General features: G+C 68.4%; 110 protein-coding genes and 2 pseudogenes (2 of these 112 running past the window's edge). 68 read left to right on the top strand and 44 right to left on the bottom strand.

From position 1 onward, the window contains the following. Positions 1-998 carry the 5' portion of a class II fumarate hydratase gene (locus tag ACQ5DX_RS04590; protein ID WP_430331496.1) on the bottom strand. The gene continues 412 nt to the left of window position 1, outside the view, so 998 of the gene's 1,410 nt are visible here — the first part of the coding sequence; the start codon lies at positions 996-998; its stop codon lies beyond the left edge, outside the window. A gap of 236 nt (positions 999-1,234) precedes the next feature. On the opposite strand from ACQ5DX_RS04590, the gene ACQ5DX_RS04595 reads away from it, so the two are divergent. Next, positions 1,235-1,429, top strand: coding sequence for a hypothetical protein (locus tag ACQ5DX_RS04595; RefSeq protein WP_430331497.1), 195 nt, complete (start codon positions 1,235-1,237; stop codon positions 1,427-1,429). 295 nt (positions 1,430-1,724) lie between these two features. Beyond that, positions 1,725-3,149 (top strand): FAD-binding oxidoreductase, encoded by a 1,425-nt coding sequence (locus tag ACQ5DX_RS04600; RefSeq protein ID WP_430331498.1) that lies wholly within the window; start codon positions 1,725-1,727, stop codon positions 3,147-3,149. An 80-nt stretch (positions 3,150-3,229) separates the two neighbouring features. Here ACQ5DX_RS04600 and glpX read toward each other — a convergent pair whose 3' ends face one another. Then, entirely contained in the window at positions 3,230-4,270 is a 1,041-nt protein-coding gene (gene glpX / locus ACQ5DX_RS04605; protein ID WP_430331499.1) for a class II fructose-bisphosphatase, read from the bottom strand. A 183-nt stretch (positions 4,271-4,453) separates the two neighbouring features. Here glpX and ACQ5DX_RS04610 point away from each other — a divergent pair, with 183 nt between their 5' ends. Continuing rightward, positions 4,454-5,023 (top strand): DUF4245 domain-containing protein, encoded by a 570-nt coding sequence (locus ACQ5DX_RS04610; protein ID WP_430335543.1) that lies wholly within the window; start codon positions 4,454-4,456, stop codon positions 5,021-5,023. 2 nt (positions 5,024-5,025) lie between these two features. Here ACQ5DX_RS04610 and ACQ5DX_RS04615 read toward each other — a convergent pair whose 3' ends face one another. From ACQ5DX_RS04615 to ACQ5DX_RS04625, 3 genes are read right to left on the bottom strand one after another with little or no spacing between them, the layout of a single operon-like run. After that, positions 5,026-5,250 (bottom strand): exodeoxyribonuclease VII small subunit, encoded by a 225-nt coding sequence (locus ACQ5DX_RS04615; protein ID WP_430331500.1) that lies wholly within the window; start codon positions 5,248-5,250, stop codon positions 5,026-5,028. Beyond that, positions 5,247-6,503, bottom strand: a complete 1,257-nt coding sequence (xseA, locus tag ACQ5DX_RS04620) for an exodeoxyribonuclease VII large subunit (RefSeq protein ID WP_430331501.1) — start codon at positions 6,501-6,503, stop codon at positions 5,247-5,249. Before xseA ends, ACQ5DX_RS04615 begins: the two co-directional genes overlap by 4 nt. Then, complete coding sequence (locus tag ACQ5DX_RS04625; RefSeq protein ID WP_430331502.1) at positions 6,500-7,105, bottom strand: lipid droplet-associated protein; 606 nt, start codon at positions 7,103-7,105, stop codon at positions 6,500-6,502. The genes xseA and ACQ5DX_RS04625 overlap by 4 nt, the downstream gene beginning before the upstream one ends. Positions 7,106-7,227: 122 nt before the next feature. Here ACQ5DX_RS04625 and ACQ5DX_RS04630 point away from each other — a divergent pair, with 122 nt between their 5' ends. Further along, on the top strand, positions 7,228-8,232 hold the full coding sequence (locus tag ACQ5DX_RS04630; RefSeq protein WP_430331503.1) for a 4-hydroxy-3-methylbut-2-enyl diphosphate reductase: 1,005 nt from the start codon (positions 7,228-7,230) through the stop codon (positions 8,230-8,232). A gap of 62 nt (positions 8,233-8,294) precedes the next feature. On the opposite strand, the gene ACQ5DX_RS04635 is transcribed toward ACQ5DX_RS04630, so the two are convergent. Then, positions 8,295-9,170 carry a DUF6542 domain-containing protein gene (locus ACQ5DX_RS04635; protein WP_430331504.1) on the bottom strand — a complete coding sequence of 292 codons (876 nt, stop codon included), beginning with the start codon at positions 9,168-9,170 and terminating at the stop codon, positions 8,295-8,297. 161 nt (positions 9,171-9,331) lie between these two features. Between ACQ5DX_RS04635 and ACQ5DX_RS04640 the strand changes: the two genes are divergently transcribed. Then, entirely contained in the window at positions 9,332-10,522 is a 1,191-nt protein-coding gene (locus ACQ5DX_RS04640; protein ID WP_430331505.1) for a metallophosphoesterase family protein, read from the top strand. Beyond that, positions 10,519-13,500: an AAA family ATPase gene (locus tag ACQ5DX_RS04645; RefSeq protein WP_430331506.1), complete on the top strand. Its 2,982-nt coding sequence runs from the start codon at positions 10,519-10,521 to the stop codon at positions 13,498-13,500. Before ACQ5DX_RS04640 ends, ACQ5DX_RS04645 begins: the two co-directional genes overlap by 4 nt. Here ACQ5DX_RS04645 and ACQ5DX_RS04650 read toward each other — a convergent pair. Next, positions 13,497-14,720, bottom strand: coding sequence for an AI-2E family transporter (locus tag ACQ5DX_RS04650; protein ID WP_430335544.1), 1,224 nt, complete (start codon positions 14,718-14,720; stop codon positions 13,497-13,499). The genes ACQ5DX_RS04645 and ACQ5DX_RS04650 overlap by 4 nt on opposite strands. A gap of 184 nt (positions 14,721-14,904) precedes the next feature. Here ACQ5DX_RS04650 and ACQ5DX_RS04655 point away from each other — a divergent pair, with 184 nt between their 5' ends. After that, positions 14,905-15,402 (top strand): hypothetical protein, encoded by a 498-nt coding sequence (locus tag ACQ5DX_RS04655; RefSeq protein WP_430331507.1) that lies wholly within the window; start codon positions 14,905-14,907, stop codon positions 15,400-15,402. Here ACQ5DX_RS04655 and ACQ5DX_RS04660 read toward each other — a convergent pair. Then, positions 15,383-16,990 (bottom strand): FMN-binding glutamate synthase family protein, encoded by a 1,608-nt coding sequence (locus ACQ5DX_RS04660; protein WP_430331508.1) that lies wholly within the window; start codon positions 16,988-16,990, stop codon positions 15,383-15,385. The genes ACQ5DX_RS04655 and ACQ5DX_RS04660 overlap by 20 nt on opposite strands. 96 nt (positions 16,991-17,086) lie before the next feature. On the opposite strand from ACQ5DX_RS04660, the gene ACQ5DX_RS04665 reads away from it, so the two are divergent. The 6 genes from ACQ5DX_RS04665 (at position 17,087) to ychF (ending at position 22,124) form a co-directional block, all read left to right on the top strand. After that, positions 17,087-17,518, top strand: coding sequence for a MarR family winged helix-turn-helix transcriptional regulator (locus ACQ5DX_RS04665; RefSeq protein WP_430331509.1), 432 nt, complete (start codon positions 17,087-17,089; stop codon positions 17,516-17,518). An 84-nt stretch (positions 17,519-17,602) separates the two neighbouring features. Next, entirely contained in the window at positions 17,603-18,058 is a 456-nt protein-coding gene (locus ACQ5DX_RS04670; protein WP_430331510.1) for a MarR family winged helix-turn-helix transcriptional regulator, read from the top strand. A gap of 126 nt (positions 18,059-18,184) precedes the next feature. After that, positions 18,185-19,804, top strand: a complete 1,620-nt coding sequence (locus tag ACQ5DX_RS04675; RefSeq protein WP_430335545.1) for an MDR family MFS transporter — start codon at positions 18,185-18,187, stop codon at positions 19,802-19,804. A 92-nt stretch (positions 19,805-19,896) separates the two neighbouring features. Continuing rightward, positions 19,897-20,484 (top strand): class I SAM-dependent methyltransferase, encoded by a 588-nt coding sequence (locus ACQ5DX_RS04680; RefSeq protein WP_430331511.1) that lies wholly within the window; start codon positions 19,897-19,899, stop codon positions 20,482-20,484. A gap of 66 nt (positions 20,485-20,550) precedes the next feature. After that, entirely contained in the window at positions 20,551-20,970 is a 420-nt protein-coding gene (locus ACQ5DX_RS04685) for a CD225/dispanin family protein (protein ID WP_430331512.1), read from the top strand. Between the two features lie 74 nt (positions 20,971-21,044). After that, entirely contained in the window at positions 21,045-22,124 is a 1,080-nt protein-coding gene (ychF, locus tag ACQ5DX_RS04690; protein ID WP_430331513.1) for a redox-regulated ATPase YchF, read from the top strand. Positions 22,125-22,303: 179 nt separating this feature from the next. Here the strand turns inward: ychF and ACQ5DX_RS04695 are convergent, their stop codons facing one another. Further along, positions 22,304-22,492, bottom strand: coding sequence for a hypothetical protein (locus ACQ5DX_RS04695; RefSeq protein WP_430331514.1), 189 nt, complete (start codon positions 22,490-22,492; stop codon positions 22,304-22,306). 664 nt (positions 22,493-23,156) lie between these two features. On the opposite strand from ACQ5DX_RS04695, the gene ACQ5DX_RS04700 reads away from it, so the two are divergent. After that, complete coding sequence (locus tag ACQ5DX_RS04700; RefSeq protein WP_430331515.1) at positions 23,157-24,143, top strand: glycoside hydrolase family 43 protein; 987 nt, start codon at positions 23,157-23,159, stop codon at positions 24,141-24,143. A gap of 159 nt (positions 24,144-24,302) precedes the next feature. On the opposite strand, the pseudogene ACQ5DX_RS04705 reads toward ACQ5DX_RS04700, so the two are convergent. Beyond that, positions 24,303-24,512: pseudogene (locus ACQ5DX_RS04705) on the bottom strand (pseudouridine synthase); the annotation flags it as partial. Positions 24,513-24,657: 145 nt separating this feature from the next. Further along, positions 24,658-26,094, bottom strand: a complete 1,437-nt coding sequence (locus tag ACQ5DX_RS04710; RefSeq protein WP_430331516.1) for an SMP-30/gluconolactonase/LRE family protein — start codon at positions 26,092-26,094, stop codon at positions 24,658-24,660. A 221-nt stretch (positions 26,095-26,315) separates the two neighbouring features. Between ACQ5DX_RS04710 and ACQ5DX_RS04715 the strand changes: the two genes are divergently transcribed. Continuing rightward, positions 26,316-26,513 carry a hypothetical protein gene (locus tag ACQ5DX_RS04715; RefSeq protein WP_430331517.1) on the top strand — a complete coding sequence of 66 codons (198 nt, stop codon included), beginning with the start codon at positions 26,316-26,318 and terminating at the stop codon, positions 26,511-26,513. 264 nt (positions 26,514-26,777) lie between these two features. Next, positions 26,778-27,296 carry a hypothetical protein gene (locus ACQ5DX_RS04720; protein ID WP_430331518.1) on the top strand — a complete coding sequence of 173 codons (519 nt, stop codon included), beginning with the start codon at positions 26,778-26,780 and terminating at the stop codon, positions 27,294-27,296. A gap of 118 nt (positions 27,297-27,414) precedes the next feature. On the opposite strand, the gene ACQ5DX_RS04725 is transcribed toward ACQ5DX_RS04720, so the two are convergent. After that, entirely contained in the window at positions 27,415-28,392 is a 978-nt protein-coding gene (locus tag ACQ5DX_RS04725; RefSeq protein WP_430335546.1) for a pseudouridine synthase, read from the bottom strand. A gap of 242 nt (positions 28,393-28,634) precedes the next feature. On the opposite strand from ACQ5DX_RS04725, the gene ACQ5DX_RS04730 reads away from it, so the two are divergent. Both ACQ5DX_RS04730 and ACQ5DX_RS04735 read left to right on the top strand, forming a co-directional pair. Beyond that, positions 28,635-28,838, top strand: a complete 204-nt coding sequence (locus ACQ5DX_RS04730; RefSeq protein ID WP_430331519.1) for a hypothetical protein — start codon at positions 28,635-28,637, stop codon at positions 28,836-28,838. Between the two features lie 340 nt (positions 28,839-29,178). After that, complete coding sequence (locus tag ACQ5DX_RS04735; protein ID WP_430331520.1) at positions 29,179-29,313, top strand: hypothetical protein; 135 nt, start codon at positions 29,179-29,181, stop codon at positions 29,311-29,313. A gap of 120 nt (positions 29,314-29,433) precedes the next feature. Here the strand turns inward: ACQ5DX_RS04735 and ACQ5DX_RS04740 are convergent, their stop codons facing one another. Next, positions 29,434-29,703: a GlsB/YeaQ/YmgE family stress response membrane protein gene (locus ACQ5DX_RS04740; protein ID WP_430331521.1), complete on the bottom strand. Its 270-nt coding sequence runs from the start codon at positions 29,701-29,703 to the stop codon at positions 29,434-29,436. A 392-nt stretch (positions 29,704-30,095) separates the two neighbouring features. Between ACQ5DX_RS04740 and ACQ5DX_RS04745 the strand changes: the two genes are divergently transcribed. The 5 genes from ACQ5DX_RS04745 (at position 30,096) to ACQ5DX_RS04765 (ending at position 34,327) form a co-directional block, all read left to right on the top strand. Continuing rightward, a complete protein-coding gene (locus ACQ5DX_RS04745; RefSeq protein WP_430331522.1) occupies positions 30,096-31,106 on the top strand; it encodes an ABC transporter substrate-binding protein in 1,011 nt (336 codons plus the stop codon). Beyond that, on the top strand, positions 31,103-31,945 hold the full coding sequence (locus tag ACQ5DX_RS04750; protein WP_430331523.1) for an ABC transporter permease: 843 nt from the start codon (positions 31,103-31,105) through the stop codon (positions 31,943-31,945). Before ACQ5DX_RS04745 ends, ACQ5DX_RS04750 begins: the two co-directional genes overlap by 4 nt. After that, positions 31,918-32,652: an ABC transporter ATP-binding protein gene (locus ACQ5DX_RS04755; RefSeq protein ID WP_430331524.1), complete on the top strand. Its 735-nt coding sequence runs from the start codon at positions 31,918-31,920 to the stop codon at positions 32,650-32,652. The genes ACQ5DX_RS04750 and ACQ5DX_RS04755 overlap by 28 nt, the downstream gene beginning before the upstream one ends. Further along, the gene (locus ACQ5DX_RS04760; protein ID WP_430331525.1) at positions 32,649-33,746 is read left to right on the top strand and encodes an LLM class flavin-dependent oxidoreductase; all 1,098 of its coding nucleotides are present in this window, start codon (positions 32,649-32,651) and stop codon (positions 33,744-33,746) included. The genes ACQ5DX_RS04755 and ACQ5DX_RS04760 overlap by 4 nt, the downstream gene beginning before the upstream one ends. Before the next feature lie 92 nt (positions 33,747-33,838). Then, entirely contained in the window at positions 33,839-34,327 is a 489-nt protein-coding gene (locus ACQ5DX_RS04765; RefSeq protein WP_430331526.1) for an FBP domain-containing protein, read from the top strand. An 86-nt stretch (positions 34,328-34,413) separates the two neighbouring features. Here the strand turns inward: ACQ5DX_RS04765 and ACQ5DX_RS04770 are convergent, their stop codons facing one another. Together ACQ5DX_RS04770 and ACQ5DX_RS04775 are read right to left on the bottom strand one after the other, a co-directional pair. Then, a complete protein-coding gene (locus ACQ5DX_RS04770; protein WP_430331527.1) occupies positions 34,414-35,031 on the bottom strand; it encodes a hypothetical protein in 618 nt (205 codons plus the stop codon). A gap of 125 nt (positions 35,032-35,156) precedes the next feature. Continuing rightward, positions 35,157-36,059 carry a carboxymuconolactone decarboxylase family protein gene (locus ACQ5DX_RS04775; protein WP_430331528.1) on the bottom strand — a complete coding sequence of 301 codons (903 nt, stop codon included), beginning with the start codon at positions 36,057-36,059 and terminating at the stop codon, positions 35,157-35,159. Positions 36,060-36,218: 159 nt separating this feature from the next. On the opposite strand from ACQ5DX_RS04775, the gene ACQ5DX_RS04780 reads away from it, so the two are divergent. Next, positions 36,219-37,415: an RtcB family protein gene (locus tag ACQ5DX_RS04780; RefSeq protein WP_430331529.1), complete on the top strand. Its 1,197-nt coding sequence runs from the start codon at positions 36,219-36,221 to the stop codon at positions 37,413-37,415. Positions 37,416-37,490: 75 nt separating this feature from the next. Here ACQ5DX_RS04780 and ACQ5DX_RS04785 read toward each other — a convergent pair whose 3' ends face one another. Then, positions 37,491-37,817 (bottom strand): hypothetical protein, encoded by a 327-nt coding sequence (locus ACQ5DX_RS04785; protein ID WP_430331530.1) that lies wholly within the window; start codon positions 37,815-37,817, stop codon positions 37,491-37,493. A gap of 200 nt (positions 37,818-38,017) precedes the next feature. Here ACQ5DX_RS04785 and ACQ5DX_RS04790 point away from each other — a divergent pair, with 200 nt between their 5' ends. Together ACQ5DX_RS04790 and ACQ5DX_RS04795 are read left to right on the top strand one after the other, a co-directional pair. Next, a complete protein-coding gene (locus ACQ5DX_RS04790; protein ID WP_430331531.1) occupies positions 38,018-38,671 on the top strand; it encodes a TetR/AcrR family transcriptional regulator in 654 nt (217 codons plus the stop codon). A 10-nt stretch (positions 38,672-38,681) separates the two neighbouring features. Further along, positions 38,682-38,864: pseudogene (locus ACQ5DX_RS04795) on the top strand (RtcB family protein); the annotation flags it as partial. Between the two features lie 257 nt (positions 38,865-39,121). On the opposite strand, the gene ACQ5DX_RS04800 reads toward ACQ5DX_RS04795, so the two are convergent. After that, the gene (locus ACQ5DX_RS04800; RefSeq protein ID WP_430331532.1) at positions 39,122-39,511 is read right to left on the bottom strand and encodes an SRPBCC domain-containing protein; all 390 of its coding nucleotides are present in this window, start codon (positions 39,509-39,511) and stop codon (positions 39,122-39,124) included. A 19-nt stretch (positions 39,512-39,530) separates the two neighbouring features. Continuing rightward, complete coding sequence (locus tag ACQ5DX_RS04805; RefSeq protein WP_430331533.1) at positions 39,531-40,451, bottom strand: SDR family oxidoreductase; 921 nt, start codon at positions 40,449-40,451, stop codon at positions 39,531-39,533. Positions 40,452-40,647: 196 nt separating this feature from the next. Here ACQ5DX_RS04805 and ACQ5DX_RS04810 point away from each other — a divergent pair, with 196 nt between their 5' ends. The 4 genes from ACQ5DX_RS04810 to ACQ5DX_RS04825 all read left to right on the top strand — a co-directional run bounded on the left by ACQ5DX_RS04810 (position 40,648) and on the right by ACQ5DX_RS04825 (position 43,150). Next, positions 40,648-41,124, top strand: a complete 477-nt coding sequence (locus ACQ5DX_RS04810; RefSeq protein WP_430331534.1) for a VOC family protein — start codon at positions 40,648-40,650, stop codon at positions 41,122-41,124. Positions 41,125-41,165: 41 nt separating this feature from the next. Beyond that, entirely contained in the window at positions 41,166-41,735 is a 570-nt protein-coding gene (locus tag ACQ5DX_RS04815; protein ID WP_430331535.1) for a mismatch-specific DNA-glycosylase, read from the top strand. A gap of 71 nt (positions 41,736-41,806) precedes the next feature. Continuing rightward, complete coding sequence (locus ACQ5DX_RS04820; RefSeq protein ID WP_430331536.1) at positions 41,807-42,505, top strand: L,D-transpeptidase family protein; 699 nt, start codon at positions 41,807-41,809, stop codon at positions 42,503-42,505. A gap of 42 nt (positions 42,506-42,547) precedes the next feature. After that, positions 42,548-43,150: a methyltransferase family protein gene (locus tag ACQ5DX_RS04825; RefSeq protein ID WP_430331537.1), complete on the top strand. Its 603-nt coding sequence runs from the start codon at positions 42,548-42,550 to the stop codon at positions 43,148-43,150. 58 nt (positions 43,151-43,208) lie between these two features. On the opposite strand, the gene ACQ5DX_RS04830 is transcribed toward ACQ5DX_RS04825, so the two are convergent. Continuing rightward, a complete protein-coding gene (locus tag ACQ5DX_RS04830) occupies positions 43,209-44,222 on the bottom strand; it encodes an alcohol dehydrogenase catalytic domain-containing protein (RefSeq protein WP_430331538.1) in 1,014 nt (337 codons plus the stop codon). Positions 44,223-44,407: 185 nt separating this feature from the next. After that, a complete protein-coding gene (locus ACQ5DX_RS04835; protein WP_430331539.1) occupies positions 44,408-46,105 on the bottom strand; it encodes a fumarate hydratase in 1,698 nt (565 codons plus the stop codon). Positions 46,106-46,344: 239 nt separating this feature from the next. Here ACQ5DX_RS04835 and ACQ5DX_RS04840 point away from each other — a divergent pair, with 239 nt between their 5' ends. Beyond that, positions 46,345-47,124 carry a CPBP family intramembrane glutamic endopeptidase gene (locus tag ACQ5DX_RS04840; RefSeq protein WP_430331540.1) on the top strand — a complete coding sequence of 260 codons (780 nt, stop codon included), beginning with the start codon at positions 46,345-46,347 and terminating at the stop codon, positions 47,122-47,124. A 16-nt stretch (positions 47,125-47,140) separates the two neighbouring features. On the opposite strand, the gene ACQ5DX_RS04845 is transcribed toward ACQ5DX_RS04840, so the two are convergent. After that, entirely contained in the window at positions 47,141-48,265 is a 1,125-nt protein-coding gene (locus tag ACQ5DX_RS04845; protein ID WP_430331541.1) for a winged helix DNA-binding domain-containing protein, read from the bottom strand. Between the two features lie 55 nt (positions 48,266-48,320). Here ACQ5DX_RS04845 and ACQ5DX_RS04850 point away from each other — a divergent pair, with 55 nt between their 5' ends. Then, on the top strand, positions 48,321-48,920 hold the full coding sequence (locus ACQ5DX_RS04850) for a TetR/AcrR family transcriptional regulator (protein ID WP_430331542.1): 600 nt from the start codon (positions 48,321-48,323) through the stop codon (positions 48,918-48,920). Positions 48,921-48,966: 46 nt separating this feature from the next. On the opposite strand, the gene ACQ5DX_RS04855 is transcribed toward ACQ5DX_RS04850, so the two are convergent. Together ACQ5DX_RS04855 and ACQ5DX_RS04860 are read right to left on the bottom strand one after the other, a co-directional pair. After that, positions 48,967-49,893, bottom strand: coding sequence for an alpha/beta hydrolase (locus tag ACQ5DX_RS04855; protein WP_430331543.1), 927 nt, complete (start codon positions 49,891-49,893; stop codon positions 48,967-48,969). Positions 49,894-49,912: 19 nt separating this feature from the next. Further along, on the bottom strand, positions 49,913-50,848 hold the full coding sequence (locus ACQ5DX_RS04860) for an SDR family NAD(P)-dependent oxidoreductase (protein ID WP_430331544.1): 936 nt from the start codon (positions 50,846-50,848) through the stop codon (positions 49,913-49,915). Positions 50,849-51,128: 280 nt separating this feature from the next. Between ACQ5DX_RS04860 and ACQ5DX_RS04865 the strand changes: the two genes are divergently transcribed. From ACQ5DX_RS04865 to ACQ5DX_RS04895, 7 genes are all read left to right on the top strand, one after another. Continuing rightward, positions 51,129-53,066: a flavin-containing monooxygenase gene (locus tag ACQ5DX_RS04865; protein ID WP_430331545.1), complete on the top strand. Its 1,938-nt coding sequence runs from the start codon at positions 51,129-51,131 to the stop codon at positions 53,064-53,066. A gap of 63 nt (positions 53,067-53,129) precedes the next feature. Beyond that, the gene (locus tag ACQ5DX_RS04870; RefSeq protein ID WP_430331546.1) at positions 53,130-53,762 is read left to right on the top strand and encodes a TetR/AcrR family transcriptional regulator; all 633 of its coding nucleotides are present in this window, start codon (positions 53,130-53,132) and stop codon (positions 53,760-53,762) included. Positions 53,763-54,108: 346 nt separating this feature from the next. Continuing rightward, positions 54,109-54,834 (top strand): TetR/AcrR family transcriptional regulator, encoded by a 726-nt coding sequence (locus ACQ5DX_RS04875; RefSeq protein WP_430331547.1) that lies wholly within the window; start codon positions 54,109-54,111, stop codon positions 54,832-54,834. Between the two features lie 406 nt (positions 54,835-55,240). Further along, the gene (locus ACQ5DX_RS04880) at positions 55,241-56,425 is read left to right on the top strand and encodes an LLM class flavin-dependent oxidoreductase (RefSeq protein WP_430331548.1); all 1,185 of its coding nucleotides are present in this window, start codon (positions 55,241-55,243) and stop codon (positions 56,423-56,425) included. A 1-nt stretch (position 56,426) separates the two neighbouring features. Beyond that, on the top strand, positions 56,427-57,506 hold the full coding sequence (locus ACQ5DX_RS04885; protein ID WP_430331549.1) for an alcohol dehydrogenase catalytic domain-containing protein: 1,080 nt from the start codon (positions 56,427-56,429) through the stop codon (positions 57,504-57,506). A gap of 50 nt (positions 57,507-57,556) precedes the next feature. Next, the gene (locus ACQ5DX_RS04890; protein ID WP_430331550.1) at positions 57,557-59,023 is read left to right on the top strand and encodes an MFS transporter; all 1,467 of its coding nucleotides are present in this window, start codon (positions 57,557-57,559) and stop codon (positions 59,021-59,023) included. A 15-nt stretch (positions 59,024-59,038) separates the two neighbouring features. After that, positions 59,039-60,013, top strand: coding sequence for an alpha/beta fold hydrolase (locus ACQ5DX_RS04895; protein ID WP_430331551.1), 975 nt, complete (start codon positions 59,039-59,041; stop codon positions 60,011-60,013). A 97-nt stretch (positions 60,014-60,110) separates the two neighbouring features. On the opposite strand, the gene ACQ5DX_RS04900 is transcribed toward ACQ5DX_RS04895, so the two are convergent. Then, a complete protein-coding gene (locus ACQ5DX_RS04900; RefSeq protein ID WP_430331552.1) occupies positions 60,111-60,998 on the bottom strand; it encodes a hypothetical protein in 888 nt (295 codons plus the stop codon). 50 nt (positions 60,999-61,048) lie between these two features. After that, positions 61,049-61,627, bottom strand: a complete 579-nt coding sequence (locus ACQ5DX_RS04905; protein ID WP_430331553.1) for a hypothetical protein — start codon at positions 61,625-61,627, stop codon at positions 61,049-61,051. Positions 61,628-61,696: 69 nt separating this feature from the next. Here ACQ5DX_RS04905 and ACQ5DX_RS04910 point away from each other — a divergent pair, with 69 nt between their 5' ends. Continuing rightward, positions 61,697-63,118: a cellulase family glycosylhydrolase gene (locus ACQ5DX_RS04910; protein ID WP_430331554.1), complete on the top strand. Its 1,422-nt coding sequence runs from the start codon at positions 61,697-61,699 to the stop codon at positions 63,116-63,118. 3 nt (positions 63,119-63,121) lie between these two features. Here the strand turns inward: ACQ5DX_RS04910 and ACQ5DX_RS04915 are convergent, their stop codons facing one another. From ACQ5DX_RS04915 to ACQ5DX_RS04945, 7 genes are all read right to left on the bottom strand, one after another. Continuing rightward, a complete protein-coding gene (locus ACQ5DX_RS04915; protein WP_430331555.1) occupies positions 63,122-64,306 on the bottom strand; it encodes a CaiB/BaiF CoA transferase family protein in 1,185 nt (394 codons plus the stop codon). Beyond that, positions 64,303-65,985, bottom strand: a complete 1,683-nt coding sequence (gene oxc, locus ACQ5DX_RS04920) for an oxalyl-CoA decarboxylase (RefSeq protein WP_430331556.1) — start codon at positions 65,983-65,985, stop codon at positions 64,303-64,305. The genes ACQ5DX_RS04915 and oxc overlap by 4 nt, the downstream gene beginning before the upstream one ends. A gap of 177 nt (positions 65,986-66,162) precedes the next feature. Further along, on the bottom strand, positions 66,163-67,632 hold the full coding sequence (locus tag ACQ5DX_RS04925; RefSeq protein ID WP_430335547.1) for an FAD-dependent oxidoreductase: 1,470 nt from the start codon (positions 67,630-67,632) through the stop codon (positions 66,163-66,165). A 109-nt stretch (positions 67,633-67,741) separates the two neighbouring features. Further along, entirely contained in the window at positions 67,742-68,158 is a 417-nt protein-coding gene (locus ACQ5DX_RS04930; RefSeq protein ID WP_430331557.1) for a carboxymuconolactone decarboxylase family protein, read from the bottom strand. Continuing rightward, positions 68,155-69,063: an NAD(P)-dependent oxidoreductase gene (locus ACQ5DX_RS04935; RefSeq protein WP_430331558.1), complete on the bottom strand. Its 909-nt coding sequence runs from the start codon at positions 69,061-69,063 to the stop codon at positions 68,155-68,157. Before ACQ5DX_RS04935 ends, ACQ5DX_RS04930 begins: the two co-directional genes overlap by 4 nt. Further along, a complete protein-coding gene (locus ACQ5DX_RS04940; RefSeq protein WP_430331559.1) occupies positions 69,060-69,809 on the bottom strand; it encodes an SDR family oxidoreductase in 750 nt (249 codons plus the stop codon). Before ACQ5DX_RS04940 ends, ACQ5DX_RS04935 begins: the two co-directional genes overlap by 4 nt. Before the next feature lie 51 nt (positions 69,810-69,860). Continuing rightward, a complete protein-coding gene (locus ACQ5DX_RS04945; protein ID WP_430331560.1) occupies positions 69,861-71,333 on the bottom strand; it encodes an aldehyde dehydrogenase in 1,473 nt (490 codons plus the stop codon). 256 nt (positions 71,334-71,589) lie between these two features. Here ACQ5DX_RS04945 and ACQ5DX_RS04950 point away from each other — a divergent pair, with 256 nt between their 5' ends. The 12 genes from ACQ5DX_RS04950 (at position 71,590) to ACQ5DX_RS05005 (ending at position 85,251) form a co-directional block, all read left to right on the top strand. Continuing rightward, entirely contained in the window at positions 71,590-72,447 is an 858-nt protein-coding gene (locus ACQ5DX_RS04950) for a mycofactocin-coupled SDR family oxidoreductase (RefSeq protein ID WP_430331561.1), read from the top strand. A gap of 111 nt (positions 72,448-72,558) precedes the next feature. Beyond that, positions 72,559-73,119, top strand: coding sequence for a TetR/AcrR family transcriptional regulator (locus tag ACQ5DX_RS04955; RefSeq protein ID WP_430331562.1), 561 nt, complete (start codon positions 72,559-72,561; stop codon positions 73,117-73,119). Between the two features lie 4 nt (positions 73,120-73,123). Then, the gene (locus ACQ5DX_RS04960) at positions 73,124-74,329 is read left to right on the top strand and encodes a cytochrome P450 (RefSeq protein ID WP_430331563.1); all 1,206 of its coding nucleotides are present in this window, start codon (positions 73,124-73,126) and stop codon (positions 74,327-74,329) included. Further along, positions 74,329-75,129: an SDR family oxidoreductase gene (locus tag ACQ5DX_RS04965; RefSeq protein WP_430331564.1), complete on the top strand. Its 801-nt coding sequence runs from the start codon at positions 74,329-74,331 to the stop codon at positions 75,127-75,129. The genes ACQ5DX_RS04960 and ACQ5DX_RS04965 overlap by 1 nt, the downstream gene beginning before the upstream one ends. Beyond that, entirely contained in the window at positions 75,126-76,556 is a 1,431-nt protein-coding gene (locus tag ACQ5DX_RS04970; protein WP_430331565.1) for a cytochrome P450, read from the top strand. Before ACQ5DX_RS04965 ends, ACQ5DX_RS04970 begins: the two co-directional genes overlap by 4 nt. 2 nt (positions 76,557-76,558) lie before the next feature. Beyond that, positions 76,559-76,753: a ferredoxin gene (locus ACQ5DX_RS04975; protein WP_430331566.1), complete on the top strand. Its 195-nt coding sequence runs from the start codon at positions 76,559-76,561 to the stop codon at positions 76,751-76,753. Positions 76,754-76,802: 49 nt separating this feature from the next. Beyond that, positions 76,803-77,354, top strand: a complete 552-nt coding sequence (locus ACQ5DX_RS04980; protein WP_430331567.1) for a nuclear transport factor 2 family protein — start codon at positions 76,803-76,805, stop codon at positions 77,352-77,354. Beyond that, positions 77,348-78,610, top strand: coding sequence for a hypothetical protein (locus tag ACQ5DX_RS04985; RefSeq protein WP_430331568.1), 1,263 nt, complete (start codon positions 77,348-77,350; stop codon positions 78,608-78,610). The genes ACQ5DX_RS04980 and ACQ5DX_RS04985 overlap by 7 nt, the downstream gene beginning before the upstream one ends. 29 nt (positions 78,611-78,639) lie before the next feature. Next, the gene (locus ACQ5DX_RS04990; RefSeq protein WP_430331569.1) at positions 78,640-80,265 is read left to right on the top strand and encodes an acyl-CoA synthetase; all 1,626 of its coding nucleotides are present in this window, start codon (positions 78,640-78,642) and stop codon (positions 80,263-80,265) included. Positions 80,266-80,292: 27 nt separating this feature from the next. Further along, entirely contained in the window at positions 80,293-81,171 is an 879-nt protein-coding gene (locus ACQ5DX_RS04995; RefSeq protein WP_430331570.1) for an SDR family NAD(P)-dependent oxidoreductase, read from the top strand. 555 nt (positions 81,172-81,726) lie between these two features. Next, complete coding sequence (locus tag ACQ5DX_RS05000; protein ID WP_430331571.1) at positions 81,727-84,564, top strand: beta strand repeat-containing protein; 2,838 nt, start codon at positions 81,727-81,729, stop codon at positions 84,562-84,564. A gap of 9 nt (positions 84,565-84,573) precedes the next feature. Next, a complete protein-coding gene (locus ACQ5DX_RS05005; protein ID WP_430331572.1) occupies positions 84,574-85,251 on the top strand; it encodes a class F sortase in 678 nt (225 codons plus the stop codon). 22 nt (positions 85,252-85,273) lie between these two features. Here ACQ5DX_RS05005 and ACQ5DX_RS05010 read toward each other — a convergent pair whose 3' ends face one another. Next, entirely contained in the window at positions 85,274-85,495 is a 222-nt protein-coding gene (locus tag ACQ5DX_RS05010; protein WP_430331573.1) for a PLD nuclease N-terminal domain-containing protein, read from the bottom strand. A gap of 173 nt (positions 85,496-85,668) precedes the next feature. Between ACQ5DX_RS05010 and ACQ5DX_RS05015 the strand changes: the two genes are divergently transcribed. Beyond that, positions 85,669-87,282 (top strand): amidohydrolase, encoded by a 1,614-nt coding sequence (locus ACQ5DX_RS05015; protein WP_430331574.1) that lies wholly within the window; start codon positions 85,669-85,671, stop codon positions 87,280-87,282. Between the two features lie 86 nt (positions 87,283-87,368). On the opposite strand, the gene ACQ5DX_RS05020 is transcribed toward ACQ5DX_RS05015, so the two are convergent. Further along, a complete protein-coding gene (locus tag ACQ5DX_RS05020; RefSeq protein WP_430331575.1) occupies positions 87,369-88,475 on the bottom strand; it encodes a hypothetical protein in 1,107 nt (368 codons plus the stop codon). 140 nt (positions 88,476-88,615) lie between these two features. Here ACQ5DX_RS05020 and ACQ5DX_RS05025 point away from each other — a divergent pair, with 140 nt between their 5' ends. From ACQ5DX_RS05025 to ACQ5DX_RS05045, 5 genes are all read left to right on the top strand, one after another. Beyond that, positions 88,616-89,200 (top strand): TetR family transcriptional regulator, encoded by a 585-nt coding sequence (locus ACQ5DX_RS05025; protein WP_430331576.1) that lies wholly within the window; start codon positions 88,616-88,618, stop codon positions 89,198-89,200. 122 nt (positions 89,201-89,322) lie between these two features. After that, positions 89,323-90,759 (top strand): FAD-dependent oxidoreductase, encoded by a 1,437-nt coding sequence (locus tag ACQ5DX_RS05030; RefSeq protein ID WP_430331577.1) that lies wholly within the window; start codon positions 89,323-89,325, stop codon positions 90,757-90,759. A 133-nt stretch (positions 90,760-90,892) separates the two neighbouring features. Then, complete coding sequence (locus ACQ5DX_RS05035) at positions 90,893-91,852, top strand: restriction endonuclease (protein ID WP_430331578.1); 960 nt, start codon at positions 90,893-90,895, stop codon at positions 91,850-91,852. Between the two features lie 125 nt (positions 91,853-91,977). Beyond that, a complete protein-coding gene (locus ACQ5DX_RS05040; RefSeq protein ID WP_430331579.1) occupies positions 91,978-92,727 on the top strand; it encodes a DUF1906 domain-containing protein in 750 nt (249 codons plus the stop codon). Positions 92,728-92,807: 80 nt separating this feature from the next. Next, positions 92,808-93,170 carry a hypothetical protein gene (locus ACQ5DX_RS05045; protein ID WP_430331580.1) on the top strand — a complete coding sequence of 121 codons (363 nt, stop codon included), beginning with the start codon at positions 92,808-92,810 and terminating at the stop codon, positions 93,168-93,170. 67 nt (positions 93,171-93,237) lie between these two features. Here the strand turns inward: ACQ5DX_RS05045 and ACQ5DX_RS05050 are convergent, their stop codons facing one another. The 3 genes from ACQ5DX_RS05050 to ACQ5DX_RS05060 all read right to left on the bottom strand — a co-directional run bounded on the left by ACQ5DX_RS05050 (position 93,238) and on the right by ACQ5DX_RS05060 (position 95,897). Next, on the bottom strand, positions 93,238-93,738 hold the full coding sequence (locus ACQ5DX_RS05050; protein WP_430331581.1) for a nuclear transport factor 2 family protein: 501 nt from the start codon (positions 93,736-93,738) through the stop codon (positions 93,238-93,240). A 112-nt stretch (positions 93,739-93,850) separates the two neighbouring features. Further along, on the bottom strand, positions 93,851-94,093 hold the full coding sequence (locus ACQ5DX_RS05055) for a maltose regulon activator MalT (RefSeq protein WP_430331582.1): 243 nt from the start codon (positions 94,091-94,093) through the stop codon (positions 93,851-93,853). A gap of 361 nt (positions 94,094-94,454) precedes the next feature. After that, the gene (locus ACQ5DX_RS05060) at positions 94,455-95,897 is read right to left on the bottom strand and encodes an MFS transporter (protein WP_430331583.1); all 1,443 of its coding nucleotides are present in this window, start codon (positions 95,895-95,897) and stop codon (positions 94,455-94,457) included. Positions 95,898-95,965: 68 nt separating this feature from the next. On the opposite strand from ACQ5DX_RS05060, the gene ACQ5DX_RS05065 reads away from it, so the two are divergent. Further along, positions 95,966-96,475 carry a MarR family winged helix-turn-helix transcriptional regulator gene (locus tag ACQ5DX_RS05065; RefSeq protein WP_430331584.1) on the top strand — a complete coding sequence of 170 codons (510 nt, stop codon included), beginning with the start codon at positions 95,966-95,968 and terminating at the stop codon, positions 96,473-96,475. Here the strand turns inward: ACQ5DX_RS05065 and ACQ5DX_RS05070 are convergent. Together ACQ5DX_RS05070 and ACQ5DX_RS05075 are read right to left on the bottom strand one after the other, a co-directional pair. Then, positions 96,472-96,810: a hypothetical protein gene (locus ACQ5DX_RS05070; RefSeq protein ID WP_430331585.1), complete on the bottom strand. Its 339-nt coding sequence runs from the start codon at positions 96,808-96,810 to the stop codon at positions 96,472-96,474. The two genes, ACQ5DX_RS05065 and ACQ5DX_RS05070, sit on opposite strands and share 4 nt — an antisense overlap. 128 nt (positions 96,811-96,938) lie before the next feature. After that, positions 96,939-97,676 carry an Rv1157c family protein gene (locus ACQ5DX_RS05075; protein ID WP_430331586.1) on the bottom strand — a complete coding sequence of 246 codons (738 nt, stop codon included), beginning with the start codon at positions 97,674-97,676 and terminating at the stop codon, positions 96,939-96,941. 387 nt (positions 97,677-98,063) lie between these two features. Between ACQ5DX_RS05075 and ACQ5DX_RS05080 the strand changes: the two genes are divergently transcribed. Continuing rightward, positions 98,064-99,332, top strand: a complete 1,269-nt coding sequence (locus ACQ5DX_RS05080) for a mannosyltransferase (RefSeq protein WP_430331587.1) — start codon at positions 98,064-98,066, stop codon at positions 99,330-99,332. On the opposite strand, the gene ACQ5DX_RS05085 is transcribed toward ACQ5DX_RS05080, so the two are convergent. Continuing rightward, the gene (locus ACQ5DX_RS05085; RefSeq protein WP_430331588.1) at positions 99,274-99,564 is read right to left on the bottom strand and encodes a 4a-hydroxytetrahydrobiopterin dehydratase; all 291 of its coding nucleotides are present in this window, start codon (positions 99,562-99,564) and stop codon (positions 99,274-99,276) included. The two genes, ACQ5DX_RS05080 and ACQ5DX_RS05085, sit on opposite strands and share 59 nt — an antisense overlap. 33 nt (positions 99,565-99,597) lie before the next feature. Between ACQ5DX_RS05085 and ACQ5DX_RS05090 the strand changes: the two genes are divergently transcribed. Then, positions 99,598-99,990, top strand: a complete 393-nt coding sequence (locus ACQ5DX_RS05090) for a (deoxy)nucleoside triphosphate pyrophosphohydrolase (protein ID WP_430331589.1) — start codon at positions 99,598-99,600, stop codon at positions 99,988-99,990. A 9-nt stretch (positions 99,991-99,999) separates the two neighbouring features. On the opposite strand, the gene ACQ5DX_RS05095 is transcribed toward ACQ5DX_RS05090, so the two are convergent. After that, on the bottom strand, positions 100,000-100,182 hold the full coding sequence (locus ACQ5DX_RS05095) for a hypothetical protein (protein ID WP_005514508.1): 183 nt from the start codon (positions 100,180-100,182) through the stop codon (positions 100,000-100,002). 782 nt (positions 100,183-100,964) lie between these two features. Here ACQ5DX_RS05095 and typA point away from each other — a divergent pair. The 5 genes from typA to ACQ5DX_RS05120 all read left to right on the top strand — a co-directional run bounded on the left by typA (position 100,965) and on the right by ACQ5DX_RS05120 (position 106,348). Continuing rightward, positions 100,965-102,860: a translational GTPase TypA gene (gene typA / locus ACQ5DX_RS05100; protein ID WP_430331590.1), complete on the top strand. Its 1,896-nt coding sequence runs from the start codon at positions 100,965-100,967 to the stop codon at positions 102,858-102,860. A gap of 92 nt (positions 102,861-102,952) precedes the next feature. Continuing rightward, complete coding sequence (locus ACQ5DX_RS05105; RefSeq protein ID WP_430331591.1) at positions 102,953-104,752, top strand: ABC transporter family substrate-binding protein; 1,800 nt, start codon at positions 102,953-102,955, stop codon at positions 104,750-104,752. A gap of 19 nt (positions 104,753-104,771) precedes the next feature. Next, positions 104,772-105,647, top strand: coding sequence for an N-acetyl-1-D-myo-inositol-2-amino-2-deoxy-alpha-D-glucopyranoside deacetylase (mshB, locus tag ACQ5DX_RS05110; protein ID WP_430331592.1), 876 nt, complete (start codon positions 104,772-104,774; stop codon positions 105,645-105,647). Between the two features lie 85 nt (positions 105,648-105,732). Further along, positions 105,733-105,891: a hypothetical protein gene (locus ACQ5DX_RS05115; protein ID WP_430331593.1), complete on the top strand. Its 159-nt coding sequence runs from the start codon at positions 105,733-105,735 to the stop codon at positions 105,889-105,891. A gap of 49 nt (positions 105,892-105,940) precedes the next feature. After that, on the top strand, positions 105,941-106,348 hold the full coding sequence (locus tag ACQ5DX_RS05120; RefSeq protein WP_430331594.1) for a hypothetical protein: 408 nt from the start codon (positions 105,941-105,943) through the stop codon (positions 106,346-106,348). A 41-nt stretch (positions 106,349-106,389) separates the two neighbouring features. Here ACQ5DX_RS05120 and ACQ5DX_RS05125 read toward each other — a convergent pair whose 3' ends face one another. Continuing rightward, positions 106,390-108,009 carry a 4-hydroxyphenylacetate 3-hydroxylase family protein gene (locus ACQ5DX_RS05125; protein ID WP_430331595.1) on the bottom strand — a complete coding sequence of 540 codons (1,620 nt, stop codon included), beginning with the start codon at positions 108,007-108,009 and terminating at the stop codon, positions 106,390-106,392. Positions 108,010-108,035: 26 nt separating this feature from the next. Then, the gene (locus tag ACQ5DX_RS05130; protein ID WP_430331596.1) at positions 108,036-108,599 is read right to left on the bottom strand and encodes a flavin reductase family protein; all 564 of its coding nucleotides are present in this window, start codon (positions 108,597-108,599) and stop codon (positions 108,036-108,038) included. A gap of 200 nt (positions 108,600-108,799) precedes the next feature. Between ACQ5DX_RS05130 and ACQ5DX_RS05135 the strand changes: the two genes are divergently transcribed. Continuing rightward, on the top strand, positions 108,800-109,726 hold the full coding sequence (locus ACQ5DX_RS05135) for an AraC family transcriptional regulator (protein WP_430335548.1): 927 nt from the start codon (positions 108,800-108,802) through the stop codon (positions 109,724-109,726). Between the two features lie 15 nt (positions 109,727-109,741). Here the strand turns inward: ACQ5DX_RS05135 and ACQ5DX_RS05140 are convergent, their stop codons facing one another. Beyond that, positions 109,742-110,512 carry an IclR family transcriptional regulator domain-containing protein gene (locus ACQ5DX_RS05140; protein ID WP_430331597.1) on the bottom strand — a complete coding sequence of 257 codons (771 nt, stop codon included), beginning with the start codon at positions 110,510-110,512 and terminating at the stop codon, positions 109,742-109,744. A 208-nt stretch (positions 110,513-110,720) separates the two neighbouring features. On the opposite strand from ACQ5DX_RS05140, the gene catA reads away from it, so the two are divergent. After that, positions 110,721-111,307, top strand: partial view of a catechol 1,2-dioxygenase gene (gene catA / locus ACQ5DX_RS05145; protein WP_430331598.1) — the 5' portion only. Its footprint extends 271 nt past the window's final position; 587 of the gene's 858 nt are visible here — the first part of the coding sequence; it begins with the start codon at positions 110,721-110,723; the stop codon falls past the right edge of the window.

Consider the following 111,307-nt stretch of genomic DNA (forward strand, 5'->3'; position numbering starts at 1 on the left):
GTGACCGCCTCGGGCAGCACGGGATTGACCTTGCCCGGCATGATCGAGCTCCCCGGCTGCAGGTCCGGCAGTCGGATCTCACCGAGTCCGGTCAGCGGGCCGGACCCCATCCAGCGGATGTCGTTGGCGATCTTGGTCAGCGACACTGCCACCGTGCGCAGCGCGCCGGACGCCTCCACCAGCCCGTCCCGCGCGGCCTGCGCCTCGAAGTGGTTGCGGGCGGGGGTCAGCGCGTCGAGACCGGTGGCGCGCACCAGTTCGGCGACCACGCGGGGGCCGAAGTCGTCGGGAGCGTTGAGGCCCGTTCCGACCGCGGTGCCGCCGATGGGTAGTTCGCCCAGTCGCGGCAGCGTCGCCAGGACCCGCTCGATGGCCGCCTCGATCTGGTGGGCGTAGCCGCCGAACTCCTGTCCGAGCGTGACCGGAACTGCGTCCATCAGGTGCGTACGCCCGGACTTGACCACCGTTCGCCACTGGGCTGCCTTGTCGAACAGGGCAAGTCGCAGATGGTCGAGTGCGGGCACGAGGTCCTTGACCGCGGCCTCCGTGGCGGCAACGTGCGTCGCGGTGGGAAAAGTGTCGTTCGACGACTGCGACATGTTGACATCGTCGTTGGGGTGGACGGTCACGCCGGCTTTCGCGGCGAGGCTCGCGATGACCTCGTTGGCGTTCATGTTCGAACTGGTGCCGGACCCGGTCTGGAACACGTCGATCGGGAACTGGTCGTCATGGCGGCCGTCGGCGATCTCGTTCGCGGCCGCGATGATCGCGTCGGCCTTGTCCGGCGCGAGCAACCCGAGATCCATGTTGACCTGTGCGCACGCCGCCTTCAACAGGCCCATCGCGCGGATCTGCGTGCGCTCGAGGCCGCGGCCCGAAATGGGGAAGTTCTCGACGGCGCGCTGGGTCTGTGCGCGCCACAGCGCGTCGACCGGGACCCGGACCTCGCCCATCGTGTCATGTTCGATGCGGAAGCGTTCGGTGCTGTTCTCGGTCATGCCCCAACCTTGCCATCACGTGGGAATCGATGCTCGGGTTCGGTCTGCGCCGGGACAAGAACCAACCCAAGGGTCCGTTTGGGTGCGATGATGTCGTCCCATCCGGATCGGTCGGAAGGTGGGGTGAGCTGGAGACGCCGCCATCGGTGTCCGACTTCGCGGTCCCAGACAGCCTGCGGGACGTGATCGGACGGCGTGTCGCCCGGTTGCCCGAGGAGACTCGGACCATTCTCTAGGTGGCCGCGGTCATCGGTCGCGAATTCGACACGGCCGTATTGGAATCGGCATCGGACATCGACGGTGAGGCGCTGCTCGAACGGATCGAACCGGCGCTGCTCGAGGGACTGGTCAGCGAAGTGGCAACGAGTGGGATTTGCGCTTCACCCACGCCTTCGTTCAGGAATCCCACGGCCGTGCTGGCCGCCTACTAAGCCGGCGACGAACCGCTCGCGCGTGCTCTGCTGGATCGCTTCACCACCGCCGTGCATCCGAGATGGGTCTCGGAATGGCTGCTCTTCCAATGGGGACTGGGGGCGTCGGCGCTCGGTGCTCCCGACCCGCAACTGATCTACGACCAGCTGGCCCATCCGCGTCACGCCTCGTGTCGGGATCCTTCGGGCATCCGAGGTGCGCACCTAGTCGGCGTGAAGAGTTCTCCAAGTGTGGACGGACAGGCTCGTGACCAGATTCCACGATCGGCGTGGGATCCCGTCACGAGGAGAGACCATGGACCTGTCGACACCGTCGACGAGGACGCTCACACCGACCGACATCGACAACCTCAAAGGGGCCGTGCTGGGTCCGGTGTTCCTGCCCGACGAGCCCGGCTATGCGACCGAGGTGTTCGCGTGGAACGTCGCGGTGACCCCGACACCCGGAGTGGTCGTGGGCGCCACCTGCGCCGCGGATGTGGCAGCGGTGGTCCGCTGGGCGGGGCAGCGGGGGCTGGCCGTCGGAGTGCAGGCGACCGGCCACGGTGTCCTGCCGACGTCGGACGACACGGTCCTGATCTCCACCAAGCGGATGGGTGAGGTCGCCGTCGACGCGTCGTCCGCGACGGCGCGCGTCGGAGCCGGCGTCAAATGGCGGCAGGTGATCGACGCCGCCGCACCGCACGGACTCGGCGTGGTGTGCGGTTCGTCGACCGCTGTGGGTGTCGTCGGGTTCACGGTCGGCGGCGGTGTCGGCCCGTTGTCGCGGACCTACGGATTCGGAGCGGACAACGTCCGGCGGATCGAGGTCGTCACCGCGGACGGCGTCGTCCGCTCGGTCGACGCCGAGCACGACCCCGACCTGTTCTGGGCGCTGCGCGGCGGCAAGGGCAACTTCGGAATCGTGACCGCGATCGAGGTCGGCCTCATCGCCCTCCCGACCCTGTTCGGCGGCGGAATCTTCTTCGCGGCGGAGCACACCGCGGACGTCCTGGACGCGTACCGGAGGTGGGCCCGTGCCCTGCCCGAGGAGATGACGACATCGGTCGCGCTGCTGCGCCTGCCCCCGGATCCGGGTCTGCCCGAGCCGCTGCGCGGCCGATTCGTCGTCCATCTGCGTGTCGCATACGTCGGACCCGCCGATGTCGGGGTTCGTCTGCTCGAGCCGATGCGGGCCGTCGCGCCGGCCATTCTCGACACGGTGGGAGAGATGCCGTTCAGCGCTGTCGACGCGATTCACCAGGATCCGGTCGACCCGATGCCGTCGTGCGAGCGGGGAGCGCTGCTCCGCGAGCTGACCGCCGAGACGATCGAAGCGCTTCTCGACGTCGCGGGACCACAGTGCGATGTGCCGCTCGCCATGGTCGAAATCCGTCAGCTGGGCGGGGCGCTGGACCGCATGCCCGAGGTCCCCAATGCCGCGGGCGGTCGGGGTGCCGCGTTCTCGTTGTTCGTGATCGCACCGCTCCTGCCCGAATTGGCCGACATCGCACCGGGACTCGTCGACGCGGTCGTGGCCTCGGTCGCGTCGTCGACCGCGGATGGGGCGTTCGTCAACTTCCTCGGACGCGCTTCCACACCCGCCGACGTGCTCGGCGCCTGGGCCCCCGAGGACCGCGAGAGGTTGCTGCGCATCAAGCACCTGCACGATCCGACGAACGTATTCCGCGCCGGATATGCGCTCAGCGGTGACCGACGCACCGCACCGGTCACCGTCTGACCCGCCCCGGAACGGCCGAAGGGACCCTTCAGGCGCTCACAGCGCATGAAGGGTCCCTTCAGCGGGGTACCCGAGGACGATCAGGGCAGCGGCGGCTGCGCGCCCTCGACGCCGTCGAAGTTGATCGACGAGAACTCGTGCAGCTTCTCGAGGCGGTGGTAGGCCTCGATCATGCGGACCGTGCCGGACTTGCTGCGCATCACGATCGACTGCGTCGTGGCGCCGCCGCCGTAGTAGCGCACACCCTTGAGCAGGTCGCCGTCGGTGACGCCGGTCGCGCAGAAGAAGATGTTCTCGCCGGTGACGAGCTCCTCGGTCCGCAGCACACGATCCAGGTCGTGTCCGGCGTCGAGGGCCTTCTGGCGCTCCGCCTCGTCCGTGGGGGCCAGCTTGCCCTGCAGCGCGCCACCCATGCAGCGCAGCGCGGCCGCGGCGATGATGCCCTCGGGCGTGCCGCCGATGCCGAGCAGCATGTCGACGCCGGACTCGGGGCGCGCCGTCGCGATCGCGCCGGCGACGTCGCCGTCGGAGATCAGGCGGATCCGGGCACCGGTCTCGCGGATCTCACGGATGATCTCGGCATGGCGCGGGCGGTCCAGGATCGTGACGGTGGTGTCGGAGACCGCGCGGTTCTTCGCCTTCGCGACGCGGCGGATGTTCTCGGCGACGCCGGCCGACAGGTCGATGACGTCGGCGGCCTCGGGGCCCACCGCGATCTTGTCCATGTAGAACACGGCCGACGGATCGAACATCGCGCCACGCTCGGCAACCGCCAGGACCGCGATCGAGCCCGGTGCGCCCTTGCTCATCAGCGTCGTGCCGTCGATCGGGTCGACTGCGACGTCGCACAGCGGGCCGTCGCCGTTGCCGACCTCTTCGCCGTTGTAAAGCATCGGGGCTTCGTCCTTCTCGCCCTCACCGATGACGACGACGCCCTGCATCGAGACCGAGCTCACCATATGGCGCATGGCGTCGACGGCGGCACCGTCGCCGCCCTCCTTGTCGCCCCGCCCGACCCAGCGGCCTGCAGCCATGGCGGCGGCTTCGGTGACTCGCACCAATTCGAGAGCGAGGTTGCGGTCCGGGGCCTCGCGGCGACTCGATGGGGTGCTGGCCGTCATGGGCAGTGCCTCCTGCTGCAGTCAAGGTCGGCGCAATGTGGTGGCCGACACTTCGGGACGGTCGACCGCGGTGCGGTCGGGGCCGTCGATTCGGTGGACGAATCTCGAGGGTGATTCTTTCAGAACACGGGGATGCATGACCTGGTGGGCCACCCCGAGCCGGGAACAGGAATACTGGACATCGTGCCCGACAAGAAGCCCCGCATCCTGCAGAACGGCCAAGACATGGCCTGGTCGCTGATTCCGCTGGTGATCGCGTGTCTGCTGATTGCGGTGGTTGCCCAGTCCTGCTCGTTCAGCCCGGGTGGTCCGAAGCAGGGGCCGATCCCGAGCTTCAACGCCAAGGAGGCGTTGAAGTACGACTCGCGCGAGCTGGGCTTTCCGATCCGTCAGCCGGAGATTCCCGAGGGCTGGACGCCGAACTCGGGTTCGCGAAGCATCGTCTCGGGTGACGGCGGCGGTGACTCGAGCAACATCGGTTTCATCACCAAAGCCGGCCGGTACATCCAGCTGACGCAGAGCAATGCCTCCGAGGAGGCGCTGGTCCCGTTCATCGCCGGTGAACCCCGGTACGCGACCGGCACCGAGCAGATCGGTGACCACACGTGGGACGTGTTCGGCGGCGACGGCGTCGAGGCCATCTGGGCCAGCGACTTCGGTGACACCCGAATCCTGATCACCGGGCCCGCACCCGCGCCGGACTTCACCACGCTCGCGACCGCGGTCGGCGCGGTCGAGCCGATGCAGCGGTAGGACTACTCGTCCGAGCTGTCGTCGTCGGCGTGGGCGAGCGCCTGCTCCACCCGCCGACGGGCGCCCGCGAGATGCTCCTCGCAGCGCTTCGCGAGTGCCTCGCCGCGCTCCCACAGGGCGAGCGATTCGTCCAGGTCCAGGCCGCCCAGCTCCAGGGTCTTCACGACGACGACCAGTTCGTCCCGGGCCGCCTCGTACCCGAGTTCGGCGACATCTGCGTTGCTCATGACTCTCTTCCCATCACGGCGGCGCGCACCGCGCCGTCGGCCAATCTGACCCGGATCTGTGTGCCCGGCGGTGCGTCGTCCACGGACCGCAGCACCTCAGGCTCGTTGTCGCCGAGCACCTTCTGCACGACGGCGTAGCCACGGGCCAGCGTCGCCGCCGGTCCCAGCGTCGTCAGCCGCGCCTGCAGGTGCGCGACGGTGGTCGCCTCGGCGTCGATCGCGCGGGTCACGTCCCGGCGCGCGGCGTCGCGCAGCCGGTCGACCTCCTCGGCCCGGCGGTCGATCCCGGCGAGCGGATCGGCGAGCACGGGGCGGCTGCGGAGCTGCTCGACGAGGTGCGCCTCGCGCTGAACCCAGTTGCGCAGCGCCGCGGCACTGCGCCCCCGCAGCTCGGACACCAGCGCCTGCTCGGCCACGGCGTCGGGCACGACGCGCTTGGCGGCATCGGTGGGGGTTGCGGCCCGCAGGTCGGCGACGTGGTCGCTGAGCGGGCTGTCCGGTTCGTGGCCGATCGCGCTCACCACCGGCGTCGTGCACGCCACGATCGCGCGGCACAGCGTCTCGTCGGAGAACGGCAGCAGGTCCTCGACGCTGCCACCGCCGCGGGCGAGGATGATGACGTCGACGTTCGGATCCTGATCCAGTTCCTGGAGCGCCGCGATGATCTGCGGGACCGCGGTGGGGCCCTGCACGGTGGCGTGCCGCACCTCGAACCGCACCGCCGGCCATCGGCGCTGGGCGACACTGAGCACGTCGCGCTCGGCGGCACTGGCCCGGGCCGTGACCAGGCCGATCGTGCCGGGCAGGAACGGGAGCGGACGCTTGAGCCGCGGATCGAACAGGCCCTCGGCGGCCAGCAGTGCGCGGAGCCGCTCGATGCGGGCCAGCAGTTCACCGATGCCGACGGCGCGGATCTCCGTCACCCGCAGCGACACCGTGCCGCGGCCGGTGTAGAACGACAGCTTGCCGAACATCACGACGCGGCTGCCCTCGGTGAGCGGCACCGGCGCGTCCCGCAGCAGTTGCGGCGAGCACGTCACCGACAGTGACATGTCGACCGACGGATCGCGCAGCACCAGAAAGGCGGTCCGTGTTCCGGGCCGCGCGTTGATCTGGGTGATCTGTCCCTCCACCCACACGCTGCCCAGCCGGTCGATCCATTGCGCGACTTTGGTGGAGACGGTCCGCACCGGCCAGGGCTGCTCTGCGGTGCTCGGGGACGGGCCGCCGGACGCGGGACGAGCGGACGTCACTTGGCTTTGGCGGCGGTGATGCGGTTGGCGAGCATGGTCTGGAACGGCGCGCGGGCCGCAGTCTGCTCCTCGTATTCGAGCAGGGTCGTCAGATCCTCCACGGAGAGCGACCGGAGCCGCGATCGCAGCTGGGCGAGCGTGAGGGCCGCGTAGTCCAGTTCCTCGGCGATCTCGGGAACCGGGACATGCTGGGCGGCCGGCGCGGCGTCGGCGGCCTTCGCCGGGCGGTCGGCCTCGTCGCTGTCCTCGGTCGGGGTGGTCGAGTACAGCGCGAACCGGCCCGGAGCGGTCGGCCGGTCGCCCGCCTCGGTCTCCGTCGGGGCCTCGACGTCCACCTCACCGTCGGTGTCGAAGTCGGTGCGGTCCTCGTCGAACACCGCCCACGACGGTTCTTCCTCGTGGCGGTCGAAAACGCAGAACGCCTGGTCACCCTTGATGGCGAGCGCTGTCATGGACTGCTGGACCCGCATCGTGGTCTGCAGCACCTGGCTGACGGCGGTCATCGGCAGCGTCATCGCGGTGGAGGGCAGCTTGAGTGCCTCTTCGTAGGCCGTGATGGCCATACCGGCGGCGACGCGCGCCATGAACGGGGGACGGATCATGCTCACAGCCTGCCTCACGACGACGGTATTTGGTAGCTGACGGCCCCGGAGATCTGACGTGGAATTTCGACGTGGTCGTGTGCTGGAGCGGGCACCGGCGGCGTGCACCGTAGGCTGGAGCCATGTCTTCGGCAGTTCCTCTCAATCTGGGTATCGCCCGATCCGCCGGTACCGACGCGGCCGGTGAGGGCAAGCGGGTTCTCCTGGCCGAGCCTCGCGGCTACTGCGCCGGCGTCGACCGTGCGGTCGAGACCGTCGAGAAGGCCCTCGAGAAGCACGGCGCTCCCATCTACGTGCGCAAGGAGATCGTGCACAACCGTCACGTCGTCGACACTCTCGCCGAGCGCGGTGTCGTCTTCGTCGACGAGACCGACGAGGTGCCGGAGGGGTCGGTGCTGGTGTTCTCCGCGCACGGCGTGTCGCCGGCGGTCCACACCGCGGCCGCGGAGCGGAACCTGCACACCATCGACGCGACGTGCCCGCTGGTGACGAAGGTCCACCAGGAGGCCAAGCGGTTCGCGCGCGACGACTACGACATCCTGCTGATCGGGCACGAAGGCCACGAGGAGGTCGAGGGGACCGCCGGCGAGGCCCCCGACCACGTGCAGCTCGTCGACGGCCCCGACGCGGTCGAAAAGGTCACGGTGCGCGACGGCGCCAGAGTCATCTGGCTGTCGCAGACAACGCTTTCCGTCGACGAGACGATGGAGACGGTGCAGCGGCTGCGGCAGAAGTTCCCGCAGCTCGAGGATCCGCCGAGCGACGACATCTGCTACGCCACCCAGAACCGTCAGGTGGCGGTGAAGGCGATGGCGCCGGAGTGCGACCTGGTGATCGTGGTCGGATCGCGGAACTCGTCCAACTCGGTGCGTCTGGTCGAGGTGGCGCTGGGCGCCGGCGCTCGCGCCGCGCACCTGGTCGACTACGCCCGCGAGGTCGATCTGGCCTGGCTCGACGGCGTGCGGACCGTCGGCATCACGTCCGGTGCATCGGTTCCCGAGGTGCTGGTGCGGGGAGTTATCGACCTGCTTGCCGAGCAGGGCTTCGCCGATGTGCAATCGGTGACCACCGCCAACGAGACGCTCGTCTTCGCGCTGCCTCGGGAACTGCGCGCCGCCCGCAACTGACGTCGGACAGAAGAAGGCGCCCCGGGACGGATGTCCCGGGGCGCCTTCTTCTGTCCGACGTTCTACTCGCCGATCGGCGGCTCGCGCCGGTCTCGGTAGCGCACCCGCGGTGCCGGACGCGCCGGCATGTCCACCGCAGGACGGGAGCGGACCGGGATGGGGTCGCGCTGGATGGGCGCGCGGTCGCGGGCGATCGGCTCGCCGTACACGGTCTCGCGCCGGGCTTCGCGTCGCACGGGTTCGCGGTAGCCGGCGTCGCGCCCGCCGTACGTGGGCGCTTGCGCGGTGACGGGCTCGTGGGTCGGGCGCGGCGGACGCGGATCGTTCATCGGGGCGCGCTGGGGCCGCGGGCGGCGCTCCATCGGTGACTCGTGGTCGTCACGCAGCGGGCGGTCGCCGCGCCGTGTCGCGGCCCGCGAGGGACGGGAAGAGGGCTCGCGGCGGTCCGCCGCGTCGGCGCGAGTCGTGGTGCGCCTGGCCGTGGCCCGAGCCGGGGCACCCTTGCCCTGCTGGGCGAAGAACACGCGAGCGCCGGCGATCAGTGCCACCACGACGGTGGCGGCCAGCATCAACGGAAAGCGATTGACCAGGGGATATGCGACATTGAGCGCGAGGTCCTTGAGGTTGGTACCGCTGCTGTCGGACAGGACCTGCTGGCCGAACGGCACCGCGACGAACAGGAGCAGCGGCGGCTGCACGACGGCGGTGAACAGTCCCCGATGGCGAACGGCGAGCACCGCCAGGACGCATCCGACGAAGTACAGCGCCGAGAACGTCGACGTCAGTTCGTTTCCCGACATTGCGTCGAGCGCGAAGCCGATGAAGGTCAACCCAGCGGCGACGACGACAGCCCCCCAGGCGGGTACGCCGGGAACGGTGGGGAGGGCCGATCGTTGGTCGAGCGGCACCCCGGAACGAGCACGTTGGGTTGCGGACACACTTCGACAGTAGTCGCTGACGGTCGGCTTGCTTTGTTGGCGGGACCGTCTGATGCCGAGAATTCGCTGAGAATGCGGCGCCTTTACGGAGTTGGCGGGCGCGCGGAACCGGCATGTCCGGTTCGGTGGGCTGTCGGTCGGGTGCTCTACCGTCGTTCGCCATGAGGATCCTGCACACCTCCGACTGGCACGTCGGGCGCACCTTCCACGGTGTCGACCTGCTCGGTGACCAGGCACGGGTGCTCGACGCGATCGCGGACCTGGTCGTCGCCCACGACGTCGACGTCGTGGTGGTACCGGGGGACGTGTACGACCGCTCCATTCCGAGCGCCGACGCGGTCGCGGTGTGCAACAGGGGGTTCGAGGCGATTCGTGCGGCCGGTGCTGTGATCGTCGCCACGTCCGGCAATCACGACTCGCCGGTGCGCCTCGGCGCCGGGGCGGCGTTCTCGGCTGCGGGCGGGCTGCACCTGCTGACCCGGGTGGGTGCCTTGGACACCCCGGTGGTCCTCGACGACGAGCACGGCCCGGTCGCGTTCTACGGCATCCCGTACCTCGAGCCGGAGATCACCCGGGCCGAGTTGGGTGCGCCGCAGGCGCGGTCCCATGCCGAGATCCTCGACGTGGCGATGGCCCGGATCCGCGCCGACCTGGACACGCGCCGGGCCGAGACGTCGGGACTGCGTTCGGTTCTGCTGGCACACGCGTTCGTCGTCGGTGGCGAAGCGACCGGCTCGGAGCGTTCGATCTCTGTCGGTGGCGTCGAGACCGTGTCGGCCGTCGCGTTCGACGGTGTCGACTACGTCGCGCTCGGCCACCTGCATTCGCCGCAGACCCTGGCCGAGAACGTCCGATACAGCGGGTCGCCGTTGCCGTACTCGTTCGGTGAGCGGTCGCACCGCAAGGCGGTGTGGCTGGTGGACGTGGACGCCGCCGGACTCGCCGGTGTCGAGCGGATCGACCTGCCCTTGGTGCGTGGGCTCAGTCAGCTCACCGGGACCCTCGACGAACTCCTGCACGACGCGGCGTTCGCGTCGGCGGAGGACCACTACGTGTCGGCCGTTCTCACCGACCCGCTGCGCCCGGTCGACGCCATGCGGGCACTACAGGCGCGTTTCCCGTACGCGGTGCACATGGAGTGGCAACGCCCCGAAGGTAATCCGGAGTTGAAGTACCGCGAGCGGGTCCGCGGACGCTCCGACATCGAAGTGGCGCAGGGCTTCCTCTCCGACGTGCGCAGTGAGGCGAGTGCGGGGGAGATCCGGCTGTTCGAGGACGCGTTGCGCAGCGCCGCGGCGGCCGAGGTCGTGTCGGTCGTCGATCCGGTCGACGCGCTGGAGGTTTCGGCGTGAGGCTGCACAACCTCCAGGTCACGGCGTTCGGCCCGTTCGCCGACACCGTCGAGGTCGACTTCGACGAACTGGGCGCGGACGGGCTGTTCCTGCTGCACGGGCAGACGGGGGCCGGTAAGACGACGATCCTCGATGCCGTCGCTTTCGCGCTGTACGGCACGGTGCCCGGCGCCCGCAAGGAGGGCAAGCGGCTGCTGTCGGACCACGCGCCGGCCGGAGCGGTGCCGACGGTGACCCTCGAGGCGACCATCGGGGGGCGACGTCTGCGGATCGCCCGCAGCCCCGAGTACGAGCGCCCCAAGAAGCGCGGCTCGGGAACGCTGACCGAGAACGCGAAGGCGACGCTCACGTGGCTCGACGGTGCGGGCGAGAACCTGTCGCGTATCCCGGACATCGCGCGGGAGGTGGAGCGTCTGCTCGGCATGACTGCGGACCAGTTCTTCCAGGTGGTGCTGCTGCCGCAGGGCGAGTTCGCCAAGTTCCTGCGGGCGGACAACGAGGAACGCGGCAAGCTCCTCGAGAAGCTCTTCGACACCACGCGCTTCAAGTCCGTCGAGGACTGGCTCGTCGACCGCAGAAGGGTCAGCGCGACCCGCGTCGAGGACCAGCGCAAGCAGGTGGATCTGCTGCTGGCGCGGGTGTCCACGGCTGCGGGGATCGAGGCCGGTGCCGACGGCGACCCCCTCAGCTGGTCGCGGCGACTGCTGGACCAGTCCGTCGAGACGGCCGACCTGACGGCAGCGGAACTGGGCCGGGCGCGTGCCGCGGAGGAGGAGGCTCGTGCCGGGGAGGTGGAGGCCCGGCGGGTGCGCGAATTGCAGACGCGGCGCGACCGTGCCCGGGCCACGCTGGCCGAACTCGAGGCCGGGGCGGCCGAGCGCGACGCGCTTGCCGGCGAGGCGGATCGGGCGGCGCGGGCCGCCGTCGTCGCGGCGGCCGCCGCGGACGCGGAGTCTGCGACCCGGGAGGCCGAGTCCGCGGTGGCACGCGCTCGTTCGGTCGCCGACCGGCTCGGTGCGTCCGAGGACGGTGCGGGGCTCGTCGCGACGCTGTCGTGGCCGCAGACGGACGTCGACCGCGACGCGATCCGCGCCGGGGGCCGCGAGTGGACCGCGGAGGTGGTCCGTCTGGACGGGCTGCTCGGTGAGGCCCAGGCGATGGCCCAGCTCGAGCGTGACGTGGTCCAGATGCGCAGGAGCAGTGCGGATCTGGCGCGACGAGCCGGGGAGCTGGCGACCGCGCGTGCCGAGTGGCCTGCGGCGTTGACATCGGCCGAGGAGGCGCTGCGGGCGGCCGAGCAGGCGCAGGCGTCGTTGCCCGCGCTCGAGGACGCCGCGACCCGCGCCGCCGATGCGGCCCTCGCGGCCGACGAATTGGTATCGGCGAGAACGGCTTTCGAGAAGCATCGCGCGACGGTCGCGGAGGCGCGCGACACGCACCAGAACGCGCGGCACCGCCTCCTCGACCTATGCGAGCAGCGGATCGCGGGCATGGCCGCCGAACTGGCCGCACAGCTGGTCGACGGTGAGCAATGTGCGGTGTGCGGCTCGGTGGATCACCCCGCGCCGGCGCGGCCGGGCGACGCGACGGTCACCAAGGACGACGAGGAGGCGGCGCGACTCGCGGAACAGCGGGCCGCCCGCGCCCTGGAGACCGAGACCGAGCGGCAATCGCAACTCGAGCGGGCCGTCGAGTTGCTGGCCCAGCGCGGTGGCGACGGTGATCGCGACGAGTTGCGGCGTCTGCACCAGGTGGCCGCCGCGGCAGTCGACCACGCGCGCTCGGGCGCCGGGAGCCTTGCGTGGGCATCCGACACCGTGAGCGAACTCCGTTCCCGCGGTGCGCAGTTGGACGAGCAGTCGCGCGCGGTCGACGCCGAGCGGGTCGCGCTCGACACCCGCATCGAGGGCGCCGAGGAGCAGGTGACGTCGTTGCGTGCCCGGCTGTCCGAGGCGTCCGGCGGCGACCGCGACGTGCAGGCCCGCCGCGACCGGTTCGACGACCTGTCGACCCGGGCCGCGCAGCTGCTCGACGCCCGGGACCGCGCCGCGGCGCTCGATACGACGGCGCGCGACCTCGACGCCCGCGTCCACGCGGCCGCGACCGATGCCGGGTTCGGCTCGCTCGAAGAGGCGTCGGCGGCGGTGCGCCCGCCCGCCCGGGTGGAGCAGATCGAGGCCGTCCTCACCGCGGCCCGCGATCGCCTCGCGGGTGCCCGCGCGGTCCTGTCGGAGCCCGAGGTCGTGGCGGTCGCGGACCTCGATCCGGTCGACACCGTGGGGCCGGAGACGCTCGCACGCGAGGCCGCGACGGTCGTCGAGACCGCCGCGGCCGCAGCCTCGGAGGCCGACACCCGGCGCGGGAACCTCGAGCGACTCGTCGCGCATCTCGAAGAGACCATGATCGCGCTCGGCCCGGTGCTCGCGGCGCACGAGGAACTCGCCGGGCTGGCCGACGTGGTGGCCGGGCGCGGTCAGAACTCGCGCAAGATGTCGCTGCGGTCGTACGTGCTCGCGTCGCGGCTCGAGGAGGTCGCGGTGTCGGCGTCGGCGCGGCTGCGTCGCATGTCCGCCGGCCGGTACGAGTTCGTCCACTCGGACGAGGCCGGCGCCCGGGGGCGTCGGGGCGGACTCGGCCTCGACATCCGGGACGACTACACCGGCGTGGTCCGGTCGGCGAAGACGCTGTCGGGCGGCGAGTCGTTCCTGGCGTCGCTGGCGTTGGCACTCGGCCTCGCCGACGTGGTGGCCGCCGAGTCGGGCGGCGTCGTGCTCGACACGATGTTCATCGACGAGGGATTCGGCACCCTCGACGCCGACACCCTGGACCTGGTGATGGGCGTCCTCGACGAACTGCGGGCGGGTGGACGGGTCGTCGGGATCGTCAGCCACGTCGATGAGATGCGACAGCGGATCCCGAGCCGGCTGCACGTTGTGCGCGGCCGGACCGGGTCCACGCTCGAGATGATCGCCGGCTAGTTGCGGGCGGGCCCCGACGAGCTGGTGTCGGCGGCGTCCATGACCGGGACCGGCTCGGTGTCCGCGATCGGGCTGGGCTCCGGGGTCTGCGGCTCGCCGGTGTGCTCCGTCGCAGTTCCGTCGGCGGTCGCGTCGGCGGCGTCGAGCAGGGCGTCCCGCTCGAGGCGGTGATCGATCTGTTCGCCCAGGTACCGGATCACGACGGCGGCGACCGCGGCGACCGGGACGGCGAGGAAGGCGCCGACGATGCCGTACAGCGAGCTGCCGGCGGCAACGGCGAGCAGCACCACGACGGCGTGCAGCTTCATGCTCTTGCTCTGCAGCACCGGCTGCAGGACGTTTCCTTCGATCTGCTGCACCGCGATGATGATCGCCAGCACGATCAGCGCGGTCGTCAGACCGTTGGCGACGAGCGCCACGAGCACCGCGAGGGCGCCGGCGACGAAGGCGCCGACGATCGGGATGAAGCCGCCGATGAACGTGAAGATCGCCAGCACGGGCGCGAGCGGCACGCCGAGGATCAGTAGCCCGGCGCCGATGAAGACGGCGTCGATGAGGCTGACGAGCGCCTGGGTCCGGATGAAGCCGCCCAGGGTGTCCCACATGCGGCCGAGGACCTCTTCGAGGTGACGTCCGGCGCGGCCACCGCCGACGCTGTGCAGCCACGGGATGAACCGCGGGCCGTCCTTGACGAAGAAGAACGCCAACACCATCACCAGGCCGAGCGTCACGATCATCGACCCGGCGGTGGTGACCCCGCTGAAGACGCCCGACGCGATCGCCGAGCCGCTCTCCTGGAGCTTGGTCGTGAGCGCGTGGATCGCGGTGTCGATCTGTTCGTCCTGCAGGTTGACCGGCGGGCCCTTGAGCCAGTTCTGCACCTGCTGGATGCCCTGGGTCGCCTTGTTCGCCAACTCCGGCGTCTGGTCGACGACCGACGGCACGATCAGCGCCACTACACCGCCGAGTATCGCGAAGAAGACCAGAAGGGTGATCGATGCCGCGCCGGCCGGCGGCACACCGCGTCGGGTGAGCGCGCGGGTGGGTGGCCACAGCACCGTGGAAACGATGATCGCGAGGAGCACCGGCAGCGTGACCACCCACAGCTTCTCGATGATCCAGCCCACGACGACCGCGCCGAGCGCGATCGCGGCGAGGCACAGCGACCACTTGGCGAGCCATATCCCGCCGACCCCGATCACCTCACCGCGGTCGCGCATCCGAGTGCGCGGGGAGGGTTGAATGATCTTGTTGACGCTCACAGCGCGGGGGTCCTTCCGGCGGTCGGGTGACAGTCTCCGTCGAATCTACGCATTTCTCCCCAGATAGGCGCGAGCAATCGATCCGGTCACGGCGTGGCGAATCCCGACATTCACGCTGCTGAACGAACGTAGTATCCGGCTCATGAGGAGCATCATCGGGAAAACAACCGCAACGATTGTCACCGCATCTGCTCTCGTGTTCGGGCTCTCGGCGTGCACCAACGACGGTGGCACGTCCGAGGAAACCAAGGAGAAGATCAGTTCCGCCGTCACATCGACGCCGGAGGCGGGGCCGGGGGAGGCACTGCGTTCCAGTGTCGAGGAGACGGCATCCGGCCTGGTGTCGAGCGTGCAGGCGACGGCGTCGAGCGTGGTGTCGGGCATCACCGGGGCGTGGGACCAGGCCAAACTGACCGCCTTCACCGCCACGTTCCGGACGGCGTACCCCAACCTGTCGAGCGACCGTGACGACGAGTCGATCGAGTCGATCGTCAAGGAGACGTGCACGGCCATCGACTCCGGCGCGAGCGACCAGCAGCAGGTCGCAAAGGTGAAGCAGGTCGCAACGAACGACGGCACGGTGCCGACCGAGGAGCAGGCCAACCGGATCCTGCAGTTGGTCAAGCCGGCGTGCCCGTAGGCGTCCGAGGCCGGAACGAGTAGGGATCGGCAGCGATCCAGTCCCGCCGCCACGCCGTCGGGGCGTGGTCGAGCAGTTCACCCGGCTCGAGCCACTCGTACAGCTCGGCGTAGTTGCGGGTCGTGACGCCGTCGATGCGCCGGTTCAGCATCGACGGGTGCAGCTCGTCGAAGCTGTCGAGGCCCATCGAGGCGATCATCTGCTTCGCGCTGGCGACGGTGGCCTTCTGGAACCGGTACACGCGGTCGGCCTTGTCGGGCACGTCGAGGGCGCGGGCGCGCGCCGGGTCCTGGGTCGCGACGCCCACCGGGCACCGGTTGGTGTGGCACTTCTGCGCCTGGATGCATCCGACGGCGAACATCATCGCCCGCGCCGCGAGCGTGAAGTCGGCGCCCTGGATGGCGCGCTTGACGATGTCGGCGCCGCTGGCAATCTTGCCGGACGCGCCGATCTTGATGCGGTCGCGGAGCCCGGTGCCGACGAGGGCGTTGTGCACCGTCATCAGGCCCTCGGTGAGCGGCATGCCCATGTGGTCCTCGAACTCGACCGGTCCGGCACCGGTGCCGCCCTCGGCGCCGTCGACGATGATGAAGTCCGGGGTGACGTCGCGTTCGAGCATCGCCTTGCAGATGGCCAGGAACTCGACGCGGGAGCCGACGCACAGCTTGAACCCGACCGGCTTGCCGCCGGAGAGGGCGCGTAGGCGCACGATGAAGTCGATCAGCTCGTCGGGCGTGCCGAACTCGCGATGCACCGGCGGCGACGTCACCGTCTGGCCGATCGGGACACCGCGGGCCTCGGAGATCTCGGCGGTCACCTTTGCGCCGGGCAGCACACCGCCCATGCCGGGCTTGGCGCCCTGCGACAGCTTGACCGAGATGGCCTTGATCTGGTCGTCGGCCGCCTTCGCGGCGAACTGTTCGGGATCGAACTCGCCGGCGGGCGTCCGGCATCCGAAGTAGCCGGACGCGATCTCCCAGATGAGGTCGCCGCCGTGCTTGCGGTGGTAGCGGCTGATGGCGCCCTCGCCGGTGTCGTGCGCGAAGCCGCCGCGCGCGGCCCCGGCGTTGAGCGCTTCGATCGCGTTGGCGGACAGCGCCCCGAAACTCATCGCCGAGACGTTGAGCAGCGCGATGTCGTACGGGCGGGTGCAGTCGGGGCCGCCGAGGCGGACCGTCGGGGTGGCGTCGGGCGCGGTGCGGGCCCGCAGGGAGTGCGTCATGAACTCGTAGCCGACGGCGTGGACGTCGCGTTCGGTGCCGAACGGCTCCTCGTCGATCGTCCCTTTCGCCCTCTCGTACACCAGGTCACGCGTCTCGCGATCGAACGGTGTTCCGTCGGTGGGGGATTCGATGAAGTACTGCTGGATCTCGGGGCGGATGCCTTCGAGGAGGAACCGCGCGTGGCCGAGAACCGGGTAGTTGCGCAGGACGCTGTGTCGTCGCTGCGTCAGATCCCACGTGCCGAGCGCGGCCAGCGCCACCAGGGGGAGGGCGGCGACGAGCCACCACGGGGACACCGTCGGGACCGCGATCCCGGCGGCCAGAGCGAGCACCCAGAAGCAGACGACGATCGCGTTGCGAGCCATGCGGCGATGGTATGCGGAGGCGTCGGGTCGTACCCTGTCGGCGTTGCGGGTCGGTGTGTCCACCGGCGCCGGTCGAACGAAGGGATGCCCACGAACATGAACTCGGATCCGATCACCGAGCTGGAGGCCCAACTGGTCGACATGTGGCGGCGCGGGCGGATCCAGTCACGCGAGCGCGCTCGGGCGATCCACCCGAAACTCGACCCGGCCTGCTATCCGCTGCTGGCGATTCTGGCGCGGGAGGAAGCGGTTCCGATGTCGGCGCTGGTCGCCGAGTTGGGGGTGGAGAAGTCGACGCTCACTCGGCAGATCGACGCGGTGGTCCGGCTGGGCCTGGTGGAGCGTCGCCCCGATCCGCAGGACGCGCGGGCACGTCTGGTCGCGCTGACCGAACCCGGGAGCACGCAGCTCACGGCGCTGCGTGAGACCGCGATCGCGGAGTGGCGTGAGCGGCTGTCGCGCTGGGATCCCGCCGACGTCCGGCAACTGACGACGCTGCTGCGCAGGCTCGCGGACAGCACGAACTGAACGGATCTGCACTCCCCACCTGATAGTTGCGCATTGCAACTACTGGATCTATAGTTGTACTACTCAACTAATCGGGAGGTTCTCATGGTCGCGCCGGACAGTGCGGAGGTGCTCATCGATCACCTGCGTGATCTGATCCGGCAGGCTCGTGAGGTGTCGGCGGTGCTCGTACACGAGTCCGACGGCGAGATGCTCACCGAACCGCTGGGGGTTTTGCTCTCGCACGTGGCCGCCGGCCAGGGGCGACGATGCAACGTCCTCGCGGATCGAATGCGCGTCACCCCCTCGACGATGAGTCGGCACATCGCCCATGCGGAGGAACTCGGTTACCTGGACCGAGTGCCCGACCCCGTCGATCGCCGGGCCACCCTGCCCGCGCTCACCGACGAGGGGGCCGCGGTTCTGCGTCGCCATCGTGCGCGGCAGAGGGAATGGTTGCTGGAAGCGATCGCGGACTGGACGGACGAAGAGCTGCAACAGCTCCTGAGCGGGTTGGCGCGCCTGCGTTCGTCGATACAGCACCCGGTCTCGACGCACTGACGTCGAACTCTCAATTCACTTTTTACGCAACCGTTTTCGAGGTCACTCGAAGAATCGTGAGGTTTTTGCATGAGCACATCCGTCAGCCGGGCCACCGGCGCACCTGATGAGGCGGCGGACTCGCCGATGACGCACTCGCAGCGCATCCAGGCGCTCGTGGGCCTGCTGCTCGGCATGTTCGTCGCTTTCCTGTCGTCGACCATCGTCTCCAACGCGCTGCCGACCATCATCACCAGCTTGCACGGCACGCAGGACCAGTACACGTGGGTCGTGACGGCGACGCTGCTGGCGTCCACCGCGACCACCCCGATCTGGGGCAAGTTCTCCGACCTGGTCAGCAAGAAGCTGCTGGTGCAGCTGGCGCTCGTGATCTTCACGATCGGTTCGGTCCTGGCGGGCCTGTCGCAGTCGGTCGGCATGCTCATCGCGTTCCGCGCCGTCCAGGGCCTCGGTCTCGGTGGCCTGCAGGCGCTGGTCGTCATCGTCATCGCGACGATGTTCAGCCCGCGTGAACGCGGCCGGTACCAGGGCCCGATGGCCGGTGTCATGTCGATCGCGACCGTCGCCGGACCGCTGATCGGCGGCCTCATCGTCGACACCAGCTGGCTCGGCTGGCGCTGGACGTTCTTCGTCGGCGTCCCGCTCGCCGTCATCGCACTGGTCGTCATCCAGCGGACCCTCAACCTGCCGGTCGTCCGCAAGAACGTCAGTATCGATTACCTCGGCGCCCTGCTCATCGCGTCGGGCGTGAGCACCCTGCTGATCTGGGTGACGCTGGCGGGCAAGAACTTCGACTGGGCATCTGGTGTGTCGTTCGGGCTGGTCGCGCTCGGTGTCCTGCTGCTGGTCGCGGCGGTCTTCGCAGAGACCAAGGCCAAGGACCCGATCATCCCGCTGCGCCTGTTCAAGGACCGCACCACCACGCTGGCGACCCTCGCCAGTGTCTCGGTCGGCGTCGCGCTCTTCGGCGGCGCGGTGTTCCTGGGCCAGTACTTCCAGATCGCACGCGGCTACTCGCCGACCGTGGCGGGCCTGCTGACGCTGCCGATGGTCATCGGTTCGATGGTGTCGTCGGCGGTCTCGGGCGCGCTGATCACGAAGTTCGGCCGCTGGAAGGGTTTCCTCGTCGGTGGCGCGATCTTGATGACGGCCGGATTCTTCCTGCTGTCGACGATCGATCACGAGACCAACATGGTGCTGCTCGGCAGCTTCCTGTTCGTGCTCGGTGTCGGCATGGGCATGACGATGCAGAACCTGGTCCTGGCCGTGCAGAACACGGTCAGCCCGTCCGACCTGGGTTCGGCCAGCTCGGTGGTCTCGTTCTTCCGCTCGCTCGGTGGCGCGGCCGGCGTCTCCGTCCTCGGTGCGGTGCTGTCCAGCCACGTCGCGGACCTGACGATCAAGGGCCTGACCGCGGCCGGGGTCGACATGAGCCAGGCCGGTGGCTCGGGTGCCGGACTGTCGAACCTCAAGGAGCTGCCGGGTCCGATCGCGGACATCGTCCGCGGCGCCTACGGTGACGCGACCGCGCGGATCTTCCTGATCTCCGGCATCGTCTCGCTGCTCAGCTTCGTGGCGATCGTGTTGATCAAGGAGGTGGCACTGCGCACGTTCAGCGCGGACGAGCAGCGCCGCGCCGAGGCGGCCGGCGACGACGTCGACGCCGAACTCGCCGAGATCGTCCAGGGCGACCCGGTTCTCGTCGATCCGCTCCCGGCGGAGCCGACGGATTCGAGGCGCAGGTAGCAAAGCCCCGATCTGAAGAAGGGCCGGACGCCGTCCATGACGGTGTCCGGCCCTTCTGCTGTCCGCGCCTCGTCCGGGCCTATCGTGGGCGCATGAGCAGCACCCGGTGGCAGCGTGAACGTTCCGCGTCCGACTCCCGCGCCTACATCGAGCGGTTCGCGCGGCTCGAGGCCGAGGGGACGGACCTGCACGGCGAGGCCCGGGCCGTGGATGCGATGCTGCCGCGCGGCGCGCGTGTCCTCGACGCCGGCTGCGGCACTGGGCGCCTCGGGTCCGAACTGGCCCGACGCGGTCACCGCGTCACCGGCGTCGACCTGGACCCGGTGCTGGTGGCGGAGGCCCGCCAGCACTCGGAGTTGACGGTGCACGAGGCCGACCTGGCGACGCTCGATCTGCCGGGGGAGCGGTTCGACGCCGTCGTCGCGGCCGGCAACGTGATGATCTTCGTCGCGCGGGGGACCGAGCGGCAGGTGCTCGGGCGCCTCGCCGAGCACCTGGTGCCCGGCGGCCTGTTCGTCACCGGCTTCGCAACCGACTACGACTACACCGTCGACCAGTTCGACGCCGACCTCGCCGCGGTCGGGCTGGAGCGGGAGCACCGGTTCGCGACATGGGATCTGCGGCCGTGGCACGACGGTGCGGGCTGGGCGGTCACGGTGGCCCGCAAACCCGGGCGCTGACCGACAAGTCGGTTTCGGCTACCTTCTGTGCCGACAATTTCGTCGTCAGATCCCAGGGGGACATCCATGTCGGAGCCGACCTACAACCCGCCGTCGACGGGCGAGCCGTACGGGGGCCAGCCCAGCTACCCGCAGCAGCCGTACCCGAGCGCGCCGCAGTATCCGACCGGACCCGCGCCGGCACAGTACGGCGGGCAGCCGCCGGTGCCGCCGTCGAACGCCGGCTGGGCCGTCGCATCGATCATCTTCTTCTGGCCGCTCGCGTTCGCCACGTTCAACCACCTGCATTCGATCCTCCCCAGGTGGGCGATGGGTGACTACCAGGGCGCGCAGTACGCGTCGGACCGCGTCAAGACGCTCGGCAAGATCGCGCTGGGCATCGGCATCGGCCTGTTCGTGCTCTCGATCATCATGTGGTTCCTCATGGTCGCGGCGTTCGCGGCCGCGGTGGACGACGTCAGCACGGGCACGACCTACCAGTGGTGAACGACGGCGGTGGTCGGCTCCGGAGTGCGGCCGACCACCGCCGTCGAGGCGTGACGCCGTAGAATCCCTATACCGTGAGCCTTACCCTCGGAATCGTCGGACTTCCCAACGTCGGCAAGTCGACCCTTTTCAACGCGCTGACCAAGAACGACGTGCTCGCCGCGAACTACCCGTTCGCCACGATCGAGCCCAATGTCGGCCTGGTCGAGCTGCCGGATCCGCGGCTGAACAAGCTCGCCGAGATCTTCGGTTCCGAGCGCATCCTGCCCGCCACCGTGTCGTTCGTCGACATCGCCGGCATCGTCAAGGGCGCGTCCGAGGGCGCGGGCCTGGGCAACAAGTTCCTCGCCAACATCCGTGAGGCCGACGCCATCTGCCAGGTCGTCCGCGTGTTCGCCGACGACGACGTCGTGCACGTCGACGGTCGCGTCGATCCGGCGTCCGACATCGAGGTCATCGAGACCGAGCTCGTGATCGCGGACATGCAGTCCCTCGAGAAGGCGCTGCCGCGGCTCGAGAAGGAAGCGAAGAAGAACAAGGAACTCAAGCCGCAGCACGAGGAGGCGCTGAAGGCGCAGGAGATCCTCAACGAGGGCAAGACCCTGTTCAGCGCCAAGGACAAGCTGGACTTCGCCCTGCTGCGTGAGCTGCACCTGCTCACCACCAAGCCGTTCCTGTACGTCTTCAACGCCGACGAGTCGGTGCTCACCGACGAGGCCAAGGTCGCCGAGCTGCGCGCGTCCGTCGCCCCCGCCGACGCGGTGTTCCTCGACGCCAAGGTGGAGCACGAACTCCTCGAGCTCGACGAGGACGACCGCCAGGAGATGCTCGACTCCATCGGCCAGTCCGAGCCCGGCCTGCACGCACTCGCCCGCACCGGCTTCCACACCCTCGGCCTGCAGACCTACCTGACGGCCGGTCCGAAGGAAGCCCGCGCCTGGACGATCCACAAGGGCGACACCGCCCCGCAGGCCGCCGGCGTCATCCACACCGACTTCGAGCGCGGCTTCATCAAGGCCGAGATCGTCTCCTTCGACGACCTCGTCGAGGCCGGCTCCATGAACGCCGCCAAGGCCGCCGGCAAGGTGCGCATGGAGGGCAAGGAGTACATCATGCAGGACGGCGATGTCGTGGAGTTCCGCTTCAACGTGTAGAACGGGCTGAACTCCCGACAGATCAGGCGCTCACCGGTACGTTCTTCGTGCAGGTGAGCGCCTGATCTTTCACGTGCGTAGGGATGGTTCTTGCCACGCCTGACAGCGGTGAGGCGAATGAAGCGCGCCGCATTCGAATCGGTCGCGGTGCGTATCGGTGCTGTTCGAGCCCCGGTGAGTTACGGGACGTTGATGGTCCCGAACCCCGCGTTGACGAGAACCTGAAAGCCCCCCGGTGCCACGACCGAGCCGGCATCGGCCGTCGCGGCCAGAGTGCCTTCGCCGGTGACCGCCAGGGCAGGGGTGTATCGGCACCAATCGTCCGCTGTGCCGCGGCGGCTGTAGTCGATGGGCGTTCGTCGAAGCATTGTGGCTCCCGAGGTGCCCGTAGTCAGATTCAGCCATCTCACCGACAGATCCGGGCAGGAGTAGCCCAGTCGCGTGACTTGCGCAGTGAAGGTGACCTCGCCGGGTGTGCCGGTGCTTGCCCACGGCGTGATGGTAGTCAGATTCGGCAGGCAGACCCACATGGCGAGCGTGCATGCTGTGGCGAATCCGACCGGGACCGGGAACTCCGTCGTCGATGGCGGTGGTGGCGGACGCCATCACAGGTGTTCCGAGCACACCGAGGACGAACTGACGAGACTGCGCCGGCGATGGCCAGTCGACGATATGGAACACGGCGCATGGCATGGACCTCCGACGTGGAACCTGTCCCGACCGCTGCGGTGTCAGCGTATCTCGGGAGCGTTCGGTGCCGGAGCCTTACGCTGCGGCTTCCCGATTCGTCCGTTGGCGGCGCCACGCCCATGCGCAGAGTGCCTGCTCAGTCCGCCGACACCTGGGCCTCGATCCGAAGGTCGGGATACCAACTGCACCAGAGTATTCCGACCCGGGGGTCGCGGGATGAACCGGGGGCGGCCGAGAAGAATTGGGTGGCACTCGCTCGTGCAGGCAGCACGCCGTCGCCACGTTGTCGGTAACGATCTGCTAAGGCCTGTAGCCGAAGCTGCGCGTGGTGCGCCCGCTGTCATGAATGCTGCAGAGGTGACACTCGCCAAGCGAAGCTGTTCTGCCCTCTGGGTGGTGATGCTGTGTGTCGCAGGCTTGTTGGTCGCGGCCTCAGGAAGCAGTGGGGCCACACCGCAGCCGGGGTGGCGATACACGATGGTGGCGTTCAGCAACACCAGCGACCGCGACATGGATGTGTTCGAGTCGGGCGACGGCTCCCAGTTCCAGCTGGTCCAACCGTCGGCGTATCGGCCCCCGTCGGGACTTGTGCGTGATCCGAGCATCTTTCGGAACACGGACGGGCTGTACTACATCACGTACACGACGGGCGGCGGGGCGAGTATCGGCTTCGCGCGCAGCAGTGACCGCGTCAACTGGACGCATATGGGCAACCTTCCGGTCCCGTTCTGCTGCGCCCTCATGCCGGGGACGGGAGACGGCACGGGTTCGGCGAGCCTGCCCGGCTCCTCTGGTTCGGCGGGGTCGGCCGACGGGCCGTCGCTGTCGCCGTTCGTCACCAAGGCGTGGGCGCCTGAATGGTTCGTGGACGGTGACCGCGTCAACGTCATCCTGTCGATGTCGACCGGTGGGGGATTCGTGCCGTATCTGATGACGGCGCTGGAGCCATCGCTTCGGCAGTGGAGTCTGCCCGTTCCGCTCGCCGGTATCGGAGCCGACCACATCGACACCACCGTGGTCAAGGTGGGATCGACCTATCATGCGTTCACCAAGAACGAGACGACGAAGGTCGTCGAGCATGCGGTCGCCCCGTCGGCGACAGGTCCCTACTCCTTCGTCCCACCCGGAAACTGGGGCACGATGGTGGAGGGGCCAGCCGTTGTCCAGTTGCCGAACGGTGTTTGGCGGATCTACCTCGACGCGTACGCCGAAGGAAAGTATCTCTACTCCGACAGCACGGATGGGCTGGCTACCTGGTCGCCGGTGCAAGAGATTCCGGGCTTCTCGGGGAATGTGCGCCACTTCGGTGTGATGCGAGAGCCGGCATGACACCGATTCGATGGCAGGCGTCCGCTCAGCGCTCCGAAACGGGTGCCTCGCTCAACGTCCGTTGTGTGACGAACCGTCGCGGTTCCCCGACAGGGGGTCGGTGAATTCCAGTTCCCGGGCAAGCGGTTCGGGCAAGCGGTTGGAGTGGGTGGGCATGGTCATCACGAGGTCGGCCGTCGCGTGATCGAGTCGGCGGATCGGCGTCAGGTCCGGGTTGGCGAGTCGAGTCCGCAGTTGGACGAGCGCGGACTCGAGCAGATAGCGCCCGCCCGGCGTGGTCGGCAGGAACTGCGGATTGTCGATCACGACGAGATCGTCGTCGACGTGCTGGACCTCCTCCTGGAACGGCACCGGTTCCTCGACGGGGAGCGGTGAGGGCATCGGCGCCCGTCCCATCATCCACCGGCGCGGCCTCGGCCCCGCCGCGGGCTGCGTGCGATGGGTCAGACGACGAACGGGCGGATACTGCGACAACGGCCGAATGCCGATCGCAGTAACCGCCCGTTCGGAGTTGTCAGCTCAGCGCGAGCCGGTACACACCGTTCGTCGAGGCGTCCGAGAAGTAGAGGGTCTTGCCGTCCGGGCTGACGGCGAGACCGGTGAGTCCGGTCTTGCCGGTCTCGAACACCCGCAACTGCTTTCCGCTCCAGTCGAACTCGACGATGCGGCCCGATGCGTTGTCCGCGACGAACCACGAATTCGGTCCCGCGGCCAGTCCGGCCGGACGCTCGACAGCGCCGGCAGGCGTGGCGTCCTCGCGGGTTGCGTTCCACACGTACGAGTACTCGGACAGCGTCTCCATCGGGCGGATCCGCTTGTCCCCGGCCGCCGCTATGGCCGCGTGGTTGCCGCGGCGCTCCACCCAGGCATCGACGGTTGCGGGGTCGTCGCCGTCGCCCGGACCGTTCTCGATGTGGCTCCAGTCGATGACCCCGGGACCGTGCTCGCCGTGGCTGGCGGGGGAGTCGTTCCAGTTCGCGACCATCACCTCGGTGGTGCCGCTGTCGGGCTGGAACCGTCGGACGACACCGGCGCCGGTGTCGGCGTAGTACACCCAGCCATCGTGCTCGAACATGCCGCTCGGTACGGAGTCCACCCGCTGGTACGGCAGGTCGATGAAACGCGTGGTGGTGCCGTCGCCGTGGAAGCCGTTGCCCTCCTGGTGATCCCGGTTGAAGTCGACGCGCGCGACGTGACCCGGCCCCTGGCAGACGTTGGTGGCGTCGTGTGCTCCGCAGCCGTCCAGGATGAAGAATGCGTTGACCTGGTCGTGCAGGATACCGGTGCCGAGTGGGTTGCCGTGCAGCATGTCGAGGTGGCTGCCCTGGCGTGGCCACACGCAGCGCGCGGTCGCGTCCGACCAGTATTCGGACGGGCACTGGTTCTTCGGGGTGTCGTCCGGCGGGTCGTGGCTGATGCCGGGCTGCGGCCAGTCGTCCATGTAGTGCTTGCTCTGGCCGGCGAGCGCGAAGGTGGTGGTGGAGAACAGCGTCGGGCCCATGAAGTTGTTGCCCTTGAAGTGGGCGTTGCGCTCGGGTGCGAGCTTGAAGTCGATCCCGCGCACCTCGTTGTTCGAGTTGTTCGACACCGCGAAATACTGACCGTCGTCGGAGAAAGCGATGCCGGACGGACGCGCCGTGAAGTGCTCGCCGTAGCTGTCCTGCATCATGCGGGCCGAACCCGCGACAGCCGTGTCGATCACGGTGATGGAGTCGTTGCCCGCGTTGGTCACCCACAGTTCCGTGCTGTCGGGGCGGACCGCCAGCGAAGTCGGCGAGTCCAGAGCATCACCCACCACGATGGTCTCGACAGCGGCGTCCGACGGTCCCGTCGCGTCGGCCTCCGGTGACGAGCAACCGGACAACGCGAGCGCCACCGCCGCCGACAGTGCCGACGCCGCAAGCACCGAGCGACGCGGTCCACGGCCCAGACGGCCGAACCGACGATTCATTGCGTTCCTCTTCAATCCGATCGGCAGGCCGACGTGCGCGTCACGCCGCCCCCGAGCGGCGGTCATTCTGGCATATGAATGACCGTTAGGTCTCCTTTGTCCGGTGGGTGGGAGTGAACCGGCCCCTGCGCTTCAATGTCAGAACGGGATATTGCGCTGAACGGCGCGGCCCGGCGAGCGTAGGGAAAGCAGCGTGAAACCCGGTCGACAACGAGGACGAGGTGAAGCCTGACGGCATGGTGCTGCGCTGGCTCGCCCGGCACGGTGTGGTCGTGTCACCTGCGGCGGCGCGGGAGGTGCTGGCTTCTGTTGTGGAGCGGTTGAGTGTTCGCATGGGCCAGCGGATTACGGCGTGGGAAGTCGATCACGCGATTTGGCTTGATGCACGCGCCCGGGTGGTCATTCCGCATCCCGAGTAGGTATGCAATCAGTGTTTCCCACGGATTCACACTGAAGCGGACGCGACGGCGATCCGCGACAGCCTCGGTTCGCTGTCGTTCGGGTCGTAGGCGACGCGCCCACCGAACCCTGTTTTACGGTTCGGTGGCCGTCGTGGAGCGCAAAATGGCAGGTGAACAGCCAGACAGCTCACCCCGACAATTCACCCTGCAAAACGGCCCGATACGTCTGGTCTGCCAACTACTGTCTCCGGGACCCAACCACGGAACCCCAGGGGGAACGGAATGCGCAAGTCCATCGCTGCCGGCGTCGTTGCGGCAGCATCGGTCGGAGTCATCCTCGGGGGCACGGGAATTGCCTCCGCCGCATCCAAGACCGTCCCCGAAGGCTGGGGTATCTACAGCGTGAACAGCAAAATCCGACCCGGCACCTACGCCACAGAGGGTGGGCTCGACGGTAAGCAGACCTGCACCTGGGTTCGCGGAAAGGTCAGGCTGGCGCACATCGAGTCGATTGCGTCCGGCAAATCCACCGGCCCGACCACGGTGAAGATCGAAGACACCGACGACGTGTTCATCACCAACGGGTGCAGCGGGTGGAAGCTCGTAACCCCACAGGACGGGGGCTTCCTCCATTCCGGATCCCTGTCCGGCTCGCTCGACTTCGGCTCCCTGACAGACGGCCTGGTCGGCTCTCTGGAGGCTGGCGCTGCGGCGGGATCGCTCGGCGGCTCCCTCGGCGGGGCCCTCGCCACCGGTTCGCTCGTCAACGGATCGTCCCAGAACGGATCGTCTGGCTCCTGATTGCACAGCGGAGCGCGCCCCAACCGGTTTCGGTTGGGGCGCGCCGCTTTCAGAACAAGTAGCGGCCAGTTTCGGTGAGACGCCGACGTCATTCTCTCGCACTCACGATGGCGTCTGCTCAGCGCCGCGACACGGGCGCCTCGCTCAACGTCCGGTGGGTGACGAACCGTCGCGGCCTCCCCGATAGCGGATCGCTGAATTCCAGTTCCCGCGCCAGCAATTGGAGTGGGAGGGAATGATCGTCCGGCACCTCGGGCAGCAGGTCGGGATACCAGCGGTCGCCCAGGATCCCGACGCCGAGTGCGGCCAGATGCACCCGCAACTGGTGCATTCGTCCGGTGTGTGGACGCAGGATCGTGTGCAGCACAGCACGTCCGGAGGCGCTCACGCCGGTGCCACGCACCTCGACCACTGTCTCGGAGTTGGGCTCACGGGAGTCGTCGACGACGACCCGCAATTCGCCGCGCCGCGCCTCGATGTGGTTGCGGTAGACGACGGGAACGGCGCGCCCGGCAAGTGCCGGTGCGTCCGGGTCCCACCCGTGCGGTAGCGCCGACACCGCCTCGTAGACCTTCACGACCCGCCGCTTCTCGAACAGCGACTGATATGCACCGCGCGTCGCGGGACGGGCGGAGAACATCACCAGGCCGGCGGTCGCGCGGTCGAGTCGATGGATCGGTGTCAGGTCCGGGTTGTCGAGCCGGGTCCGCAGTCGGATGAGCGCGGACTCGCGCAGGTATCGCCCGCCCGGGGTGGTCGGCAGGAAGTGAGGCTTGTCGACCACGACGAGGTCGTCGTCTACGTGCAGGATCTCCTCGTCGAACGGGATCGGGTCCTCCACCGGCAGGTCGCGGTAGTACCAGACGAACTGGTGTGCGCCCAGCGCCGTCCCGCGGCTGATCGGGCTGCCGTCGGCGCCCACGATCTCGCCGGCGTCGAATCGCCGGTGCAGGTCGTCGGCGTCTATGTGGTCGAACCTCGTGACGACGTACTCGGCGATCGTCGCCCACGGCCCGGACGTCGGGACGCGCAATCGCGTCGGTCCGACCCCGTCCTTGACGGGCAGCGGTGAGGGCATCGGCATATGCGTCATCATCCCACCGGCCACCGGTTCGACCACGACGCGGGCCGCGACGAGACGTGGGTGACACTCTCGCGTGTGAACTAGCCGATCCGCAGAGAGACCGCAGCGGTCGGCAAGGATCTCAGCGAGAGGCCGGCGGCGCGCAATGTCGATACGCGAGGAGGTTCCGAGGCCCCAGTGGGCTGCGAAAAACCACTTTCGCTGCAACATGCAGCCTCGCTACCGTCATTCCGGAGAAAAGTTCGGAGGAAGCCATGCTCGAAGAACCGTGCACCGACGACCGATGTGCGGGGAAGGGGATCCCCGGTCGGGCGTGGGTCCTGCCCATCGTGGCCGCAGCCGTGATCCCGGGCGCAGTGGCCGCTGCAGTCGGGTACGGCCTGCCCGGTGCTGTCGCGGCCACAGCCCTGACCGGGGGTTGCATCGGCCTTGCAGCAGCACTACTGCGGGATCACTGAGATCGACATCGACATGACGAACGCCCCGGCTGGCGGCCGGGGCGTTCGTGTAGCTCGCTTCCCCCGAGCTACATCGCGAACTGTACGCGCACGGTCGGACAGTTCGGCCTGACGCTCCCAGCGCAAAGTCTGCAATAATTCGAATATTGCAAGACGCGCATAAATACGCGAACACGCAATCGTGTAATAATTGCAATTCCGACATGTGTTTCAATTCACAATGATAGATATTGAGAATTGAGCGTCGGAAAATTTAGGGTGCATTCGGAAGAAATGCAGATAGTGCGTTTCTTCCGTATCCCGTGTGGTATCTTGCCGCGCTCGACCAGAAGGAACTCTCATGGATCTCGATCAGATCATCGCCCTGCTCTCGGCACTCGGAGACTTCGGCAACCTGCTCTCCGGCATCGGCGCCGCGCTCAGCGGCGTGGTCGAATTCGGCGGCTCCGTCTCGCAGGTGGCGGGTCTGTCGTAGTAGGACTACTGCTTCGTTTCGTGTGGCGGGTACCTCGACGGTGCCCGCCACACGTGCACTCCGATCGGCGGTGCGTTCCGGTGCACCACTCAGGCGTTGCGACGGGAGCGAACGTCGGGCTCAGCTGACCGACGACGCGGCCCGGGCCTTCCACCACGACCAGACGGCGGTCACGATGATCGCGCCGGCGAGCGAGCCGATGATGCCGCTCGGGCGGAGGGCGAGGCCGTCACCGGATAGCAGGCTGACGAGCAGGCCGCCGACGAACGAGCCGCCGATGCCGGCGGCACACGCCAGGCCCCAGTCGACTCCGCCCTTGGATTTGCCGACGATGAACTGGGCGGCGGCACCGACGAGCAACCCGAACAGGATCATCCCGATGATCAGCATGGCCGGAGTATAGGCAGCAGAACGCGTCGCACGCCCGGTTTTTCCCCTCGGACACGCTGTTTCGTCCGCATCGACGGTGTATCGAACTCGGGTGATCCGAACTCTTGAACGCCCAGACCAGGCGCGGTCCACGCGGTCGTCGAACGTCGGGCGGTTCGTTGACGGCCGGGTCGACGGCACCCAGGATTCGGGCATGACCTTCGGCAGCGTCGAGACCCAGGCACACCAGCACGCCATCGTGGCCTGCTGCGCGTGTGCACCCTGTTCGCGCTCCTGTTGATGTCGTCGGCCCGCCTGAACTGAGCGGGCCCCTTCCTCTCGTCTCACCCGCTGGTCGTCCCGACCGGACTCGGGTTTCTCGTGCACTCCTCACGTACGTATCGGAGGTTTCCATGCGTCGTTCGACGCGAACACGTTTCGTCCTCGCCGCCGTGACGGCCGTCGCAGCGCTGACGGTCGGCGCCTGCAGCAGTTCCGGCGCGGCGGAGCCGTCCGACACCGCCGGCAACGCCGCATCCGGTGTCACGCTCCGCATCGGCGACCAGGTCAAGAGCACCCAGTCGCTGCTCGAGGCGGCCGGGGAGCTGGACGGTCTCGACTACGGCATCGAGTGGTCCACGTTCGAGGCCGGACCGCCACTGCTGGAGGCGTTGGGCGCCAACAAGATCGACGCCGGCGGCACCGGCGACGTCCCGCCGGTCTTCGCGCAGGCCAACGGCAACTCCGGGCGCATCGTCGCGGTGCAGGCACGCACCGGCACCAACGACTTCCTGCTGGTGCCGGCGAACTCGACGGCGTCGTCCATCGCCGACCTGAAGGGCAAGAAGATCGCGGTCACGCAGGGGTCGAGTTCGCACGGCTTGCTGCTGGGTCTGCTCGATCAGGCGCATCTGCCGGTGTCGGACTTCCAGTTCCAGTTCCTGAGCCCTGCGGACGCGTTGAGCGCGTTCACCGCCGGGCAGGTCGACGCGTGGGCGGTGTGGAACCCGTATGCCACCGTCGGAAAGGACAATGCGGGTGCCAAGGTGATCGCCGACGGCAGTGAGGTCACCACCGGCCAGTCGTACTTCTCGGCCTCCTCGGATGCCTTGGCGGATCCGGCGAAGTCGGCAGCGCTGGCCGACTTCTTCCAGCGACTGGCACGCGCCCAGGTGTGGGCCGATGCCCATCCCGAGGCCTGGGTGCCGATCTTCGCGAAACTGACCAAGCTTCCGCAGGGCGTGGCCGCGGCGTCGTTCGACACGTCGAAGGGTTCGTATGTTCCCATCGACGACCAGCGGATCGGGAAGCAGCAGAAGCTGATCGACCTGTTCGCCGCTGCCGGGCTGCTGAAGCAGGCCCCGGTCGCCGGCGACTGGTTCGACGCCCGGTTCAACGAGCAGATCCGGGCGGTCGCGAAATGACCGCGCTCCTGGCGAAGGACGTCCCGACGGTAGCCGCGGTCGACGACGCCGCGCCGAGGCGGACGCCGCGGCCGCGACGCTCCTGGAAGCCCTTGCTGCGCTTGATCTCCCCGCTCGTGTTGCTGGTGCTGTGGCAGGTGCTCAGCTCCGCCGGTGTGGTGTCGGACAAGACGCTCGCCTCGCCGGCGCAGGTGGTCTCGGCGGCGGCCGAGCTGTGGTCGGACGGCAGTCTGCAGGACGCGCTGGCGGTGTCGGTGCAGCGGGTGTTGTTCGGAGTGGTGCTCGGGATCGCGGTCGCGGTGCTGCTCGGGGTGCTGGCCGGGTTCTCCCGGATCGTGGAACTCGCGATCGACCCGCCGATCCAGATGCTGCGGACGGTGCCCTTCCTCGGGCTGATCCCGCTGTTCATCCTCTGGTTCGGGATCGGCGAGCAGCCCAAGGTGTTCCTGGTGGCACTCGGCGTGATGTTCCCGCTGTATCTGAACCTGTTCGCCGGGATCCGCAGCATCGACGGCAAGCTCATCGAGGCTGCGGAAACATTGGGGCTGAGCAAGTTCCAGCTCGCCACCCACGTGATCCTGCCGGGTGCACTGCCGCAGGCGCTGACCGGCCTGCGGTTGTCGCTCGGCGTGGCGTGGCTGGCGCTGATCGTCGCCGAGCAGATCAACGCCGACGCGGGCCTCGGCTACCTCGTCAACAACGCCCGCATCTACTTCCGCATCGACATCGTCATCTTCGGCCTGCTCGTCTACGCGTTCCTCGGTCTCGCGACCGACGCGCTCGTGCGGGCCCTCGAGGGAAGGCTGCTGACATGGCGCAAGACGTACCAGGGCGCGTGAGCGACGACGTCGTCGTCGGCCGCGGCGTGCGACGAGTCTTCGGATCCGACGTCGTGCTCGACGGCATCGACCTGACGCTGCGGCGCGGGGAGATCGTGGCGCTGGTGGGCCGCAGCGGATCCGGCAAGTCGACGCTGCTGCGCACCATCGCGGGTCTCGACCGCGGACACGAGGGCCGCATCGACGTCGACGGCTCGGTGGCCGTCGCGTTCCAGGAGCCGCGGCTGCTGCCCTGGAAGCGCGTGCACCGCAACGTCTCCCTCGGACTGTCGAACTCCGACGGCAAGCGGCGGGCGATCGAGGCACTCGCCGAGGTGAACCTCGGGCACCGAGTCGACGCCTGGCCGCTGACACTGTCCGGCGGCGAGGCGCAGCGCGTGTCCCTCGCCCGCGCATTGGTCCGGGAACCGGACCTGCTGCTGCTCGACGAGCCGTTCGGCGCGCTCGACGCGCTCACGCGGATCACCGCCTACGACTTGCTGATCCGGCTGTGGCGGCGGCACGGGTTCGCCGTCCTGCTCGTCACCCACGACGTGGAGGAGGCGGTGCTGCTCGCGGACCGGGTGCTGGTGCTCGACCACGGCACCATCGCGCACGACGTCGCGGTGACGACGCCGCGTCCGCGGCTGCGGGCCGACCCCGACGTCGTCGCGCTGCGCAAGGAAGTTCTCGCTCATCTCGGTGTACTCGAAGGGATTTCAGCATGACCCTGCACTTTCACTGGTATCTGCCCACGTCCGGCGACGGGCGAGAGGTGATCGGTGCGCTCGAACCGCGAGAGGCGTCGGGACGGGCCTCCGAGTTCCGGCCCGCGTCGCTCGACTACCTGTCGCTCGTGGCGCGGACCGCCGAGCAACTCGGCTTCGAGGCGGTGCTGACACCGACCGGAACCTGGTGCCCCGACGCGTGGATCACGACGGCGGCGCTGATCCGAGAGACCCGCACACTGAAGTTCCTGGTCGCGTTCCGGCCGGGGCTGATCACCCCGACCCTCGCCGCGCAGCAGGCCGCCGCCTTCCAGGAGCTCTCGGGCGGACGGTTGCTGCTCAACATCGTCACCGGCGGTGACGCCGAGGAGCAGCGCCGGTTCGGCGACTTCCTCACCAAGGAGGAGCGGTACGAGCGGACGGGGGAGTTCCTCGATATCGTGCGCGGAGCCTGGGGCGCGGCGCCCTACGACCACGCCGGGAAGTACTACACCGTCGAGGGTGCGGCGGCGTTCCCCACGCCGACTCCGGCGCCGCGGATCTTCTTCGGCGGGGCCAGCGAGCCCGCGCTCGACGTCGCCGCGAAGCACGTCGACACCTATCTCACGTGGACCGAGCCGCCGGCGCGGGTCGGTGCGCTGATCGACGACGTGCGCCGCCGCGCCGCCGCCCACGGCCGGACACTGAGCTTCGGCATCCGCGCGCACGTGATCGCTCGGGACACCTCCGAGGAGGCGTGGGCGGAGGCCGACAAGCTCGTCGCCCGGATGAGCCCCGCGCAGATCGAACTGGCGCGGACCAGGTTGGCGCAGAGCGAGTCGGAGGGCCAGCGTCGCCAGCTCGGGCTCAGCGCCGACCTGCGGAAGCTCGAGGTGTACCCAGGGCTGTGGGCCGGCTACGGGCTGGTTCGCGGCGGCGCGGGGACCGCGCTCGTCGGCAGCCACGCTGAGTTGGCGTCGCTCATCCAGGAGTACGCGGCGGTGGGCGTCGAGCACTTCGTGCTCTCGGGCCAGCCGCACATCGAGGAGGCCTACTGGTTCGGGGAGGGGGTGCGGCCCATCCTGTCCCGGCAGGGGCTGCTCCAGGCCGCCTGAGCGCACGCCGGAAAACCGTTTGTCGGCCGCCGGGGTCGGTCGTATCGTGACGGTGATTTGCTGTCCGAACGATCGAAGGAGTCGGTCCGGTCATGGATCCGATCACCGAACGCGACATCAGAGCGTCGTTCGTCAACTGCTCCAAGGGTGATGCCAAGCGTCTGCCCGCCCCGCGTGACCTCGACGACCGTCCCTGGGACGACCTGGACTTCCTCGGTTGGACGGACCAGTCGTTCCCTGGCCGCGGTTACCTGGTCGTGCCCCGGGAGGACGGGTTGGTCGGGATCGCGATGCGGTTCGAACCGAACGGATCTGGCAAGTCGCAGATGTGCGTGATCTGCATGACCACGCACACCCGCGGCAACGTCGCCCTCATGGCCGCCAACAAGGTGGGCGAGTCCGGACGTGCCGGGAATACGGTGGGCATCTACATGTGCATCGACCTCGCGTGCTCGCTGTACGCGCGCGGCAAGAAGCGGCCCGCGCTCGGCAGCAGGTACCGCGAGGATCTCTCCGAGGACGAGAAGATCGAGCGGGTCCAGGAGAACCTGAACGCCTTCGTCGAGCGGCTGTACGGCTGAACCCAGGACAGCCGCTCGCGAACGGGTGATTATCGGAGCAATCGTCGCGAGGCGACTCCGATAGTCACCCGTCGGTAGGCCGACGGTCAGACCATTTCGGGCACGTGCAGGTGCGCGATCGCGAGCTCGAACTCGCATACCTCCAGCAACTCGGCTCCGGCCTCGCTGAGGAAAGCGGTCCGGCCCGTTTCGGACTGCTCGCGACTGGCCCGCATCTGTTCGACGCTGTCGAAGGTCACCGAGGACACGGCCCGCCCGGCCGAGTGGTCGACCATCAGGCTCGCGCTACAGAATCCGTCGAGGCCTTCCATCGCGGGCAACCTCAGCTTGAACGCATCGACAGCGTGCATCATCTTGCCGGGATCGACCTTGAACCAGGTCGCGCGGACCGCGGCGCCGAGGTGCGACGTGTGGTCGCGGTGCAGGGCTTCGATGTCCCACCGCTCGACGTGCGAGGTGCCGTGGAAGACCTCCGTGGCCTGATCTCGAAGGTGTATGGCGGGTGCTTCGCTCGCGCGGAGGGTCTCCTCGTCCCTCCACGAACTGGTGGCGATGCAGCGCCCGGAGTCGCGGTCGACCAGTAGTGACAGCCCGGCGCTGCCCTCGATGTCGGCGAGCGCCGGCATCACGGTGTCACGGATGTGCTTGATTCCGGCGTCGATGAACGAGGGATGCGCCTGAATAGTCGTAGAACGCGCGTACACGATCAACTTCCTTTGTTCGAGGCGGCGCCCCGGTGGCGCCACCGGTCCCGTTCCTCACCTCACTTTCCTCTCGTTGGTCGGGGCATGGCAATGGCGCTTCGGACGTTGTGGCCCGGCGAGGGCTGTCAGCCGGGTAGCGCCAGACCGAAGTCGACGCTGCCGTCGGGGTTGACGTCGTAGACCTCGATGCCGTCCTCGACGTTGGCCTGGTCCGTCCCCGTCGAGACCGCGATCTTGTTGCACGAGTTGCGCATCATGTCGATCACAAGTTCCATCGCCTCGGCGGGGGAGAAGTGCGCGCGTACATCCGACGCGACCCGCGGATCCAGGTGCCCGGGCTGCCACGTGAGGGCGTCGGCCAACTCGAGCGCCGCCTTGTGTCGCGGTGACAGGTCGCTGCGACGGAAGTCGTCGATCGCGTCGTAGAGGCTCTCGTCGCCGCCGGACACCATGGCGGTGCGGTTGCGCAGCGACTTGCACAGTCGGCAGTTGTGCTGACGTGCCTGGTACAGCCGCACCACCTCGGTCGTGACCGGGTCGAGCTCACGCACGCGGGCGACCTCGACCAGCGTGCGCTGGATCAGCGGCCACGGCTCACCGGTGGTGTCCCAGACGGTCGGGATTGTCCACGCAGGCTCGGACGCCTCGAAGAGCGCGTCGAGTCCGGCCCGCACGCGCGGGACCCAGTCGGCTACGTAGAGCGCCTGCACGAACGTGCCGGTCCGGTCCCCGAGCGTCGTCGCCAGTTCGGTCCGCATGCTGTCGTCGATCTCGGATACGTCGACGCAGAACTGCTCGGCGAAGGCGAGCGCCGCCGGTGGGGCCACCGCCGACGCCGCGGACTCGGGAGCCGGCAGCGGGGGCAGCGACAGGGTCCGCGCGCACGCCTGCCGGACCTGTGCGGCAAGTGGGCCGTCACCGAGAGCCGGCACGAGCGCGACGAGGCGGTCGAGCGTGGCCGCGACCGCGGGGGCGAATCGGCGCAGCGCCGATGCGCCGCTCTCATTGGTCCAGTCCGTCACTGCCACCACCGTCCTTTCGAGTACGACAACGTCGTTCTCCATTGAACTGCAACGAACGATTATTCGTTTGCTTTGTCCCGGTATCGCCATACGGTTGTGGTACCAACCATTTTCGGACGCGACGCGGGCGAACCCCGCGCGGACGTCCACGACCGGAGAAGGACAGTGACCCCCACCGAGCACGGCCACAACCTGCTGAACTTTGCCAGCCACCTCGACGACGGAACCCTCGCGCAGGCCCGTCAGACCGCGTCCATGCCGTTCGTGTACCCGCACGTGGCACTGATGCCCGACGCCCACGCCGGCAAGGGGTCGGCGGTCGGGACGGTGATCCCCACCCGCGGTGCGGTCATCCCGGCGGCGGTCGGCGTCGACATCGGATGCGGAATGATCGCTGCCCGAACGCAGTTCACCTTCGCGGATGTCGAGCGTGCGGAGCGGGCGGGCCGGACGCTGCATGCGCTGCGGTTGCGGATCGAACACGCGATCCCGCTGTCCCCGGGCCACTACAACCTCACCGCGTCGCTCGGAAAGTGGTTCGCGGAGCCCAAGATCGCCGAGCTCGAGGAGCGGGCCGCCAAGGACGGCGTCGACCTGTCGCATTCCCCGAAGTGGCGCGAGCAGCTCGGCTCCCTGGGCGGCGGCAACCACTTCATCGAGCTGTGTCTCGACGAGCAGGATCGGGTCTGGCTGTTCCTGCACTCCGGCAGCCGGGGTGTGGGGAACAAGATCGCGCAGAAGCACATTGCGATAGCCCAGAAGCTGTGCCGAACTTGGCACATCGACCTGCCGAACCGGGATCTGGCCTACCTGGCGGAGGGTGCGCCCGAGTTCTGGGCGTACATCCGGGAACTGCGGTGGGCACAGCGATTCGCGCTGCTGAACCGGGCCGAGATGATGGACCGCTTCAGCAAGCTGTTCGGTGAGTGGATCGGCGCCCCGGTGGTCGAGGCCGAGCGAATTAATTGTCACCATAACTACACCGAGCAGGAGGAGCACTACGGCGAGAAGGTCTGGCTCACTCGCAAGGGGGCGGTCAACGCGCACCAGGGTGTGGCGGCCGTGATCCCGGGGTCCATGGGTACCAGGTCCTACGTGGTCAGCGGCAAGGGCGACGCGCGAGGGTTGTGCTCCGCCCCGCACGGCGCCGGCCGCCGGTTCTCCCGGACACAGGCACGCAAGCGGTTCACGGTCGATGACCTGGCCCGGCGGATGAAGGGAATCGAGTACCGGCACGGAGCCGAGTGGATCGACGAGATCCCCGACGCCTACAAGGACATCGACGTGGTGATGCACGACGCCCAGGATCTCGTGGACATCCGACACGAGCTACGGCAGATCCTCAACGTCAAGGGCACCTAGAGTCCGTCTCCCCGGCGAACGGGCCACCTCTCCTACGGTCGACACCCGTGGGCGCATAGAGGTGGCCCGTTCCGCCTACTGTGGAAGACCGCAGTGTGTCGCAATACGGCCGCGTGCCGCGACGGAGTCGGGCGAGACGATCGCAAGGCCCGCCATCCCGGTACCGACCGTCGTGCCGTCCATCTGTTCGGAGAAGGAGCGGTAGGAGGCGATCAACGCGTCGACGTCGGGTTGGAGTGCTGCCGGAGCGAGAGGCCGGATCTCGGTCAGAGTGTCGGCTTGGTAGGTGGCGACGGTGACCAGTCCGTCGTCATCGGAGATGGTTTCGACCTTTTCCCCCATCTCGCGCAGCCGGGTGCAGAAGTCACCGGTTCGTGGCGCAGCCGGAAGGTCCTGTGCCACGGGTACTGCGGATACCGATGAGCCCGCGGGCGCGGGTTCGGTCGGGGCCGGCTGCGAATCGCAGGCCGTCAGGGCAAACGCAAAGGAGACACCCACGAGCGTCACCCCAGCAGTTCGGAAACTACGCACGATCACACAACCTCCCTGTCGAATTAGACTGACAATCTAACTGGCCCGTCCGAAGGAATCCACCCCCTGATATGACCGGTTCGAACAAACGCCGCTACCGCTCCCAGATCCAGCGTGGAGAGGCCGCGCCCGCGATCATCGCCGCCGCCACCCGGCTCTTCGCGGAGCGAGGGTATCCGGGAACGTCGATCGAGGACATCGCCCGCGCAGCCGCGGTCGCTCGACCGACAGTGTTCACGGCGGTGGGCGCGAAGCCCGTGATCTTCCGCGCCGTGTTGGAGGCGGCGGTCGCAGGACCGGATCCGGTCATCCCGGTACTGGACCAGGAGTGGACGCGGGAAATGGGCGAGGAACCCGACCCTCGGAGGATGCTCGCGCTCCTGGCCCACCGCGTGCGGGTGATCGGCGAGCGGATCTCGGAGCTGTACTGGGCGGCGGAGGTTGCGGCACAGTACGACCCGGCGGTCCGGGACGTCTGGGACTCGATCGAGAGCGGGCGGCTCGGCATCGGAGATCTCCTCGGCGCGGCCCTCGCGGGTCGGGGGAGCCTCCGACCCGAATACGACGCGCGGGAAGCCGCCGCGGTCATCACGACCATCGCGTCGCCGGCGTCCTGGCGCGCCTTGGTCAGGGACCGTGGATGGACTCCGGACCGGTTCGAGAGCTGGGCACGGGAGAGTCTCTGCCTCCTGCTACTCCCGGAACAGCTCAGCGCCGCTGGATGAGAACGCGGACCGGAACGGCGCAGACCCCGACGTGGCCCGGCGGATGGACGGAATCGAGTGCTGGCATGGTGTCGAGTGGGTCGACGAGATCCCCGACGCCTACAAGGACATCGGGGTGGTGATGGACGACGCCCGGGATCTCGTGGACATCCGGCACGCGTTGCGGCAGATCCTCGATGTCAAGGGGACATAGCCGCCGCAAACTGGGCTGAAGCGGAGCCTGTCGCCGAAGTTACGCGCTGAAATTGAACGAGCTGCCGAAGTCCAGGAGGCTATCGATAATCAGCGGCGGGAACAGCGAGATGAGGTTGAGGTTCATCGTGGACCTTTCCAGGGCAATGACCGGTCGACTGAGCGTTATCCGACCGAAATATAGCCCAGCGAGGTCCTCGAACAGGGCGATTTGCCGAAAGAGGCCTGGACGCTCGTCCAAGAGCGCTGTGGTGCAGGTCAGGCCGTGCGGGCGAGGAGCGCGTCGAGCGCGGCAAAGCTCGCGTTCATGCCCTCCGCCATGCCGGACTGCGCCATGGCGTCGCGGTCCTCGGCGGTCATGAAGATCGAGTCGGTCACCACCTTGGTGCGGCCGTCGCCGAGGTCGATGAACTCCATCGTCTCGATGCATACATGAGCCGGCATGCCGTCCCACTCGAAGGACCACGTGATCCGGTCCAGCGGTGTGACATCGCGGAATCGGCCCTCGAAGCCGTCCACGCCGCCGTCGTGGTGCTCGACGAACCGCCAGTGCCCGCCGCGTTCGAGTTCCCATTTCTCGACGTCGAGCGGGTTGATCTTCTCCGTTCGTCTCCACCGGTTCACTGAACGTGGCGAGTCCTGCGCCACGGGTCGAATGGTGTTTGGTTCAGTAGGGAAGCGTTGTGTCGGTGAGCTTTTCGGCCACCGCCCACAGCGACGACGCCAGATCGACGCCCCGTGAACTGCGCGGCTGCTCGCAGCGCCGGGTCGGCCCGACCAGGCCCATGCGCCCACCCGGTCCGTAGTACCCGCCCTGGGCGGCATCCGGGCTGGTCGCGGCGAACAGCAGCGGCTCCACGCCTTGGTGGACGTCCTGCGACGGCAGAATCGTGCGATCGCTCCCGGAGAACATGCCGTGGCGCTGCCTGTCCCGGCCGAGGCTCGCCCCGGCGGTCTGCAGGTTGGTACGGGTGTAACCGGGGTGCGCGTACGTGCTGAGCAGGTTCCAGTCGCGTTCGACGGCGACGCGGGCGAGGTGCTGTGCCATGAGCATGTCGGCGAGCTTGGACTGGGCGTAGCTCAGCGCGGGGCTGTAGTGGTGCGTCGAGTGCAGGTCGCGGAAGTTGATGCGGCCGTAGTGCGCGGCGGCGCTGGTCATGGTGGCCACCCGTGGCGCGGGTGCGTCCAACAGCAGCGGCAGTAGCAGATTGGTGAGGGCGAACGGTCCGAGGAAGTTGCTGCCGAACTGTAATTCGAAGCCGTCGACCGTCTCGAAGCGCTCGGGCGGGGACATCACCCCGGCGTTGTTGACCAGCAGGTCGAGTGGGCGTCCGTCGTCGAGGAAGCCGGCCGCGAACTCGCGCACCGACCCGAGGTCGGCGAGGTCGATGCGGCGGATCTCGAGCTGCGCACCGGGGTTCCCGTGCAGGATCTCCGCGCACGCGGCCTCGCCCTTGCTCGGTGTCCGGCAGGCCATCACGATGTGCGCTCCCGCGGCGGCGATCCGGCGGGTGGCTTCTTTCCCAGTGCCGCTGTTGGCGCCGGTGACGACGACGTATCGGCCCGTCATGTCGGGAACCTGATACATGGGAACCCCCTCGGCGATTTCGACGATGCGCGGGTCCGTGCCCGTCCCAATCTACCGCCGGACCGGCCGCGTTCCCGACGGTTGAGGCCGCATCGTCGTACGCTCGCGATCGGCGGACGACGAGTCCTCCGCGCCGCCACGGTCTATCCCGACAGAGCATGCCTCGACGATCGACGACCGGAAGGACGAACCGAACATGCAGAAGATCACCCCGTGCCTGTGGTTCGACACCGAGGGGGAGGAGGCCGCGAACTTCTACGTCTCGGTGTTCAAGAATTCGAAGATCCTGAACATCTCGCGCTACGGCCCCGGGATGCACCGACCCGAGGGACTCGCGCTCACCGTGGAGTTCGAGTTGGACGGGCAGGCATTCACGATCCTCAACGGCGGCCCGGAGTACTCGTTCGACGAGGCGATCTCCTTCCAGATCAGCTGCGCCGACCAGGCCGAGGTCGACGAGTACTGGTCGCAGTTGACCACCGGCGGCGGGGAGGAGGGCCGGTGCGGCTGGCTCAAGGACCGCTGGGGAGTGTCGTGGCAGGTCATTCCCGCGCAGTTGGGCTCCTACGTCGGCGGGCCCGACCCGGACGGCGCGCAGCGTGCCACGCAGGCGATGCTCGAGATGCGCAAGTTGGACATCGACGTCATCCGCGCGGCCTACGAACGTGCCTGACCGGTTTGGCCGGCATGTGATCCGTGGGGTTCGCTGTTCCCATGGGATTCAGCCGTGCCGAACTCGAGTCGTTCCGTGACGCCGAAGTGCCCGACCTGATCGGTCCGGGCTGCCGCCTGCTGTTCGTGGGAATCAACCCGGGACTGTGGACGGCCGCCACCGGCGCGCACTTCGCGCGGCCGGGCAACCGCTTCTACCCGGCGCTGCTGCGTGCCGGGATCGTCGACCGTGCGATCGACCCCACCGCGGGGATGTCGGAGGACGATCGGGATCTGCTCGTGTCGCGCGGCGTCGGCATCACCAATCTTGTTGCGCGCGCGACCGCGCGGGCCGACGAGCTGACGGCCGACGAACTGCGCGCCGGCGGCCTGCACCTGCGCCGCCTCGTTGCGGAACTGCGCCCGTGGGTAGTGGCGGTTGCCGGCATCACCGCGTACCGAGCCGCATTCGGTGTGCGCAAGGCCGTGAAGGGGCGCCAGCCGGAGGATTTCGAGGGCGCCGAACTCTGGGTCGTGCCCAACCCCAGCGGACTCAACGCCCACGACACCGTCGACACGTTGGCCGCGGCGTATCGCGCGGCCGCCGTCGAGGCCGGTGTGATCGCGGGCTGAGTCGACGCCGGTCGACGACCTCCTCGACCGTTCCGATCACACCGAACGGTTCGTGCGGGCACACTCGGAGCATGACGGAGACCAGGTCTGCCCGTTGGCGTGGGGCGTTGTCGTACACGATGATGTGCCTGCTCGCGGTTGCATTCGGGCTGGTCGCGGCGCCGCGATCCGACGCCGCGGTGGACGCGCTGATCTTCTCGGGGACCTCGGATCAGGTGATCACGGTCTACGCTCCGAACGCTGAATCCACCGTCGCCGAGCTGGCGGCGTGGGAGCGCAAGGCCGACGGCCGGTGGCGGCCGGTGACGGCGCCCGTCGTCGCGCAGGTCGGTGCCCAGGGAATCGGCAGCACCGACGAGTTCTCGGCGCGAACGCCGGCGGGGGTGTTCCCGATGGCGGAGTCCTTCGGGCGGTTGCCCGATCCGGGCACCGCGCTGCCGTATTTTCAGACCGACGGCCAGGATTGGTGGGATTCGAACCCGGTCTCGCCCACCTACAACACGCATGTCCGACAGGCCGTCAGCCCGGGCGGACTCAGCGAGAACCTCTACGACGAGGGCGCGGTCTACGACTACGCGGCGGTGATCGGCTACAACACGGCCCGCACTCCGGGCGCGGGCTCGGCGATCTTCCTGCACGTCACCAATGGACTTCCCACCGCGGGTTGCGTGGCGATCGACGGTGACGCCCTTGCGTCGATACTCCGTGCACTCGACCCGGCGAAGCGTCCGGTGATCGCGATCGGCGTGGGAAACGCGCCGACACCGTGAGTCGGGCCGGTTCGTCCACGGCACCGCGGGGGCGCGCGGGCCGTGAATGAATCCGGTTCCACGCTTCCGCTGTTCGCGACCAGTCCGGTCGCGGCGGTGGTGCTCGCAGTGGCGTTCCTGGCCTTCCTGTTCTCCGAGTTCAGGATCGGCCTCACACATCCGGACGCGGGATCGTCGCAAGACGCATGGACGGGTGCCGTGGTCGGGGTCGGGTTGACGACGGTGTACCTGGGTGGTGCGGCGGTGAGCGTCCTGTGCTCGGCGACCGTCATCACCACCGGCGCGTGGTGGTACTTCTGGGGCGGACTCGTGGTGGCCGCGACGGGTCAGGCGCTGCGTCTGCGCGCGGTCGACCAACTCGGCGAGTCGTTCTCGTTCCGGCTGCAGACCGCCACGGGGCAGCGGGTCGTCGACACCGGACTCTACCGCCGAATCCGGCACCCGTCGTACACGGGTGCACTCGTGTGCGCGTTCGGATTCACTGTCGCATATACCAATTGGGTATCTCCGCTGACGGTGCTCGCGCTCGCCGCGGCGTACGTGATTCGCATCCCCCACGAGGAACGGGTCCTCGTACAGGGGCTGGGTGAGGAGTACCGCCAGTACATGCAGCGGACCAAACGGCTGATTCCATTCGTGCTGTGAGCGACCGTCGCCGGCATCGGCCGCCGCTGTCACCGTCGGCGCGGGAACAACGAATCACTCACATAGTGAGGACCATTCGATACCGCGCACGCCCTTCGTCCATGGCGGCATAGGCTTCCGCGGCATCAGCCAGGGAACGCTCCTCGATCTGCGCGCGCACGCCGGACAGTAGCGCGAACTGCATCGTCTCCTCGACGTCACGGGCGGTGCCGGATGGATGGCCGGTCACGCTCACCCCGGGGGTGATCAGCTGCAGGGGACTGATCGGCAGCGGATCGGGCGTGACGCCGATGACGACGAGTTCGCCCCGTGGATGCAGTCCGCCGATCGTGTCGGCCATCGCTTTCGAGTTCGCGGCGGTCGCCAGTACCACCGCGACGCCACCGAGTGCCTGGAGAGCCTGGCTGACGTCGCTCGCGGTGGAATCGACGTAGTGGTGGGCGCCGAGTCGGAGCGCGTCGTCGGCCTTGTCGGCGCCGCGGGCGATGGCGACCGTCTCGAAACCCATCGCCCGGGCGAACTGGACACCGAGGTGCCCGAGGCCACCGACACCGAGGACGGCCACGCGGTCACCGGCGCGCGCCCTGGTCTTCCGGAGCGCGTCGAATGTCGTGACGCCGGCGCAACTCATGGGGCCGGCCTCGGCGAAGGAGAGCCCGTCCGGGATCCGGGCGAGGGCATTGACGGGTGCCGTCACCGACTCGGCGTAACCACCGGGGTAGTGCCAGCTCGGCACCTGCATGTTCTCGCAGTGGATGAAGATCCCCTTGCGGCAGGGGATGCACTTGTTGCAGTGACCGCCGAACCACCCGACGGCGACGCGGTCGCCGACGGCGAAGTTGTCGACGCCGGCGCCGAGTTCGGCTATCGTTCCGGCGATTTCGTGCCCCGGCGTGAGCGGCCAGGACATGTCGGGAAATCCGCCGTTGACGAATCCGTGGTCGGTGCCGCAGATTCCGCACGCGGCGACAGCGATGCGAACGTGTCCGGGTCCCGGTGACGTCGTTTCGACGTCGACCAGTTTCAACGTTTCGCCGGGGGCCTGGACGTGCACTGCGCGATGGGTCGACATCAGCTTCCTCGCTCCGGTAAGTGGCGATGGGCGATCCCGGCCTCCAGTCAAACCCTTCGGCGAAGCCCTTGGCAAGAGCAAGGGTGGGGGTCGGCTCCCACCGCACGGGACCGGGAGCCGACAAAGGCGACGAAAGCCCGGCGGAGCCAAAGCTCCACCGGGCCTTCGAGATTCGTTACGTCAGCTCACAGGCCGGGACGCTTGCCGATGGTGAGGGTGACCTCGCCGGTGTGGGCGAAGAAGTCGTTGCCCTTGTCGTCGACGACGATGAACGCGGGGAAGTCCTCGACGTCGATCTTCCAGACCGCCTCCATACCGAGCTCCTCGTACTCGACGATCTCGACGTTCTTGATGCAGTCCAGCGCCAGACGGGCCGCCGGGCCGCCGATCGAACCGAGGTAGAAGCCGCCGTGCGTGTTGCACGCGTCGGTGACCTGCTTGGACCGGTTGCCCTTGGCCAGCATGATCATCGAGCCGCCCGCCGCCTGGAACTGCTCGACGTACGAGTCCATGCGGCCCGCGGTGGTGGGGCCGAACGAGCCCGACGCCATGCCGTCCGGGGTCTTGGCCGGTCCGGCGTAGTACACCGGGTGATCCTTGAGGTACTGCGGCATCTCCTCGCCGGCGTCCAGGCGCTCCTTGATCTTCGCGTGCGCGATGTCGCGCGCGACGACCAGCGGGCCGGTCAGCGACAGGCGGGTCTTGACCGGGTGCTTGGACAGCTCGGCCAGGATCTCCGGCATCGGGCGGGTGAGGTCGATCTTGACCGCGGCACCCTTGCCGGTGCCCGAGACGCCGTCGGTGTCCGAGTCGAGCTGGGTGTCGGTGACCTCGGGCAGGAACTGGCCGGGGTTGAACTCGAGCTGCTCGAGGAAGACGCCCTCGGGGGTGATCTTCGCCTTGGCCTGGCGGTCCGCCGAGCAGGAGACGGCGACCGCGACGGGCAGCGAGGCGCCGTGGCGGGGGAGGCGGATGACGCGGACGTCGTGGCAGAAGTACTTGCCGCCGAACTGCGCGCCGATGCCGATCTTCTGGGTCAGCTCGAAGACCTGCTTCTCGAGCTCGTGATCGCGGAAGCCGCGGCCGGTGATGGCGCCCTCGGTGGGCAGCTCGTCCAGGTAGTGCGCGGACGCGTACTTCGCGGTCTTGAGTGCGAACTCGGCGGAGGTGCCGCCGACGACGATCGCGAGGTGGTACGGCGGGCAGGCCGCGGTGCCGAGCGAGCGGATCTTGGCCTCGAGGAACTGCATCATCGAGTCCGGGTTCAGGATGGCCTTGGTCTCCTGGTACAGGTACGACTTGTTGGCCGATCCACCGCCCTTGGCCATGAACAGGAACTTGTAGGAGTTCTCGTGGCCCTTCGCGGTGTCCGCGTACAGCTCGATCTGCGCGGGCAGGTTGTTGCCCGTGTTCTTCTCCTCCCACATGGTGATGGGAGCGTTCTGCGAGTAGCGCAGGTTCAGCTTGGTGTAGGCGTCGTACACGCCGCGGGCGATCGACTCCTCGTCGTCGCCGGGGGTCAGCACGTGCTGGCCGCGCTTGCCCATGACGATCGCGGTGCCGGTGTCCTGACACATCGGCAGCACGCCGGCGGCGGAGATGTTGGCGTTCTTCAGCAGGTCCAACGCGACGAACTTGTCGTTGTTGGATGCCTCGGGATCGTCGAGGATGCTCGCGACCTGCTTCAGGTGGTCCGTGCGCAGGTAGTGCGAGATGTCGTGCAGTGCGGTCTCGGTGAGCAGCCGCATGGCCTCTGGTTCGACCTTCAGGAAGGTGCGGCCGTCAGGTCCTTCGACGGTGGACACCCCCTCGGTGGTGAGCAGCCGGTACTCGGTGGGGTCTTCACCGATCGGCAGCAGGTCCTCGTAGAGGAATTCCGGCATCTCATGTCTCCTGAACACGGGGCTGTGAAGTTCATGTTCAGGCTAACGGCGCGGGATTTCCTCCCCGAATCGGGGCGTGGGGTCCGGACGTACGATCGAAGGTGGCCGCGCGAGGGTGTGCGCGAGCTCACCGCACGCCCGGCGACCGCAGGCGTACTCTCGAGCGAGATAACGGACGGATAACAATCTGTGTTTCCCTCGGTACCGGTGGATCGCAGAGACGGGGGATTGCGACGCGCATGAATCTCGCAACCGCAACCGCAACCGCAACCGCGAACGCCGGCGCCGCGTCGTCGACGGGCATTCACCGCATCCGCGCCGCGCACGCGTGGCTGGACCTGGCCGTGGTCGTCGTCGTGCTGGTCGCGACCAACATGATCGCGCACTTCACCACCGTGTGGGCGAGCATCGCGACCGTGCCGATCGCCGCCGTCGTCCTGGTCGGCCTCACCCGCCGTCGTGGGCTCGGCTGGTCCGAGTTGGGGCTTTCGCCGCGCCACTGGCGCAAGGGCACCTTGTACGCGCTGGCGTCGGTCGGCCTGGTGCTGGCGGTCGTCGCGATCGGCATCGCGCTTCCGGTCACGCGGCAGTTCTTCATGGCCGACCGATACGCCACCATCTCCGGTGCGCTCGTGGCGTCGATGATCGTCATCCCCCTGCAGACCGTGATCCCCGAGGAGCTCGCCTTCCGCGGCGTCCTGCACGGCACCCTCTCCCGGGTGTCGGGTGCACGCGGTGTCTTCGCGGCCGGGTCCCTGCTGTTCGGGCTGTGGCACATCGCGTCGTCGCTGGGGTTGACCTCCGGCAACAAGGGGCTGACCGACATCCTCGGAGGTGGCCCGCTGGGGCAGGCGCTCGGCATCGCCGGGGCCGTCGCCGCGACCGCCGCCGCCGGTTTCGTCTTCACGTGGCTGCGTCGCCGCAGCGGCAGCCTGCTCGCGCCGATCGCGCTGCACTGGTCCCTCAACGGAATCGGCGCGCTGGCCGCAGCCCTCGTCTGGCACGCGTCCTTGAGCTGACCGGCGCTGGCCCGGCTCACTCGCGGTCGACGACCCCGGCCGGCGTCACGCCGCGGAAGTCGGCGAGCGCGCTCGCCTCAGCGTCCACCCCGGCCCGGACCGCCTTCGACATCGCTGTCCACGGCGTCACCTCGACCGTGAGCTTCTTCCCCGACGTTCGCGGACGCCACAGGCCCGCGATCTCCCCACCCACCGCGATCGCACCCGGACGACCCAACGTCGGCCACAGTGCCTTGCGGCGCGCCTCGTCGGACACGAGGAGTTCACGGTCCTTGAGTTGCAGGTAGGGGTCGAACGGGCCGAGCAGTCGCACCGAGTCGTCGGCCGGCGGATCGAGGAGCGCCGCGAGATCGTCGGACAGGATCCAGCGGGGCGTGCCGTCGACCGAGACCTCCGTCGTGTCCTCGGGCCACTGTCCCTTGACGTCCTTGACCGGGGCGTCGACGTACGCGGCGACGGCCTTCGGCTCGGAGGGGCCGAAGAAGCGCAGGTACCCGCGGATCACGTCGAACCGGGCGTCCGCCTCCACCCCGGTGCGGGAGTACGGCTTGCCGCGCCACCCGGGGATGCGTTCGAGGACGGGCGGGGACGTGTCGGGTCGCAGTTCCAGCCCGGCCTGCAGCGCCGCGAGTCGAAACGGCATCTCGTACATGTGGGTTGCATTGCACGGACGACAGAACCGCAGATAGGGCTCGCTCATGCGTGCGGTGAGCGCCGCCGACATCTCGCCCTTGACGGTGGGCTCGCGGACGATGTCGCGCATCTCCTCGGCGACCGAGCGCAACGCGTCCAGCGTCGGGATGCCCGCGGCCTTCAAGGGCCGGTTCGCGTCGAAGATCCGCTTGGCGGCGTCGGCGTCCGACAACGGCGCGGTGGCGGTGGCGATCGCGGCCAGGTCGGCGCGCCGGTAGCAGTGCGGGGCGGCGCGCAGCGTCCAGGCGAGTACGAGGTCCTCCGAGGTGCCGGCGGGTGCGCCCCGTAGCCGCAGTGCCCACGCGGCGCCGTCCGGCCCGGTGTTCTGGATCCCGAGGTCGAGGATGTCGCAGTCCGTGGGCGCCGACGCGACGTCCTCTGCCCGATCGAGTTGCTGGGCGTGCCAGCGGTACGCAAGGACCTGTGCCCGGGTGACGTCGAGGGTCATGGCGCGAGTGTAAGGGCGGTCACAGACAGATGTTCGCGGATACTAGACTGCGAGTATGGAAACCGAACCCGACGAGAAGCTGTCGCTGCGTGAACTGCAGAAGCGGAAGAGTCGGGCACACCTGATGGAAACGGCGGCGCGGCTGATCGGGGAGCGCGGCTTCCGTGAGACGACGATCGACGACATCGCCAAGGCGGCGGGCGCCAGTCGCGCCACCCTCTACTCGTACTTTCCGAGCAAGGACGCGATCGTCCAGGCCGTCGTCGTGGAGGTGTGGGACCGGGCGGAGGCGCTGTACCGGGACTTCGGCCTGCTCACCGACTGGACGCGCCCGACGATCCGGGAGTGGGTCGAGAGGGTCGTCGAGGCGTGGGAGGCGAGCGGCGACAAGCTTCGGGTCCAGTCGGCGGGTCTGGTCCGCTTCGACGAGTTCTACCTCGACTACCACCGCCGGTTCGTCACGGCACTCACCGCGAATTCCGAGCTGTGGAAGCGGTTCGACGACGCCGAGGCCGAGCGCCGGGCGCTGCTGTTGATCAGTGGGCTCGAGCTGTTCCTGAACACATGGCTGGTGCGCGGGTGGCAGGCGGATCGGGAGGGCGCGATCGACACCGTCACCGACGTCTGGTGCGCCGCACTGCAATCGAGCCGATGATCGGCGGCTCCGGCCGGACGACGACCCGACCGGAGCTCGACCCGACTCAGCTGTACGTGAACTTGGCCCGCATGAGACCGCCGACCTCGGCGAGCGCCAGCCGCGCCCGCGCGTGGAGATCGGCGTGCATCAGGAAGCCGTGCGCCACACCGGGATAGCGCAGCACCGCGGTCTGGATGCCCGCGTCGCGCAGACGGTGTGCGTAGTCTTCGGATCCGTCGCGGCTCGGGTCGTGCGACGCCGTCACCACGATCGCCGCCGGCAGACCCGACAGATCGTCCGCCAGACTCGGCACCCCGTACGGATGGTCCCGGCTCGGATCGTCACCGAGGTACAGGTTCTTCGTCCACGCGAAGTCGCCGGCCGTGATGATCGGGCCGTCCGCGAACTCGCGCACCGAGGGCTTGGTGTCGTCGCGATCGATCCCGGCGTAGATGTGCAACTGGAACAGCAGCGGCACGCCGCCCTCGTCGCGGGTCTGCAACGTGACGCCGGCGGCGAGCGTCGCGCCGGCGCTGTCCCCGGCCACCGCGATCCGGTCGGCGTCGACGCCCAGATCGGCGGCGTGCGCGCCCACCCACTGCGTCGCGAAGTACGCCTCGTCGGTCGCCACCGGGTACGGGTGCTCGGGTGCGAGGCGGTAGTCGACGCTGACCACCACCGCGCCCGACGATTCGGCGAGCAGGCGGGCGAGCCGGTCGAAGGTGTCGATGCTGCCGATCACCAGGCCGCCGCCGTGGAAGTACACGATCGCCGGGACATCCGTCGCATCGACGGGCCGGTAGATCCGCAGTCGCAGCGGGCCGTGCGGGCCGTCGGCGACACGGTCCTCGACGCTGTGCATGTCGGGTCCGGGGCGCTGCGGCAGCGCCTCGAAAGCAGCACGGGCGGCGTGCACGCCCGCCACGTGCATGGGCACCCAGTCCTCCCGGGTGCCGAGATAGGCCGCGACGTCGGGGTCGAGTTCGAGCATGTTCGTTGTCCTCTCGGGTTCAGGCCTTGACCTTGCCGTCGACGTCGGGCGCCACTCGGATCTCGTCCCAGTCCGCGCGGGTCTGCGGACTCATCCGGCCGACAAACGAATCGAGCTGGGACCACAGCGATTTCGAGACGATCATGTCGCCGGGCGCCATCACCTGGTCGATCAGCGCGGGCCAGGCCTCGGGGGTGTGGTCGTCGGTCAGCGCACCCGCCGTCTCCGCCTGCACCACCCGCGAGACCAGGCCGCCGCCCACGGCGAACGCCTCACCGCTCAGGGGCGTGTCGGCGTGGAGCAGGTAGGCCGCGAACGCCGCGACCGCCTCCGGTGGGAAGTGCTCCTGCATGAACTCCCCGAAGCCGGGTTGTTCGATCCCTGCCGTCGATCGGGTCCAGGCGGCGGGGAGGATGGCGTTGGATCGCACACCGATTCGTTTGCCCAGGATCGCCTGCGTCCGGGTGAGCGAGAGGATCGCGCCCTTCGCGGCCGCGTAGCCCGGCAGCGCGGGGGCGCCGAAACTGCCGTTCGACGAGATGTTGAGGATCCGGCCGTTCCCGGTGGCCGACAGGTGCGGCCACGCGGCCTCGGTGATGCGATGCGCGCCGCGGAGGTGCACGTCGACCATGGTGTCGAAGCTGCCACCCGCGCCGGCGTTGTTGATCACGACGTCCAGGCGGCCGAAGGTGTCGATCGCGGTCCGCACGATCCGGTCCGCCTCGTCGACGACGTCACCGGTGACACCCACTGCGGTGCCGCCGTCCGACTCGATCAGGCGGACGGCCTCGTCCGTCCCGGGGGTGTTCTCCGACCCGGTCCAGTCGCGGCCGAGGTCGTTGACGACCACCGAACATCCACGGGAGGCCAGCAGGCGGGCGTAGGCGAGGCCCAGCCCGAAGGTCGACACTCCCGTGATCAGTGCGACTTGTCCGTCGAAACGTAGTGGATCCATGGCAGGCAACGCCTTTCGTCTGGAGCGCGCGAACGCGCATCACGGTCTCGGTGCGGTGGAGACGAATCGGACGGTAGCCCACTCGCGGCCGCTTCGGTAGACCTTTGGGCAAAAAACCAGACTTTGAGTCTACTAAATGGGATGTAGGTATGGACAGCGTCGGTTCTGTGGCCTACTGTCCCGAATCACATCGCCGCGCACGGGATGCGTGAGCGCCCCGCCGTTTGCCTCAGTACGACGTCAGTCGGCCTCGGATATCCAGGCCTGCAAGGAGATTCCCATGACATCCAGTACCGCCGTACCGCTGACCGCACGCGCCGGCCATGCCACGCTTGACCCCGCACAGCTCCGGACGCACCTGCAGCGGGCCGATCCGGCCGTGCTGTTGGCGGTCCTCGCGCAGTTCACCGGTGATGCCGACGTGCTCGACCGCCACGCCGACGCGATCTCGCACGTCCCGGACGCGCCCGAGATGGCCGGCGTCACCGACGCCGACACGGCCGCGGCGATCGTCGAGGACCTGATCGCCGCGCTGACCTCGGACGTCCGCCCCGCCGGCGCCGCTGCGCCCGACGACCCCGACCTCTTCGCCCGTCTCGTCCCGCTGGCACTCGGCGTGGCCCCGGGCGACGAGTTCCTCTCGATGCTTCTCGAACAAGGCGGATTCCATGCGGCGCAGCCCGTCCTGCCGCGCACGACACCGCTGCCGGGCACCCTCGACCTCGTGATCGTCGGCGGTGGCTTGGCGGGCATCGCGGCCGCGATCGCGGCCGCGCGCGAGGGGATCGCGTACGAGATCCTCGAGCGGAACGACGACCTCGGCGGCACCTGGCTCATCCAGAATTACCCCGGTGTCGGCGTCGACACCCCCTCGTCGTACTACTCGCTGTCCTCGGAGCTGAATCCCGACTGGACCAGTTACTACCCCAAGGGCGGCGAGTACCAGGACTACCTGCGCGCCGTCGCCGACAAGCATCGGATCCGTGACCACACTCGGTTCGGCATGGAGGTCGAGTCGCTGGTCTGGGACGAGGCGACGTACCGGTGGGACGTCCATGTGCGGTCGACGGACGGATCCCGCTCGGTGACCCACGCCGCAGCGGTGATCACCGCGCTGGGCTACCTCAACCGGCCCCAGTTCCCCCGGGCCGAGGGGCGAGACTCCTTCGCCGGGATCAGCGTCCACTCGGGGGAGTGGGATCCGTCGCTCGACCTGACGGGCAAGCGCGTCGCGGTGATCGGTGCCGGCTGCACCTCCGCGCAGATCGTCGACTCCATCGTCGACGACGTCGCGCATCTGACGCTGTTCCAGCGGCAACCCCACTGGGTGGCGCCACGCAAGCGGGACAGCGACGACGTCCCCGAGCACCACCGGTGGCTGTCACGGAACGTCCCGTTCTACGCGAACTGGTTGCGGGTCAAGGCCTTCTGGGGGTCCGCGGACAGCGCCTACCCCGTGGTGATCGTCGACCCGGAGTGGGCGTCGACGCATCTGTCGATCTCCCGCGCCAACGACATGCTGCTGCAGGACTGCCTCGCCTACATCGATCGCACGTTCGGCGCCGGGTCCGAGCTGGCCGCGAAGGTCACGCCCGACTTCGCTCCGTTCGGCAAGCGCATCATCCGCGATCCCGGCGGCTACTACCCGGCGCTGACCCGCGACCACGTCGACGTGCTGGTCACCGAGCCCGCCCGCATCGTCCCCGAAGGCATCGTGACGCCGGACGGAGACCTGGTCGAGGTCGACGTCATCGTGTATGCCACCGGGTTTTATCTGGACTTCCTGTCCACCATGGATATTCGCGGACGGGACGGTCGTGCCCTGTCCGACGAGTGGTCCGGCAACCCGCGGGCCTACCGCGGCGGCACCGTGCCCGGATTCCCGAACCTGTTCATCACCTCGGCCCCCAACACCAACCCGAGTCACGGCGCCGGCAACAACTTCGGCATCGAGGTGGCCGTCCACTACATCGTCGAGTGCCTGCACCTGCTGGCCGAGCGGGGCGCGCGCTCGCTCGAACCCACCCGGGAGGCCTACGACGCGTATGTCGCGGAGATCGACCGGGCGATGGAGAACACCGTCTGGCGGCACACTCCGACGGCGCACACGTACTACCGCAACGACAGCGGCCGCGTGGTCGTCGCCAGCCCGTGGCGGTTGGTCGACGTGTGGCGCCAGCACCGCTCCCCGATCGAGGAGCACTTCGTCCTGCGATAGTTCCAGCAGGTCACACGGATTCCCGTCGGCGGGCGCGGGCGGGCCGTCGGCTACGCTCTCCGCATGGCCCGCACGATGCCGAATCGACAAGGTGATGCCACCCGTGTACGCCTGATCAAGACGGCGGAGAAGCTGTTCGCTACGCAGGGGGTCGACGCCGTGTCCGTGCGCGCGGTCAACGCCGCAGCAGGTCAGGGCCCGGCCGCCGTCCACTACCACTTCGGCTCGAAGGAAGACCTCCTGACCGCGGTGCTGCTGGACGTCGGGGCCCGAGTCTCGCAGGATATTTCCGCACGACTCGACGCTCTGGCCTTGTCCGACGACCGGCCAGAGCTCGAGGACGTGGTCCGGGCCCTGACCGATCCCTATCTGGAACTGCTTCTGAGTCAACGTGTTCGAGGCGTTCGGTGGATAAAGATCGTCGTGCAGGTGTCACGCGAGGCGCGACCGGCCGTGACCTCGACGGGTCAGGACGAGCTGTCGCAGCGACTCCGGGAGCAGGTTCGACGGGCGCTCCCGGACACCCCGCCGGAGCGGATCGACCACCGGTGGCCCATCGCGGTGATGAGCTTTCTGCAGTCCCTCAGTCGCGTCGACTCCGTCGGGAAGACCCGCCTGACTCGCGACGAACTCGTCGAGTTCTACGAGGACCTCGTGGCCTTCGTCGTCGGCGGCGCCGAGCGGATGCTCACCTGACTCGATCACATCTCGGCACCTACTGGAGCGGCGAGCTTGGGGCGCCGGAAGCCCTGACGACCAGCCAAGTACCGAGCGAAAACTCCCAGACGGCGATGGGGAGCGCGCCGAGAGCGGCGAGGGGGCGTCATGGGGGTACGCGCCGAAGAAGATGGCGATATCGGACCGACTCTGCCCGAGCAGGAACGTCCAGGTGTACGTAGTACACCAGGCGTTTTCCACTCCGTAGGTGTACGCTGTCTACCTATCAATCCTGTGCGCGCACAGGCGCTGTCGGCTCGGCGGGCGCGAGCGCGCACGGCTACCGATGTCTCGGGACCGGATGACGGGGTGAGGAAGCGACGTGATGTCCCACGACACCGGTCGACGCACACCGCTCAATCGTGAGCGGGTGCTGCGTTCGGCGGTCGCGCTGGCCGACGAGGTCGGCCTGGCCGGGGTGAACATGCGCCGGCTGGCGCAGCAGCTCGGAGTCGTCCCGATGGCGCTGTACAAGCACGTCGCCGACAAGGAGGAACTGCTCGACGGCATGGTCGACCTCGTCGTCGAGGAGTTCACACCACCCGATCCCGCTCTGGACTGGAAGGACGGCGTCCGCCATCGCGTGCTGTCGGCGCGGCGAGCGATAGTCCGGCATTCCTGGGCGCGGCAGGCGATCGAATCACGCACGCGGCGCACGCCCACCGTGCTCGGCTACATGGACTCGCTGGCCGGCATGTTCCGCGCCGGCGGGTTCTCCGTCGACCTGACCCACCACGTGATGCACGCCCTGGGCAACCGCATCTGGGGTTTCAGTCCCGAGCTGTTCGACGAACCGCACGACGACGGCGCGCCGCCGCTCGACCCTGAGGCACAGCAACAGATGGCGGCCGAATTCGGTCAGCGCTACCCGCACATTCTGGAGATCGCACAGTCTGCAACCCGCGGTGACCTCTCCGGCGTCGGTCAGGGGTGCGACGAGCAGTTCGAGTTCGAGTTCGCCCTCGATCTACTTCTCGACGGCGCCGAGCGCCTGCATCAGCGGGGCTGGAGTTCCACCGACCGCAACCCGAACGCGCCTCACACCCTTTAGTGCGGCGCTGGCCCGAACGGCGATGCGCCGTGGCATCGAGCATGCGCTTGTCGGGGTCGGCTTCGGTATTCGCGCGTCGGAAGACCCCGAGTGCCTCGCACATGGGGTGCAAAGTATTGATCGTGTGATCGATTAGTTACCGCATCGGTAGACCGCTTCATCAACCGTTCCGGGCATCATTTCGGCGCACACTAAGGTCGGCAAGCGCTGGACCGAACTTACTGATTGCCTAGTTGGACAGTCATATTCATCTATCGCGCTCCGGTTCGGATGTGTGCGGCCGAGACGTTCCACTGAGCGGGAAGGCGTCGGTCGACTTTGCACGAATTCAATCAAGTGTTTCAAATCTCTGATAGACCACTAGGCGTCGAGCAGTTTCGACGGACAACCGATCCGAGGAGATGACATGTGGACACCGGACTCGATCAAGTTCGGAGCCTTCCTGGCTCCGTTCCACCCACTCGACGCCGATCCGGCCCTCCAGCTTCGACGTGACATCGACCTGATGGAACACCTCGACCATCTGGGGTTCGAGGAGGCCTGGATGGGTGAACACCACTCGACGGGCGCGGAGATCGTCCCCTCCCCGGAGGTCTTCATCGCGGCGGCGGCCGAGCGGACGGAACGGATCAGGTTCGGCACGGGGGTCGTCTCGCTGCCGTACCACCACCCGTTGATCACCGTCGACCGAATCATGCAGCTCGACCTGCAGACCCGCGGGCGGGTGATCTTCGGGACCGGTCCGGGCAAGATTCCCCTGGATGCGCACATGATGGGCATCAACCCGAGCGACCAGCGCCGGCGCCAGGGAGAAGCGCTCGAGGCGATCCTTCCGCTCCTGCGCGGGGAGACCGTGAACATGGAAACGGACTGGTTCACCCTCCGCGACGCCCGCGCCCAGCTCCCCACCTACGACCCGGCCGGGATCGAGGTGGTCACCGCGTCGACCATCTCGCCGAACGGATCGGTGCTGGCCGGCACCAACGGGCTTTCGCTCCTGTCGCTCGCCGCCAGTTCGCCGGCCGGTTTCGATGCGCTCGACCGGAATTGGTCGATCTACGAGAAGGTGTCGGCAGAGCACGGTCACCTCGCCGACCGCTCCACGTGGCGCGTGGTGAACCCGATGTTCCTCGCCGAGACCCAGGCCGACGCCGAGCGCGCCGTCAGCCGCCGCATCCAGTCGATGGCCTACTACGCCAACCGTCAGAACGGTCGCTACCCCGAGTGGGGCGAGACGCCGCAGGGCGTGATCGACCACTGGCGTCACGAGTCGCTGGGCGAGTTCGGTCAGGCGATCATCGGCACTCCGGATCAGGCGATCGCGCAGATCGAACGCCTCATCGAGAAGACCGGAGGCTTCGGGACGCTGCTCATCCTGCACGTCGACATGGCCAACTGGGAGGACACCAAGCGCAGCTACGAGCTTTTCGCCTCGGAGGTCGTTCCCCATTTCCGGCGGCGCAACGTGCGGCGGCAGGCGAGCCTGCAGTTCGCCGAGGACAACCGCGAGTACCTCATCGGCAATCTCGTGGGCGCGCTCGAGAAGGCGCACACCGACTACTACGGCCAGCCCGCGCAGACGGGAGCGTGACATGCGTGCCGTCCAGTTCCACGACGGTGAGTTCACCCTCGCCGACGTTCCCGAGCTACCGCCCCTCGGTGCCGGTCAATTGCGAATCGACGTGATGGCCTGCGGGATCTGCGGTAGCGACCTGAGTGTGTCCAAGGACCCGTGCCGGTTCGTCGACGTCATCGATGCAGCGCGGTACCCACTGGCGACCTTCGACCACGAGCGTCCCGTCGTCCTCGGGCACGAGTACGCCGGTGTCGTCGCCGAGATCGGGCCCGGGGTGGCCGACTTCGCGGTCGGTGACCGGGTCGCCGGGCTCGGCATCGTCACCGACACCTCGACGGGGATCCCGAAGATCATCGGGTACTCCAACACGTATCACGGTGGATTCGGCGATCAGATCGTGGTGGACGCAGTCTGGGTCCGCCACGTACCGGCCGGGTTGTCGTTCGAGCATGCCGCACTCGCGGAGCCGCTGCACGTGGGGGAGTTGCACATGCAGCGATCGGGGCTCACGGTCGCCGACTCGGCGCTGGTGATCGGTTGCGGCACCATCGGACTCGGCGCGATCGTCGCCGCGAAGGCGCGTGGGGCGCACACCGTGATCGCGTCCGAACCCTCACCGAAGCGCCGCGAACTGGCGGTGAAGATGGGAGCGGACATCGTCGTCGATCCCGCAGTGGACGACCCGATCGAGCTGTGGAACCGGATGGTTGCCGACGGTCACAACGAAGAGTCTGCGGGCGGCGGCGGCATCCTGATCGCCTACGAGTGCAGCGGCCGCAAGGGGATGCTCGACATGCTCTTGCGAAACCTGCCCTACGACTCACGAATCCAGGTTCTCGCCGCTCCGTTCGCCGACGAGACGATCATCCCGGTCATCGGGCAGCTGCGCCGAATCGCCATCAACTTCGGCCACGGTCCGACCGAACGCGGCTACGAGATCGTGCTCGAGCGCTTGGCGCGCGGTGAGATCGACGCCGACGCGATCATCACCGGCCGCGTCGACCTCGACGGGGTGGCTGACGCATTCGCAGCCCTCCGTGCTCCGGACGATCACGTGAAGATCATGGTCCTGCCGAGAGGTTCCGCCCAGGACTGAGGCCGGTACGACGTCCGTAACTGCAACGCCCCATCAGGTAGGAGGTACTCATGGCTCTGCCAACAACCAACAACGGCCCGGATGGACATCGCCTCGACACGGCTTCGGTCCAGGCGGCCGCACCCGAGCGCCCCACTCGATACTGGATCGGCGTCCTGGCGATCCTGCTGCTGCTCACCGAACAGTCGGCGCTGGGATTCTCCCTGTTCGCGCCGACGCTGCCGAAGGTCGCCGCCGAGTTCCAGACCACACAGGTGGTGTGGGTGATGACGGCGTTCACGCTGTCCGGGGCGGTGGCATCGCCGATCATCGGCAAGCTCGCCGACCGCTACGGCAAGAAGAAGATGCTGGTCGTCACCGCCGCGATCGGCGCGCTCGGCGCACTCGTCTCGGCGACGGCGACCGCCTTCCCGGTGCTGGTGGCCGGCCGCTTCCTCTCCGGCGCCGGCTTCGCTTGCCTGGCACTGGGATACACACTGATCCGGGACACGTTCCCGGCCCGCCTGCAGCCGATCTCGATCAGCATCGCCAACACCGGGGTCGGTGCCGTGGGCGTCGGTGCGCTGCTTGTGGCCGGTGTGCTGATCGACCACCTCGGGGTGCGGTCGGTGTTCTGGTTCGCGTTCGGGTTCTGCGCGATCGGTGCGCTGCTCACGCTGATCTTCGTCCCGGAGACGCCGATCCGCTCCCGTTCCCGCATCGACTGGTTGGGTGCGATCCTGCTCGCGGCGAGCATGTTCGTAATCATGCTCGGGCTGTCCCGCGGCAAGGAATGGGGACTGACGGATTCGCGGACACTGACGTGCGTGGGTATCGCGCTCGTCGGGTTCGCTGTCTGGGTGTGGTGGGAACGCCGTACGGACGAACCGCTGATCCGACTGGACCTGATCACCAAGCCCGCGCTGCGGTACACGCTGATCGGCGGCGGCATCGCCTACGGTGCGACGACCCTGCTCGCCAGCCTGACGCCGATGCTGCTACAGGCATCCAAGAGCACTCCCTACGGATTCGGCCTGTCCGCCACGCAGATGGCCGGATGGCTGCTTCCGGGCCAATTGATGATCGTGGCCAGCGGATTCATCGTCGGCGCCACCGCGAAGAGGATCGGCTTCCGCAACCATCTCGTGTTCGGTGCGGTGTTCATCGCCGTCGCGGCCGCGATCCTGTCTGCGGTGCCGACCGTGCCCCTTGTGATCGTCGGCGCGTGGGTGGTCTTCGGGCTGGGTTGCATGATCTACGCGGCCGTCCCCAATCTCGCGCTGCTCAGTCTGCCCGAGACCGAACGCGCCGTCGGGTCCAACTTCGTCGGTGTCGCACAGACCCTCGCCGGCACGCTCATCTCCACGATCGGCTTCACCGTCCTGGCGCACTACGTCCTCGCCACCGACGGCCACGCCATGGCCTACGAGGCCGCCGGCTTCCGCGGCGCGTTCCTCGTCGCCGTCGCGGCGGCGGCGATCGGCGCCCTCGTCGCGCTGGCCGTTCCCAAGCCCGTCCGCGCCGAAACCACCAACTGAGAGAACAGGATTCCCATGCTTCCCGAACCGAGATTCGTCGACACCAACGGAGTTCGCCTCGCCGTTCACGAGGTGGTTCCGGAGAACGTCACCCGCGACGTGTGCGTCGTGCTGTGCCACGGGTTCCCGGAGCTCGCCGCGTCATGGCGGCACCAGTTGCAGCCCATCGCCGACGCGGGCTTCCACGTGATGGCCCCCGACATGCGCGGCTACGGCCGGTCGACCGGCCCGGACGACCGCCGCGCCTACAGCATCGCCGAGACCACCGCGGACGTCGCGGGGCTGATCGCCGATGCCGGCTACGAGAAGGCCGTCGTGGTCGGCCACGACTTCGGCGGCATGGTGTCGTGGATGATGCCGTACCTGCAGCCGGACTCGGTGGCGGGCGTCATCACGCTCAACACCCCGTTCGGATACTCGCGCGAGAACCCGATCGAGAAGTACGAGCAGGCCTACGGGCCGCGGAACTACGTGGCGCACTTCCAGACCCCGGAGTGCGAGGCGTTGCTCGACAAGGATGCCGAGCGCACCTTCCGGTTCTTCATGCGACGTGACACCGGGGCGGGGACCAACCTGTCCCGCACCGGCCGGCACGATCCGGAGTCGATGAGCTACATCCACTGGCTCGCCGACGACGAATCGACCTGGCCCGGCGAGGTGATGCTCTCGCCGGACGAGATGCGCTACTACGCGGACACATACGCGCGCACCGGGTTCCGGGGCGGGCTGAGCTGGTACCACAGCATCATCCGCAACTGGGAGGTGCACACCGAACTGTTCCCCGACGGTGTGGTGCCCAAGGTTGCCGTCCCCGCGCTGCTGGTCGCGGCACGCCACGACCCGATCTGTCACCCGATGCTCACCGACAATCTGCTGCAGTACTTCGAGACGTTCGAGCGTCGGATGATCGACACCGGGCACTGGACTCAGCTCGAAGATCCGCAGGGCACCAACGAGATTCTCGTCGACTGGCTGACCCGGCACTTCTGAGCGGGACGGTCGGGCTCGTCATCCGCCGGTGTCGAGCCCGACCAGCACGTTGACCTCGCGCCGAGGCAGCCTCACACCTCGGCGAGAAGCAGCCGTGTCACCGCGATTCCGCCACGTGACTTCCGGCGACGACGGGGACCAGACGGTAGTGCAGGCGGACGGCCGTGGCGCCCCAGATCTTCAGGACGTGGTCGGTCCGGGCGACCCCTTCGTCGTCGACGTAGAGGTGGAACTCCTCGTGGACCGGCACGCGGGCGGCATATGTCCGGCCGCCGTCGACGACCGTGACGTACGCGCCGTCGTCGCCGAAACCACCCGGCGGTGACGACAGCGTCATCGACCCGTCGGGGCCGTTGGTCGGCCGGAGGTACACCTGCACGTTGCCCTGTTCGAGGGGGAAGCTGACGTGGACGCTCGGCTGATCGTGGCCGGGGAGCCTGCCGACGCGGTAGTAGCCACTGAACATGTAGTCGCCCGTCCGCCGGAGGGTCCGGAGCCAGGCGGACCCGGCGTGGGCGCCGTCCGGGCCGACGATCCTCACGATCTCGCTGTCCACCCCGTGCGCCACCGCCAGCGCGTCGACGGGCAGCGCAAGTTGTTGCAGCCGTTTGCCGTACAGCGATTCGATCAGTGCCCCCGGTCCCGCGAATCCGCGCGACCACCGGGTCCACGCGTCCATCCGCCACGACGAGGTCTGCTCGTAGAACCCCCGGATGGAGGGATGCACGGCGACCGGGTCGAAACCGGGGCCGGCCAGAGCCTCCATGCTCGGGAGTAGTCCGGTCCCGGACTCCGCGTCGCGAACGAGCCTGCCGCCGACACGCTCGGCCTCGGCCGGGAGCCAGCGATCGGCGACGGCGCCGCGCCCGGACGTCGGCGCGGCCAACCACGCGTCCTCACCCTCGGGATCGACACGTCGGCCGACCGTTCGCCACCACAGTCGCGTTCCGCGATCGAACATCGGCCAGCTGTTGGTTCTCCCCATGGATCGACACTGTCACATCGAGGTCGATCGGAGGACGACGGCGCTCCGACTCAGCGCGATCCGACCCTCGCGGGCCGCCGCGCGGCCCTGGTCTTCGTCGCCGTTTCGGCTGGCTGTCGGAGTCGCCCGTCGAGCAGGTGTACCAGTCCGACGACGACACCCACGACGAGTCCCCACAGCGCCGACACCAGGAGTCCCAGCGCCAGGGCGAGTACGTACGTGCCCAGCCCCTGGTGGGTTTCGAAGCTCAGGAACACGATCCGCACCAGATTGCCGGCCGCGACGCCGAGCACCGTGGCGAACAGGCCGGCCAGGAAAGGACGTTGTCGGTGGGGCAGCAGTCGTGTCCACACCACCGCGACCATCACGATCGCGGCCAAGACGTCGACGAACCAAAACGCCCACGTGGTGTCGCCGAGCGGGAACAGGCGCAGCGGGGGAATCCCGAACGGCAGGCCGATCGCGCTGGGGATCAGCAGCTCTGGATTGAACGTGAGGATCCGTCCGGTGATCGACCACGTGCCGAACAGCGCCGACGCGAGCAGGACGGTGAGCGTCGCCGGCCACGGTCCCGCCGCGATCCGCCGGACCAGCGCCCTTGCCGAAAACGCCCCGTGGTCGTCAGACATGACGCAACATTAGCCCACCGAACCGGACAATCGTCCAGGTTTGACGCGGATGTGAGAGTTGGTGGAGCGGTGGGGCGTTCGAGGATGCTGGTGGCGGCCGCCGTCGGCGCGCTGATTCTCGCCGGCGGCATCGGCGCCGTGCTGCGCGCCGACCCGGCGCCGTCCCGCGCCTTCCTCACGGACGACACCGGACGGGCGCTGGTGCTCAACGGGTTCAACACCGCGTCGAGCGCGAAGAGCACCCCGGACGGCACGCCGACGTTCACCGAGGCCGAACTCGACCGCGAGCACACCGACATGGGGACCAACTTCGTCCGGTTCCTCATCTCGTGGCGGTCGGTGGAGCCCGAGCCCGGTGTCTACAGCCAGGAGTACCTCGACCGGGTCGCCGAACGTGTCGGCTGGTACGCCGAGCGGGGCTACAGCGTCATGCTCGACATGCACCAGGACCTGTACTCGAGCGCCATCACGCCGAGCGGCCAGAGCGGCAACGGTGCGCCCGCGTGGGCGACGTACCTCGACGGACTTCCGGTCGGGGACAACGACATGTGGGAGATGTACTACCTCGAGCCGGGCGTGATGCGGGCGTTCGACAACTTCTGGAACACCACCGGCGCCCACCCCGAGCTGACCGACCACTACGCAAACGCGTGGCGCGCGGTGGCGGAGCGCTTCGCCGGCAATCCCGCCGTGGTCGCGTACGACCTGATGAACGAGCCGTACGGCGGCACCCTCCAGGGCCCGGCGTTCGAGGCCGGACCGCTGACCGCGCTGTACCAGAAGACGTCCGACGCCATCCGCACCGTCGATCAGGACACGTGGGTCTGCGTGGCACCGCAGGCGATGGGGACCAACTGGGGCACGCCCAGCGGCCTGCGTCCGATCGACGACGCCCGCGACGGGGAACAGCGGATCGCATACTGCCCGCACATCTATCCGCTCCCCATGGACCTGGGCGGTGGCTACACCGGCAGCTCGCGCGCACAGGTCGATGCCACCATCGACGCGTGGAGCGGCAACACCCTGCGCACCGCGGCCGCTCTGGGGAACGCGCCGATCATCCTGGGGGAGTTCGGGCTCGACACGACGCTGCCTGGTGCGCTCGACTACGTCGACCGGATCTACGACACCGCGCACGAGATGGGCGCGGGCGTCTCCTACTGGTCGAGGGACCCCGGCCCGTGGGGACCCTACGCCGAGGACGGCACCGAACGGAATCTCGTAGCGGCGCTCGACAAGCCGTACCCTCGGGCGATCGCGGGGTCGCCGCTGGGCTGGTCGGCCGACGCCGACCGGCTCGAATTCTCCTATGTGCCGAACCTGTCGATCACCGCCCCGACCGAGGTGTACCTGCCCGCGCGCACCTTCCCGAACGGCGCGAGCGTCGACGGTGCGCACGTCGCCGACTGGACCCCCGATACCCGCATCCTCACCCTCCGCGCCCCGGACACCAGGCAACCGGCCACGGTCACCATCACGCCGCGGCCGTGAGGCTCACGCGTCGGGCCGCGGCGCGAACTCCCGTCGCAGCATGTCGCCGCAGTCGTCGAGTGCCGGGGCGGGGATAGTCGCGCCGAGCGAATCCCATGTCCCGAACTTGAGCGGGGTGCCGGGGACGTCGAAACCGCCCACGTTCTTGATCATGCCGCGCAGCGCGATCTGATCGAGCTTGCGGGTGTCGTCGACATCGAGGACGATTCCCGCCGGGACGCCGACCTCGATCAACCGCCCACGCCACGCCTCGCCGGTGTCGGTGCGCAGCACGTCCTCCATCGTCGTCTTCAGCTCCGCGTGGTTGGTGCACCGGTCGACGTTGGTGGCGAACCGCTCGTCCGACGGCAGATGCGTGAGCCCCATTGCGCCGCACATCAGTTCGAAGAGGTGGTCGTTGCCGACCGCGATCGCGATGGTACGGTCGCTGCACTCGAACGTATCGAACGGGTACATGAACGGATGCCGGTTGCCCAGCCGGGTCGGCCGCACCCGCGGGCCGAGCGCGTCCATCAGCCCGTGCTCCATCAGCGCGAAGGTGCTGTCGAGCATCGCGATGTCGACGGTGGTGCCGCGGCCGGTGCGTTCGCGGGCCACGAGGGCGGTGACGATGCCGCAGTAGCCCATGATTCCGGCGACGATGTCCGAGACCGACGTGCCCACCCGGGTCGGGGGACCGTCGGGCCAACCGGTGGCGTCCATGATCCCCGACAGCGCCTGGATCACCGTGTCGTACGCCGATTCCTGGTGCATCGGCCCGTACTGGCCGAACCCGGAGATGGAGCACACGATCAGTCGGGGGTGCTCGGCGAGGAGGTCGTCCGGGGCCAGGCCGAGTCCCGCCATCACACCCGGCCGGAAGTTCTCGACCACGACGTCGGCGTGCTTGATCATCGAGCGCGTCAACGCCATGTCGTCGGGGTCCCTCAGGTTCAGCGCGATGCTCTCCTTGCCGATGTTCGCCAGCCGGTAGTACTCGGAGCTGCCGTCGTCGGCGAACGGCCCCATCTGCCGAGTGTCGTCGCCCGTGCCGGGACGTTCGATCTTGATGACGCGGGCACCGGCGTCGGCGAGCATCCGGGTGCACGTCGGGCCGGCCAGCACGTGGGTGAAGTCGACGACCGTGATTCCCTCGAGCGCTTGCGGTTTGGTGGGGTCGAGGTGGCCGCCGGGGTCATGTTCGGTCACGATTCCTCCTCGTGCGCCGGGCGATTGAGCTTCTGCAGATGGCCGCTCTCGGTGCCGACGGCGGGGTCGATGGTGCAGTCGATCAGCGCCGGACCGGCGGTGGTGAGCGCGGAACGAAGCGCGGCGGCGACCTCGTCGGGCGTCTCGGCGTGGTAGCCGACGCCGCCGAATGCCTCGATCAGCGTGTCGTAGCGGCTCGAGTGCAGCAGGACCGTCGGTGCCGGATCCGCCGAGTGCGCGTTGACCTCGTCGCCCCGGTAGACGCCGCCGTTGTTGAACACGACCACGACGACCGGCAGGTGGTACCGGCAGATCGTCTCGATCTCCATGCCGCTGAACCCGAATGCGCTGTCGCCCTCGATCGCGACCACCCGGTGGCCCGTCTCGACGGCTGCGGCGATCGCATACCCGAGACCCACGCCCATCGCTCCCCACGTTCCGACGTCCAGGCGGTGGCGGGGGTAGTGGATGGGAATGATGTTGCGCGCGTTGTCGAGAGTGTTGGCGCCTTCGCTGACGACGACCGTGTCGCGATGCTCGTCGAGAACGTCCCGCACGGCGCGCAGCGCGACCGCGAAGCTCATCGGGTGGTCCTCGCGGTGCAGTTGCTCCTCCATCTTCGCGGTGTTCGCCCGCCTCGTCGCCGCGATCTCGTCCAGCCAGTCGCGGGACGGTGAGATCCGGCCCGGGCGCAGCGCCGCGAGCAGGGCGGCCGTCGACGACCCGATGTCGCCGAGGACCGGGGCCGCGATCGGCCGGTTGCTGTCGAACTCCGATGCACAGATGTCGAGTTGGACGAACCGTGCGTCCGGGGACCAACGCGGCACCCGACCGTGGTCGAGCAGCCAGTTCAAGCGCGCGCCGATCAGGACCACGACATCGGCGCTGCCGAGCGCCAGCGAACGCGCCGCCGCCGCGGACTGCGGATGGCCATCCGGTAGAAGACCTTTCGCCATCGACATCGGTAGGAATGGGGCCTTCGTCTCCTCCACGAAGTTGCGAACGACCCTGTCGGCGCGAGCGTACGCAGCTCCCTTGCCGAGCACGATCAGCGGGCGTTGCGCGCCCTCCAACAGGGCGACGGCCCGCTCGACGGCCGCCGGTGCCGGGATCTGGCGTGGGGCCGGGTCGACGATCGGTGGTCGCGGCGTGGGCGGCGCGGAGCCGGCCAGGACCCGGGCGGGGAGATCGAGGTACACGCCGCCGGGACGGCCGGACACCGCCGCACGGATCGCCCGCCCGACACCGACACCGATCAGGTCGGGGGAGTCGACGCGGTACGCCGCCTTCGCGAACGGGCGGGCGGCGGCGAGCTGATCCAGCTCCTCGTAGTCGCCCTGCTCGAGGTCGACGACGGAGCGGTCGCTGGACCCGCTGATCTGGATCATCGGGAAGCAGTCGGTGGTCGCGGTCGCGAGGGCGACGAGCCCGTTGAGGAAGCCCGGCGCGGAGACCGTCAGGCAGATGCCGGGGCGTCCGGTGAGATAGCCGGCGGCCGCGGCGGCGTGCCCGGCCGCCTGCTCGTTGCGGAAGCCGAGGAAACGGATGCCGCGGGCCTGGGCGATTCGGGCGAGATCGGTGACCGGGATTCCGACGACCCCATAGATCGTCGAGATCCCGTTGGCCGCGAGCGCATGGACGACGAGTTCGTTCCCGTCGACGGATTCGGGCTCGGTCATGTGCGCACCCCGGACGGCTGGACTCCGCCCCGTGGGCGGCGGTCTTCCCCGAGTATCCCCCGCGTAGCGGCGGCGAGTGACCCTGTCGGGCATGCCGGACCGGATCGTCCGGCATGTCCTGTCACGGCGTCCGGGAACGCCCGGCCGGTCCGACCGGGCGTTCCCAGGGGGTCGGCGTCAGCCCTTCGCGGCGCTGATCCCGGCCCGGCGGCCGAAGAAGCTGCCGTCGCCGAGCGAGGTGCCGGACGCGTAGCCCCACGCGCACACACCGGCGGTGCAACGACCCGCGGCGAACAGACCCGGGATCGGGTCACCCGAGACGTGCAGCACCTCCGAGTCGACGTTGGTGCGCAGGCCGCCGAGCGTGAAGCCCGCGGTGAAGTTGCGCAGATCCAGTGCCGCGACCGGCGATCCGATCGGCTTGACCCATTCGGGCTTCTTGCCCAGTACCGGGTCCTGCCCGTTCGCGGCGTGCTTGTTGTAGACCTCGACGGTGGCCTGCAGGGTTCCCTCGGCCAGGCCCATCTCGGATTCGAGTTCCTCGACCGTCTCGGCCACCCACTTGGGCTGGAACCGGAAGAACGGCGTTGACGTCGGTGTCGTCTTCGCCTCCTCGTAAGCGTCCTCGTCGATGATCAGGTAGGCCTGATTGTCGTTGTGCAGCAACGTGAGCTGGCCGATGCGGCCGGGATAGGTGTCCTCGTTGACGTAGCGCTGACCGCGCCCGTTGACGAGGATGCCGCGGACCATCATCTGCGGGTCGCCGAAGAACGCGACCTCGGTGGCGTCCATGTGGGCCAGGTCGGCGCCGAGCGCCTGCGCCATGCGGATCGCGCGGCCGTCGTGCTCCTCGATCGCGGCGCCGGGGCGCCCGATCAGGCGCGGCGCGAACGCCTCCACCATCTCTTTGTTGTAGGCGAAGCTGCCGGTGGCCAGCACGACGCCCTTGCGTGCCCGGATGGTGACGTCCTTGCCGTACTGCTTGGCCTGCACACCCACCACGCGCCCGGTGGCGTCGGTGATCAGCGTCTGCACGCGCATGTCGTACTGCGCCTGCACGCCCAACTTCTCGGCGGTCTCGACCAGCGGCTTCATCAGCATGTAGCCGCCGCCCTTCTCGCCGACCTTCTTGTCGGTCATCTGCGGGATGTGTCCGCGCGGGGCCGGGGTCGCGATCGCGTTGAACGGCGCCGAGTTCTCGCCGCCCGAGTACATGAGGCCGTCGTCGAACGGCGTCTCCCAGCCCGGGTGGCCGTAGAAGCTCTCCTTGAACGGCACGCCGCACTCCACCAGCCAGTTGTAGTGGTCGACGCTGCCCTCGCAGTAATCGGTGATCTTCGCTTCGTCGGTGCCGGGACCGAGGGCCGCCATCATGAACGTCTTCATGTTCTCGGGGGTGTCGTCGAAGCCGAGCGCCTTCTGCAGCGGGGTGCCGCCGCCCATGTAGATGAACCCACCCGCCAGCGAGGCCGCGCCACCCCAACCGCCGGTCCGTTCGAGGACCAGCACCTCGGCACCCGCGCGGGCCGCCTCGATCGCGGCAGACACACCGGCGATGCCGTAGCCGGCGATCACGACATCGGCTTCATAGTTCCAGGTGTCGATGCTCTCGGCGGACAGGGGGCGAACGGGGGTGGCCCCGGACATCGACGACTCAGACATGGAGGTGGATCCTTTCGACGTGCACAGTAGGTAGAACGTGTTCTATTAAGCAGTATCCGCTCATCGGGCGGGCGCCGCGCCCGAATCGGGCGGACTACTCGGATCGATGCTTCTCCGCCGCCCGCGCCGCCTTGCGTCGATCGGCCTTGACCGAGATCAGCGCGTTGTTGAGTCCCGTGCCCCGCGGCCAGCCGACGTAGTGGCACAGGAAGATCGCGGCCTCCTCGATCTGCTGTTCGGTCAACTCCTCGTTGTGCAGGGCCGCGTTGATCTGGATCTTCGCGACGTCGGTCTGCCCCTGCGCCGCGATCGCTCCGAGCAGCAGCAGGCGTCGGTCACGCAGGCTCAGACCGGGTCGCGTCCAGATGTCGGCGAACAGATGGTCCGCGGTGACGGCGAAGAAGTCGCCGGGCACGTCCGCCGGCATTTCCCACCCGTACACCTGGTTCATCATCGCGACGCCACGCGCGCGTCGTTCCGATGCGGCGGCGTCGCCGTTCTGGTCGGTCATGCGTTCTCCTTCTGGTGGGTGGCGTGATCGGCAACGGTTCCGGTGCCGACGCCGAGTCCCGGGCCGAGGCCGGTCAATGCCCGGGTGGCGAGGGGGAGATCGACGTCGAACCGCTCGCCCAGTCCGAGGGCCAGCGCGAGGTCCTTCTCCCCGAGATTGCGTACATGGGAGAGGATCGAGAACCAGGGATCGTCGTCCGCGACCGGTGCGGTTGTGTCGCGGAGCATGATCGCGCCGGCACCGCCGGTGATCGCGTCGGTGTGCCGGACGACCTTGCCCAGTTTGCGGATATCGATGCCGGCGGCCTCGGCGAGCCGCCCTGCCTCGCACGCGGCGGTGAACGATACGAAGTGAAGCAGGTTGCGCGCCAGCTTCATCCGCGTGCCCGCGCCCACCGGCCCCGCGTGGATCACCAGTTCGGCGAAGTATCCGAACGGTTCGCGCACGGCCTCGAACGCCTCGTCACTGCCACCGACCATCACGGCCAGCCGTCCCTGCTGCGCGCCGGGTGCCCCGCCGCTGACGGGCGCGTCGATCAGGTCGACGCCCTTGGCCCGGCAGGTTGCGGCGAGTTCGGTCGCGGTCGTGTCGCTGATCGTCGAGTGCACCGCGATCACCGTGCCCGGCCGGGCCGTGGACAGGATCCCGTCCGGTCCGGCGACGACGTCGCGGACCTGGGCGTCGTCGAGCACGGTCACCGAGATCACCGTCGCGCGGTCCGCGACCTGCGCCGGCGTCGCGACCGCCGTCGCTCCCGCCGTCGTGAACGGCTCGACGGCCTCGGGACGGGCGTCGCACACGACCAGCGTGCCGGGACGCTCGAGCAGGCGGGTGGCCATCGGTGCACCCATGTTGCCCAGCCCGATGTAGCCGACCGGGACGGACGCCGCGCTGTCCTCGCTCACGACCGGATCACCTGCCCACCGTCCACGTTGAAGATCTGCCCGGTGATCCAGCTCGCCTCGTCCGACAGCAGGAACAGGCACATGCCCACGAGATCCTCGGGGGTTCCCATGCGCTGCAGCGGGATCCGCTTGACCATGTCCGAGACGATGTTGCCGGGGGTGACCGTGCGGGTGGCCTCGGTGTCGATCGGTCCCGGCGCGATGGCGTTGATCCGGATCTTGGACCAGCCCAGCTCGAACGCGAGTTGCTGGGTGAGACCGTTGATCCCGACCTTCGCCAGTCCGTAGAAGTTCGAGTACACCCAGGCGGCCGTGGACGACTGGTTGACGATCGAGCCGCCGGCGGCGCGCATGTGTGGGACCACGGCGCGGCACACGTTCAGCGCGCCGTCCATGTTCACGCTCATGAACTTCTTGTAGTAGTCCCACGGGACCGTGAGCAGCGAGTCGAGCTTCATGCCGCCGTAGATCGCCGCGTTGTTCACCAGGTGCTCCACGCTGCGGAACCGCTCGATCGTGAACGCGGCCAGCTCGAGCGCCGAATCCGGGTCGGCCACATCGACTTCCTTGAAAGCCGCCGAGCCGCCGTCGGAGACGATCTGCTTGGCCACGGTCTGGCCGAGTTCGCGGTTGAGGTCGGCCACCACCACGTTGGCGCCCTCGGCCGCCAGTGCCCGCGCGTACGCCTCGCCGATGCCCTGGGCGGCGCCGGTGACGATGGCGGTGCGTCCGTCGAAACGTCCCATCTACCTACTCCTTCTCTATCGGTCTGTCAGGCCTGTGCGGACTGGGTCGGATCAAGCCTCAGCAGGCTGCGCGACGAGCTTGGTCTCCAAGTACTCCTCGAAGCCGGCGACACCCATCTCCCGGCCGATGCCGGACTGCTTGTAGCCGCCGAACGGGGCATCGGCGGCGTACCAGACGCCGCCGTTGACGGCGAGCGTGCCGGTTCGGACGCCGTCGACCACCTTGCGGACCCGCTCGGGGTCGGTGCCCCATACCGACCCCGACAGGCCGTACGGCGAGTCGTTGGCGATACGGATCGCGTCGTCGTCGCCGTCGTGGGGGAGGATCACCAGGACCGGGCCGAAGATCTCTTCCTGCGCCACGCGGGACGAGTTGTCCAGGCCCGAGATCAGGGTCGGCTCGACGAAGAAGCCGCGCTCGTGTTCGGCGGGGCGCCCGCCGCCGACGACGACGGTCCCGCCCTCCTCGACCGCGAGCTTCAGGTAGCTCTCGACACGGGCGCGCTGTCGGGCGGAGATCAGTGGGCCGCAGACGGTTCCGCGTTCGGTCGGGTTGCCGGGGCGGATGCCCTTCATGGTGCGGGCCGTGGCCGCGACGGCCTCGTCGTAGCGCTCGCGGGGGACGAGCAGGCGCGTGGTGATCGCGCATCCCTGGCCGGCGTGGGTGCAGACGGTGAACGCCGCGATCGCACAGCCGGCGGCGAGGTCGGCGTCGTCGAGGACGATGAACGCCGACTTGCCGCCCAGTTCCAGGAACACCTTCTTGAGCGACTCCGATGCCGCGACCATGACGGCCTTGCCGGTCGCGGTGGACCCAGTGAACGAGATCAGGTCGACGCGCGGATCGCGGGCGAGCTGGGCGCCGAGCTGGTGGTCAGTGGAGGTGACGATGTTGACCACACCCTCAGGGATGTCGGTCTCCTCGGCGATGACCTTGCCCACCAGTGCCGCGCACCACGGGGTGTCGGGCGCGGGCTTGAGGACGACCGTGTTCCCGGCGGCCAACGCGGGGCCGAGCTTGGCGAAGTTGATCTGGTGGGGGAAGTTCCACGGCGTGATCGCCCCGACCACGCCCACCGCCTCCTTGAGGATCCGTCGCCGCGTCTTGATTCCCATCGGTGCAGCGACGCCGAGATCGGTTTCCCACGAATAGGATTCGGCGAGATCGGCGAAGTAGCCGAGGTCGGCGATCGGTCCTTCGAGCTGGGGGCCGGCAGTGAGCATCGCGGGCGCGCCGACCTCCGCGATCGTGATCTCGCGCAGCTCGTCGATGTGGGACTGCAGGGCGTCGCGGAGTTGACGCAGGCAACGGGCCCGGAATCGGTGGTCGCGCGACCACGTCGTGTCGTCGAACGCCCGGCGCGCGGCCGCGATCGCGGCGTCCATGTCCGCCGCCGTGCCCTCGGCGGCGTGGCCGATGACGTCCTCGGTGGCCGGATCGACCACCTCGAACACGCCTCCCGAGCCGGGGGTGAGCTTGCCGTCGATCAGGAGCGCGGAACTGTCGGTCGGTCGAAGCGTCATTGCGCAGAACCCTTTCTGGCTGGACAGGTGTCTGGACTATAGTACGAACAAATGTTGATGGCAATGATGTTCTGGCGTAATGATTTTCGACGTCGGTTCTCGACAGGAGCCGAGAAATGTGTCTACTGTTGTCGCCGCGGCCCGGCCGAATTGGTATGGATCGGGCGCGGAGGATTTCGCTCGCCGTCTCGTCGGTATTCACCACGTCCGAGGTTGGGCGCATCGCGCCCCGTCGTTCGATCGCAGGGAGCAGGCCATGAAGAGAGTTGATTCCAAGGTTGTCCTCGTCACCGGTGCCGCGCGAGGTCAGGGTCGCAGTCACGCAATTCGGTTGGCCGAGGAGGGTGCCGACATCATCGCGTTCGATGTGTGTGCGGACATCGGCACCAACGAGTACCCCCTCGCCACCGAGTCGGACCTGGCCGACACCGCCAGGTTGGTCGAGAAGGCGGGCGGGCGTGCGGTGACCGCCCGGGTGGACGTGCGCGACCGCGCGGCACTGGAGGTGCGACTGGCCGACGCCGTCGCGCAGTTGGGCGGGCTGGACGTCGTGGTGGCGAATGCCGGCATCTGCCCGCTCGGCAAGCATTTACCGCCGCAGGCGTTCGTCGAGGCGTTCGACGTCGACTTCGTGGGGGTGGTCAACACCGTGCATGCGGCGATGCCCCACCTGCGGGCCGGTGCGTCGATCATCGCGATCGGGTCGGTCGCGGGCCTGGTGCCGCAGACCGGGTTCAACGGTCAGCAGGCGCTGCAGGGGCCCGGCGGTGACGGCTACGGGCTGGCCAAGAAGATGATCCAGGCGTACACGAGCTCCCTCGCGCTGACGCTCGGGCCCAGTTCGATCCGGGTCAACACGATCCACCCCACCAACTGCAACACCGACATGCTGCAGAGCCCACCGATGTACAAGACCTTCCGGCCGGACCTCGAGAACCCCACCGCCGAGGACGCCGCGGTCACCTTCCCGTTCATGCAGGCGATGCCGATCCCGTGGGTCGAACCGGAGGACATCTCGCACGCGGTGGTGTACCTCGCGTCCGACGAGTCCCGCTACGTCACCGGGCAGCAGTTGCGGGTGGACGCCGGTGCCGGCATGAAGATCGGATTGTAGCTGCAACTGGGTCGTTGACCAGCATGAACGGTTGTCGAGTCGCGCTAGCGGAGATGTCGAATGGGTCCCGCTGGACAGGAATCTGTAGTAATGTCCGGACACGTGTCTAGTATGAGTTTCGAGTCGACGCGGCGGCGTCTCACGCAGAAGCAGGCCGACACCGTCGACAGGTTGTGTGAGGCGGCGGTGGAGGTCCTGCGTGAGGAGGACTTCGCGGGACTGACCGTTCGTGCGGTCGCGTCGCGTGCGGGTGTCGGTCCGGCCACCGCGTATACCTACTTCTCGTCCAAGGAGCACCTCGTCGCCGAGGTGTTCTGGCGCAGGCTCTCGCAGTCGCCGCCGCCCGAGGCGGACGGACTCGACCGCACCGGTCGTGTCGTTGCGGTGCTCCGCGGCATCGCACTGCTGCTCGCCGACGAACCCGGACTGTCGGGTGCGGTCACCAACGCGCTTCTCGGCAGCGACCCGGACGTCGAGCACCTGCGACTGCGGATCGGAATCGAGATCCGCGGCCGACTCGCGGAGGCACTCGGTGAGCAGGCCGACCCCGAGGTCCTCGAAACCCTCGACCTCCTCTACGCCGGAGCGCTGCTGCGGGCCGGCATCGGATACGGCACCTATGAAGACCTGGCCGGAAGCCTGGAGCGTTCCGCCACAATGATTCTGGAGTGATTGCATGACCGAAGCACTGATCGATCCGGTGGTCTTCAATCCGTACGACTACGACTTCCACGAGGACCCGTATCCGACGTACACACGTCTGCGCAAAGAGTCTCCGCTGTACCACAATTCGGAGATCGGATTCTGGGCGCTGTCCCGACACTCCGACGTTCTGCGGGCATTCCGCGACCACACGCGACTGTCGAGCGCGAACGGGGTCTCGCTCGATCCGGCGGCGTACGGACCGCACGCCCACCTGGTGATGTCGTTCCTCGCCATGGACGATCCGCGGCACGCGCGGCTGCGGCAACTGGTCTCACGCGGCTTCACGCCGCGCCGCGTCGCCGAACTCGACGGACGGATCCTCGAACTCACGCGGCAGTACCTGGAGCCGGCGCTCGAGGTCGGCGAGTTCGACTGGGTCGGCGAGGTGGCGGGCAAGCTGCCGATGGACGTGATCTCCGAACTCATGGGAGTGCCGGACGCGGATCGCGTGGAACTGCGTCGGCTCGCCGACCTGGTGGTGCATCGCGAGGACGGTGTGCTCGACGTGCCGCAGGCGTCGGTCGAGGCGTCGATCAGTCTGATGACGTACTACAAGGACATGATCGAGCAGCGGCGTCGATCGCGCACCGAGGATCTCACCTCGGCACTGCTCGACGCCGAGATCGACGGCGACAAGCTGTCCGACCAGGAGATCCTCGGGTTCATGTTCCTGATGGTGGTCGCCGGCAACGAGACCACTACCAAGCTGCTCGGCAATGCCGCGTACTGGGGTGCGCGCAACCCGGATCAGGTGGCGCAGGTGCTGAACGACCCGGACCGGGTGCCGGATTGGGTCGAGGAGACGTTGCGCTTCGACACCTCGAGCCAGATCGTGGCCCGCACCACCGCGGTAGACCTCGAGTACTACGGGCAGACAGTTCCCGCCGGGGAGAAGATGCTGCTGCTGATCGGCTCCGCCAACCGGGACGAGTCCGTGTTCGAGGACGGTGACGAGTACCGGATCGGCCGGGACTCCACCAACAAACTCGTCAGCTTCGGTGGCGGCGTGCACTTCTGCCTGGGGGCACACCTCGCCCGCCTCGAGGCGAAGATCGCGCTCACCGAATTCGCCAAGCGGGTAACGCAATACGAGGTCGACGAGTCCGGAATCGAACGTGTCCATTCCACGAACGTGCGGGGTTTCGCGGCCCTGCCGATGAAGGTGCAGGTGCGCTGATGCCCCGTTTCGAACCCAACCCCACCCGCCGGCCGGCGCTGATCAGCGGCGCCTCGTCCGGGATCGGCGAGGCAACCGCGTACGCGCTCGCCGAGCTGGGCAATCCGGTCGCCCTCGGCGCACGCCGGGTCGCCGAGATCGAGGCGATCGCGGACAAGATCCGGAGCAATGGGGGAGAAGCCTTCGCGCACTTCCTCGACGTCACCGACGACGCGTCCGTGGACGCCTTCGTCACCGCTGCCGAGGACGCCCACGGCCCGGCGGAGATCGTGGTCTCCGGTGCCGGTGACCTCGAGTTCGGCGCCGCCGACCAGATGGACCCGGCACGCTTCGCGAAGCAGATCGACGTGCATCTCGTCGGCGCACAGCGCCTCGCGCACCGCGTTCTGCCAGGGATGCGGGAGCGGCGCCGCGGCGACTTCGTGCTGATCGGATCGGACTGCGCCGACCGGCAGCGTCCCATGATGGGCGCCTACGACGCTGCGAAGGCCGGCCTCGAGGCGATGGGCCGTCAGATGCGAATGGAACTCGAGGGCACCGGGATTCGCGCGTCGATCGTCCGGCCGGGGCCGACGTTCACGGGAATGGGCATGAACTCGACCCCGGAGATCCTCGCGCCCGTCGCCGAGATGTGGTCCAAGTGGGGCTTCGCCCGCCATGGTTACATGCTGCGCGCCTCCGACATGGCGAACGCGGTCCTGGCGGTCGTCAATGCGCCGCGCGGCGTCCACCTCGTCCTCATCGAGGTCCAGCCCGAGGCGCCGCTGGCGCCGCTTCCGAATTCCGAGGAGACGAAATGACCCTGCTCGATCCGCCGCGGGTATCCGGCGGCGACCACGAACACGGCCACCTCGAGGAACTGCGCACCGATCCGATCGCGCTGATGCGCCGGGTGCGCGACGAGTGCGGGGACGTCGGGGTGTTCCGGTTGGTCGACCGTGACGTCGTCATGCTGTCCGGCGCCGAGGCCAACGAGTTCTTCTTCCGCTCCACCGACGACGACCTCGACCAGCAGGCGGCGTATCCGTTCATGAAGCCGATCTTCGGCGAGGGCGTGGTGTTCGACGCCAGCCCCGAGCGGCGCTCCGAGATGCTCCACAACTCGGCCCTGCGCGGCGAACAGATGAAGGGCCACGCCACCAGGATTGGGATCGAGGTCGCGGACATGGTTGCCGGTTGGGGTGACGAGGGCGAGATCGACCTGCTCGACTTCTTCGCCGAGCTGACCATCTACACGTCCTCGGCGTGCCTGATCGGCAAGAAGTTCCGCGACGAGCTCGACGACCGGTTCGCCAAGCTCTACCACGAGCTCGAGCAGGGCACCGACGCGATCGCCTTCGTCGACCCGTACGCGCCCATCGAGAGCTTCCGCCGCCGTGACGCCGCCCGGGTCGCGCTGGTCGAACTGGTGCAGGAGATCATGAACGGGCGGATCGCCAACCCTCCTCAGGGCAAGGAGGATCGGGACATGCTCGACGTCCTGGTCTCGATCAGGGACGAGAGCGGCGAGCTGCGATTCAGCGCGGACGAGATCACCGGCATCTTCATCTCGATGATGTTCGCCGGCCACCACACCACCTCGGGAACCGCGGCGTGGTCACTGATCGAGTTGCTGCGCCACCCGGACACGATGGCGAGGGTCACCACCGAGCTCGACGAGCTGTACGCCGACGGTGCCGACATCAGCTTCCATGCGCTCCGGCAGATCCCGGTCCTGGAGGCGGTGATCAAGGAGACGCTGCGCCTGCACCCACCACTGATCATCCTGCTCCGCGTCGCCCGCGGCGACTTCGAGGTGGGCGGATACTCCATCCACGAGGGCAATCTCGTCGCCGCCACCCCGGCCATCTCGAACCGGATCGCGGAGGACTTCCCCGATCCGGACCGATTCGACCCCGGCCGGTACATCGACCCCAATCAGGAGGACATCGTCAACCGATGGACCTGGATCCCGTTCGGCGCCGGCCGCCATCGCTGCGTCGGGGCGGCCTTCGCGCAGATGCAGCTCAAGGCGATCTTCTCGATCCTGTTGCGTGACTACGAGTTCGAGATGGCGCAACCGTCCGACTCCTACCGCAACGACCACAGCAAGATGGTGGTGCAGCTGCAGCAGCCGTGCCGGGTGCGGTACCGCCGGCGGACCAGCCGTGCGGAGTCCGTCGGTGCGGCCGCGGCCGCGGCCGCGACGGCGTCGGGGTGCCCCGTCGCCCACACGAGCGAGGCGTGACCATGCGTGTCGAAGCCGACCTCGACCTGTGCCAGGGGCACGCCGTCTGCGAGATGGAGGCGCCCGACGTGTTCGCGGTCCCCAAGCGCGGCAAGGTGACCATCCTCGATCCCACCCCGCCCGAGGCGCTCCGCGCCGACGCCGAGAACGCCGTCCGCTACTGCCCGACGCAGGCGCTGCGGATCGCCGAAGACTGACGAGACACCGAACATCTCACGCGACAAGACTTTCGAAGGAGACGACAGCATGACCGGATTCGACCGTGCGGAGTTGGACGAGATGGTCCAGCGCTGGGTGGACGGCAACAAGAAGGCCGAGGCCGCCGGCGACTGGAAGCCGTTGGCGGACTTCTACACCGAGGACGCGACCTACGGGTGGAACTACGGCCCCAAGCAGGACTTCATGGCGGTGGGACGCGACGAGATCCGTGACGTCGCGCTCGGGCTCGAGATGCAGGGACTCGAGGGTTGGGAGTACCCCTACCAGGAGTTCGTCATCGACGAGCGCAGCGGCAACGTCATCGGGCTGTGGAAGCAGATCGCCGATACCAAGCGTCCCGACGGCACCAACTACTCGGTGTACGGCATCGGTGGCAGCTGGTTCCGCTACGGCGGCAACTTCCAGTGGTCGTGGCAGCGCGACTTCTTCGACTTCGGCAACGTCTCGGCACTGTTCATGGAGATGATCCAGAACAACGCGCTGTCGGCGGGGATGCAGGCGCGCATCCAGCGCTCGATCTCCGGTGAGAAGCTGCCGGGCTGGTACCCGGCCGGCCAGGCCCCGGTCCCGCTGTGGTGAGCACCGAGGCGCACCCGTCGCGGTCGTTCGCGGCGCTCTCGCGCGCCGACCTCGCCACGCTGGTTCCGGAACTGCTGCTGTGCGGGCAGCTCATCGACCGGTCCGGCATGGCCCACCTGATCGTCGAGTTCGGGCGGGAAGGGATGGCGCAGGTCGCGATCGAGGAGTGGCAGGCCGCGAGCCCGTGGTACACCCGCCGCATGCAGAAGGCGCTGCGGTACGAGGGCGACGACGTCGTGACGATCTTCAAGGGCCTGCAACTCGACATCGGCGCGCCGCCGCAGTTCATGGACTTCCGCTTTCGCGTCGACGACCTGCACCACGGGGAATTCTGGCTGGACCACTGCGGCGCGCTCATGGACGTCGAGCCGCTCGGCGACGAGTACGTGACCGCGATGTGCCACGACATCGAGGACCCCACCTTCGACGCCACCGCACTCGCCACCAACCCGCACGCCCAGGTGCGGCCGATCCACCGGCCGCCGCGCCGGCCCGCGGACCGCCATCCGCACTGCGCGTGGACGGTGATCATCGACGAGGGACACGTCCCCCCGACAATGCAGCCGCACACCGAACAGATCGGCCGAAGTTCGGCGTACGCAGTCGATCTCAGCCCGATCGACGTCGCCGGGGAGGGCCGTCACGACTATGCGGGCCCGCTGCTGTCGGACCTGAGGTTCCAGGACTTCTCGCAGTCCGCGTTGGTGCGGATCGCCGAGGAGGTGTGCCTGCAGCAGCACCTGTTGGCGCTCGGCTTCCTGATCGCGGTGCGCAAACGGGTGGACGAGGACAAGGCCGTCGAGATCACCCGCAAACAGCTCACCGGCATCGCCGGGGTGACCGCGCAGCGGATCCGGGACGCACTCGGCCTGCCCGACGATCTCGAGGGGCTGGCGACGGTGCTGACGCTGCACCCCCTGGTGAGCCCGAAACAGTATGTGGACAGCGACGTTCGATTCGACGGCAACCGGCTCGAACTGCGCCTCGGCCGAGGCGGCCTCGTGGACCACGACGGGGGGTGGCCGACGCTGATCGACGGCGAGCACCTCGAGCCGCTGCAGGCGTTGGTGCGAGGTGTGAACCCGCGCTTCACCGCCCGCGTCGTCGGTGAGGATCCCTCGGGCCTGGTCGTCGTGGTCGACACCGCCGACGGGCCCGCTCCCGAATGCCTCGAGGTGGCGATCACCAAGGTCAGCACCGGCGCAGCATTCGCTTTCGAAGACCGCGGAATTCCCTTGCCGCTCTACGTAGTCTGAGCGGCCGAACCCTCGACAAGGACATTTGCATGGCCTACACGTTCGCCGATCTCTTCGAGCACTCCGTGGACGCGATGCCCGACCGCCTCGCCATGATCGTCTCGGGTGAGGAGGTGACCTACCGTGAGCTCGACGAGCGGGCCAACCGCCTCGCGCACCACCTCGCACACGCCGGTTTCGGGGTGGGCGCCCACATCGGCATCCACATGCACAACGCTATCGAGACGATGGTCGCGATCATCGCCGCCTTCAAGATCCGCGCTGTCCCGCTCACCGTCAACTTCCGCTACACCTCCGACGAGTTGCGGTACCTCTACGACAACGCCGGCCTCGAGGCCCTGGTGTTCCATCGGGGCTTCGCGGACCGCGTCGCCGAGGTCCTGCCCGAGACGCCGCGGATCCGGCACCTGATCGCCGTTCCGGACGCGCTGGCGACCGGAGGCGAGATCGAGGTCCCGGGCGCGGTGACATACGAGCACGCCCTCGCCGGGGGCAGCCCGGAGCGGGGCTTCGCAGAGCGCAGCGCCGACGACCACTACATCTTCTACACCGGTGGCACCACCGGACGTCCGAAGGGCGTGGTCTGGCGGCACGAGGACATCTGGCGGGTGCTCGGCGGAGGACTGGACTTCTACACCGGCGAGCCCGTCACCGACGAGTTCCAGCAGTCCCGGGGCGGGGTGGCCGCGGGGGAGGCGATGCGCTGGATGATGCTGCCACCGTTGATCCACACGTCCGCGATGATGCCGACATTCACCGCGTTCTTCACCGGCAACACCGTGATCATGGAACCGAAGTTCGACGCCGCCCGAGTCTGGGAGGTGGTCGCCGACTACCGGCCACAGGTCATGGTCATCACCGGTGACGCGATGGGCCGGCCGCTCGTCGAGGCGTTCCGGGAGCAGGACCGCGACACCTCCAGCCTCGGCGTCGTCGCGTCCGGCGCCGCACTGTTCTCCGCCGCAGTCAAGGACGCCTTCTTCGAGGCGATGCCGAACCTGATGATCTCCGACTCGGTTGGATCCTCCGAAACCGGTTTCGGTGGAATCGGATTCGCAACCAAGGGCTTCGAGCAGCACGGCGGTCCCAAGGTCGGCGCCAACAAGTACTCCGTCGTCGTCGACGACGAGAATCGCATCCTGCCACCGGGATCCGGAGGCGAAGGCTGGCTGGCCAAGCTCGGCAACGTCCCGGTCTGCTACTACAACGACCCCGTCAAGTCCGCCGAGATCTTCCGAGTCGTCGACGGACAGCGTGCGGTGGTCACGGGTGACCGTGCGCGGATCGAGGACGACGGATCGATCACCCTGCTCGGACGCGGCAACATGGTCATCAACACCGGCGGCGAGAAGGTCTTCGCCGAGGAGGTCGAGGCCGTGGTCAAGGCGCACCCCGACATCTACGACGCGATCGTGATCGGTGTCCCCGACGAGCGCTGGGGCTTCCGAGTGGCCACCGTGATGCGGGTCCGGGACGGTGTCGATCCGGACTTCGAATCCATCGGCAAACACACCCGCAGCCAGCTCGCCGGCTACAAGATCCCACGGACGTTCTGGATCGCCGACGAGGTGATGCGGACACCGAGCGGCAAGCCCGACTTCGGGTGGGCCCAGGGGTATGCGGCGGCCAACGCGCACGCCTACCGGATCGACTAGGCCGCCTGCAACGATCGGAGGGGCAAGTTGAGCGAGAACGCTTTCGGTGATGGTGCGGTGATCATCACCGGATCGAGCCGGGGCATCGGTCGCGCCGTTGCCCACACGTTGTCCGCGGAGGGAGTGCCCGTCGTCGTCAACGGGCGCGATCGGGAGGTCGTCGACGCGACCGTCGGCGAGATCGTCAGCCGGGGCGGCGAGGCGGTGGGGGTGCCCGGATCCGCCGCGGACACCGGCGTCGCGCAGATGCTGTTGGACGCCGGGCTGGAATCGTTCGGGGACGTCGGTGCGCTCATCTGTTGTGCGGGAATCGCGGAGCCCGCCGGATCGTCGATCCTCGACGTCGCCGACGACGACTGGGAGGAACTGATCGACGCGCATCTGACGAGCACGTTCCGCGCGTGCCGCGTCGTCGCGCCGCACCTCGTCGATCGTGCCGCCGGAGCGATCGTCAACACGAGTTCCTACGCGTATCTCGGCTGTTACGGCGGAACCGGATACGCCGCGGCGAAAGGAGCCGTCAACAGCCTCACCCTCGCGATGGCCGCCGAACTCGCGGAGTTCGGGGTTCGCGCGAACGTCGTGGCTCCGGGTGCCCGCACCCGACTGTCATCGGGCGACGGGTATCTCGAGCAGATCGAGACCCTGCACCGGCGTGGACTGTTGAGCGACGCGATGTACCAAGGATCCCTCGATCCCGCGCCGGCCGAGTACGTCGCGCGGCTGTACGCGTACCTCGTCTCGGATTCGTCCCGGGGCGTTACCGGGCGGATCTTCGCCGGCTCGGGATGCTTCCTCGGCGAATTCGAGTACACGCACCCAAGCGTTCTCGCGTGGCGTGACCATGCCACGGAAGAGCCCTGGCGCATCGACGAGATCGCTCGATTCGTCACGGGCCCAGAGTGACGAACGCAGGGCCCGTCATCGACAGGGCCACCCGCCACCGGTGAATCATGTTCCAGCGGTTGGTGATCAGTGTGTGGGTGCGACAAGAGTGCTCGGCGCCGGTGGAACCTCCTTCGTGGAAAGAGACATCTCGGTTTGCATGACGAATCGCGGGTGAGGAAGAGGGTGTTACACGCGAATCCGATCGATCCGTGGCGCGTCGCATCCAGTGTGGGTGGGTGCGCGCCGTTCGAGTGTTCGTTCTGGAGAGAAAGACACAGGTCAGGCGGGCCTGAGCGGGGATCTCCGCTGGTCGCCCGAACGAGTTGTGAGGAAGCCGCAGAACGAGATCCGTGATCGATGCCGGTTCGAGATGCTATCTTGATCGCGCCTGTATGCATGTGGCCGGGGGGATTGCTATCCGTTTCAGCGGGGGCTGGCGGATTTTCGGGGGGCGTTTTTCGTCATTTCTGTCTTCATGCGCCTGGGCTGTCTGTCTTTACACCTGGACATGCCGATCGAGGAGGTCGAAGAACGATGTCTACCCGCAGGGCCAAGAACAATCGAACGCGGAAGATGAAGAGTCGCATTATCGTTGCCGCCACCGCAGTGGGCGCCTTGACGATTGCCACTCCGGCCGTCGGCAACGCGGCGCCGGTGCCGGGCGGCGGAATCGGCAGCAGTGCCAACGGCGGCGCCGGCGGCGGACTCTCGGGTCTCGGAAGCAGCATCGGAGGCAACGGAGACGCCGGCCTCGGAAGCACCGCAGGACCCGGCGGTGCCAATGGCGGGGTCAACGCTGGTAGCGGGGGCAACCTCGACCTGGCGAATCTCGCGCAGGTCGCCCTCGGCAGCCTCGGGAACCTCGGGGCCGGAAGCCTCGCCGGCGGTGGGCTGGACACCGGCAGCGCCGGCGGTGGCGGGCTGGATACCGGAAGCCTCGAGGAGGCGGCAGGCCTCGCCCTCGGCAGCCTCGGGAACGCCGGTGGTGGCAGCACCGGAGACACGGGCTCCGGCACCGACACCGGCAGCGCCGGCAGCCTGCAGCTGGGGCTGGACGTCCTCGGCGAGCTCGCAGCGGGCAGCACCGGCCAGGCCGGTACCGGCAGCGCCGGACAGCTCGGAAGCGGTAGCGGCGAAAGTGGTAGTGCAGACCTGGGTCTCGGAAGCCTCGGCGACCTCGGCTCGGGTAGCGACAGCGGCAGCATCGGTGACACCGGGAGCGCCGCGGGTGGCAGCCTGGACGCACTCGTCCAGCTCGCGCTGGGTAGCGCTGGCGGCGCGGGTCTCGATCTGGGCAGTCTGTCGGAGCTGGCCCTCGGGAGCCTCGGGCTGGCTGGAGGAAGCGCCGATTCGGGCAGCGGCGCCGGCAGCGTCGAGAGCGGAAGTGCGAACCTGGATCTCGGCAGCCTCGCCGACCTCGGGGCCGGCAGCCTGGCCGATCTCGGAGCGGGTAGCTCGGGCGGCACGGGCAGTGTGGATCCCGGCAGTGTGGAGTCGGGTAGTGCCGGCGGTGCAGGGCTGGATCTGGGCAGCTTGGGCGAGTTGGCTCTGGGTAGCTTGGCGCTTCCGTTCGGCAGCCTCGCGCTGCCGGCGTTGGGCAGTGCCGGCGCGTTGGGCAGTGCCGGCGATTCGGGTAGCGCGGGTGGCGTCGACACGGGCAGTTTGGGCGACATCGTGAACGCAGGCAGCGCGGCAGTGGATCTCGGCAGCCTCGGGGATCTCGGTGCCGGCAGCAGCGGCAGTGGAGACCTGGGCGCAGGTAGTTCTGGTAGCGGCAATCTGGATCTGGGCAGCCTGGCCGATCTGGCTCTCGGCAGCCTGGGCCTCGGCAGCTCCGGTGGGGTGGACACAGGCAGCCTCGGTGACCTCGTGACGGGTAGCGCTGGTGACACGGGCAGCCTCGGTGAGCTGCCGACCGGCAGCGCGGGTGACACGGGGAGCGCGGGCGATCTCGGCAGCCTGGGTCAGCTGGCTCTGGGGAGCTTGGCGCTTCCGTTCGGCAGTCTCGCGCTTCCGGTTCTGGGCAGCGCCGCGGCGCTGGGGAGCACCGGTGACACGGGCAGTGGGGGTGGCGTCGACACCGGTAGCGCAGGAGTCGATCTGGGCAGCCTCGGGGATCTCGGTGCCGGTAGCAGCGGCAGTGGCGACCTGGGCGTCGGTAGCTCCGGTAGCGGCAATCTGGACCTGGGCAGCCTGACCGATCTGGCTCTGGGCAGCCTGGGTCTGGGCAGCTCGGGAAGCTCGGACACGGGCAGCCTCGGTGAGCTGCCGACCGGCAGTGCCGGGGACACCGGGAGCCTCGGTGACCTCGGGACGGGTAGCGCGGACACGGGCAGCCTCGGTGAGCTGCCGACCGGCAGCGCGGGTGACACGGGGAGCGCGGGCGATCTCGGCAGCCTGGGTCAGCTGGCTCTGGGGAGCTTGGCGCTTCCGTTCGGCAGTCTCGCGCTTCCGGTTCTGGGCAGCGCCGCGGCGCTGGGGAGCACCGGTGACACGGGCAGTGGGGGTGGCGTCGACACCGGTAGCGCAGGAGTCGATCTGGGCAGCCTCGGGGATCTCGGTGCCGGTAGCAGCGGCAGTGGAGACCTGGGCGCAGGTAGTTCTGGTAGCGGCAATCTGGATCTGGGCAGCCTGACCGATCTGGCTCTGGGCAGCCTGGGTCTGGGCAGCTCGGGAAGCTCGGACACGGGCAGCCTCGGTGAGCTGCCGACCGGCAGTGCCGGGGACACCGGGAGCCTCGGTGACCTCGGGACGGGTAGCGCGGACACGGGCAGCCTCGGTGAGCTGCCGACCGGCAGCGCGGGTGACACGGGGAGCGCGGGCGATCTCGGCAGCCTGGGTCAGCTGGCTCTGGGGAGCTTGGCGCTTCCGTTCGGCAGTCTCGCGCTTCCGGTTCTGGGCAGCGCCGCGGCGCTGGGCAGCACCGGCGATACCGGCAGCACCGGGGGAACCGACACCGGCAGTGCCGGTGGCACCGGTGCCGGTAGCTCCGGCAGCGCGACTGCTCCCGGTAGCTCGGGCGACAGCGGCAGCGCGGGCGGTGGCGAGACCGGGGTCGATCTCGGCAGCGCGGTGCTCGGCAGTGCAGCGCTCGGCAGTGCGATCGCCGGCGGCGCTGCGTTGGGCAGCCAGGCCGGTGGCGGAGTGAACGGCGCCTCGAACATCGCTCGTCCGATCGTCGTGAATGCCGTCGCCGCGCACGACATCAGTGCTCCGATCCGCACCGCCGAGATTGCCGCCCGTACCGGCGGCCAGATCGCCGCGGTGCCGGTCGGCGGCGTCGAGGCCGGCGGTACGGGACTTGCCGACGACTCCTCGAACCGTGGCGTGCTGCTGGGCACGGCATTGCTGTTGGCGGCCGCTGCAGGTGGTGGGTCCGTTGTCACCATGCGGAATCGCCGCAAGTCCTAAAATCCGAACATGCCGATGAGCATCACATCGACAGGCCGTTGCCGGCGTTCGTCCGGCAGCGGCCTGTCGGCGGCCCTGGCCGCCTGTGCGGTATTCGTTCTGGCGTTGAGTGGATGCACCGCACACGAAGCGGACGGGCCGCCGGGGCCGAACGTCGTACAGGAGGCGTCCGGTCCGGCCGTCGACTCGGGCTCCGATCCCGCGTCGATCACGGCGCCGCGCCCGGTGCGGCTGGCGATCCCCGCCATCGAAGTCGACTCCGACCTGATGAACCTCGGACTCGACTCGAACGGCGCGCTGGAGGTGCCCCCGGGTGGCTTCCCCGCCGGATGGTATTCCGGCTCACCGGTTCCCGGTGAGCTCGGACCGGCGGTGATCGCCGGCCACGTCGACTGGGGCGGCGAGCCCGGTGTGTTCTTCCGGCTCCACGAACTGGCGCCGGGCGACGAGATCGTCGCCGACCGGACCGACGGCCTCACCGAGGTGTTCCGCGTGGCGAGCGTGGAGCGGTACGCGAAAGCGGCCTTCCCGACCGCCCGGGTGTACGGGAACATCGACCATCCCGGACTGCGGCTCATCACCTGCGGAGGCGAGTTCGATACTTCCGTGCACAGTTACCGCGACAACACCGTCGTGTTCGCCGATCTCGTCGAGACGCGGGGCCGGCCGGGCGAGGGCACGAACTGACGCCCGGCCGGCGCGCGACTTGTCAGGCGGACTTCTTTCTGCCCCAACGGAAGTACGACAGCGGGCCGATGGTGTTCACCGCGATGATCGCGGCCCACTTGCCCTTGCTGCCGTTGACGTCCTCGCGCCGACGTCTCGCGAGGTCCACCCACGCGCTGACGGCCAGGCTCACCTGAACCGAGGCCAGCGCGATGATCGATGCGCGCTTGGCCGGGCTGAGGTCCGCCCACTTCGACTTTGCCATGGTGCCTTTCCTCTCGCGTACACGTCGCTCGGATGTTTCAATCCATTACTACTCGAAGACGACACGATTGCGCCGCCGGAGTCGTACGACGCGCGTAGCGAACGGTCGGTCTGTAGCCTGCTTTGTGCGAGAAACCGGCCCCGAGGGGGCCGGAAACGAAACAGGGAGATGCAATGGCTGACCTGGTGTTGTTCGGTGATGTGTTGACCATGGACGAGGCCAACCCTCGCGCGTCCGCCGTGGCCGTCGAAGGCGGCCGCATCGTCGCCGTGGGTTCGGATGCGGACGTCGCGTCGCTCATCGGCCCCGAGACGGTCGTCCACGACGTCGGCGAGGCGTGCATCATGCCGGGATTCATCGAGGCACACGGTCACCCGATGAACGAGGCCGTTCTGCTGGGCGATCCCGTGGTCGACATCCGCCCTGTGACGATCCCCGACGCCGACGGTGTGCTCGCCGCCATCGACAGGGCGGTCACCGAGACCGGTCCCGAGGGCGCCGTGCTCAACGGGTGGGATCCGCTGCTGCAGAAGGGTCTCGACGATCCGAACATCCAGTGGCTGGACAAGTTGTCGCCCGACAAGCCGCTGATCATCCTGCACAACTCGGGTCACGCGGCCTACTTCAACTCGCATGCCGCGGCGGCGGTCGGCGTCACCCGCGACACCCCCGACCCGGAGGGCGCGCGTTTCGGGCGTGACGACGCCGGTGACCTCGACGGCGTCGCATACGAGTCGGCCGCGGTCCTCGCGATCGCGGGCCCGGTGCTCGCGTCGGCGGCCCGGCGTTTCGACGACCTCATCGCGGCCGAGTGCGCCCGCATGAACGCCGCCGGCGTCACCACGGTGAGCGAAATGGCCTTCGACCCGAAGATGCGTGCACCGCTCGCCGCGGCGGCGGACGCCGGCAAGCTCACCACGCGACTGCGCCTGTACGAGATGTCGGGCCCGAAGCGCGCGTCCGACGTCGAACCGGGAGCCGGGGACGACCTGGTCCGGCAGGTGGGCATCAAGATCTGGTCGGACGGTTCGCCGTGGATCGGGAACATCGCGCTCAGCTTCCCCTACCTCGACACGCCGGCAACCCGTGCGCTCGGTATGGCCTGCAGCCACGGACACGCGAATTACACCGGCGAGCAGATCCTCGAGATCAGCACCCCGTACTACGAACGGGGTTGGCAGATCGCGTGCCACGCCCACGGCGACGAGGCGATCACCATGGTGCTCGACGCGTGGGAGAAGATGCTGGCCGCCAACCCGCGCCCGGACCATCGGCTGCGGCTCGAGCACGTCGGTGCGATGCGGCCCGACCAGTTCCGGCGCGCCGCCGACCTCGGCGTCACCTGCAGCCTGTTCGTCGACCACCTCTACTACTGGGGCGACGTCCTCGTCGGGGACCTGTTCGGTACCGACCACGGCGGGCACTGGGCGGCAGCGGGTTCGGCACTCGCTGCGGGCCACCGCATCTCGTTCCACAACGACGGTCCGGTCACACCCACCAATCCGCTGCGCAACATCGCCGATGCGGTCAACCGCCGCTCCCGCAGCGGGAAGGTGCTCGCGCCGGACGAGCGCATCCCCGTCGAAGCGGCACTGCGTGCCCAGACGGTCGACGCCGCGTGGCATCTGTTCAGCGACGACGCCGTCGGAAAGCTCGCGACTGGACTGCATGCGGATCTGGTTGTGCTGTCGGCGAATCCGCTCACCGTCGCACCCGAGGAGCTCGCGGACATCGAGGTGAAGGCCACGGTGTTCGCGGGGGAGACTGTGTACGGCACCCTGGGCTGATACACGCGAGCGCCGCCCGGGACGTCGTGTCCGGGCGGCGCCGTGCAGTCGGGCAGATCTGCTGCCCAACTGGATTCGTCAGCTCGTCAGCTCGTCAGGTGCTTCGGGGCATCCGCAGCCTTCGCCCTGCGCAGTTGCGTGAGCCCCAGCAGTGCCGCGGCGACCACGAACCATCCGCCGATCACGAGCAGTCCGTGCCCGACCCCGGTGCCGCCGAAGTAGATGATCGACCGCACCGCGTCGACCGCGCCGGCGCCGATCCAGAAGTGGCTCAACGTCGACCAGAATCCCGGCAGGAAGTCGGCGGGGAAGGCGCCACCGGCGCTGGGGAAGTTCACGAAGATCATCAGCACCATCACGACCATGATCGCGGCCTTGCCGAACACCCGGTTGGCCAGGATGCTGACGAGTCCGACGACGATCGTGTATGCGATGACCACCGCCAGCATCGCCAGGTTCGTCGCGAACGAGGCGCCGTAGAAGCCGACGAAGAGCGCGGAGACGAGGTACGCCGCGAGGACGCCGACGACCGACATCACACCCAGCACGCCCATCTGCTGGCGCAGCCGCATCCGCGGTGCCACCTGGGACAGCACGGTGATCGTGAGGTAGCCGACGATCGTGCAGACCATCACGAGGTAGAACAGGCCGGTGCCGGTCGGGTCGTCCGCGGCCAGGGGTGCATGGTCGACGACGTTCAACTCCACGCCCTGGGCTGCGGCGAGAGGCTGGGCCAGCCCCTCCACCGCCTGCACGCGCATCGTGCCCTCGGCGGACGCGATGTGCAGGTTCATCGACGATCCCAGTTCGATGACGCCGGCGATCTCACGGTTCTGCAGGCGGTCGAGCGCTCCCGCCGCGTCAGTGGCGGTCTCGAGGTCGAACTTGTCGCCCACCGTCGGCGCGAGCCGGTCGACGAGCGTCGTGGTCGCAGCCTCCGGCCCGACCACGACGACCTCGACGCCGCGGGGCGTCGGGCTGTGGAAGGCGCTGACGTAGCAGAGCGCGAACATCACCGCGAAGAAGAGCGGAAACACCATCGACTCGACGATCGTGCGCCACGGCGGGCGTCCCGGATCGGCCGACTGCGGGGACGTCCCGTGGTCGAGACGGAGTGCGGGGGCGACCGCCTCCGTGTCGGCCTCGATGGCTTGGGTCCATTCCTGCTGTCGCTGCTCGTGCGTGTTCGGCAAATCGCACCGCCTTCCTGCTAGACGCTATGTCAACACTGTTGACGGTTGGCTAGTCAACGCTGTTGACAATCGTTTGTCAACACTGTTGACGTAGGCTCTGCGGCAAGGTTGGTGCCACCACACCGAACGAAGGACGATCGATGGCCGTCGAGACACCCGAGCCCCCCGCGCGCGCCGGCAGCGCGCACAACCGTGAAGCGGTGCAGGCCGCTGCCGCCGAGATGTTCGCCGAGCAGGGATTTGCCGCGACCGGGGTGCGCGACATCGCCCGGCGCGCCGGGGTCGACCCCGCGTTGGTCATCCGCTACTTCGGGTCCAAGGAGAAACTGTTCCTCCGGACCATGACCATGTCCGACGACTTCGTCGGGGTCGTCGAAGGTCCGCTCGATGGATTGGGAAGGGCGCTGGTCGATTTCGTCGTTCGGCGGACCCGGCGTCTGCAGGCGCACACGCCGACGGCCGTCTACGCGGCGCTCGTGCGCGCATCCGACCGCCCCGTCGTGCGTGAGCATCTCCAGGAGGCGATCGACCAGATGATCGTCGCGCCCCTGGCGCCGCGGCTGCGCGGGGACGACGCGGAATTGCGCGCACACCTGCTCGCGGCGCAGCTCTCCGGGCTGATGGCCGCGCTGTATGTGATGGAGAGCCCGTGGCTCCGGGCTGCCTCGATCGACGACATCGTCGAGCGCTACGGCGCCGCGCTGCAGGTGCTCGTCGACGGCTGAGCGGACGAACATCCCGTTGGGCGGGATGGCCGGCGCGCTCGCACCCCTTCGGCGCAAGGATGATCTGGGTCACATCGGAATGCGATGGCGATACGGGTCACATCGATCGAAAAGGGGCGAACGTGGGCGTTGCGGGCTTCGACGAGGAATTCGACGTGGTGGTGGTGGGCTCCGGAGCTGCCGGTTCGGCGGCCGCGCTCGCGGCGCGTCAGGCCGGCGCCTCGGTGCTGGTCGTCGAGAAGTGTGACGAGGCCACCGCGGGTGGTAACACGCGTGTGTCCGGCAGCGGTTGGTGGGTCAACCGCGATCCGGAGCGGGCGCGCACGTTCCTACGCTCGCTGAACGGCCCGTTCCCGGTCGCCGACGATGTCGTCGAGGCGTGGGCCACCGAGACCGCCGAGATCTCCTCGTGGCTCAAGGAACTCGGTGCGGACGTCGCGATGAGCGGCGAATACCACACGGAGCCCGAGTATCTGGAGCTCGAGGGAAGTGACTGCTACGCCGGCATGGACACGGTCGAGGGCCGGATGGGCAACGGTCTGCTCCACGGCTTCCTGCTCCGCGCGCTCGCCGAGCGCGGCATCGGGACGAGGTTCGGCACACCGGCCGTCGAACTGATCGTCGACGAGGGAACCGTCGTGGGCGTCGAGGTCGAGGGTCCCGGTGGCCGCCGCCGGATCGGTGCACGGGGCGGCGTCGTGCTCGCCACCGGTGGGTTCGCGGCCGATCCGCAGATGGTGCGCGACTACCTGCGCGTCGAGGACTACGTGTTGTGGGGTTCGCCCGCATCGACCGGCGACGGTCACCGCATGGCGCAGGCGGTGGGAGCCGACCTGTGGCACATGGACAACATGATGACCATCACCGGAGTTCGCGGGGACGACGAGTTCGGGCACTACCTGGCCTTGTGGAACGCGAACAACTACCTGTGGGTGTCGGGTGACGGGCGTCGATTCGTCGACGAGGCCGCCGAACCCAAGCACGGACACATCAACCGAGGGGGCGACTACGAGTTGTTCCCGTTGCGCCCGTTCCATCTGATCTTCGACGAGCAGATGCGGACGGCGGGACCGTTGAGCCCGACGCCGGATGTGCTGCCGGTGGGGTGGAACCTGCTGATGAACGGGACCCGGTGGAGCCTCGACAACAGCGAGGAGATCGCGAAGGGCTGGATCGCGCGTGCCGACTCGATCGCTGAACTCGCCGGGATCATCGGAGTCGATGCGCAGACGCTCGAGCGGACCGTCGAGCAGTACAACGCCGCCTGCGCGGCCGGCCGCGACGACCACTTCGGGCGGGCCGCCGAGACACTCGGTGCGGTGAGCCAGGCGCCCTTTTACGTCCTCCAGGTCGCGCCGCTGCTGGGTTGGAGCAACGGTGGCCCGCGTCGTGACGGCCGCGCCCGCGTCCTCGACACGCGCGGCGACGTGATCGACGGCCTGTATGCCGCCGGCGAGATCAGCTCGACCTACAGCTGGTGCAAGGACGGTGGATTCCACATCGGCGACGCGCTCGCGTTCGGTCGCGTGGCCGGTCGCGACGCGGCTGCCTGCGCCTGACGGGGTGCCGGTGGTTCCGCCGCTCCGGCGGAACCACCGGATTCGGGGGAGGGCGCGATACCCGATAACATCCAGGTCGGCTGGCCGATCCGGTATCGAACGGCCGACGACCGACGGTGCGATGGGAGCGGGTGTGCAGGTGCAGGAGCCACGGCGTGGGGACGTCGCCGGTCAGGTGAATCTGATCGCCCAGCTTCCGCCGTACACCGAATTGCTGTGGCCCACCCTGCAGGCCCTGATCGCGCTAGGCGGCTCGGGGTCCAACAACGAACTGGACGGCGCGGTCGTCGAACGGGAGGGGTGGTCGCCCGAGGTGCAGGGCATCCTGCACGGTGACGGACCGGGTACCGAGGTCGAGTACCGATTGGCTTGGGCGCGTACGTATCTCAAGGGGATGGGCCTCCTTGCGAACAGCCGTCGGGCGGTGTGGAGCGTGACCAAGCGCGGCCGTGAGGTGACCGAGGGCGACATCCGTCCGCTGCTCGCGACGTTCACCGCCGACAAGCGGCGTCAGCGGTTGAACCGCAAGGCCAACAGCCCTGGCGCGCAGATTCTTCCGCTCTCCGAGAGTAGTACGGGTTCCGAAGCCGACACGTCGTACGGCGAATCGGTGGACGCGGCCGAGTGGAAGCCCGCACTCCTCGAGAAGATCCTGCGGATGTCGTCCACTGCGTTCGAGCGTCTCGTCCAGCGGTTGCTGCGCGAAGCCGGATTCTCGACCGCCACCATCACCGGCCGGGGGTCCGACGGCGGGATCGACGGCATCGGCATGTGTCAGATCTCCCTGCTCAGCTTCCCGGTCGCCTTCCAGTGCAAGCGGGTCAGCGGGAGTGTGGGCGCGGGTGCCGTGCGGGACCTGCGCGGCGCGATGGCCGGCCGCGGGGACAAGGGCCTGCTGATCACGACCGGCACCTTCACCAGCGAGGCGCGGGCCGAATCACGGCGCGACGGCGCCCCGCCCGTCGATCTGATCGACGGCGACCGGCTGTGCGAACTCCTCAAGGAACACGCGCTCGGAGTGCGCACGACGACCCGCGTCGTCGAGGACGTCACGGTGCAGACCGACTTCTTCGCAGGCCTCGAGTCCGACTGAACCGGAAGTCACTCATGTGACTGACGGAACCAGAGTGGCTGTGGTGAAATAAGCCTCGAATCCAAACGGTCCGAGACGAATCGGTCGGGGCGCTCAGTCACAGCGATGCCGGTACTTCTCCGGCGATGCGAGGTTTGCCAGTGCAGGTTTCCAGACGAGAACTGTTCAAGATCGCCGCGGCCGGCACCGCTGCTGCCGGAATCGCCGCGGTTGCGGGTCCGTCGATCGCGGACGCCGGACCGGCGACGCTGGTCGACTACTCGGGTGGCGTCCCGTCGCCGCTCAGCATCCGTCTCGCCGGGCACGTCGGCGCCATCCGGTACGTCTCCGACCGGCGTCCCGGTGCCGAGTGGATGCTCGGCAAGCCGATGCAGTTCGGCGAGGCCGCCGCCATGGCGGCCTTCGGCATGCAGATCGTGTCGTGTTACCAGTTCGGCAAGGGCACGACGTCGGATTGGCGCGGCGGCTACGACGCGGGTGTGCGGCACGCGCAGCGGGGACGCGACCTGCACCGCGCGGCGGGTGGTCCCGACGACGCGCCTATCTACGCGTCGATCGACGACAACCCGTCGGCCGGGGAGTTCGACAACCTCATCGCCCCCTACCTGCGGGGTTGGGCGAGTGTCATCGGGCGCTCGAACGTCGGCGTCTATGCCAACTCGCCCACCATCGACCGCTGTCTGCGCGCGGGAGTGGGCTCCTGGTTCTGGCAGCACAACTGGGGCACGCCGGCCGGTTACGTGCACCCGGCCGCGCACCTGCACCAGTTCGAGATCGACAAGCGTCAGATCGACGGTATCGGCGTCGACGTCAATTCGATTCTCAAGCCCGACTACGGGCAGTGGTCGCTCCGCAAGCCGTTCTTCATGTCGTAGGCCGCGGCAAGCATCCATCCATCGATTGAATTTCCGGTCGACACGGGGGTGCGCCTGATACGTAAAGCTAAGGTAAGGGCATGTCTGTCGTCTACAACATCCTCGTCGCCGTGCACCTGCTGGGCATGGCCGCGATCGTCGGTGGTTACCTCTCGGTCCTGAAGGCTCCCCGGGTCAGCGAGGTGATGGTCTGGGGCGCGCGGATCCAGCTGCTGTCCGGTCTGGTGATCGTCGGCCTGGGTGAGGCTGTCGACTCGCTCGGCAAGGACTACGACCATGCCAAGATCGGTGTGAAGCTCCTGATCACCCTGGTCATCGTGGCTGTCGCCGAGATCGGCCGGGCGCGGCAGAAGCGGGGCGAGGGCAATCCGAACTTCGCGCACATCGTCGGTGCCCTGGCAATCGTCAACGCGCTCATCGCGGTGCTGTGGACCAGCTACTGACATCCGCCTCGTAAACGCGACGGGCGCCCTCCATACGGAGGGCGCCCGTCGTCGTTCGATCCCGGTATCAGCCCGGAACGTTCGCCATCTTCTCGAGCCAGACCTTGGCATCGTCGGGCAGGTTCCCCGACTTCTCGGCGTGCCGGCACCACTTCTTCGCCATCGAGAGGAAGTTCATCGGGTTGTAGGCGTCCTCCTCGTGCGACCACAGGTTGTCGCCCGCGTAATGGAGGATCGTTATGTTCGCCGCCCCGTGCTCGGTGCCGTCGCCCGGGTCCTCCATCGGATTCTGCACTTCGCAGATCACCCAGCCGCGATCCTCGTCGATCACGTACCAGGAGACGGGGAACTCGGGCATGCGGTTGCCGGGGAACGCAGTCATCGTGCGGGTCACCCAGCGGCGGATCTCTTCACGCCCGGCGAAGCTGCCGAACGCGTGCTCGAGGTAGGTCGCGTCCTCGGTGAACTGCTCGGCGAAGACGTTCCAGTCGCCGGTCTGCGTCGCCTGGACGACCGTCTTCTGATAGTTCTCGAAGGCGGCTTCGAGTTCGTCGCGGGTCCACGCCATCGCTGCGCTCCTCCTGCTCGGTTGCGGTCGCCCGCGGCACGGACGAGCTCCCTTGCAACCTAACCCACGACTGGAACGTGTTTCAGTTGTTTTGTTCCGATCGGGCGAACCGTCAGGTTCCGTGGAGTTCCGTCCACTTGCCGAACGGTGGCGGGCCCTCGCCGAGCACCTTGAACGTGTGTGCCAGGGTCCCGGTCTCTGCGTCGTCGTGCTTGACGTGCATCCATTGGTAGCCGGCGAGCACATGCTCCTCAGCCGTCGACTGGTTGACGACGACGTGGTCGCCGTTCGGTCGCTGTTCGAGCGACCAGCCGCAGTCGGGCCCCGCCAGTACCCACCACTTCTCTTTGCTCATGGTCGTGACTCCCGTCCTGGGATGACTACACGATGCGAGTCCAACGCTACCGTGCAGCCGCGGCGAAACAAGTTGGGCGGACCGGGTGAAACAAGTTGGACGGGCGACTCGATATGCCGGATACGGGTCCGAGCGGCGGACCGGTCGGATACCGTCAACGGTCCGAAAACAGCTATGACTCGGAGGGTCTCGTGGATTTCCTGATCAACCTCTTCTACGCGCTTGCGGCGAACCTGTGGGTGGGCTCCTCGGGCTCATCGTCCGGCGGCGGCCAGCAGCCGAACGTCTAGTCTCCAAATCGACGAAGGCCCGCACCGGATCGTCGGTGCGGGCCTTCGTCGTCGACAGGTGTCTGGGCGGTTCAGGCGTGATGCTTGCCGGTGGCCGCGGGCGTCTTCGGCTTGGGGATCAGGAATGCGAACACCAGAGCCACCACCGCGGCGACGATCGCGATGACGAACGTGGCGCGGAAGGCGTCGAACGACGGAATCGTGGTGGTGCCGAGCGAGATCGTCATGCTGGCCAGGACCACGCTGATCACCGCGGCGGCGCTGGACGTTCCGATCGAGCGCATGAGCGAGTTCAATCCGTTGGCGGCCGCGGTCTCGGACACCGGAACCGCGCCGATGATCAGGGCGGGCATCGACGCGTAGCTCAATCCCACTCCGGCGCCGATGATCATGCAGCCGACCACGATCATCCACACGGACGAGGACAGGCAGTACACGAACAGGTAGCCGAGGCCGACGACGACCGAGCCGACCATCAGCGTGAACCGTGGCCCGCGCCAGGCAGAGATCTTGGCGGAGACCGGCGACAGAGCCATCATCACAAGGCCGCCCGGTGCCAACGCGATTCCGGCGGTGACCATCGACAACCCGAGGCCGTAGCCCGTCGACTCCGGCGCCATGAGCAGCTGGGGGAGGGTCAGCGAGTTCCCGTACATGGCGAACCCGATGGCGATCGACGCCAGGTTCGTGAACAGCACGTGCGGTCGCGCCGACACCCGCAGGTCCACCAGCGGGCGTGCGGTGCGCAGCTGGATGAATCCCCACACGACGAACACCGCGACGGACGCCGCGAGCAGGCCCAGCGTGAGGGGATCGCTCCAGCCCCACGTGCCACCCTTCGTGATCGGGAGCAGGAACAGGATCAGCGCGGCGCTGAGCCCGACCGCCCCGACGAAGTCGAACCGTCCGGGCGTGCGAACGGGCGACTCGGGGATGACGACCATCGCGAGCGCCATGCAGACCAGGCCCAGCCCTGCGGAGACCCAGAACAGGACGTGCCAGTCCGCGACCTGTGCGACCGCCGCGGCGATCGGCAGGCCGATCGCGCCGCCGACGCCGAGGGTCGCGCTGACGATGGCCATCGCGCCGGCCACCTTTCGCGGCGGCAGCTCGTCGCGCAGGATGCTGATGCCGAGCGGGATGACGCCCACCGACGCTCCCTGCAGCGCTCGGCCGACGATGAGCGGGATCAGGGAGTTCGCGAATGCGCACACCACCGATCCCAGGACGACGAGCAGCAGGCTCGCGACCAGGATGCGCTTCTTTCCGTACATGTCGCCGAGTCGGCCGCTGATCGGCGTGACGACGGCCGCGGCGAGAAGCGTTGCGGTGACGGCCCACGAGGCGTCGGCGGGCGACGCCGAGAGCAGGTGCGGCAGCTGCGGAATGATCGGAACCACAAGGGTCTGCATCAGGGCGACGACAATGCCGCAGAATCCCAGGATCGCGACGATTACTCCGCCTGATCGGGTGTTCGCGGGAGCCGTCGGCGCAGACGCGACGGATGAGGTCAAGGGGTACTCCTCGAGAAAATCTGGAAAAACCGAAATCGGCAAGGGTGTGTACGGTACACACCGTGTGCATGGCGCACCAAGACTGTGTTTCATTGGGCGAGAAGGCGGCGGGTGTGTTCGAGGCGGACGGGACGCAAGCGGAGATCGAGTACGAACTGACTCTGCTGTCCCGATACCACGCCCTGGCTCGTCAGCGCGGCGGCCAGAAGCTCGATCGGTCGGCCTATCTGATCCTGGCTCGGCTGGAATTGGAGCCGCCGATGAGCCTGCGGGAGCTGTCCGAGGCGTTCCGGCTCGACATCTCGACCATCAATCGGCAGGTCGGGGCCCTCGAACGGCACGGCTACGTCGAGCGTGTGGCCGATCCGGCCGGTGGTGCCGCACGCAAGATCGAGCCGACCCGGGCCGGGCTCGATCAGCTACACGACGACCGCGACCTCAACTGTCGGGGCATCGGGGCGGTGCTCGACGGCTGGTCGGAGACGGACATCGCGGAACTGCGCAACGTCCTCACCCGGTTCAATCGGGACGTCGAGCGACTCGAGGGGCAGCCCTGGCCGCGACCGCACGGCCGCTAGGACTGCACGTGGAGGGTCGGCGACTCGGTGAGATCGGGTTCGTCCGGCACGACCACCAGTGACGGTCGCTCCTCCGGGGCGTGGCCGACCGCACGCCACGACAGCAGCGACCACCGCGAGAGCCCGGACAGCGCCGAACCGACGCTGGCGAACGACAGCGACGAGAACACCGATCCGGCCGAGCCGATGGACCCGATCGACAGGAACGACCCGACGCTGCCGATCGACAGGATCGAGCCGACGCTTCCGATCGAGAGGATCGACCCGTCCGAGCGGATCGAGAGGATGGACCGCCGCGAGTTCCGGGAACGGATGGACTGCCTGTTGTCGGCCATTCCTCGGTCTACCACGAACCGCGGGGGTGTAGACGCCGAAGACGCGACAGGGTCCCGCCGGCTCGCCGCGAAACACGAACGCCCCGTCACGACGAGGGTCGAGGCGGGGCGTTCGGAGTTCGGGCGACTTACGCGACCGTGAACATTCCGACGGTCGGCAGGAAACTGCACGTGATCGGTGCGGCACCGTCGGGCTCGGTGGTCAGCGAGCCCGAGATGACCGCGAGGACGCGTCCGGGGCCGGTGTCGGCGATCGCCGAGAGCGTCGCCGGGCCGTCCGGGTTGATGTGCGCCTCGGTCGTCAGGTTCTGCGTCTCGCGGCGGCCGTTGTCGACGTTGATCCAGGTGACCGTCATGCCCTGGTTCGGGGCCGCCTTGGCGGTGCCGAGCGCGGTGAAGACGAAACCGGCCTGACCGGCGGCCGGTCCGGGCGGGGGCAGGTGCGCGGGGCCCGGAACCGCCAGCGCGGTGCCGACGGAATCGCTCGACGGGGCGATGCAGTCCTTACCGATGGTGGGGTAGAGGAACTGAGCGATGACGGGGCCGTCCTTGGGGATCTCGGGTCCGCCGCCGCCGCTGCCGTCGAGGAAGGTGATGACGCGCTCGAGCGTGGACTTGAGCTCCGGAGGCAGGTTCGCGCCCTCGAGCAGGATGCGCGCCTGGGCCAGCAGGTCGGCCTTGGCGTCGACGTCGTCGAGGTCCGGCGGCGCCGCGGCCGCGCCGAGGATGGCCGGGGCGAAGGACGCCAGGACGTCGATCGGCACGCCCTCGGGGATGCCGGGCGGCGTCGGCTGCGCGGTAGCGGTGGCCGGGACCGCGAGCGCTGCGGCGGCCGCAACTGCACACGCGGTGATTGCTCGTCGCATTCCTCGGTTACGAATCACGGTTTCCCCATCCTTGTCGTTCAGACGCCGGCGGTGCAGCGTCGGTCTGCCGGGCGGATGCTGCGGTCCACCCGGTCGCGGGTCACTCTAGGGATCGACCCCCGACGTGTACAGACTTGTCCGTACGACCCAATCGTGACCTGTGTCGCCGGAAAGTCTATGCAAGCTGTGACGTGACTGCCATTGCCTGGTGACAATATCGCGTCACATATGGGGAGATTGTGATCCTTGATGCAAATGTTACTGATGAGGAATGTATTTTCGGGCGTCCTTCCGGTCGGGTTAGGCTGACGCGACACCTGGTTCTTCCCGCCGCTGCGCCACACTGGGTGCTTCAGCCAGCACACCGATCAGGGAGATCGTCGACCAGTGACTCAGCTTCCACGCGCCGAGCGGGGATCGCGCATCCCCGAGGCGTTCCGCGGGCTCGTCCGGTGGGCGCCCCTGGCGCTCGCGGTGTCGGTGGTCGCGCGGCTGCTGTGGACCTTCCTCGTCCCCAACGGCACGAACTTCGTCGACCTCCACGTGTACGTCGACGGCTCGGCGGCGCTGCTGCGTGGCGATCTCTACGGGTTCACCTACTCGGAAGAGACCCCTGACTTCCCGCTGCCGTTCACCTATCCGCCGTTCGCCGCCCTGGTGTTCCTGCCGCTGCACTACCTGCCGTTCGGGCTGGTCGGGATCTTGTGGCAGCTGGCCACCGTGCTGGCGTTGTTCTGGGTGATCCGGCTCAGCCTGGAACTGCTGCTCGGCGAGACCGCGCGCGCTGCCCGCTGGCAGTACGTCGCGATGCTGTGGACCGCGGTCGGCGTGTGGACCGAACCGGTGCGCACGACGCTCGACTACGGACAGGTCAACGTGTTCCTGGTGCTCGGCGCCATGCTGGCCGTCCGCAGCGCGCGATGGTGGCTGTCCGGCGGAATCGTCGGCATCCTCGCGGGCATCAAGCTCACGCCCGCCGTGACCGGGCTGTACTTCCTCGCGCAGCGACGGTGGCGGTCAGCGGTGTTCTCGGCGGTGGCCTTCGCCGGCACCGTCGGCGTCAGCTACCTCGTGATCAATTCCCAGGCCCGCGACTATTTCTCGTCCAAGTTCGGCGATGCAGATCGGATCGGCCCCGTGGGTTCGGCGTGGAACCAGTCGTTGCGTGGCGCACTCAGCCGTCTCGCGGGCCACGACGTGGGGTCCGGGCCGTTGTGGATCGGGGCGGTCGTGGTCTCGGCCGCGCTCGCGTTCTTCGCGTGGCGTGCGCTCGCCCGCGACGACCGGCTGGGCACGCTCGTGCTGGTGCAGCTGTTCGGGCTGCTGGTCTCCCCGATCTCGTGGGTCCACCACTGGGTGTGGGTGGTGCCGATGCTGATCTGGCTGGTCCACGGCCCGTACCGGCACCTGGTCGGCACCCGCGTCGTCGCGGGGTGCTGGCTCGCCGTCACCGTGATCGGCGTGCCGTGGGTCCTCCATCAGCTCGAGGGTGAATCCATCTCCCGCCCCGGTGCGCTTGCGTGGGCCGGGACGGTCAATGTGCTCGGCGCGCTGGTCGTCTTCCTCTGGATCGGGTACGCCGGTCGCCGCTACGGCGCTACGCCGGCGCAGCCAGCTCGTCGATCCGTCGAGCCAACTCCAGATCCGATTTCGTGATCCCGCCGAGGGCGTGCGTCGAGAGCCAGTACGTGACCTTGCGCCAGCGGATATCCATGTCGGGGTGGTGGTTCATCGACTCGGCGGCCACCGCGACCCGGTCGACCAATGTGATCGCGTCCGGGAAGCTCGCCGACGCGATCGTTCGTGTCAGCGCGGCACCGTCCCGGCGCCAGTGCGGAAGACCCTCGAGTGCGGTGTCGATTTCGGTGTCGGACAGCAACTCGGCCATACCTCATGATGGTGCGACGGCGAATGGATCGCAATGACCCGGGAACGTGAGGTCGTCGCGGCCGCGGTGATCCGGAACGGGCGACTGCTGCTCGCACAGCGCACGCGGCCCCCGGAGCTGGCCGGTCTGTGGGAACTGCCCGGCGGCAAGGTCGAACCCGACGAGACGCCCGCGGACGCGGTCCGTCGCGAACTGCGCGAGGAATTGGGCGTCGAGGCGATCGCGGGCGAGCGGGTCGGGAAGGACGTCCCGCTGCGCGACGGTCTGGTGCTGCGTGCCTACCGCGCCGAGCTCGTCAGCGGGACACCTCGAGCGCTCGACCACGCGGCGCTGTGCTGGGTGGACGCGCGGGAACTGCTCGAGATCGCGCTCGTCGACAACGATCGCGGCTGGTTGCCGGAACTCGTGGCGCTGCTCGGCAGGTGACGGCCGGCTTCAGGCGGCGCGGGCCTTCTTCAGGCCCTTCTTCAGTTCCTTCTTGGTCGCGCCCTCGTTCTCGAGCTTCTTCATGCGCATGATCACGACCGGGCATTTGAGGCAACGCGTCTTCTTCCGGCAGCACTTCTTCTTGGGCTTGAGACCAGAGACCTTGCTGGCCTTCACCTTTCCCTTGCCCATGTGCGAGCCCGGCCTTCCTCCCGTATGCGGCGCGGGATCGCTGCCGCACGGAGTTAGCGTACCCTCATCCGGCCGATGCGCACAGCGATGTGCACAGGTGGCCCGGCGCCGGATCCGGGCCACCTGTCGGTCCGACACCCGTCAGCGTCCGTGCAGTGGATAGTTGCCACGCACCATGTACGACGGGTCGGTGGCCTCCTCGAGCCGGCGCGGCGCCCGCAGGGTGGGCGCGTCGTGCGTGCGCGGCGGCGTCGTCTAGCGCCGTCGGCATCATCGACGAGTCGATGCCGGGCGTGCACCGGGCGCGAGCGCGACGTCGTCGCGAACGTGCTGCAAGGGGCGACCATGCGGAGATCGCGAAGAGGCTGCACCTGTCGCCGTATACGGTCCAGGACCACCTCGAATTGGTGTTCGACAAGGCCGGGTGTCGAGCCGCCGCGAGCTGGCGTCGCAGGTGTTCTTCGATCGCTGCGCGCCGCGGATCGGCGGTCGGCTGGCGCCCTTCGGGTGGTTCGTACAGGACCCCTGACGGGGTAGTGGTGCAGATCACTATCGCCTGGTCAGGGGTGCTGTTCGCGGGCCGCGATGCGGGAAGTAGCAGTGCGGGCGGGTAGGGTATTCGCTGGCCGCAATCCCTTCGTTCGGTGCAAATGTCGTGATCATTCACGCGACGTTCGGTGCCCTGGGGTCGCGAATGGAATCACGCATGCGCGCAGCGGCAGCCATTAGCCGTGCGACACCTACCTCGCGTGGCCCCGTCAGCAGCCAGGAGAACGCCCCGCGTGAGCACCACCAATTTCCGTAACGTCGCCATCGTCGCGCACGTCGACCATGGCAAGACCACCCTCGTCGACGCCATGCTGCGCCAGTCCGGCGCCTTCGCCGAGCGGGCCGAGCTGGTCGACCGCGTCATGGACTCCGGTGACCTCGAACGCGAGAAGGGCATCACCATCCTCGCGAAGAACACCGCCGTCCACCGCCACAACGCCGACGGCACCGTCACCGTCATCAACGTCATCGACACCCCCGGTCACGCCGACTTCGGCGGCGAGGTCGAGCGCGGTCTGTCGATGGTCGACGGCGTCGTCCTGCTCGTCGACGCGTCCGAGGGCCCGCTGCCGCAGACCCGCTTCGTGCTGCGCAAGGCGCTCGCCGCGTCGCTGCCGGTCATCATCGTCGTGAACAAGACGGACCGCCCCGACGCCCGCATCGAAGAGGTCGTCACCGAGGCGCAGGACCTGCTCCTCGACCTGGCGTCCGACCTCGACGACGAGGCCGCCGCGGCCGCCGAGGCGCTGCTGGACCTGCCGGTCCTGTACGCGTCGGGCCGTGAGGGCAAGGCGTCGATGAACCGTCCCGAGGACGGCCAGGCACCCGACACCGAGAACCTCGATGTCCTGTTCAACGTCCTCATGGAGCACGTGCCGGCGCCCAAGGGCGATTCCGCCGCGCCACTGCAGGCCCACGTCACCAACCTCGACGCCTCCGACTTCCTCGGCCGGCTCGCGCTGGTCCGTATCCACAACGGCGAGCTGCGCAAGGGCCAGAACGTCGCGTGGATGCACTCCGACGGCGTGAAGAACGTCAAGATCACCGAGCTGCTGAAGACGGTCGGCGTCAACCGTGAGCCCGGCGAGGTTGCCGTCGCCGGTGACATCGTCGCCGTCGCAGGTATCCCGGAGATCATGATCGGTGACACCCTCGCCGACATCGAGAACCCGGTCGCCCTCCCGACGATCACTGTCGACGAGCCCGCGATCTCCGTGGTCATCGGCACCAACACGTCGCCGCTCGTGGGCCGTGTCAAGGGTCACAAGCTGACCGCCCGCATGGTCAAGACCCGCCTGGACTCCGAGCTGATCGGCAACGTGTCGCTGCGTGTGCTCGACATCGGTCGCCCCGACGCGTGGGAGGTGCAGGGCCGTGGCGAGCTGGCGCTGGCCATCCTCGTCGAGCAGATGCGTCGTGAGGGCTTCGAGCTCACGGTCGGCAAGCCTCAGGTGGTCACCAAGCACGTCGACGGCAAGCTGCACGAGCCTTTCGAGGAGCTGACGATCGACACCCCCGAGGAGCACCTCGGCGCGATCACCCAGCTGCTGGCCAACCGCAAGGGCAAGATGGTCCAGATGACGAACCACGGCACCGGCTGGGTTCGCATGGAGTTCATCGTCCCGTCGCGCGGCCTGATCGGTTTCCGCACCGACTTCCTCACCGAGACCCGCGGCACCGGCATCGCCAACGCCGTCTCGCACGGCTACGCCCCGTGGGCCGGCGAGATCCGCGCACGCCACACCGGCTCGCTGGTCTCCGACCGCACCGGCTCGGTGACCCCGTTCGCGATGATCCAGCTCGCCGACCGCGGCACCTTCTTCGTGGATCCGGGCTCGGACACCTACGAGGGCATGGTCGTGGGCATCAACCCGCGTGCCGAGGACCTCGACATCAATGTCACCAAGGAGAAGAAGCTCACCAACATGCGCTCGGCGACCGCCGACGCCACGGAGACCCTCGCGAAGCCGATCGAGCTGACGCTCGAGGCCGCGATGGAGTTCTGCGCCGCAGACGAGTGCGTCGAGGTCACTCCCGAGGTCGTCCGCGTGCGCAAGCTGCACCTGTCGCAGACCGACCGCGCGCGCGAGCGTTCGCGCGCGAAGTCGCGTGACAAGGCCGCACTGTAAGTGCGTGACGCGTTCCGTGCGCGTTGTGCGAGGCTGAACCCTCGCGCAACGCGCACGGCCGTACAGGCCGCATTCGGAGGGGAGGACCGGTAGTGGCGCTGCACTGGAACGCGGCGGCGACGAGTCGGCGCGTCGTCGGAGCCGTCGCGCTCGGCGCGGTGCTGGCGGTCGCCGCCTGCACCGCCAACCCGCCACCGCCGGTGGAGAGCACCGACAGCCCCAAGCCGACGACGACCGTGCCCACCAAGAACACCGTCGTCGTCGCGATCGACGACGTCGGCATCGGCTTCAATCCGCACCTGCTGGCGGACCAGTCACCCGTCAACTCCGCGGTGAGCTCGCTGGTGCTGCCCAGCCCGTTCCGGCCGGTGCTGGACCCGGCGCGCCCGGGTGTCACCGATTGGGTGCTCGATCCGTCGGTGCTGGTGTCGGCGACGGTGAATCCGCCGACGCCCGAGGTGCCGTCGTCGATCACCTACCAGCTCCGCAACGAGGCGCAGTGGTCCGACGGTGCGCCGATCGCGGCGGAGGATTTCCGCTACCTGTGGCAGCAGATGATCAGCCAGCCCGGGGTCGTCGATCCGGCCGGTTACGGGTTGATCGACGACGTCGAATCCTCGGGCGGCGGCAAGACCGTGACCGTGACGCTGTCCGCGCCGTATCCGGCGTGGCGGGAACTGTTCACGGATCTGCTGCCGTCGCACCTGGTCAAGGACTCGCCCGGTGGCTTCGCGCGCGCCCTGGCCGACAACATCCCGGTGTCGGGCGGGCGGTTCCACATCAAGTCCGTCGACCGTGGCCGCGACGAGCTGCTGCTCGAGCGCAACGACCGGTTCTGGGACACCCCGGCCAAGCCCGACCAGATCCTGATGCGCCGCGGTGGGTCGCCCGCGCAGCTCGCCGACTCGATGCGGTCGGGGGATGCGCAGGTCGCGCGCGTGCACGGCGGCGCCGCGACGTTGGCGCAGCTGTCGGTGATCCCCGACGTGCGCACGGGCACCGAGCTGCAGCCGCGGGTGCTGTCGATGACGTTGAACGGGCGCGTCCCCGAACTCGCCGACGTGCAGGTACGCAAGGGGCTCCTGGGCCTGCTCGACGCGAACCTGCTCGCGACCGTGGGCGCGGGCAGCGAGTCGTCGGCCGCGCCGGCGCGCGCGCAGGTGCTGGCACCGTCCGATCCCGGCTACGCGCCGACGGCCCCGCCGCACCCGACCCGCGAGCAGGCGTCGGGGATGCTGGCCGCCGGGGGCTACCAGCTGGTTCCGAACGTCACCGAGGGCGCCGATCCGGAGACCGTCACGCAGGGCCGGATGATGCGTGGCGACGCGCAGTTGACGATGTTGATCGGCGCGCCGGAGAACGACGACACCGCGATCGCCGTCGCGAACACGGTCGCCGACCAGTGGCGTGGCGCGGGGATCGCGGCGTCGGTCCGGGCGTTGCGCGCGGAGGACCTCTACGGCGACGCGTTGTCGTCCGGGCGGGTCGATGCGCTGGTCGGATGGGAGCAGGCCGGCTCGGATCCCGCGACGTCGCTCGCGTCCCGGTTCGGTTGCCTGCCGACGACGCTGCCGAACGCGACTCCGGAGCCGGGAGCGGACTCGTCGTCGGTGCCTGACGCGCCGAAGCGCCGGGCCCCCAGCAACCTGTCGGGGCTGTGCGATCCGACGCTGCAGCCCATGATCGACGACGCGCTGCGTGGCCGTGCCGACACGGTCCGGGTGATCGCCGACGCCGAGCCGCGGCTGTGGGACCTGGCGGTGACGCTGCCGGTGCTGCAGGACAACACCGTGGTCGCCGCGGGCCCCGGCGCGGAGGGTGTCGCCTTGACCGGTCCGGTGCAGGTCGGGATCTTCGCGGACGCCGCGACGTGGACCCGCACGTCGAAGTGAGTGAGGTGGAGCAGCCGTGGTGAGCGGTCGACGCATCCTGTTCGTGCATGCGCATCCCGATGACGAAACCCTGACCACGGGCGGCACGATCGCCCGGTGCGCCGCCGACGGCGCCGAGGTCACGGTGCTCACCTGCACCCTCGGCGAGGAGGGTGAGGTGATCGGCGATCGGTGGGCCGGTCTGGTCGCCGACGGCGCCGACCAGCTGGGCGGTTACCGCATCCTCGAACTGACCCGGGCGCTGCGCGCGTTGGGTGCGTCGGCGCCGCGGTTCCTCGGCGGTGCCGGTCGCTGGCGGGACTCGGGCATGGCGGGGACGCCGTCGGCCCGCAATCCGCGCGCGTTCGTGAACGCCGACCCGGAGGAGGTGGTGGGCGCGCTCGTCGCGGTGATCCGGGAACTGCGCCCCGACGTGGTCGTGACCTACGACCCGGTCGGTGGCTACGGCCATCCCGACCACGTCCAGGTACACCGGTTCACGACCGCGGCCGTGGAGGCCGCGGGCACGGACGCCTTCCCCGACGCGGGCGCCCCGTGGGAGGTCGCGAAGTTCTACTGGACGGTGACCGAGCACAGCGCGCTCGAGACGCTCGTCTCGGCGATCGACGAGATTCCCTCAGGGTGGCGGTTGCCGGAACCGGGTGAGCTGCCGAGCGTGCCGGACGCCGACGTGACCGCCGTGGTGGACGTCTCGGGCGTGATCGACGCCAAGATCGCGGCGCTGCGCGCCCACGAGACGCAGGTGACGGTGGCTCCGTCGGCCTCGGAGTTTGCGCTGTCCAACGATGTCGTCCAGCCGATCCTCACGGAGGAGCACTTCGTGCTGGTCCGTGGGCAGGCCGGTCCGGTCGACGAGAACGGCCGCGAGCGTGATCTCTTCGGCAGGATTTCCTGACCGGTCCCCGTATGCTGTGACCTACGCCACATCGTGGGGGTCCGATCGTCGGCGTCTCGGGTTGTCGATCGGGAGGGGCCGACGCATGTACAACTGGGACGTCCAGAACGCGATCGTCGCGTTCGTGGACAGCTTGCGGCCGATGTCGCAGTACTACCACGATCTCTACTACGGCTCGCTGTATTCGTTCGCGGACCAGCAGAGCGAGTTGCTGACGATGCTCGGGTATCCGCCGGTGCCGTGACACCACCCCGATGTCGCGGGCACGACGAGCATGCCGGACGATCGAAGGTATGACCGCCCCGAGCCTCGCCGCCGACACGCCGACCACTGCCGAGTCCCGCACGACTCTGGCGCTGCTGACGTTCGACGGGTTCCTGTGCGCGATCCTGTCGGTCCTGTTCCTGCCCGCGTACATCGGGACGACGCCGTTCCCGGTGACGATCCTGGTGGCCGCGGTGGTCAACCTGCTGCTCGTGCTCGGTGCGCGGAAGTTCACCGATCGAGCCCTGCTCGCCGCGTTGCCGCTGTTCGGGTGGCTGCTCGGCTTCGGTGTCTGCACGATCGGCGGGCCGGGTGGCGACGTGCTCGTATTCGAGGACTGGCGGACACTGCTGCTGTTCGTCGCCGCTCTGCTGCCGGGCGGCCTGTTCCTGTTCCGGATGCGCCTCGAGTCGTTGGTGGCGAAAGCCCAGGGCTAGAACCGTGCGCGGGATGGCTGCCCACCCCGCGCACGGCGGCACTACTTGTTGTAGAACGCGGTCACGTCCTCGTTCCCGATCAGATCGGGAACGGTCCAGCCGTCGAGGTCGTATTCGCTCATGAACTGTTCGGCCAGTCCCTTCATCGCGGAGACGTCGCCACGGTTCTCGGCCGCGAACAGCAGTTCGGCCTTCACGTTCTCGTGGTTGCCGGAGTAGTTGCGTTCGTAGAGTTCGTGACGGCCACCGAACTCGGAGCCGATCGAATCCCACAGCGCCTTCATCACCTTCACGCGTTCGACAGCGGTGATGCCGTCGCTGCCCCGCACGTACTTGTCGAGGTAGGGGCGCACGTCGGGATTCTTGAAGTCGGCCGCGCTGGACGGTAGGTAGATCAGTCCGGACGCGACGTCCTGCTCGATGATCTCCTTGATCCGCGGGTAGCCCTGGATCATGAACATCCGGTAGGTGAGGCCGTACTCGAGCTTCGGGATGACGGTGTCGCCGATCCAGGGTTCGGGATTGCGTGCCATCGATTCGCTCAGCGACCAGAACAGGTTGCGCCAGCCGATCACCTCGCCGACCCGCGTCTGGACACCACGGAAGCCGCCGGCCCCGGTGCAGTCGAGCGCCTTCATGAGCAGCCCGGCGATGAAGTCGAGCTTGACCGCGAGACGGGTGCAGCCCTGGAACGTGAACCGCGGCAGGAAGCCGGACTGCGGGAAGAACGCGTTGATCTTCTCGACGTCGCCGTACATGAAGACGTTCTCCCACGGCACCAGCACCTTGTCGAAGATGAAGATGGCGTCGTTCTCGTCCATCCGGCTCGAGAGCGGGTAGTCGAACGGCGAGCCGACGACCGCGGCGTTCTGCGAGTAGGAGGCGCGGGAGATCAGCTTGATGCCCGGTGCATCCATCGGCACCGTGCAGATCAGCGCGTACTCCTTCTTCTTGATCGGCAGGCCGTAGTGCGCGATGAAGTTGTAGTTGGTGATCGCCGATCCGGTCGCGACCACCTTCGCGCCGGACACGATCAGGCCGGCGTCGGTCTCCTTCTCGACCTTCATGAACACGTCGCCCACCTGATCGGGCGGGAGCTGCCGATCCACCGGCGGGTTGATGATCGCGTGGTTCCAGTACAGGACCTTCTCCTGCGACTCCCGGTACCAGCGCTTGGCGTTGTCCTGGAACGGCGCGTACAGCTCGCTGTTGGCGTTGAGGGTGCCGAGGAAGCTGGCCTTGTAGTCGGGGCTGCGGCCCATCCAGCCGTACGTCATGCGCGCCCAGGTCGCGATCGCGTCGCGCTCCTTGATCAGATCCTCGGAGCTGGTGGGGGTCTTGAAGAACGGCATCGTCACGCCACCGTTGCCGGTGTCCGTGGGACAGGTGAGGGTGTCGACGTGCTCACCGGTGTGCAGGGCGTCGTACAGGCGCGCCGTCATCCGGATGGAGTTGCGGAACGCTGGATGGTTCCAGAACTCCTTCACCTTCTCGCCGTGCAGGTAGATCTCGCGCCCGTCCTTGATGGACTCGATGTACTCGTCGCCCGTCATCGGGCGGGAGGCGAAGTTCGCGGTGCGGTTCGCCTCGGAGTCTGCAGCGACGTTCACCTGGGAACGGTCGACTTCCGGGGCGGCGGGGCGGGATTCGGTGGTGGTCATCGTCTCTCCTGGGTGATGGGGATGGGTCAGTTGGCCGCACCGGACAGGTGCATGGGCATGAACGTGGCGGTGGCGTCGAACCAGCCTCGATGCGGATCGTCCATCGATCCGTTCCAGGCCGCGTTCGCGCTCGGCGCGCCGAGGTCGTGAAACGTGCTGCGGTAGAACAGCAATGGGTCGGTGTCGCGGCACTGGGCGTCGACGATCTCGCCGATGAAGATCACGTGGTCGCCGCCGTCGTACTCGCGCCACGGCACGCACGACAGGGTGGCGGCGCTGCCGGCCAGCACCGGCGCGGTCGGCCCCTGGGCCCACACCGGTTCGGGCGACTGTGGACGCCCGGCGAAGTGCAGCGCGACGTCGGTCTGGTCCGCGGCGAGGATGTTGACCGCGAACGGTGCGCCGGACAGGAACGAGCACGCCTTGGACGTGCGGGTCAGCGTGACCTGGCACAGCCGCGGCTCGAGCGAGACTGCGGTGAACGCAGTCACCGTGGCGCCGTGGGGTGTGCCGTCCTCCTTGGCGCAGGTGATGACGGTGACGCCACTTGCGAACTGTCCGAATATGTTTCGCAGTTGACGCGAATCCATGTCGGGCTCCTTGCTGGTGGTCGTTGACTGTGACGGAGACCATAGGCCGATCCGGTTCGGGTCGGCGATCCGCTGAGCGGCCCCGCTATCCGGAATGCGCGGTCGGTTCGACGGTTCGTTGTTGCCAGGGGAGGTGTTCCCGATCACACTGGGGCCGAAGTCCCGATTCGGACGGGGCGGGAAGGTGCGAGGCGATGGTGATGAACGGGACCGCCGATCCTGGTGATTGGGGCGAGGCGGAGAACGTCGTCTCCGATGCGTACTTCCCGCACGACTTGTCGCCGCTGTCGGCGGGGTCGGAGCCGCGCCTGAATCTGCGGGCGACCCGGATCGGCCCGCTACGCCTGGCCCGGATCGGTTGGGGCGCGGAGGTTTCCGTGGACACCGAGCATCCCGGCGGGTATGCGGTGAACATTCCGCTGTCGGGCCGGATCGAATCCGAGAGTGCCGGCGCCGCGGTGGTCTCGGGTGTGGGGACGGCGTCGGTGTTCCGGCCGGACACCCCGGCCGCGATCACGCGGTGGACCGCGGACTGCGAGATCGTCGGCGTCCGGATCGATCGCGGGTACCTGCACCGCGAGATCGCGCGGATTCTCGGACGCCCCGATCGCCGTCTGCCCGATCAGGTGGATCTGTCGACGGCTGCCGGGCAGAACTGGATGGGGTTGCTGAACTCGATCGTCCAGCAGGTGCGGGGCGGTGAGGGGTTGTGGCAGACCCCGGTTGTCGCCGAGCAGCTGTCGGGGGCCATCACCAGTGCGTTCGTGCTGGCGGTGATGCCCGACGACCCCACGTCGTCGCCCCGCCCCCGGATCGTCAAACGGGTGCTCGACCGGATCGACGAGGACCCGGCGCTCGCGTGGACCGCGAGCGACATGGCCGACGTCGCGGGTGTGAGCGTGCGGCGGTTACAGGAGGGGTTCCGCGAGTATCTCGGCATGTGCCCGCGCGACTACCTACTGGACGTGCGGCTCTCGCGGATCCACGACGACTTGGTGGCGGGCGACCCGTCGGTCACGTCCGTGACCGACGTCGCCGTGCGCTGGGGTATCACCCACACCGGACGGTTTGCGGCGGCCTATCGTCGCAAGTACGGGTGTACCCCCTCGATCACGTTGCGTTCCTGATGTTCTCGGGCCGGATCATCCGCGGTGACCGAGGTCGGCGCTCAGGGCCTGCGCGGCCTCGACGACGTACGCCGCGGCGACGTCGCGGAACTGTTCGGGCGTGTGCCGACCGGACGAGGTGGAGCACGCGGTCACCGCCACGACCGCCCCCGACGAGTCGCGGACCGGGGCGGCGAGCGAGATCAGTCCCTCCTCGAGTTCGGCGGCGGTCAGCGCGTACCCCTGCTTGCGCACTCGCGCCAGCTCGGCGCGCAATTCGTCGGGCGTGCCGACGGTCGCCGATGCCAGCTTGTCGAATCGGGACGCGGCGATCACGCGATCGACGGTTTCCGGCGGCGCCCACGCGAGCAGGGCGCGGCCCATCGACGTGGCATAGGCGGGTACTCGGGTTCCGACCGAGACGTTGATGCTCATGATCCGTCGCACGGGCACGCGTGCCGCGTACACCACTTCGGTGCCGTCGAGCACCCCGAGCGATGCCGACTCGCCTGTGTGCTCGGACAGTTCGACGAGCCGCGGCATGGCGGCGTCCGCCAGGCCGTGGGATGCCGTGTAGTGCTGGCCGATGCTCAGGACCCGGGGTGTGAGCGACCAGCGGCTGCCGTTCGCGCTCACGTAGCCGAGCCGCTGCAGGGTCAGGAGGATGCGACGAACCGCCGGCCGCGAAAGTTCGGTCTTGGCTGCCAGTTCCGCCAGCGACGGCTCGGGGTCGTGCTCGTCGAAGGCCAGCAGCACGGCGAATCCCCGTTCGATGCTCTGGATGAAGTCGCGTTCGTCGTGGGCCATCGGCGCTCCTTGCAAGCCTTTCCGTGCCGGCAGGGTGGCCGGCTGTTGACAAAGTGTGTGACTCGACGCACAGTATCTACACGCAGAGCGTGTACGCACTGTGAATTGCGTGTACGCATAGCGTACATCTTGATCGGAGGCGACGGAACCGTCCCTCGATCCCACGATCTCTCGACCGCATCGTCCGAACCCTCGACGAGGAGGATCCATGACCGACATCGACACCGCCGTCGCGACGGCGCACGCGTCCGGCAACGCCGCCACCGACAAGTTCAAGACGGCCCGCGTCTCGTGTGACACGTCGCCCGAGCGTGCTGGTGCCATCTACCGGGACGTACTTAATGCGCTGGGCGAGATCATCCACCGGCACGAGGTGACCTACGACGAGTACCGCGTCCTCAAGCAGTGGGTGATCGACGTCGGCGAATACGGTGAATGGCCGCTGTGGCTGGACGTGTTCGTCGAGCATCAGGTCGAGGACGTCAACTACAGCCGGAACGGCCTGACCGGCACCAAGGGCAGCATCGAGGGGCCGTACTACGTCCCGGACGCGCCCCGGCTTCCGGCCGTGTGCACCCTGCCGATGCGCGAACAGGACCGCCGCGCAACGCCACTGGTGTTCTCCGGGCGGGTGACCGACCTCGACGGTCGCGGACTCGCCGGCGCCACCGTCGAACTGTGGCACGCGGACGAGGACGGTTACTACTCGCAGTTCGCGCCGGACATCCCCGAGTGGAATCTGCGGGGCACCATCGTGTGCGACGACGACGGGCGGTACGAGATCACCACGATTCA

The sequence above is a fragment of the Rhodococcus sp. ACT016 genome (assembly GCF_050477185.1).
Taxonomy (GTDB): Bacteria; Actinomycetota; Actinomycetes; order Mycobacteriales; family Mycobacteriaceae; genus Prescottella.

Bases quoted from the DNA above. Each gene is read 5' to 3' on its own strand.
- ACQ5DX_RS04600 (WP_430331498.1), top strand. From the start codon at position 1,725: ATGGACCTGTCGACACCGTCGACGAGGACGCTCACACCGACCGACATC.
- glpX (WP_430331499.1), bottom strand. From the start codon at position 4,270: ATGACGGCCAGCACCCCATCGAGTCGCCGCGAGGCCCCGGACCGCAAC.
- ACQ5DX_RS04615 (WP_430331500.1), bottom strand. From the start codon at position 5,250: ATGAGCAACGCAGATGTCGCCGAACTCGGGTACGAGGCGGCCCGGGAC.
- ACQ5DX_RS04625 (WP_430331502.1), bottom strand. From the start codon at position 7,105: ATGATCCGTCCCCCGTTCATGGCGCGCGTCGCCGCCGGTATGGCCATC.
- ACQ5DX_RS04630 (WP_430331503.1), top strand. From the start codon at position 7,228: ATGTCTTCGGCAGTTCCTCTCAATCTGGGTATCGCCCGATCCGCCGGT.
- ACQ5DX_RS04640 (WP_430331505.1), top strand. From the start codon at position 9,332: ATGAGGATCCTGCACACCTCCGACTGGCACGTCGGGCGCACCTTCCAC.
- ACQ5DX_RS04650 (WP_430335544.1), bottom strand. From the start codon at position 14,720: ATGCGCGACCGCGGTGAGGTGATCGGGGTCGGCGGGATATGGCTCGCC.
- ACQ5DX_RS04655 (WP_430331507.1), top strand. From the start codon at position 14,905: ATGAGGAGCATCATCGGGAAAACAACCGCAACGATTGTCACCGCATCT.
- ACQ5DX_RS04660 (WP_430331508.1), bottom strand. From the start codon at position 16,990: ATGGCTCGCAACGCGATCGTCGTCTGCTTCTGGGTGCTCGCTCTGGCC.
- ACQ5DX_RS04665 (WP_430331509.1), top strand. From the start codon at position 17,087: ATGAACTCGGATCCGATCACCGAGCTGGAGGCCCAACTGGTCGACATG.
- ACQ5DX_RS04670 (WP_430331510.1), top strand. From the start codon at position 17,603: ATGGTCGCGCCGGACAGTGCGGAGGTGCTCATCGATCACCTGCGTGAT.
- ACQ5DX_RS04675 (WP_430335545.1), top strand. From the start codon at position 18,185: ATGACGCACTCGCAGCGCATCCAGGCGCTCGTGGGCCTGCTGCTCGGC.
- ACQ5DX_RS04680 (WP_430331511.1), top strand. From the start codon at position 19,897: ATGAGCAGCACCCGGTGGCAGCGTGAACGTTCCGCGTCCGACTCCCGC.
- ACQ5DX_RS04685 (WP_430331512.1), top strand. From the start codon at position 20,551: ATGTCGGAGCCGACCTACAACCCGCCGTCGACGGGCGAGCCGTACGGG.
- ACQ5DX_RS04695 (WP_430331514.1), bottom strand. From the start codon at position 22,492: ATGCTTCGACGAACGCCCATCGACTACAGCCGCCGCGGCACAGCGGAC.
- ACQ5DX_RS04700 (WP_430331515.1), top strand. From the start codon at position 23,157: ATGAATGCTGCAGAGGTGACACTCGCCAAGCGAAGCTGTTCTGCCCTC.
- ACQ5DX_RS04710 (WP_430331516.1), bottom strand. From the start codon at position 26,094: ATGAATCGTCGGTTCGGCCGTCTGGGCCGTGGACCGCGTCGCTCGGTG.
- ACQ5DX_RS04720 (WP_430331518.1), top strand. From the start codon at position 26,778: ATGCGCAAGTCCATCGCTGCCGGCGTCGTTGCGGCAGCATCGGTCGGA.
- ACQ5DX_RS04725 (WP_430335546.1), bottom strand. From the start codon at position 28,392: ATGATGACGCATATGCCGATGCCCTCACCGCTGCCCGTCAAGGACGGG.
- ACQ5DX_RS04730 (WP_430331519.1), top strand. From the start codon at position 28,635: ATGCTCGAAGAACCGTGCACCGACGACCGATGTGCGGGGAAGGGGATC.
- ACQ5DX_RS04735 (WP_430331520.1), top strand. From the start codon at position 29,179: ATGGATCTCGATCAGATCATCGCCCTGCTCTCGGCACTCGGAGACTTC.
- ACQ5DX_RS04740 (WP_430331521.1), bottom strand. From the start codon at position 29,703: ATGCTGATCATCGGGATGATCCTGTTCGGGTTGCTCGTCGGTGCCGCC.
- ACQ5DX_RS04745 (WP_430331522.1), top strand. From the start codon at position 30,096: ATGCGTCGTTCGACGCGAACACGTTTCGTCCTCGCCGCCGTGACGGCC.
- ACQ5DX_RS04750 (WP_430331523.1), top strand. From the start codon at position 31,103: ATGACCGCGCTCCTGGCGAAGGACGTCCCGACGGTAGCCGCGGTCGAC.
- ACQ5DX_RS04755 (WP_430331524.1), top strand. From the start codon at position 31,918: ATGGCGCAAGACGTACCAGGGCGCGTGAGCGACGACGTCGTCGTCGGC.
- ACQ5DX_RS04760 (WP_430331525.1), top strand. From the start codon at position 32,649: ATGACCCTGCACTTTCACTGGTATCTGCCCACGTCCGGCGACGGGCGA.
- ACQ5DX_RS04765 (WP_430331526.1), top strand. From the start codon at position 33,839: ATGGATCCGATCACCGAACGCGACATCAGAGCGTCGTTCGTCAACTGC.
- ACQ5DX_RS04790 (WP_430331531.1), top strand. From the start codon at position 38,018: ATGACCGGTTCGAACAAACGCCGCTACCGCTCCCAGATCCAGCGTGGA.
- ACQ5DX_RS04805 (WP_430331533.1), bottom strand. From the start codon at position 40,451: ATGTATCAGGTTCCCGACATGACGGGCCGATACGTCGTCGTCACCGGC.
- ACQ5DX_RS04810 (WP_430331534.1), top strand. From the start codon at position 40,648: ATGCAGAAGATCACCCCGTGCCTGTGGTTCGACACCGAGGGGGAGGAG.
- ACQ5DX_RS04815 (WP_430331535.1), top strand. From the start codon at position 41,166: ATGGGATTCAGCCGTGCCGAACTCGAGTCGTTCCGTGACGCCGAAGTG.
- ACQ5DX_RS04820 (WP_430331536.1), top strand. From the start codon at position 41,807: ATGACGGAGACCAGGTCTGCCCGTTGGCGTGGGGCGTTGTCGTACACG.
- ACQ5DX_RS04830 (WP_430331538.1), bottom strand. From the start codon at position 44,222: ATGTCGACCCATCGCGCAGTGCACGTCCAGGCCCCCGGCGAAACGTTG.
- ACQ5DX_RS04835 (WP_430331539.1), bottom strand. From the start codon at position 46,105: ATGCCGGAATTCCTCTACGAGGACCTGCTGCCGATCGGTGAAGACCCC.
- ACQ5DX_RS04840 (WP_430331540.1), top strand. From the start codon at position 46,345: ATGAATCTCGCAACCGCAACCGCAACCGCAACCGCGAACGCCGGCGCC.
- ACQ5DX_RS04845 (WP_430331541.1), bottom strand. From the start codon at position 48,265: ATGACCCTCGACGTCACCCGGGCACAGGTCCTTGCGTACCGCTGGCAC.
- ACQ5DX_RS04850 (WP_430331542.1), top strand. From the start codon at position 48,321: ATGGAAACCGAACCCGACGAGAAGCTGTCGCTGCGTGAACTGCAGAAG.
- ACQ5DX_RS04855 (WP_430331543.1), bottom strand. From the start codon at position 49,893: ATGCTCGAACTCGACCCCGACGTCGCGGCCTATCTCGGCACCCGGGAG.
- ACQ5DX_RS04860 (WP_430331544.1), bottom strand. From the start codon at position 50,848: ATGGATCCACTACGTTTCGACGGACAAGTCGCACTGATCACGGGAGTG.
- ACQ5DX_RS04865 (WP_430331545.1), top strand. From the start codon at position 51,129: ATGACATCCAGTACCGCCGTACCGCTGACCGCACGCGCCGGCCATGCC.
- ACQ5DX_RS04870 (WP_430331546.1), top strand. From the start codon at position 53,130: ATGGCCCGCACGATGCCGAATCGACAAGGTGATGCCACCCGTGTACGC.
- ACQ5DX_RS04875 (WP_430331547.1), top strand. From the start codon at position 54,109: ATGTCCCACGACACCGGTCGACGCACACCGCTCAATCGTGAGCGGGTG.
- ACQ5DX_RS04880 (WP_430331548.1), top strand. From the start codon at position 55,241: ATGTGGACACCGGACTCGATCAAGTTCGGAGCCTTCCTGGCTCCGTTC.
- ACQ5DX_RS04885 (WP_430331549.1), top strand. From the start codon at position 56,427: ATGCGTGCCGTCCAGTTCCACGACGGTGAGTTCACCCTCGCCGACGTT.
- ACQ5DX_RS04890 (WP_430331550.1), top strand. From the start codon at position 57,557: ATGGCTCTGCCAACAACCAACAACGGCCCGGATGGACATCGCCTCGAC.
- ACQ5DX_RS04895 (WP_430331551.1), top strand. From the start codon at position 59,039: ATGCTTCCCGAACCGAGATTCGTCGACACCAACGGAGTTCGCCTCGCC.
- ACQ5DX_RS04900 (WP_430331552.1), bottom strand. From the start codon at position 60,998: ATGGGGAGAACCAACAGCTGGCCGATGTTCGATCGCGGAACGCGACTG.
- ACQ5DX_RS04905 (WP_430331553.1), bottom strand. From the start codon at position 61,627: ATGTCTGACGACCACGGGGCGTTTTCGGCAAGGGCGCTGGTCCGGCGG.
- oxc (WP_430331556.1), bottom strand. From the start codon at position 65,985: ATGACCGAGCCCGAATCCGTCGACGGGAACGAACTCGTCGTCCATGCG.
- ACQ5DX_RS04925 (WP_430335547.1), bottom strand. From the start codon at position 67,632: ATGTCCGGGGCCACCCCCGTTCGCCCCCTGTCCGCCGAGAGCATCGAC.
- ACQ5DX_RS04930 (WP_430331557.1), bottom strand. From the start codon at position 68,158: ATGACCGACCAGAACGGCGACGCCGCCGCATCGGAACGACGCGCGCGT.
- ACQ5DX_RS04940 (WP_430331559.1), bottom strand. From the start codon at position 69,809: ATGGGACGTTTCGACGGACGCACCGCCATCGTCACCGGCGCCGCCCAG.
- ACQ5DX_RS04945 (WP_430331560.1), bottom strand. From the start codon at position 71,333: ATGACGCTTCGACCGACCGACAGTTCCGCGCTCCTGATCGACGGCAAG.
- ACQ5DX_RS04950 (WP_430331561.1), top strand. From the start codon at position 71,590: ATGAAGAGAGTTGATTCCAAGGTTGTCCTCGTCACCGGTGCCGCGCGA.
- ACQ5DX_RS04955 (WP_430331562.1), top strand. From the start codon at position 72,559: ATGAGTTTCGAGTCGACGCGGCGGCGTCTCACGCAGAAGCAGGCCGAC.
- ACQ5DX_RS04960 (WP_430331563.1), top strand. From the start codon at position 73,124: ATGACCGAAGCACTGATCGATCCGGTGGTCTTCAATCCGTACGACTAC.
- ACQ5DX_RS04965 (WP_430331564.1), top strand. From the start codon at position 74,329: ATGCCCCGTTTCGAACCCAACCCCACCCGCCGGCCGGCGCTGATCAGC.
- ACQ5DX_RS04970 (WP_430331565.1), top strand. From the start codon at position 75,126: ATGACCCTGCTCGATCCGCCGCGGGTATCCGGCGGCGACCACGAACAC.
- ACQ5DX_RS04975 (WP_430331566.1), top strand. From the start codon at position 76,559: ATGCGTGTCGAAGCCGACCTCGACCTGTGCCAGGGGCACGCCGTCTGC.
- ACQ5DX_RS04980 (WP_430331567.1), top strand. From the start codon at position 76,803: ATGACCGGATTCGACCGTGCGGAGTTGGACGAGATGGTCCAGCGCTGG.
- ACQ5DX_RS04990 (WP_430331569.1), top strand. From the start codon at position 78,640: ATGGCCTACACGTTCGCCGATCTCTTCGAGCACTCCGTGGACGCGATG.
- ACQ5DX_RS05000 (WP_430331571.1), top strand. From the start codon at position 81,727: ATGAAGAGTCGCATTATCGTTGCCGCCACCGCAGTGGGCGCCTTGACG.
- ACQ5DX_RS05005 (WP_430331572.1), top strand. From the start codon at position 84,574: ATGCCGATGAGCATCACATCGACAGGCCGTTGCCGGCGTTCGTCCGGC.
- ACQ5DX_RS05010 (WP_430331573.1), bottom strand. From the start codon at position 85,495: ATGGCAAAGTCGAAGTGGGCGGACCTCAGCCCGGCCAAGCGCGCATCG.
- ACQ5DX_RS05015 (WP_430331574.1), top strand. From the start codon at position 85,669: ATGGCTGACCTGGTGTTGTTCGGTGATGTGTTGACCATGGACGAGGCC.
- ACQ5DX_RS05025 (WP_430331576.1), top strand. From the start codon at position 88,616: ATGGCCGTCGAGACACCCGAGCCCCCCGCGCGCGCCGGCAGCGCGCAC.
- ACQ5DX_RS05040 (WP_430331579.1), top strand. From the start codon at position 91,978: ATGCGAGGTTTGCCAGTGCAGGTTTCCAGACGAGAACTGTTCAAGATC.
- ACQ5DX_RS05045 (WP_430331580.1), top strand. From the start codon at position 92,808: ATGTCTGTCGTCTACAACATCCTCGTCGCCGTGCACCTGCTGGGCATG.
- ACQ5DX_RS05050 (WP_430331581.1), bottom strand. From the start codon at position 93,738: ATGGCGTGGACCCGCGACGAACTCGAAGCCGCCTTCGAGAACTATCAG.
- ACQ5DX_RS05055 (WP_430331582.1), bottom strand. From the start codon at position 94,093: ATGAGCAAAGAGAAGTGGTGGGTACTGGCGGGGCCCGACTGCGGCTGG.
- ACQ5DX_RS05065 (WP_430331584.1), top strand. From the start codon at position 95,966: ATGGCGCACCAAGACTGTGTTTCATTGGGCGAGAAGGCGGCGGGTGTG.
- ACQ5DX_RS05070 (WP_430331585.1), bottom strand. From the start codon at position 96,810: ATGGCCGACAACAGGCAGTCCATCCGTTCCCGGAACTCGCGGCGGTCC.
- ACQ5DX_RS05075 (WP_430331586.1), bottom strand. From the start codon at position 97,676: ATGCGACGAGCAATCACCGCGTGTGCAGTTGCGGCCGCCGCAGCGCTC.
- ACQ5DX_RS05085 (WP_430331588.1), bottom strand. From the start codon at position 99,564: ATGGCCGAGTTGCTGTCCGACACCGAAATCGACACCGCACTCGAGGGT.
- ACQ5DX_RS05090 (WP_430331589.1), top strand. From the start codon at position 99,598: ATGACCCGGGAACGTGAGGTCGTCGCGGCCGCGGTGATCCGGAACGGG.
- ACQ5DX_RS05095 (WP_005514508.1), bottom strand. From the start codon at position 100,182: ATGGGCAAGGGAAAGGTGAAGGCCAGCAAGGTCTCTGGTCTCAAGCCC.
- ACQ5DX_RS05115 (WP_430331593.1), top strand. From the start codon at position 105,733: ATGTACAACTGGGACGTCCAGAACGCGATCGTCGCGTTCGTGGACAGC.
- ACQ5DX_RS05120 (WP_430331594.1), top strand. From the start codon at position 105,941: ATGACCGCCCCGAGCCTCGCCGCCGACACGCCGACCACTGCCGAGTCC.
- ACQ5DX_RS05125 (WP_430331595.1), bottom strand. From the start codon at position 108,009: ATGACCACCACCGAATCCCGCCCCGCCGCCCCGGAAGTCGACCGTTCC.
- ACQ5DX_RS05130 (WP_430331596.1), bottom strand. From the start codon at position 108,599: ATGGATTCGCGTCAACTGCGAAACATATTCGGACAGTTCGCAAGTGGC.
- ACQ5DX_RS05135 (WP_430335548.1), top strand. From the start codon at position 108,800: ATGAACGGGACCGCCGATCCTGGTGATTGGGGCGAGGCGGAGAACGTC.
- ACQ5DX_RS05140 (WP_430331597.1), bottom strand. From the start codon at position 110,512: ATGGCCCACGACGAACGCGACTTCATCCAGAGCATCGAACGGGGATTC.